This is a genomic window from Sphingomonas sp. ERG5 (assembly GCF_000803065.1).
Classification (GTDB): domain Bacteria; phylum Pseudomonadota; class Alphaproteobacteria; order Sphingomonadales; family Sphingomonadaceae; genus Sphingomonas.
In genome coordinates this window covers 1-103,714 of record NZ_JSXI01000021.1, presented here as the reverse complement: position 1 = coordinate 103,714, position 103,714 = coordinate 1, and the positions used below count along the sequence as shown (strand labels likewise).

At 63.3% G+C, this 103,714-nt stretch carries 69 protein-coding genes; 48 read left to right on the top strand and 21 right to left on the bottom strand.

The window, feature by feature from the left end; genetic code table 11:
* The 9 genes from OO12_RS08155 to OO12_RS08115 form a co-directional block, all read left to right on the top strand.
* Positions 1-475 (top strand): TonB C-terminal domain-containing protein (locus tag OO12_RS08155; RefSeq protein ID WP_034158190.1); only part of this gene is annotated, 475 nt, incomplete at its 5' end.
* A 44-nt stretch (positions 476-519) separates the two neighbouring features.
* Positions 520-2,289 carry a putative porin gene (locus OO12_RS08150; protein WP_235364713.1) on the top strand — a complete coding sequence of 590 codons (1,770 nt, stop codon included), beginning with the start codon at positions 520-522 and terminating at the stop codon, positions 2,287-2,289.
* A gap of 68 nt (positions 2,290-2,357) precedes the next feature.
* Positions 2,358-2,768 (top strand): hypothetical protein, encoded by a 411-nt coding sequence (locus tag OO12_RS27960; RefSeq protein WP_034158169.1) that lies wholly within the window; start codon positions 2,358-2,360, stop codon positions 2,766-2,768.
* A gap of 118 nt (positions 2,769-2,886) precedes the next feature.
* Positions 2,887-15,570, top strand: coding sequence for a filamentous haemagglutinin family protein (locus OO12_RS08140; protein WP_052215662.1), 12,684 nt, complete (start codon positions 2,887-2,889; stop codon positions 15,568-15,570).
* 46 nt (positions 15,571-15,616) lie between these two features.
* Entirely contained in the window at positions 15,617-16,378 is a 762-nt protein-coding gene (locus OO12_RS08135; RefSeq protein ID WP_034158168.1) for a SapC family protein, read from the top strand.
* A gap of 119 nt (positions 16,379-16,497) precedes the next feature.
* The gene (locus OO12_RS08130) at positions 16,498-17,091 is read left to right on the top strand and encodes an OmpH family outer membrane protein (RefSeq protein ID WP_200887414.1); all 594 of its coding nucleotides are present in this window, start codon (positions 16,498-16,500) and stop codon (positions 17,089-17,091) included.
* On the top strand, positions 17,088-17,540 hold the full coding sequence (locus OO12_RS08125) for a hypothetical protein (protein ID WP_052215661.1): 453 nt from the start codon (positions 17,088-17,090) through the stop codon (positions 17,538-17,540). Before OO12_RS08130 ends, OO12_RS08125 begins: the two co-directional genes overlap by 4 nt.
* 400 nt (positions 17,541-17,940) lie before the next feature.
* A complete protein-coding gene (locus OO12_RS08120; protein WP_034158166.1) occupies positions 17,941-18,726 on the top strand; it encodes an IclR family transcriptional regulator in 786 nt (261 codons plus the stop codon).
* Between the two features lie 143 nt (positions 18,727-18,869).
* A complete protein-coding gene (locus tag OO12_RS08115; protein WP_052215668.1) occupies positions 18,870-20,525 on the top strand; it encodes a flavin-containing monooxygenase in 1,656 nt (551 codons plus the stop codon).
* Positions 20,526-20,702: 177 nt separating this feature from the next.
* Here the strand turns inward: OO12_RS08115 and OO12_RS08110 are convergent, their stop codons facing one another.
* Together OO12_RS08110 and OO12_RS08105 are read right to left on the bottom strand one after the other, a co-directional pair.
* Entirely contained in the window at positions 20,703-22,343 is a 1,641-nt protein-coding gene (locus OO12_RS08110) for a long-chain fatty acid--CoA ligase (RefSeq protein ID WP_034158165.1), read from the bottom strand.
* 25 nt (positions 22,344-22,368) lie between these two features.
* The gene (locus tag OO12_RS08105; RefSeq protein ID WP_152616317.1) at positions 22,369-23,778 is read right to left on the bottom strand and encodes a spinster family MFS transporter; all 1,410 of its coding nucleotides are present in this window, start codon (positions 23,776-23,778) and stop codon (positions 22,369-22,371) included.
* Positions 23,779-23,972: 194 nt separating this feature from the next.
* Between OO12_RS08105 and OO12_RS08095 the strand changes: the two genes are divergently transcribed.
* The 7 genes from OO12_RS08095 to OO12_RS26800 all read left to right on the top strand — a co-directional run bounded on the left by OO12_RS08095 (position 23,973) and on the right by OO12_RS26800 (position 29,922).
* Entirely contained in the window at positions 23,973-24,848 is an 876-nt protein-coding gene (locus tag OO12_RS08095) for an amidohydrolase family protein (RefSeq protein ID WP_034158163.1), read from the top strand.
* The gene (locus OO12_RS08090) at positions 24,848-25,732 is read left to right on the top strand and encodes an SMP-30/gluconolactonase/LRE family protein (protein ID WP_034158162.1); all 885 of its coding nucleotides are present in this window, start codon (positions 24,848-24,850) and stop codon (positions 25,730-25,732) included. The genes OO12_RS08095 and OO12_RS08090 overlap by 1 nt, the downstream gene beginning before the upstream one ends.
* A 78-nt stretch (positions 25,733-25,810) precedes the next feature.
* A complete protein-coding gene (locus OO12_RS08085; protein ID WP_034158161.1) occupies positions 25,811-26,989 on the top strand; it encodes an acyl-CoA dehydrogenase family protein in 1,179 nt (392 codons plus the stop codon).
* 14 nt (positions 26,990-27,003) lie between these two features.
* A complete protein-coding gene (locus OO12_RS08080; protein ID WP_034158160.1) occupies positions 27,004-28,119 on the top strand; it encodes an acyl-CoA dehydrogenase family protein in 1,116 nt (371 codons plus the stop codon).
* Positions 28,120-28,130: 11 nt separating this feature from the next.
* Complete coding sequence (locus tag OO12_RS08075; RefSeq protein ID WP_235364712.1) at positions 28,131-28,634, top strand: nuclear transport factor 2 family protein; 504 nt, start codon at positions 28,131-28,133, stop codon at positions 28,632-28,634.
* On the top strand, positions 28,631-29,356 hold the full coding sequence (locus tag OO12_RS08070) for an SDR family NAD(P)-dependent oxidoreductase (protein WP_034158158.1): 726 nt from the start codon (positions 28,631-28,633) through the stop codon (positions 29,354-29,356). The genes OO12_RS08075 and OO12_RS08070 overlap by 4 nt, the downstream gene beginning before the upstream one ends.
* A gap of 11 nt (positions 29,357-29,367) precedes the next feature.
* Positions 29,368-29,922, top strand: a complete 555-nt coding sequence (locus OO12_RS26800; RefSeq protein WP_052215659.1) for an SDR family oxidoreductase — start codon at positions 29,368-29,370, stop codon at positions 29,920-29,922.
* A gap of 6 nt (positions 29,923-29,928) precedes the next feature.
* Here OO12_RS26800 and OO12_RS08060 read toward each other — a convergent pair whose 3' ends face one another.
* Together OO12_RS08060 and OO12_RS08055 are read right to left on the bottom strand one after the other, a co-directional pair.
* The gene (locus OO12_RS08060) at positions 29,929-31,554 is read right to left on the bottom strand and encodes an AMP-binding protein (protein WP_235364711.1); all 1,626 of its coding nucleotides are present in this window, start codon (positions 31,552-31,554) and stop codon (positions 29,929-29,931) included.
* A gap of 4 nt (positions 31,555-31,558) precedes the next feature.
* Positions 31,559-32,323, bottom strand: a complete 765-nt coding sequence (locus OO12_RS08055; RefSeq protein ID WP_034158157.1) for an enoyl-CoA hydratase/isomerase family protein — start codon at positions 32,321-32,323, stop codon at positions 31,559-31,561.
* A 312-nt stretch (positions 32,324-32,635) separates the two neighbouring features.
* On the opposite strand from OO12_RS08055, the gene OO12_RS08050 reads away from it, so the two are divergent.
* The 4 genes from OO12_RS08050 (at position 32,636) to OO12_RS08035 (ending at position 39,509) form a co-directional block, all read left to right on the top strand.
* A complete protein-coding gene (locus tag OO12_RS08050) occupies positions 32,636-34,855 on the top strand; it encodes a TonB-dependent receptor (protein WP_034158156.1) in 2,220 nt (739 codons plus the stop codon).
* Positions 34,856-35,107: 252 nt separating this feature from the next.
* Positions 35,108-35,620 (top strand): Lrp/AsnC family transcriptional regulator, encoded by a 513-nt coding sequence (locus OO12_RS08045; protein ID WP_082006418.1) that lies wholly within the window; start codon positions 35,108-35,110, stop codon positions 35,618-35,620.
* Positions 35,621-35,877: 257 nt separating this feature from the next.
* Positions 35,878-38,157 (top strand): TonB-dependent receptor, encoded by a 2,280-nt coding sequence (locus tag OO12_RS08040; protein WP_052215658.1) that lies wholly within the window; start codon positions 35,878-35,880, stop codon positions 38,155-38,157.
* Between the two features lie 26 nt (positions 38,158-38,183).
* Complete coding sequence (locus tag OO12_RS08035) at positions 38,184-39,509, top strand: metal-dependent hydrolase family protein (RefSeq protein ID WP_052215666.1); 1,326 nt, start codon at positions 38,184-38,186, stop codon at positions 39,507-39,509.
* A gap of 158 nt (positions 39,510-39,667) precedes the next feature.
* Here the strand turns inward: OO12_RS08035 and OO12_RS26795 are convergent, their stop codons facing one another.
* The gene (locus OO12_RS26795; RefSeq protein ID WP_052215657.1) at positions 39,668-41,230 is read right to left on the bottom strand and encodes an SDR family oxidoreductase; all 1,563 of its coding nucleotides are present in this window, start codon (positions 41,228-41,230) and stop codon (positions 39,668-39,670) included.
* A 192-nt stretch (positions 41,231-41,422) separates the two neighbouring features.
* Here OO12_RS26795 and OO12_RS08025 point away from each other — a divergent pair, with 192 nt between their 5' ends.
* The gene (locus OO12_RS08025; RefSeq protein WP_034158155.1) at positions 41,423-42,181 is read left to right on the top strand and encodes an SDR family NAD(P)-dependent oxidoreductase; all 759 of its coding nucleotides are present in this window, start codon (positions 41,423-41,425) and stop codon (positions 42,179-42,181) included.
* A gap of 228 nt (positions 42,182-42,409) precedes the next feature.
* Here OO12_RS08025 and OO12_RS08020 read toward each other — a convergent pair whose 3' ends face one another.
* From OO12_RS08020 to OO12_RS08005, 4 genes are read right to left on the bottom strand one after another with little or no spacing between them, the layout of a single operon-like run.
* Positions 42,410-42,997, bottom strand: a complete 588-nt coding sequence (locus tag OO12_RS08020; protein ID WP_160296761.1) for a hypothetical protein — start codon at positions 42,995-42,997, stop codon at positions 42,410-42,412.
* A 41-nt stretch (positions 42,998-43,038) separates the two neighbouring features.
* Complete coding sequence (locus OO12_RS08015) at positions 43,039-44,478, bottom strand: efflux transporter outer membrane subunit (RefSeq protein WP_034158153.1); 1,440 nt, start codon at positions 44,476-44,478, stop codon at positions 43,039-43,041.
* Positions 44,475-47,663: an efflux RND transporter permease subunit gene (locus OO12_RS08010; RefSeq protein WP_034158152.1), complete on the bottom strand. Its 3,189-nt coding sequence runs from the start codon at positions 47,661-47,663 to the stop codon at positions 44,475-44,477. The genes OO12_RS08015 and OO12_RS08010 overlap by 4 nt, the downstream gene beginning before the upstream one ends.
* The gene (locus OO12_RS08005) at positions 47,660-48,922 is read right to left on the bottom strand and encodes an efflux RND transporter periplasmic adaptor subunit (protein WP_034158151.1); all 1,263 of its coding nucleotides are present in this window, start codon (positions 48,920-48,922) and stop codon (positions 47,660-47,662) included. The genes OO12_RS08010 and OO12_RS08005 overlap by 4 nt, the downstream gene beginning before the upstream one ends.
* 85 nt (positions 48,923-49,007) lie before the next feature.
* Between OO12_RS08005 and OO12_RS08000 the strand changes: the two genes are divergently transcribed.
* The 4 genes from OO12_RS08000 (at position 49,008) to OO12_RS07985 (ending at position 55,930) form a co-directional block, all read left to right on the top strand.
* Positions 49,008-49,682 carry a response regulator gene (locus OO12_RS08000; RefSeq protein ID WP_034158150.1) on the top strand — a complete coding sequence of 225 codons (675 nt, stop codon included), beginning with the start codon at positions 49,008-49,010 and terminating at the stop codon, positions 49,680-49,682.
* Positions 49,679-51,028, top strand: a complete 1,350-nt coding sequence (locus OO12_RS07995) for a sensor histidine kinase (protein ID WP_034158149.1) — start codon at positions 49,679-49,681, stop codon at positions 51,026-51,028. Before OO12_RS08000 ends, OO12_RS07995 begins: the two co-directional genes overlap by 4 nt.
* Positions 51,029-51,227: 199 nt before the next feature.
* Positions 51,228-55,268, top strand: a complete 4,041-nt coding sequence (locus OO12_RS07990) for a Pls/PosA family non-ribosomal peptide synthetase (RefSeq protein ID WP_052215656.1) — start codon at positions 51,228-51,230, stop codon at positions 55,266-55,268.
* Positions 55,265-55,930 carry a 4'-phosphopantetheinyl transferase family protein gene (locus tag OO12_RS07985; RefSeq protein WP_034158148.1) on the top strand — a complete coding sequence of 222 codons (666 nt, stop codon included), beginning with the start codon at positions 55,265-55,267 and terminating at the stop codon, positions 55,928-55,930. Before OO12_RS07990 ends, OO12_RS07985 begins: the two co-directional genes overlap by 4 nt.
* A 371-nt stretch (positions 55,931-56,301) precedes the next feature.
* Here OO12_RS07985 and coaA read toward each other — a convergent pair whose 3' ends face one another.
* Positions 56,302-57,237, bottom strand: coding sequence for a type I pantothenate kinase (coaA, locus tag OO12_RS07975; RefSeq protein ID WP_034158146.1), 936 nt, complete (start codon positions 57,235-57,237; stop codon positions 56,302-56,304).
* Between the two features lie 225 nt (positions 57,238-57,462).
* Here coaA and OO12_RS07970 point away from each other — a divergent pair, with 225 nt between their 5' ends.
* The 7 genes from OO12_RS07970 (at position 57,463) to OO12_RS07940 (ending at position 68,428) form a co-directional block, all read left to right on the top strand.
* Complete coding sequence (locus tag OO12_RS07970; protein ID WP_034158145.1) at positions 57,463-58,785, top strand: aspartate aminotransferase family protein; 1,323 nt, start codon at positions 57,463-57,465, stop codon at positions 58,783-58,785.
* Between the two features lie 117 nt (positions 58,786-58,902).
* Positions 58,903-61,158, top strand: coding sequence for a TonB-dependent receptor (locus OO12_RS07965; RefSeq protein WP_034158144.1), 2,256 nt, complete (start codon positions 58,903-58,905; stop codon positions 61,156-61,158).
* Positions 61,159-61,175: 17 nt separating this feature from the next.
* Positions 61,176-62,138, top strand: a complete 963-nt coding sequence (locus OO12_RS07960; protein WP_034158143.1) for an alpha/beta fold hydrolase — start codon at positions 61,176-61,178, stop codon at positions 62,136-62,138.
* The gene (locus OO12_RS07955; RefSeq protein WP_034158142.1) at positions 62,138-63,505 is read left to right on the top strand and encodes a tetratricopeptide repeat protein; all 1,368 of its coding nucleotides are present in this window, start codon (positions 62,138-62,140) and stop codon (positions 63,503-63,505) included. Before OO12_RS07960 ends, OO12_RS07955 begins: the two co-directional genes overlap by 1 nt.
* A complete protein-coding gene (locus tag OO12_RS07950) occupies positions 63,502-66,045 on the top strand; it encodes an ABC transporter substrate-binding protein (protein WP_034158141.1) in 2,544 nt (847 codons plus the stop codon). The genes OO12_RS07955 and OO12_RS07950 overlap by 4 nt, the downstream gene beginning before the upstream one ends.
* On the top strand, positions 66,042-66,845 hold the full coding sequence (locus OO12_RS07945; RefSeq protein ID WP_034158140.1) for an ABC transporter permease: 804 nt from the start codon (positions 66,042-66,044) through the stop codon (positions 66,843-66,845). Before OO12_RS07950 ends, OO12_RS07945 begins: the two co-directional genes overlap by 4 nt.
* The gene (locus OO12_RS07940; RefSeq protein ID WP_034158139.1) at positions 66,842-68,428 is read left to right on the top strand and encodes a dipeptide ABC transporter ATP-binding protein; all 1,587 of its coding nucleotides are present in this window, start codon (positions 66,842-66,844) and stop codon (positions 68,426-68,428) included. The genes OO12_RS07945 and OO12_RS07940 overlap by 4 nt, the downstream gene beginning before the upstream one ends.
* Here OO12_RS07940 and OO12_RS07935 read toward each other — a convergent pair.
* Complete coding sequence (locus OO12_RS07935; RefSeq protein ID WP_052215655.1) at positions 68,419-69,441, bottom strand: P1 family peptidase; 1,023 nt, start codon at positions 69,439-69,441, stop codon at positions 68,419-68,421. The genes OO12_RS07940 and OO12_RS07935 overlap by 10 nt on opposite strands.
* Complete coding sequence (locus tag OO12_RS07930; protein ID WP_034158138.1) at positions 69,408-70,811, bottom strand: amidase; 1,404 nt, start codon at positions 70,809-70,811, stop codon at positions 69,408-69,410. The genes OO12_RS07935 and OO12_RS07930 overlap by 34 nt, the downstream gene beginning before the upstream one ends.
* 453 nt (positions 70,812-71,264) lie before the next feature.
* Here OO12_RS07930 and OO12_RS07925 point away from each other — a divergent pair, with 453 nt between their 5' ends.
* The 4 genes from OO12_RS07925 to OO12_RS07910 are packed head-to-tail and all read left to right on the top strand — an operon-like array spanning position 71,265 to position 75,932.
* Positions 71,265-72,629 carry a TolC family protein gene (locus OO12_RS07925; RefSeq protein WP_034158137.1) on the top strand — a complete coding sequence of 455 codons (1,365 nt, stop codon included), beginning with the start codon at positions 71,265-71,267 and terminating at the stop codon, positions 72,627-72,629.
* Positions 72,626-73,657, top strand: a complete 1,032-nt coding sequence (locus tag OO12_RS07920) for an HlyD family secretion protein (RefSeq protein WP_034158136.1) — start codon at positions 72,626-72,628, stop codon at positions 73,655-73,657. The genes OO12_RS07925 and OO12_RS07920 overlap by 4 nt, the downstream gene beginning before the upstream one ends.
* A gap of 41 nt (positions 73,658-73,698) precedes the next feature.
* The gene (locus OO12_RS07915) at positions 73,699-74,829 is read left to right on the top strand and encodes an ABC transporter permease (RefSeq protein ID WP_235364710.1); all 1,131 of its coding nucleotides are present in this window, start codon (positions 73,699-73,701) and stop codon (positions 74,827-74,829) included.
* A complete protein-coding gene (locus OO12_RS07910) occupies positions 74,826-75,932 on the top strand; it encodes an ABC transporter permease (protein ID WP_052215665.1) in 1,107 nt (368 codons plus the stop codon). The genes OO12_RS07915 and OO12_RS07910 overlap by 4 nt, the downstream gene beginning before the upstream one ends.
* 68 nt (positions 75,933-76,000) lie before the next feature.
* Here the strand turns inward: OO12_RS07910 and OO12_RS07905 are convergent, their stop codons facing one another.
* From OO12_RS07905 to OO12_RS26790, 3 genes are all read right to left on the bottom strand, one after another.
* Entirely contained in the window at positions 76,001-78,484 is a 2,484-nt protein-coding gene (locus tag OO12_RS07905) for a S9 family peptidase (RefSeq protein WP_082006415.1), read from the bottom strand.
* Positions 78,465-80,663, bottom strand: coding sequence for a TonB-dependent receptor (locus OO12_RS07900; RefSeq protein ID WP_082006414.1), 2,199 nt, complete (start codon positions 80,661-80,663; stop codon positions 78,465-78,467). Before OO12_RS07900 ends, OO12_RS07905 begins: the two co-directional genes overlap by 20 nt.
* Before the next feature lie 106 nt (positions 80,664-80,769).
* A complete protein-coding gene (locus OO12_RS26790) occupies positions 80,770-81,498 on the bottom strand; it encodes a TetR/AcrR family transcriptional regulator (RefSeq protein WP_052215653.1) in 729 nt (242 codons plus the stop codon).
* An 84-nt stretch (positions 81,499-81,582) separates the two neighbouring features.
* Here OO12_RS26790 and OO12_RS07890 point away from each other — a divergent pair, with 84 nt between their 5' ends.
* From OO12_RS07890 to OO12_RS29400, 5 genes are all read left to right on the top strand, one after another.
* On the top strand, positions 81,583-82,083 hold the full coding sequence (locus OO12_RS07890; protein WP_052215652.1) for a MaoC family dehydratase: 501 nt from the start codon (positions 81,583-81,585) through the stop codon (positions 82,081-82,083).
* A 5-nt stretch (positions 82,084-82,088) separates the two neighbouring features.
* Positions 82,089-83,669 carry a class I adenylate-forming enzyme family protein gene (locus OO12_RS07885; protein ID WP_034158132.1) on the top strand — a complete coding sequence of 527 codons (1,581 nt, stop codon included), beginning with the start codon at positions 82,089-82,091 and terminating at the stop codon, positions 83,667-83,669.
* 77 nt (positions 83,670-83,746) lie between these two features.
* Positions 83,747-84,838: a DUF2817 domain-containing protein gene (locus tag OO12_RS07880; RefSeq protein WP_152616315.1), complete on the top strand. Its 1,092-nt coding sequence runs from the start codon at positions 83,747-83,749 to the stop codon at positions 84,836-84,838.
* A gap of 206 nt (positions 84,839-85,044) precedes the next feature.
* Complete coding sequence (locus OO12_RS07875) at positions 85,045-86,334, top strand: spinster family MFS transporter (protein ID WP_082006412.1); 1,290 nt, start codon at positions 85,045-85,047, stop codon at positions 86,332-86,334.
* A gap of 474 nt (positions 86,335-86,808) precedes the next feature.
* Positions 86,809-87,033, top strand: coding sequence for a M2 family metallopeptidase (locus OO12_RS29400; RefSeq protein WP_152616319.1), 225 nt, complete (start codon positions 86,809-86,811; stop codon positions 87,031-87,033).
* A 131-nt stretch (positions 87,034-87,164) separates the two neighbouring features.
* Here OO12_RS29400 and OO12_RS07870 read toward each other — a convergent pair whose 3' ends face one another.
* Positions 87,165-88,124, bottom strand: coding sequence for an ornithine cyclodeaminase family protein (locus OO12_RS07870; RefSeq protein WP_034158129.1), 960 nt, complete (start codon positions 88,122-88,124; stop codon positions 87,165-87,167).
* Positions 88,125-88,343: 219 nt separating this feature from the next.
* On the opposite strand from OO12_RS07870, the gene OO12_RS27950 reads away from it, so the two are divergent.
* The 5 genes from OO12_RS27950 (at position 88,344) to OO12_RS07845 (ending at position 96,260) form a co-directional block, all read left to right on the top strand.
* Positions 88,344-88,928, top strand: coding sequence for a helix-turn-helix domain-containing protein (locus OO12_RS27950; protein ID WP_052215651.1), 585 nt, complete (start codon positions 88,344-88,346; stop codon positions 88,926-88,928).
* Between the two features lie 251 nt (positions 88,929-89,179).
* The gene (locus OO12_RS07860; protein ID WP_034158128.1) at positions 89,180-91,873 is read left to right on the top strand and encodes a TonB-dependent receptor domain-containing protein; all 2,694 of its coding nucleotides are present in this window, start codon (positions 89,180-89,182) and stop codon (positions 91,871-91,873) included.
* Positions 91,874-91,897: 24 nt separating this feature from the next.
* Positions 91,898-93,793, top strand: a complete 1,896-nt coding sequence (locus tag OO12_RS07855) for a serine hydrolase domain-containing protein (RefSeq protein WP_052215650.1) — start codon at positions 91,898-91,900, stop codon at positions 93,791-93,793.
* 11 nt (positions 93,794-93,804) lie between these two features.
* Positions 93,805-95,268 carry an APC family permease gene (locus tag OO12_RS07850; RefSeq protein ID WP_034158127.1) on the top strand — a complete coding sequence of 488 codons (1,464 nt, stop codon included), beginning with the start codon at positions 93,805-93,807 and terminating at the stop codon, positions 95,266-95,268.
* Positions 95,269-95,327: 59 nt separating this feature from the next.
* Complete coding sequence (locus tag OO12_RS07845) at positions 95,328-96,260, top strand: threonine ammonia-lyase (protein ID WP_235364709.1); 933 nt, start codon at positions 95,328-95,330, stop codon at positions 96,258-96,260.
* 200 nt (positions 96,261-96,460) lie between these two features.
* On the opposite strand, the gene purU is transcribed toward OO12_RS07845, so the two are convergent.
* Genes purU through OO12_RS07820 form a run of 5 tightly spaced genes read right to left on the bottom strand, consistent with a single transcriptional unit; the run spans position 96,461 to position 102,369 of the window.
* Entirely contained in the window at positions 96,461-97,300 is an 840-nt protein-coding gene (purU, locus tag OO12_RS07840; RefSeq protein ID WP_034158125.1) for a formyltetrahydrofolate deformylase, read from the bottom strand.
* The gene (locus OO12_RS26785) at positions 97,297-97,884 is read right to left on the bottom strand and encodes a sarcosine oxidase subunit gamma family protein (protein WP_082006408.1); all 588 of its coding nucleotides are present in this window, start codon (positions 97,882-97,884) and stop codon (positions 97,297-97,299) included. The genes purU and OO12_RS26785 overlap by 4 nt, the downstream gene beginning before the upstream one ends.
* Positions 97,877-100,777 (bottom strand): sarcosine oxidase subunit alpha family protein, encoded by a 2,901-nt coding sequence (locus OO12_RS07830; protein WP_160296760.1) that lies wholly within the window; start codon positions 100,775-100,777, stop codon positions 97,877-97,879. The genes OO12_RS26785 and OO12_RS07830 overlap by 8 nt, the downstream gene beginning before the upstream one ends.
* Before the next feature lie 26 nt (positions 100,778-100,803).
* On the bottom strand, positions 100,804-101,088 hold the full coding sequence (locus tag OO12_RS07825; RefSeq protein ID WP_034158123.1) for a sarcosine oxidase subunit delta: 285 nt from the start codon (positions 101,086-101,088) through the stop codon (positions 100,804-100,806).
* A gap of 12 nt (positions 101,089-101,100) precedes the next feature.
* Positions 101,101-102,369 carry a sarcosine oxidase subunit beta family protein gene (locus OO12_RS07820; RefSeq protein ID WP_034158122.1) on the bottom strand — a complete coding sequence of 423 codons (1,269 nt, stop codon included), beginning with the start codon at positions 102,367-102,369 and terminating at the stop codon, positions 101,101-101,103.
* Positions 102,370-102,772: 403 nt separating this feature from the next.
* Between OO12_RS07820 and OO12_RS07815 the strand changes: the two genes are divergently transcribed.
* Together OO12_RS07815 and OO12_RS27425 are read left to right on the top strand one after the other, a co-directional pair.
* The gene (locus tag OO12_RS07815; protein ID WP_082006407.1) at positions 102,773-103,477 is read left to right on the top strand and encodes a TetR/AcrR family transcriptional regulator; all 705 of its coding nucleotides are present in this window, start codon (positions 102,773-102,775) and stop codon (positions 103,475-103,477) included.
* 124 nt (positions 103,478-103,601) lie between these two features.
* Positions 103,602-103,714, top strand: a 113-nt coding sequence (locus tag OO12_RS27425) for a GTPase (protein WP_152616312.1), incomplete at its 3' end; no start/stop codon positions are given.

Sequence of the window (103,714 nt, the reverse complement as noted above, 5' to 3'; positions counted from 1 at the left end):
GGTCAAGCCGGAGGAAAAGCCGCCCGAGCCAAAGCCCATGCCGGTCGAACAGCCGGTCGACAGCCCACCCCCGCCAACACCGCAGGCCGAGCCCGCGCCCGGCAATGACGCGCTCACCGCGCGCGAAGGCGCAGGGCCGTCCAACTATGGGCTGGCGGCAGGCGACGGCAGTGGCTCGCGGATCGGCGGCAAGGCGGGGGGCGGCGGCGATCCGTTCGGTGCCTATGCCAATATCGCGATGAGCGACATCCGCCGCGCCGCGCAAACCGATCCTGCCTTGAAGGGGCGTTTCACCGTCCGCTTGGCGGTCGCCGTGTCGCCGGAAGGGCAGATCGTCTCTGTCCGGCTGCTCTCCGGTACCGGGGATACGAAGCGCGATGCGGCGATCGAACGCCGTCTCTCCGGCCTGCAACTTTCGCAGCGTCCGCCCGCTGGCCTGCCGGTCATGCGCATCGAACTCAACGCCCGGTCATGACGGCCGCCGTCATGCCAGCCCGAACTCCCAAGGGGGAAAATCACGTGTCCGATATCATGCTCAAACGCCGCCGCCTCAAACCTGCGCTGATGGCCTGTGCCGCCGGCGTCACGTTGCTCGCGTCGCCCGCCCTGGCCCAGGAGCGCCGGGTCGATGGCGAGAAGATCCTCGAACTGCTGGTCGCCAAGGGCGTGATCAGCAGAGGCGATGCCGACGCGATCATCAGCCAGGCTGAGGTGGTCACGCCCGCACCACAGTCCCAGGCTGCCATCCCGCCGGGCGGCGTCGCTGCCGATGGCACTCAGATCGTGCCTTATGTGCCGCAGATGGTGCGCGATCAGATCGTGCAGCAAGTGCGCGCCGAACTCGGCACCCAGGCACAGAGCGAAGGCTGGTCCAAGCCCGGCGAGACGCCCGAATGGACGCGCCGCATTACGCTGTACGGCGATGTCCGCCTGCGCGGCGAGGCGCGCTTCTACGACAAGAATAACGGCGACATCTTCACCAATTATGGCGCGATCAATCACGGCAGTCCGCAGAACGTCAACGATCTGACGCCGGGCTGGATTCCGCCCGCTTTCGTCAACACGCTGGAGGATCGTCAGCGCGTCCGGTTACGCGCGCGCCTGGGCGTCAAGGCGCGTATCGACGACTGGATCACGGCCGATGTGCGGATCGCCACGGGTGCGGACAATTCGCCGATCTCGCTGAACCAGACATTGGGTGCGGATGGCACCGGAAAGTATGAGCTCTGGCTCGACCGCGCCTCGTTTCGATTGACGCCGATGAAGGACGTCAATGTCGATTTCGGTCGCTTCGCCAACCCGTTCTGGGTGAGCGACCTTATGTTCGACAATGACATGAACTTCGATGGCGTCGCAGTGTCGAGCCGTGCATCGATCGGTAAGCGCTTTGCGCTGTTCGGCGCCGCCGGTGCGTTTCCGGTGTTCAACACCGACCTCAATTTCGGCTCGCGCAACGCCCCTGAAGGCAAGGGCGGCCCCTATAAGAGCAAGGACAAATATCTGCTCGCCGCGCAGGCCGGGTTCGATTTCAAGCCGACCGACCGGATCAATGTCCGGCTGGGCGCGGGCTATTTCCATTATACCGGGGTCGAGGGCGAGGTGTCCGCGCCTTGCTACTGGTATGAACTCACTTGCTCGACTGACGCCACGCGGCCGGCCTTTCAGCAATTCGGCAACACCATGTTCCCGATCCGCAACATCATTCCAGATCCCAACGATCCGGTCGGTAGCCCGAAGAATCAGTATTTCGGCCTGGCAACGGGGTTCCGGATTCTCAACCTGCGCGGCGCGGTCGACTATAAGGCGTCCGACAGCTTTGGCGTGCGGTTTGAGGGCGACTTCGTCAAGAACCTGGCCTGGAATCGCAGCAAGGTTGCCGCCCGCGCCTGGAACAATCTGGGACCGCAGATCAGCGTTCCCGATCCGGCAAAGCCCGGCCAGACCCTTCTTATCGACGGGCCCTATGACGGTGGCAGTATCGGCTGGTCGTCACGGGTGACCGTCGGATCGGTCCTTAACCTCAACTGGTATGGCGACTGGACCGCGAAGCCCGGCGACTGGAACGCCTATGCCGGCTACCGCCATCTGGAATCCGACGCGGTGATCGACGCGTTCGCCGATAGCGACATGCATATCGGCGGCACCAACAACAAGGGCTGGACGGTCGGCGGCAATTACGCGTTCGGTAAGAATACCATCTTCGGCGTGCGCTGGCTGTCGGCCGATCAGATCGCCGACGCGCCCTTCTCGGTCGATCGAATATTCGTCGATCTGATGACGCGGTTCTGACGAGAATGACCGCGCATCTGCTGACCTGTCGAGCGCGGTTGCGCCATGCTTCCCCAAGCCGTCATCGCATGATGGTGCGAGACTGCGGATGGTTCGTTGCGCTGATCGCGTTTTTCATCGGGCGTGTTGCTCTTGCTCAGGAGGCAGCAGGTGAAGCGGACCAGATGAAGCCGTCGTCCCGGATCGGCGAGGTGGCGCCGTCGCCTGCGCTGTGCGTCCAGGTCGATATCGCGGGCCGCAAAGCCGGGCATCTCGATTGCGCGACGCAGAAGCTCGAGGCGGCGGCGCGCGCCGCACAGAAGCAGGCGCGTGCCGCGATCGAGGCGCCGGTTCCCGGCGCAGGTTCGGCTGATGTCGAAGTGGGCGTGTCGAGCCTGCCGGGGTCGCGCCTGCGGATGGGCGGCAATCTCGGCAATTCTGCCTATCCGTCGCGCCCCAATCGTATCCCGCCACCAGTCCGTCCGGGAGGCCGGCCATGAGCGTGCTCATCCCTTCCGACGGCACGCGCCGTCACATCGCTTTCCTTTTTTTCGCACAGGATGCGGCGGTCCAGCCTCTCTTCCGGAGCGGCCGACCGTCTTGCTGGAGTTCCGCTCGATGACCAACGCCAAACGCCGCTCGCCCCATGCTCCCTCGATCCGCCAGCGCCTGCTGATCGGTGTCTCGCTCGGGTCGCTGATGCTCGCCGGCGTGGCTGCGGCGCAAACGCGCGGCTTCGGCAATCGTGGCGGCGGCAGTCCGGTCGACAACGCCATTCGTCAGGCGCAGCAGCAGGCCGCGAGCCAGGCCCAGACCAGCAGCGCCAGCCAGCGCGCCGTCAACAGCTTCCGGCGGGCAGCGGCGACGCGCAAGGCGATGAGCGACGCCCAGGCAGCGGCGCGGGCGGCGGCGAAAGCGGCGCAATCAACCGTTCCCAACGGCCTCGGCCAGGGCGGGCTGCAGGTCGCAGGCGGTGTCCCGCGGGATCCCAGCCTGTGGATCGGCGCCAACGGCCCGACACAGGCGACGGGCACTGATGGCCGCACCGTGGTCACGATCGGCCAGACCGAAAGCAAGGCGATCCTCACCTGGGACAGCTTCAATGTCGGGCGCGAGACCGATCTCGTGTTCAATCAGAAGGGCAATACCGACTGGGTAGCGCTCAACCGCGTCAGTGCCGGGACTGATCCGACCAAGATCCTCGGGACCATCAAGGCCGACGGATCGGTTTACATCATCAACCGGAATGGGATCATTTTCGGTGGCGCGTCTCAGGTCAATACCCGCAATCTGATCGCGTCGACCGCCAATATCGCCAATGATCAGTTCCTCAATCGCGGCATTTATTCGAGTCTGTCGGGCCCCAGCTATGTGCCGGTCTTTACCGGGGCGGGCGGCGCGGTGACGGTCGAGGCCGGCGCGCAGATCACCACCCATACCCCCAAATCGGTGACGGCGGGCGGCGGGTTCGTGCTGTTGATGGGCACCGCGGTCACCAATGCCGGATCGATCACCACGCCGCGCGGCCAGACCGCGCTTGTCGCTGGCGACGACTTCATCCTGCGGCGTGGTTTCGGCACGAATGAAGGGCAGTCTTCCACGACGCGCGGCAATGAAGTGCGTGGTTTCATCACCAGCGCCTCGACCACCGGCGCGGTCAGCAATATCGGCCAGATCGAAGCCAGCGAAGGGGACATCACTCTTGGCGGGCGGACAATCCGCCAGGACGGCGTGCTGGTATCGACCACCAGCGTCAATCAACGCGGCTCGATCCATTTGCTCAACTCCGCAGCCGATACCAAGGGCTCAGTGACTTTGGGCAAGGACAGCCTGACGCTGATCCTGCCCGAACTCGACAGCAATGCCACCGCGCTCAACAGCCAGCGTGATGCGCTGGCCAAGCCCGCTGCCCAGACGGTCGATGTCACACTGGGCGGATTCGATGATCGATCGACTCTCTCCGACCGGCTCGACCAGAGCCGCGTCGAGATCGTCACCGGTGGCACGGTGCGGTTCGAGGGCGGGTCGCAGACGATGGCGCAGGGCGGCCAGGTCGCCGTGCAGGCCAGCCGGGGCCGCATTACCGTCGCCGATGGGGCGTCGATCGACGTCTCGGGTGTCAGGGGTGTGTCGCTCGATATGGGCAGCAACGCGATCAAGGTGAATGTCCAGGGCAATGAGCTGCGCGACAGCCCGGGCAATCGCGAGGATTCCCGCATCAAGAGCCAGAATGTCTGGATCGACGTTCGTGACCTCGTCCTGCTGCCCGACGGCACCGGCGGCTATGCGGGTGATCGCTGGTACACGCCGGGCGGCCTGCTGGAGGTGGGTGGCTATCTGGCAAATACGGCGCACGGCATTGGTGAATGGACGGCGGTTGGCGGCACCATCACGCTGTCGGGCAATGAAGTGATCGCGCAGAAGGGTGCGCAGTTCGACATCTCCGGCGGCTCGCTCGACTATCGGTCGGGCCTGATCCGCTCCACCCGGGTGATGGGCGCGGACGGCCGGATGTACGACATCCGCAACGCGCCCGCCGGCATGAAGATGGTCGCGGTCGGCAACGCCTTCATGGCCAAGCATGATCGCTGGGGATCGCAATATACCGAGGTCTATTCACACCCCTTCTTCAGCCGCGGCACATCGACACGCTGGGAGGAGGGTTACACCGTCGGTCGCGATGCCGGCCGGCTGATCCTCTCGACACCGACCGCGATCATGGAAGGGGACATCCATGCCGAGGTGATCAATGGCGATCGCCAGACCCGGGCGCGTGCCGATGGCGTCACCGACGGTTATGCGCTGGGCCAGCATACGGTCGCCAAGGCCGGCACGCTGGTGCTCGGCCGCTTTGGCTTGCTCGGGCCGGCGCTTTACAACACCGATGTCCGGATCGGCGATGTCGCGAATGTGACGGGTGATCTGGCGGCTGGCGCGGCGCTTCCCGTCGACCGGACCAACACCGCCTGGTTCGACGCCAGGCATCTGAACGCGCAAGGGCTGGGTGGGATCGAGCTCGGCACGCGCGGGACGATCAGGATCGAGCGCGACCTGGTGCTGGCCGACGCCGGTGAGGTCAAGCTGTTCGCGCCGGTGATCGATATCGCCGCCAATGTCACGGCGCGGGGCGGCAGCGTGCTGGCGAGCAATTTCTTCCGCGGCGGCCCCGATCAGGGCGGATCGGACACGCTGATCAAGAATGGCGGCTCGACCATCACACTGCGCAAGGGCGCCACGCTCGACCTGCGCGGACTGTGGGTCAATACGGCGCTGAATGCCGCGGATGCCAACAAGCTTGGCCTGATCGACGGCGGTTCGGTGCGGTTCGAATCCACCCATGACGTGACGCTCGAAAAGGGCAGCCTGATCGACGTGTCTTCGGGCGGCGCCATGCTGGGTCAGGGCGCCACGCGGGGCGGGCGCGGCGGCGACGTCACCCTGATCGCCGATATGGACTCCTCGGTGGTCACCGCAGACGGCCTGTTGCGGCTGGATGGCGACATCCGTGCCTATGGTGTCGCCGGCGGCGGCACGCTGAAACTGGAATCGGGCACTGCCGTCGTGATCGGCGGCAAAGCAGTGAAGACGGACGGCGTCCTCGGCGCGGGCGAGCAGGCGCTGGTCGATCTGGTGCTGATGGAGGATTATCAGGTCAAGGTCGGTGACATTCTCCCGGTCGATTACAATTATACCCGAACGCGTGTGCTTCCCGGCGAGGCCATTGGCGGCAACATCTTCATCAACGGCTCTCGACTTTATCCACGCGTTACGCTGGCAGCGGACTGGACACCGCCAAGGCCAGTGAGTGGCCGGTACTCCATGCGGGTGAGGCAGCCCGGACAAGCATCTGCAGGATTCTACGCCGTCGAGAGCGACGCCGGATCGCCGGTCCCGACATTTCGGGCAGGGTCGATTATCGAAAGTCTGGGCACCAACAGTTTTGATGCACCGATGCCGCCCGGCTATGTTCTGCCGCGGGACGCCTTTCCCAACGGCGTAACCGTTTTGCCGCAACCGGCGACATTGCCGAGAGGTGCCGTCGCGCTGTTCGACTTCACGATCAGCAGCGGCACGCGTGTTCAGGCGGGGGCGGCGTTCGGCAAGGCATTGGCCGTCAAGCCGACCCTGTCGATCGATCCGGCTCTCTTCCAGACCGGTTTTTCCAGTTATGACGTCGCTGGCCGACATGGTCTGGTCGTCGGCAAAGACACGACGCTCGATGTCACCATGCCGGTCTATCGCGTCACCGCAGCGGCCAGCACGATCGCCACCGGTGCCAATCCGCGCGACGCGCTGGAGCTATGGACCCCGCCGACTTATCAGGCCGATCCGGTCGCGGGGCAATTGACACAGCGCGCCGGTGCCAGCCTGACACTTGGCTCCACATTGAACGGCCCGCTCACGGTGAGTGCCGGGGCCAGGATCACGGTCGATCCGGGACAGCGGATGAGCCTGTCGGGTCGTGACACCGTCGCGATCAATGGCACGCTGAATGCGTGGGGCGGAACGATCGCTCTGCGGGGCGATTATCGCGACGTCGCTCATCCGGGGCTGGTGTGGATCGGGGAAACGGCAGTGCTCGATGCCGCGGCGCGCGCCGTCACCGCGATCGATCAGCAGGGGCGCCGCTATGGGCTGGTGGCCGATGGAGGCACGATCAGCATCGGCGGGGGGCTGGACTGGGAAGAAACGGGCCAGGCCGCGGCGCCCGACGCCTTTGTCGTCATTCGCCCCGGCGCCTTGCTCGACGCCTCGGGAACGCGGGCGATCCTGGATATTCCAGGCGGCGGTGGGAACATGGCATCCACGCCGGTGGCGGTGGCCAGTGATGGCGGCTCGATCATCATCAAATCCAGCATCGGACTTCATCTCGATGGCAGCTTGCGCGCGGCGGCCGGTGGCGACGGCGCCGCTGGCGGGACGCTGGCGCTGGCGCTCGAAAGCCCCAATTACGAGACCTATCTCGCGACCAGCTATATATTGCGGCACCGCGAATTCATTCTTGCGCAACAGCAAGGCGACAGCCTGATTCCGGCAACCGCGACTGCCCTGGATGTCCGTGGCAATCTGACGGTGGGCGCGACGCGTGTCGGCGTGGACCGCATCGCAGCCGGCGGGTTCGACAATCTGTCGCTGCTGGTGGACGGTCCGCTCAGTTTCGATGGCAACGTCCGCCTTGATATGCGGCAAAGCCTGCGGCTCTATGCGGGCGCTTATGCGCTGAGCGAGGGAGCCTCGGCGACTACGAAGGTATCCTTGTCCGCTTCCTATGTGCGGCTCGCCGGCGTGACGCGCTATAAGTTGGATAATCACCTCCTGCCGTTCGTTGGCTGGCGGAGCGGGCCGTCACAACAGGAAAGCAACGCCGTCTTCTCGATCACGGCGGACATGGTCGATATTCGCGACCGTGTCGGTTTTGGCGCTCGCGGGGACGTCAATATCCTGTCATCGACCTATACTGTCGACCGCCGGGGATTCGCGTTGGTCGATCTGACCAGCCGCGGTGATCTGCGCATACTTGGCGGCACGGCCGGGCTTGGGCTGAGCGGCGCCACCACCACTGAACTGGCGACGCCGGGCGACATCAACCTGACCGCCGCGCAAATCTATCCGGGCACTGGCGCGGGTGGCTATATCACCGCCGGCTATACCGTGGAGGGCGGCCTTGCCGCGGGCAGCGTTCTCAACATTCGTCGCTATGGCAATGGCGAGGCCGCCATGCCCTATTCGGTTTTCGGGTCACTGATTTTTTCGGCTGAAACCATCAATCAGGGTGGTGTGGTCCGAGCGCCGCTGGGGCAGATCCGGTTCGGCGGCGTTCGGCAATTTGCCTATCCGGACGTCGTGAATCTGCTGGCGGGCAGCCTGACCTCGGTCAGTGGCGCAGGGCTGGTCATACCCTATGGCGGTACGGTCGATGGATTGAGCTATTTCTACAATGGCGCGAAGGTCAAGCTCAACGGCGTCGGCGATCCACTTGCTGCGGTCATTTCCTTCCAGGCCAGCCACGTCAACGCGGAAAAGGGGTCGACCCTCGACCTGTCGGGCGGCGGCGAATTGCTTGGTGCAGGCTTCATCACTGGCCGGGGCGGGTCGGTCGATATCCTCAAGACACCATTGGCCAATGCGGGGCCAGGCTATAAATTCAGTTCAGCGGACAGTGCCGTCTATGCGATCGTGCCGTCGAGCACCGTCGGCTATGCGCCGGTCACACCCGAAGCCGGTTACGGCGCGCCGGGGATCGGGCGGCAGATCACCATTCCAGCCGGCGTGCCCGGCCTGCCGGCCGGCACCTATACGCTGATGCCCTCTACCTATGCCCTGCTGCCCGGTGCGTTCCGCGTCGAGATCGGTAAGGGCGACCGGATCGGTCTGTCTGGCGTTTCTGCGCTTGGCAACGGTTCCTACGTCGCCGCCGGGCATCTCGGCATCGCAAATACCACCATTCGCGATGTGCTGCCCAGCCAGGTCGTCATCACCCCTGGGGCGATTGTGCGCACCCATTCGGGCTATAACGAGATGGGATATAATGCCTTCGTTATGGCTGATGCGGCGCGGATCGGCGTGCCGCGTGCCCTGCTGACGTCGGACGCGAAGACGCTCGACCTGAATTTCTATCTGGCCAAGCCCGATGCCGCCGATCATCGGCCCGTCTTGACGCTCGATGGTGCGGTGCGCCTGAATGCCGAGGCGAAGAGCAACGGCTATGGCGGCGTGGTCCTGGCGCGCGGGGTGAGCGAGGTCCTGGCACCCGGTCAGGTCGCAACCGAGGGCCTGGCTGGTGTGTCGATCAGCGCAGACGCCCTCAACGCCCTCAATGCCCCGCGTCTGGTGCTGAACGGTTCCTTCGCCTCGGCCTATGGTCAGAGCGGGCGGTTTGTGTCTTTCGACGCCATGGGCGATGGCGATTTCGTCTTGCGCAGCGGTGCCAGTCTAAAGGCTGCCGAGGTCGTTCTCGTTGGAAACGATATCACCATCGAGGAGGGCGCATCGATCGATACCATCGGCCATGGCGCGACCAGCTTTGATTCCAGCAACGGCTATGTGTTCACCGGCAATGGCGTGCTGGCGGTCTCCAATGGCTGGTTCAATCTGATCCTGAGTCAGCCGGCGGGAGAATCGAGTATCGTTCCCAAAATCAATATCGGTGCTTGCGTGACCCTGGCGTGCGACGGCACCACCCGGCTTCTTTCCGAAGGGACGATCGCAGTCGCGTCGAGGGGCGCGCTGACCATTGCGGACAATGTTTCCTACGGTACGAAGAATCTCGTGCTCGGCCTGTCGGCGGTCAATCTTGGCGAGAATGCCAGCCTCGCGGCGGCGGCCGCCGCCGGACGGCTTCCCGATGGTCTGGCGCTGAACCAGAGCCGGCTGGCGGAACTGCTGGCGGGCAATACCGCAACGGGGGCGCCGAAGCTCGAGACGCTGGTCCTGAACGCGCGCGATGCGGTCAATATCTTCGGTTCGGTCAGCCTCGACACGATCAATCCCGCCACCGGCATATCTTCGCTCGGGCGGCTGGTTCTCGGCACGCCCGCCATCTACGGCTATGGCGCGGCGGGTGATGTCGCCAGCATCCGCACCGGCGAGTTCATCTGGACCGGCGCACCGGGTGCGCCCGGCGCCGCGATGGCCGGAATGCTCGGCGACGGCACGCTCGACATTGCGGCCAAATCGATCCTGTTCGGCTATGGCCCCAATACTCAACCCAGCAGTACCGCAGTCGACGACCGGCTGACCCTGGGCTTCTCGCGAGTCAATCTGACCGCGAGCGAGCGCATCACGTCGAGCGGCAAGGGATCGCTGTCGGTCTATCATCGCCAGGGCGATTATGTCACCGGCAAGGGCTACAGCCACACTGGCGGCGACCTCGCGATCACCACTGCGCTGATGACCGGCGAGGCCGGGTCGGTCAATCGCATCGCTGCCGGTGGCGCGGTCACAGTGACGGCCCCGGCGGGCGCTACGACACCAGCGACCAGCAATGCGCTGGGTGCGACCCTGGAACTGTCCGGGCGCAGCATCAGCGTCGATACCGCTGTGGTGCTGCCGTCGGGACGCCTTGCGTTGACGGCGGTCGATGACATCGTGCTGGGCAGCAGGGCGCGGCTCGATCTGTCGGGTCGCGAAGTCACGATGTTCGACGTCAAGAAATATAGCTGGGGCGGCGACCTGCTGCTGACCAGCACCGGCGGCGACATCACCCAGACGGCGGGATCGGTCATCGACCTGTCGGCGAAGAACAACCGTGGCGGCACCCTGACGCTGACGGCGCTTGGCGCAGGAGCGGGCCATGTCGCTCTGGCAGGCCGGGTTCTCGGTGCGGCCACCGGCAATTATGACGCCGGCGGCACGTTCGTTCCCTATGACGCGGCTGAAATCATCGTTCGCGCCCAGACCCTCGCCGACTTTTCGGGCTTGAATGGGCGATTGACGGAGGGCGGTGTGTTCGGTGCACGCCGGTTCCAGATCAAGCAGGGCGACCTGACGGTTGGCGATGAGGTCAAGGCGCATGCCGTCGAGATCGTGCTCGACGGCGGCGATCTGACGATCAATGGCAAGATAGACGCCAGCGGCGCCCAGGTCGGATCGATCCGACTGGCGGCTATGGGTGACCTGACCATCAACGGCACGCTCGATGCGCACGGGACCGGGCTGCGGCTCGACAGTTATGGCAAGATCATCGACAGCCCCAATCGTGCCGCCGTCGAGCTGACGACGCGGGAAGGCCGGCTGACTCTGGCCGACAGCGCCAGGGTGGACCTGCGCGCGGGGACGGAATCGACACGCGGCGATGGCAAGGCACGTGGCACGCTGGATCTGATTGCACCGCGTATCGGGGCCAATGACCTGGCGGTCGATGTGCTGGGCACGCTGGACGTTGTGGGAGCCAAGACCGTCGCCGTCTATGGCCTGCGCAGCTATGACGACGCGCCGCTGGCATTGCTGCCTGATGTAACGGGCCATCGGCCCCAGATCATCACTCAGGCGCTGCTCGACGGCATCGATATGGATAGCCAGGTCTATATCAACGCCGCATTGGGCAACGCCGCGCTCGGTGCGCGCCTGACGGGCCTTGGTGCCTATCATCTCCGGCCGGGCGTCGAGATCATCGGCAAGGTCAGTGCCGACAATCCCAATGGCGACCTGACCGTATCGGGCGACCTCGACCTGTCGGGCTATCGCTATGGTCCTGGAGCCGATCGCAACAATCCCGCGCGGCGCGGCTTTGGCGAGCCCGGGATGCTGCAGATCCGCGCCGCCGGTGACGTCAATATCCATGGCAGCATCAATGACGGGTTCGCGCCACCGCCCGAAACGCCGGACGACAAGGGCTGGAGGCTGACAGAGTCGAACATCGGTGACCCGTTCGGCGGCGACATCGTCGTGCCGATCGATGGCGTCGTGCTGGATGTCGGCACGAGCTTCCCGCCCGGAACGACACTCAACTACGACGTGCCGGTCGACGCGATGACGCTGCCGGCGGGAACAGTGCTGCCGGTGGACGTGGTGTTGATGGGTGATGTCAACCTTTCGGCTGGCACTGTTGTCGCCGCCAACATCTACAATGCCGATGGCAGCCTGGCCTATGCCGCCGGGTCGGTGATGAAATCCGCTGTCACGCTTGGTGCGGGCATGAAGCTCGGTGCCGGCACGCCACTGCGCGCGGCGACGTCCATCGCGGCGCTCACCTGGCCAAAGGGCGTGGCGTTGCCCGTGGGGATGAGCATCACCTCACCCGTTACCCTGGCACAAGGGTCGTTGATTCCCGCGATGACGCATGTCGAGTTGCTGGGGAATCAGCCGGTCGACCTGCGTCCGATCGTGAATGGCGTTCAGGGACGCAACTGGGCGGTGGCGCCGATGCTGGGCGATGGCGCGACGTCGTGGAATCTCACGCTGACCGCCGGCGCGGACCTGGCATCGGCCGATCGGCGCGCGCTGAATCCTGCTTCGTCCGGTTCGGTGAAGCTGGCCGATGCCCATTATATCCTTGGTTTCACGACCGAAACGATCGGCGGTGGAACCGCTTATTGGGCGGAGGGCAATTTCTTCGAATATCCAGCCAACACTCTGGTCTCTCCGGAAGATCTCATGTGGTGCGACATTGATCCCGGCCAATGCGTAATCAAGAATGATTATGTCTGGACTGACAAGAATTCGCTTGGCCGCCCGGCTGGCTCAGCGATCGCCGAGAAAGACCTGTTCTGGTGTGACTCCAATCCAGAATTCTGCAAGGTGGTCGAGGCCAGGGTGATCGTGACGGGTAGCGCGCCGGCGGCACCGGCGTTCAGCGTCATTCGGACGGGCGCGGCCGATCTCGATGTGATCGCCGCGGGCGATATTCGCATGGACTCCCTCTACGGCATCTATACCGCCGGGGCCGCGACGAGCGTCGATGCAGTGTTCGATCGACCGCGCGGCATGGGGGGCAACGGAACGCCGCTGGGGAACCAGCCCGTCGACTATGCCCCGGCGCTTGCTACCTACCATGCCTGGTATCCCGACCAAGGCGGCAATGTGCTGATCTCGGCAGGCCGGAATCTGATTGGCGACGTCAAGGGCACACCCGGCAACGGCATCGCGGGAATGACCGCGGTGGGCAATTGGCTCTGGCGTCAGGGATCGGGAACGGCGGCGCTGGATGAGATGATTCCGACCGCCTGGTGGATCAACTTCGGCAGCTATGTGCCGTTTAAGGAGCCGAGCGGCGCGATCCACCCGCAACTGGCCGGGTTCACCGGCATTGGCGCGCTTGGCGGCGGTGATGTAACCATCCGGGTCGGCGGGGATGCCGGAGCGATCGACTTCCGCGGCTATCAGGGCGCGATGAATGGGCCGGCGGCGCGCAGCCAGGCTTTGGTGGTCGCGGTCGGTGGGACAGGCCGGGTCACTGCGGGTGGCGCCCTGACGCTGACCGGCGGCGGCGACATCGATATGCGGATCGCCGGTGCGCTCAATCCCATCGGTGATCTCAACGGCACGCAGCATGAGCGGCATTCGATCAACGGTACTGTGACGAATCTGCGCGGCGCGACGCGGATCGGCGCAGCCTCGATGGGTGTCGTGAAGGCGCAGTATACCGGCGTTATCGGTGTCGGCGAGATCGACCCCAGAGTCGTCGATCCTTTTGAACGCGTCTATGCCGATGCGCGTGCGGGCCTGGTTCTGGTGCCGGGAGATTCCGCGGTCTATCTGGAGACATTGGGCGATCTCGTCCTGGGCGGCGTTGGCGATCCGGGGCGTGGCCGGACACCGAACCTGTCGGGCTTCTCGTCGGGCGGAACTGTTTATGATCGGGGCGGGCAGAGCTGGTTCTCGCTCTGGACCGATCACACCGCGATCAATCTGGTCTCTGCCGGCGGTGACATGGTGCCGGGCACTGGAGGGGATGAACCGAACCTCGACGGCGGAGCCAGCGACATTGCGGACACACTTCCCTCGATCCTGCGGGTCGCGGCGCTGAGCGGCGACCTCTATTTCGGCACCTCGGCACGGGTGAACAGCATTCCCGGCTCGACCTTCGACACGCTGCGCCCGTCCGCAGCGGCTGAACTCGAAATCCTGGCGGCCGGCTCGATCCATGCCGGGCAACGGACGCCGTTCGAGCCTTATGTCGGCCGACATACGATTGCGCTGTCCGGTTCGGCAATTGCCCTGCCGACACCCTTCAATCCGGCCTTTTTCGGGAGTATTGACGGAGGGCCGGAACTGGTCAGCAATCTTTCTCCCGAAAGCTTGCCGGGATCTTATGCCAGCCTGTTCGCATTCGGGCGAAATACCGCGGAAAACGGCCTTGATCGTCCTCTCGACGCTCCGCCAATCCGGCTCTACGCGCTCAGAGGCGACATTGTCGGCCTGGGCACTGGACGCCGAATCCTGCTCGGCGACCTGTTGACCTTGTACGAGGCCAGCGCGCCGGTGTGGATGAAGGCGGGGCGGGACATCGTCAGTGTCGGAACCCCGCCCGGGGAGGTCGCCTATGGCGTATCGGGGGCCAATTATCGCACCAACCTGATCGTCCACAATAATGCCACCGATGTTTCGATCGTCCAGGCGGGCCGCGACATATTATACGCCAATTTCGAGATCGCCGGGCCGGGTACGCTGGAAGTGTCGGCGGGCCGCAATATCCTGCAGGAAGGCAGGGGCTCATTCATCTCGATCGGACCAGTCGCGATCGGCGATACCCGTCCCGGCGCCGGCATCTCCCTGATGGCCGGAATGGGGGCGAACGGGCCGAATTTCTCGGCCATACGCACCCGCTATCTCGATCCGGCCAATCTCGCTGATCCGAAGCGTCCGCTAGCCGATCAGGACGGCAAGGTCGCCAAGACCTATGAGAAGGAATTGGCCGGCTGGCTCGACGGTCGCTATGGTTTCAAGGGAACCACGACCGAAGCGCTGGCCTATTTCGACGCGCTGGCGCCGGAACAGCAGCGCGTCTTCCTGCGCGATGTCTATTACGCCGAACTGCGCGAAGGCGGCCGGGAATATAATGAACCCGACAGCAGCCGCTTCGCCTCCTATCTGCGCGGCCGAGAGATGATCGGCACCTTGTTCCCGGACAAGGACAAGGACGGCAAGGACATTGTCCGCACCGGCGACATCATCATGTTCGGCGGTTCGGGGGTCCGCACCAGTTTCGGCGGTGATATTCAGATGATGGCGCCTGGCGGGCAGATCGTGGTTGGCGTTCAGGGCGTGGTGCCGCCGGCATCCTCCGGCCTGATCACCCAGGGCCAGGGCAACATCCAGCTGTTCAGCGAAAAGAGCCTGTTGCTGGGCCTGTCGCGGATCATGACCACGTTTGGCGGCAGTATCTTCGCCTGGTCCGAACAGGGCGACATCAATGCCGGGCGCGGGTCGAAGACCAGCATATTGTTCACCCCGCCACGGCGTACCAGCGACCGATACGGCAATGTCGCGCTTGCGCCGCAAGTGCCGTCGTCGGGCGCGGGCATCGCCACGCTCAACCCGATCCCGGAAGTCGCACCCGGCGATATCGATCTGATCGCGCCGCTCGGCACGATCGACGCGGGTGAAGCCGGTATCCGCGTCTCGGGCAATATCAACCTCGCCGCGCTTCAGGTCCTCAACGCCGCCAATATCGAGGTGCAGGGCAACGCCAAGGGTATCCCGCTGCCCCCGGTGGTGAACACCGGGGCGTTGTCGGCCGCCTCCGCCGCAACCAGTTCGGTCGTCGCGGAAGCCACTCGGCTTGCCGAACGCGCCCGGCCGCCGATCCGGACGGACGTACCCATCATCTTCACCGTCCGACTGCTCGGTTTCGGTGAATAAAGCTTTGAACGGGCGTCGCGCCGCCGCATTTGTCAGGAGCTTTCGAATGTCGTCCCGATCGCAGAACGCGCCCGAAGCGGCACGCCGTCTGCCGCTGTTTTACCGCGAGCCGGTACCGCTGTCTTCCATCACTCATGCCGATTGGCGGTTAAAGGATGGTGATGCGTCTTTCGCCGCTGAAACCGCCTTTGTACCGATCGTGGTGGGCGAACTGGCCGCTGCCGCTCGCAACTATCCCATCGTCTTCGCGGCGGGCGATGTCGCACCGGTCGCGCTGCTTGGCCTGGAGCATGACAATCTGTTCGTCGCCGATGGGGCCTGGACCGCCGACGCCTATGTCCCGGCTTATGTTCGCCGCTATCCCTTTGGATTCATCGCCACCGAGAACCCCGATGGTTTTGCGCTTGCGGTCGACACCGGGTCCGGTCGGGTGACGCAGGCCGGGGATGTCGGCGCGGCATTGTTCGAGGACGGTCGACCCAGCGACCTGACCGTGCAGGCGCTCGCCTTTTGCGAGGCATTTCAAGGTGAGGTCGCCGCGACGCAGGCCTTTTGCGCCGCGCTGGTGGCAACCGATATGTTGATTGACCGCCGTGCTGACGCCACCTTGCCGGATGGCCGTACAGTTGGTCTGGAGGGTTTCCAGATCGTCGATGCCGAAAAATTCGCCGGCCTGGCGGATGACGTCGTGCTCGACTGGCACAAGCGCGGCTGGTTGGCGCTCGTCCATTTCCATCTTACCTCGCTCGAGCGTTTTTCCGCACTGTTGTCGCGTCAGGAGGCCCGCGCTGCCGTCACCCGGTCGTAGCCTTGCGATGATACCCGCCAGCCGAATTTCTCCTTAAGCCGGAAAGATCCCGAATCATGTCCCGAATCACGTTCATGCCTATGTTGGCTTCGACCCTTGTTCTCACCGGTTTTGCGACGATGACTTCCGCCCAGACAGCATCCCCGCGGGTCGGTGGCGCACCCGCTCAGCCGGCGGCGGCACCTCTTGGCGGGCCGATCATCGCCGGTATTTGCCTGCTCTCGCGCGAAGCGATCTTCGCCAATGCCGAAGTCGGCAAGGTCGCGACCGCACGGCTTCTGGAACTGACCAAGGCGGCGCAGGCCGAAATCGACAACGAGCGGACTCCACTGGAAACCGAGGCCCGTACGCTGGAGACCCAGCGCGCATCTCTGTCGGCCGACCAGCTTCGCCAGCGCAGCGAAGCGATGGCCAACCGTTGGCAGGCGCTCCAGCAAAAGGCCGCACATAATGGACGCGAGATCGAGGCAACGCGCGCCAAGGCGCTTGACCGGATCGCCACCGAAGCCCAGCCGGTCATCGCTCAGGTCTATGCGGGCAAGAATTGCGGCCTGTTGCTCGACCGTGGTGCTGCGCTCGGCGGCAACTATGCCAATGATCTGACCGCCGGTGTCGTCGAAGGGCTGAACGCCCGTATCCGGACCATCAGCTTCGAGCGTGAGCGCTTGCCCGCGCAGCCGGCGACCAATGGCCAGGGGCAGCGGTCGCAATGAGGCGCCTCTCCGGCGCGCTCGCTGCGATCACCGTCGGCATCTTCGGTTGCGGCAGCGCGCCCGATGCGCGGGCGCAAAGCCTCTCGCCCTCGGCCGCCCCGGTGGAGTGGGTAACCTATGCCGAAGCCGCAACCGTCACCATCGCCAGCTGGCTTCAGGGGGAAGGCGAAGCCGCGGCCCGTTTGCGTACCTATCTCGAGACGACCCGCCCAATGTCCGACAAGCCGACCCAGCCGCTGGAGTTGAAAATCTGGATCGAGCCGGACGGGCGTATCTCACGCACTGACTTCGCTCCCTTTGCCGATACGACCGCGAATGCCGACTTGCGCGGGCTTATCGTCGGACACAGTCTTACGACACCACCGCCCAAGGGGATGCTTTTGCCCTTGCGGCTCCTGATTCAGCTTGAACCATCGGCGGCAACAACTCCCACCGATAGGGCGGTATGAGCATTTGGCGGATCATGCCGGCATTGGGTAATCGGACTCTCGGAAAAGGCTGAAGGGCGAGCGGTTGCTTTAAACCAGCTGCTTGGCTCGTCAGTTCGAATCCCTCCCGCTCCGCCACCTGGTCGGGGGTTATCGCTACAGAAGGATGGAATCCGCTATGTCGTGTCAGGGCATCTCAGGCGCCGTGTGACGCGAGCCCGGCGGTGCCGGCAGCGGAACGCGACCTCAGCGGTTGGCCAAATGCGCTTTGCGTATTTTGTGATTTGAGCCGGAGCGATCCGGCGATAGGCGTTCAGTTCGATCTTGTCGTATCGTGCCAACGCCAAGTCGATTTAGCCAAACATCGGTGTTAGTGCCGACGCAGCGCCGGTAGCGATCATGTGGCGCCACGGAGAAGACGATGCAGCGACGCGCCGTGAAATCGGCAATGCGGACATTCGAGGTGTTGGAGCTTTTTGCCGAACGCCGGCGCCCGATGGCGCTCCATGAAATCTATTCGGAGCTCGGTTATCCGCAATCGAGCACGACCAACCTGCTCAAGAGCATGGTCCTGCTCGGCTATCTCAACTATAATCGCGTCAAGCGCACGTATCTGCCGACCATGCGACTCAACCAACTGGGCAATTGGGTGGCAGGCTATATCCAGGCCGAAGGCGGCTTTCGCGATCTGGTCAACGAGATGCAGCGCCGCACCGACGAGACCGTCGGCCTATCGACGCAGAACGATCTGTTCGTCCAGTATCTGTTTCTGCGCGGCCCAGACCACGAATTCAAGAACGTGCCCCCCGACGGCACGATGCGGCTGCTGGTCGATTCGAGCGGGGGGCGTGCGATGATGGCCCGGATGACGGACCGGGCGATCGATAAATTGTGCCGCTACACCAATCATTACGAGATGAAGGACGACCGCGTCAGTTACGAGGGGATCATGAAGGACGTCGCCTGGATCCGGCAGGTCGGCTATTGCTACTTCCCCAACTGGCCCACGCCCGACGTGTCGTCGATTTCGATCGCGCTGGATGCCGACCTGCACGGCATCCCGCTGGCGATCGGCGTTGGCGGGCTGGCGGATCGCATCTCGCGCAACAAGTCCGACATACTGGCGATCATGCGCGAGATGATCGCCGCGTTCAACGAACGCTCGCATGCGACGCCGGCGGTCGAGACGAGCGTCGAGAACGACTGACAGGATCGGGCGCTATCGCGCGTTCGCCCAGGGCCCACGATCCGCATATGTGATTTTCGCAAGGGGACGGCGGTTTGATGGCCGCTCTGCCGGTATCCGCCCCATTGTCGCTCCACACGCTCGAATGTGGAGAGGTTTTCAAGATGGGCGATACTGAAGAATTGCGGCGGCGGGCCTCGGGCGGCGTCGTAACGCTGGATGCCGTGGTGGTCGGCGCCGGCTTTGGCGGCATGTACATGACCTATCGTCTTCGCGAGCGCGGGATGCGGGTGATCGGCATCGAGGCCGGCGGCGATGTCGGTGGCGTATGGTATTGGAACCGCTATCCCGGCGCACGTTGCGATCTGATGTGCGTCGATTACAGCTATTCATTCTCGGACGAGATCCAGCAGGAATGGACCTGGACCGAGCAGTTCGCCGCGCAGCCGGAAATCCTTGCCTATGCCAATTTCGTCGCCGACAAGCTCGACCTTCGCAAGGACTTCACCTTTGCCACGCGGGTCACCAGCGCGGTGTGGGACGATGATCGCCGCTTGTGGACGGTCAAGACCGACCAGGGTGACACCTATGAGGCAACCTATTGCATCATGGCGACGGGGCCGCTGTCGATCCCCAAGGATCCGGAGATCGCCGGCCTCGACCGGTTCGAGGGCGATATCTTTCGCGCGCAGAAATGGCCGCACGAGCAGGTCGATTTCTCCGGCCGGCGCGTTGGCCTGATCGGCACCGGATCGACCGGGATCCAGATCGTCACCGAGGTCGGCAAGGCGGTGGGCGAACTCTACGTCTTCCAGCGCACGCCGAGCTTCACCATGCCGATGCGCAACGACAAGCTCGATCTGGAACATGTGAGCGAGATCAAGGACCATTATGCCGGCCTGCGCGCCGCAGCGCGCGCCAGCCTGCTGGGCGGCGTGCGCCCCTCATCGACCCGCCCGTTCTTCAGCCTGCCGCGCGCGCAGCGTCTGCAGTTGATGGAGGATGCCTGGAAGGCCGGCGGCCATGCCTTTCTCGGAACCTTCTCCGACCTGATGAGCAATCCGGATGCGAACGACCAGGTCGCGGAGTTCGTCCGCGACAAGATCGGCCAAGTGGTGGAAGATCCGAAGATCGCCGAGGCGTTGAAACCGCGCGGCTACCCGATCTTCGCGCGGCGCGCGTGCCTCGACACCGAATATTACGAACAGTTCAACAAGCCGAACGTGCATCTGATCGACCTGTTCGCGGATCCGATCGCGGAGATTACCGAGACTGGCGTGAAGCTGCAGAGCGGCGAGGTGCCGCTCGACGTGCTGATCCTCGCGACCGGCTATGACGGGCTGACCGGTGCACTGATGGCCTTCGAGGTGCGCGGGCGCAACGGGCTGGACCTGCGTGAGAAGTGGCAAGATGGTGCCGTATCCTATCTCGGCCTGATGCTGGCTGGCTTTCCCAACCTGTTCATGGTTTGCGGTGCCAACGGCCCGGCGGCGCTTGCCAACATCATCTCGATCAATGAACAGAATGTCGATTGGATCTGCGCGCTGATCGATCACATGGAGGCAACCGGCATGGTGACGGCGGAGCCGACCCGCGAGAGCGAGGAACGCTGGATGGAAATCGTCCGCATGCTCGCCGAGAAGACGCTGCTCTCAAAGGCGAACACCTGGTATGTCGGGGCGAACGTCGAGGGCAAGACACGCGGGCTGACGATGTTTACGGGGGGGTTCGCGAAATATGGCGAGCATTGCCAGGCGGTGGTCGATAGCGGCTATGCCGAGTTGGTGTTCGAACCTGTCGGCGCGTTGGTGAGCGCCTGAGCGGTGCCGGGCACCAACGCCGCGGTCAACGTCGTCGCGTTGGTCGGCGAGCAACGCACGCTGAAGGGCCGCTTGCCCGTTGACCGGCGGGTCGGCGGGTTCGCCGACATCAACACGGGTTTTGACGCGCGCCGGATCGACCGCGCGGTGCGCCAGATTATCAGCGTCGGCCGATCGTCATCCCACGCCGCCGAGATGTTCGCGGTAACGCGCGCGCAATTCGGTCTTCAGCAACTTGCCCGTCGCGGTGTGCGGCAGGTCATCGACGACCAGCACGTCGTCGGGCAGCCACCATCTGGCGACATGGCCAGTCAGATGATCGAGCATCGCCAGCTTCTCGACGCGTTCGCCTGGATGCAGGCGCAGGAGGAGCAAAGGCCGTTCCTGCCAGCGCGGATGCGGTACCCCGATCACCGCCGCCTCGGCCACCGCGGGATGCGCGGTGGCGGCGTTTTCCAGGTCGATCGAGCTGATCCACTCGCCGCCCGACTTGATCACGTCCTTCGCGCGGTCGGTAAGGTGGAGGAAGCCGTCCGCGTCGATCCGCGCGACATCGCCGGTGTCGAGCCAGCCATCGGCATCGACCGCCGAACCCGGTTCCGATCCATAATAGGCGTTGAGCACCCACGGCCCACGGACCTTGAGCAGCCCGGAGCCCGCACCGTCATGCGGCAATGCGTTGCCATCGTCGTTTTCGACGCGCAGTTCGATACCGAACACCGCGCGCCCCTGACACGCCAATATATCGGTCAACGCATCGCCGGTCAGCCCCGCCTGATGCGCGAGCGGCTGGCACACGGTGGACACGGGACTGGTCTCCGTCATTCCCCAGGCCTGGTTGGCGGTGACACCGAGCAGGTTGCGGAACAGCTCGATCAGCGCGCGGGGCGTCGCGGCGCCACCCATGAACACGCGGTTGAGTTTCAACGCGGCGCGGTCCGCCTCGCTCACCTGCCGTTCGATATAGTCGAGCACGGTGAACCACAAGGTCGGCACGCCGAGTGAGAAGGTGACACCCTCATCGCGAAGTAACTGGTAGATTGACGCACCATCCAGCGCTGACCCCGGCATCACCAGCTTCGCGCCAGACATCGCCGAGGCGAAGGGGAGGCCCCAGGCATTGACGTGGAACAAGGGGGGCGCGAGCAGCACCGTGTCGCGCGCCGACAGCGCCATCGAATCCGCCGCGCACGCCGCGAATGCGTGCAGCACGGTCGAGCGATGGCTGTAGAGCACGCCTTTCGGGTTGCCGGTGGTGCCGCTGGTGTAGCACAAGCTGGAGGCGGTGTTCTCATCAAGCGCGGGCCAGGCCGTGATCGGCTCGGCCGCGGCGACGAGATCGTGATAGGCGAGCAGGCCGGGGAGGGTGCTCTCCGGCATCTCGTGGTCGGCGCACAATATGATGATCTGCTCGATCCCGGCCAGGTTGGCGATCACCGGTTCAACGATCGCCAGCAGATCCGGATCGACGCACAGGATGCGCGCGCCGCCATGATCGACGATGTAGCGGATCTGATCGGCGAACAGGCGCGGGTTGATGGTGTGCAGCACCATGCCGGCCGCGGTGACGCCGTAATAGAGTTCGAGATGGGGCAGCCGGTTCCACGCGAGCGTGGCGATGCGGTCGCCGGCCTGCGCCCCGAGCGTCGCGAGCATCGCCGCGACTCGCCGCGACCGCCGCGAGACCGTGCTCCAGTCCGACCGATCCAGGCCGCCGTCGGGGCGGCGCGAGACGATTTCCGTGCGGCCATGGTTGCGCGCGGCATGGTCGATCAGCGCGCCGGTGGTCAGCTGCTGCTGTTGCATCAGGCCGATCATGTCTTTCTCCGGATCTTGGTTGGGTTCAGGCCGTCGCCGCATCCTCGCGGTGGACGAGGCGGGTCGCGTGAATGAACATCAGGCCGCTCAGCAACATTGGCGCGCCGACCAGCGAGATGGCGAAGCGCAGGCCCTGGATCGCGCCGAACCAGCCGGTGAACAGGTCGCTCATCACGCCGACGAACAACGGCCCAAGCGCTAGTCCGATCAGGTTCACGAACAGAATCTGGATCGCCACCGCCATGCCGCGCATTCGCGGTTCGGCGACGGTCTGGATTGCGGCATAGACCGGGCCGTAGCTCATCGTCTGGCAGAACAGGGCTGCACCGAACAGGCCGAGCGACACGCGCATGTCGCCGGCCAGCGCCACCAGTGTGAACAAGGGCGCGGCAGCCGTGATCGCAACAGCGCAAAACAACACGTAATTGGCGATGCTGGAGCGCGCAAACCGATCCGAAAGGAAGCCGCCCAGGAAGGTGCCGAGCCCGCCGCAGATGCCGACCATCAGCCCGAGTAGGACGCCGAGCAAGGCGGTCGGCGCCATGCCGACGCTGCTCGCCAGGGTACCCAATTGTTCGGGATGCGTACGGATATACAGCGATCCCGAAAACGCGCTGAGCCCGTAGAAGCCGAAGGCGGAGAAGCCGGACGCCACGCAGATATATGCGAACGATCGCTTGCGCCACAGCACCGCGAGCCCGGCGCGCAGCGGAATGGGCACTGCGGCTGCGGCGACGCTGGCCTGGCGCCGCGGCTCCTTCATTGCGAATGGCACGATCACCGCCAGCAACAGTCCCGGCGCACCGGCGATGAAGAACGCCCAGCGCCAGCCGAGCGTGGAGGCGAGGATGCCGCCAACGACCAGGCCGGTGAGCGATCCCAACGGCACTCCCATCTGGTACATGGCCAGCGCCAGTGCACGACGATGGCGGGGCACATAGTCGGTGATCAGGCTGTGTGCGGCCGGGGTGCAGCCCGCCTCGCCCACACCGACGCCGATGCGCGTCAGCAGCATCTGGCCGAAGCTGCGCGTGAAGCCGCAGGCGATGGTGAAGATGCTCCAGACGGCAAGCGCGCCGGAGATCATGTGCACGCGATTGGTCTTGTCCGCGAAGCGTGCCAGCGGCAGGCCTGCGGCGGTGTAAAGCAACGCGAAGGCGAGGCCGCTGATCGCACCGATCTGGCTGTCGGACAGGCCGAGATCCGCCTTGATCGGCTCGACCAGAATGGTCAGGATCTGCCGGTCGAAGAAATTGAGCGTGTAGATCAGCATCATCAGCAGCATGACGCCGAGCGGGAAGACCTTCGGACTGTCATCGTCGCTTGACGCGGCGTCCACGATCGGAGCGGGGGTGGGATCGCCGGCGAGCGGATCCGGCGCGACGATGCCGTCCGGGGTTGTCAGCGTAAGCCGGGCTATCGTCTGATCCGTCACGTCGCTCTCCTGCCGCCGATCTGCCGTCGGGGCGAAATGCCGATGATAGGGGGGCGGCCACGCATGTTTATCGCCACGTCCGCCACCTGCCGATTATCACCTATGTAAATTGCCGCGACCGTTCCGCCGGATGCGGGATATTGCGCGTTCGCCGCGTCACTCTCCGCGCCGATAAACGACGGGAGAGGCGGCGCATGCGGCGCATCGACGCGCATCATCATCTGTGGGACGTGGACAGCGGGCATCATCCGATGCTGTCCACCGCGCCAGTCGCGCGTTTCTGGGGCAACAGCGCAGAGCTGCGCCGGCACTATGATGTCGGGACGTTCATGGCAGATGCACGTGCCGCTGGCGTGGTCGCTTCCGTGCATGTCGAGGCTGCGTTCACGCCGCCGGACGGCGAAGCGCGGGCGATGCAGGCGATCGCCGATGCGCATGGCTTTCCGCACGCCTTCCTGACCCGGATCGATCTTGCGGCGGTGGATGCCGGGGCACGGATTGCGGCGGATGCCGCTTTCGCCAATTGGCGTGGCATCCGCATCACCACCGAATGGCCGGGCGATCCCGCGCTAAAGCGTCCGGCACGCACGCCGTTCGCCGATGCCGGCTGGCGACGTGGTTATGCGGCGCTCGACGCGGCGGGCGGTGTGGCGGATATCATGCTCTGGCCGGAGCAATTGGCGGAGGCTGCGGCGCTGGCGCGCGACTTCCCCGGCACCCCGATCGTGATCGAGCATTTCGCGCTTGCGGATGGCGATCCCGTCTGGGCCGAGGGCATGGCGCGACTCGCCGCCTGTCGCAATGTCGTGGTGAAGCTTTCGGGACCGGGGCTGGTGCGGCGCGACTGGTCGGCGGACACGATCCGGCCGTTGATCCTGCGCCTGCTCGGCCTGTTCGGCAGCGATCGGCTGATGATCGGCAGCAACGCGCCGGTCGATCTGGTGATGGCGGATTACCCGACGATCGTCGCGCGCTTCGACTCGGCCATCCGGGACCTGCCCGACACCGACCGCCAGGCGCTGTGGCACGACACCGCGGCGCGCATCTATCGCATCGCGGGGGAGAATTGATGGAGATCGCCTTTTTCGGGAAGCATCGCTGCAGGCTGGGTGAAAGCCCGGTATGGGACGATGCACGGCACTGCCTGTGGTGGGTGGATTCGCTCGCCGGGCTCATTCATGCCGCCTCCGGCGACGGCACGCTGCGCGCGACGCTGCCACAGGATCGGCCAGTCGGCAGTATCGGATTGGCCGATGGCGGGCTGGTCGCGGCGCTGGCGGACGGCTTCTATCGCATCGATGGCGATACGGGCGGCGCGAGCGCCATCGCGCTGCTGCCCGAAGACGCAACGCTGCGACTCAACGACGGCAAGGCTGATCGCGCCGGTCGTTTTCTGAGCGGCCAGATGCAGGTGCACGGCGCTGGCACCGAGTTGAGTGACGCCTTGCTGTGGCAACTGGACGCAGGGCGTGCACGCGATCTGGTCGGCGGGCTGAAGCTGACCAACGCGATCTGCTTCTCGCCCGATGGCGGCACGCTCTATTTCGCCGACAGCCTGGAAGGCGTGATCCGCGCTCATCCTTACGATTCCGCAACCGGTGCGATCGGGCCACGTCGCGATCTGATCGATTGCCGCCCGTGCGGCTCGGGCCCGGACGGTGCGACGGTGGATGCCGACGGCAATCTCTGGGTCGCGCTTGTGCTCGCACAGCGGATCGTCTGCATCGCGCCGGACGGCATGTTGTTGCGCAGCATCGACCTGCCGATCCCGTACCCGGCCTGTCCCGCATTTGGCGGGCCGGGACTCGCCACGCTGTACGTCACGACCATCGCGGACTCCGGTCAGCGCCTGAAGAGCGATCATCCCAATGCCGGGCGGATCGTCGCCATTACCGGGCTGGGCGCGCGCGGGCTGCAGGAAGGCCGCTACCAGGACAATCACATCCGCGAATAGTCCGGCAAGCGTCGCGCCCGGCATTGCCCGGCCGGGAGCGGCACCGCACCGTCTCGCCCGAGAGGATCGAAAAGAACCATGAACCTGGATTTCGACGCCGCCGATCTCGCCTTCCAGAGCGAGGTGCGGGAATTTTTTGCCGGGGGCATTCCGGACGGCTGGCGCTCCAAGGTGCGCAGCGGGCTCCGGCTCGAGCCCGAGGACCTGATCTACTATCAGCGGCGCCTCAACGATCGCGGCTGGGGCGCGCCGACCTGGCCCAAGGAATATGGCGGCACCGGCTGGACACCGACGCAGCAATATATCTTCTGGAGTGAGGCGGCACGCGCCGATGCTCCCGCGCAGTTCCATCAAGGGCTGGAACTGATCGGGCCGATCATCTTCACCTATGGCACGCCGGAACAGAAGGCGTGCTATCTGCCGCGCATCCTGACGCTGGAGGATTGGTGGTGCCAGGGCTATTCGGAGCCTGGCGCCGGTTCCGATCTCGCGGCGCTGCGCACCCGCGCCGATCGCGACGGTGAGCATTATGTCATCAACGGGCAGAAGATGTGGACCAGCTATGCGCATGTCGCGAGCCACGTCTTCGTGCTTGCCCGCACCTCGCAGGAGGCCAAGCGCCAGCAGGGCATTTCGCTGATCCTGGTCGACATGAACACGCCGGGCCTGCGCGTGCAGAAGATCCCGACGATGGACGAGAAATACCATACCAACGAACTGTTCTTCGACGATGTGCGCGTTCCGGTCGGAAACTTGCTTGGCGAAGAGGGCAGGGGTTGGGGCTATGGCAAGGTGCTGCTTGACCGCGAGCGCATGGTCAGCGCCGCCACCGCCATCTTCCTGACCCAGACGGTACGGGGCATTCGCGACGCGGCGACCTGGCGGCGTATCGGCAACATGCCGCTGATCGAGACGCCGGGCTTCGCGGCGAAACTCGCGCAATATGAGATCGAAGTGATTGCGCTGCAGACCATGGTTCTGCGACTGATGGACGATGCGGCGCGCGGCGCGGATTCCGGCCCGCGCGGCTCGATGGTCAAGCTGCGCTGGTCGCAACTGACGCAAGCCGGCACCGCCTTGTGGGTTGAGGCGCTGGGACCGGAGGCGGCGCATTTCGCCGCCCTTGGCGACACCGGCGCGAGTGCCGACATGCCGTATGCGATGCAGGGCGCGCTCTATGCGCGCGTCACCTCGATCTATGGCGGGTCGAGCGAGATCCAGCACAATATCATCGCGCGCCGCGCGCTCGGCCTGTAAGGAGGGCCGCTCCGATGGATTTCAGCTATTCCGACGAACAGCAGATGCTGCGAGACAGCGTCGATCGCTACGGCGCGGAGAAATGGGCGGCGTCCGATCGCCTGAAGATCCTGGCCGCTGGGCCGGAGGCCGCCAGGCGGCGCTGGGGCGAGATGGCGGACCTGGGCTGGCTGATGCTGCCGATCGCCGAAGCTGATGGCGGGCTTGGCGGTGGCCCGGCCGAGGTGATGGCGGTGATGGAAGGGATTGGCCGCCACCTGATCACGGTGCCCTATGTCAGTTGCTGCGTTCTCGTACCAGCACTGCTTGCGGGCAGCGAGGCGGGCGCTGAACTGCTGGCGCGCGTCGCTACCGGCGAGGCTCTGGCGGCGGCCGGCTTGATCGAGGCCGATGGCGGCTACGATCTCCACCGTGTCGCCACCCGTGCCGAACGGGGGCCGGAAGGCTGGCGGCTGTGGGGCGCGAAGGCCCATGTCGAGGACGGCGCCGACGCGGACTGGTTCCTGGTCTCCGCGCGCACCGCGGGCGCCACCGATGAACGCGACGGCATCGGTTTGTTCCTGCTCCCCCGCGCAGCGGACGGTCTGACGGTCGATGCCTTCCGCGCGATCGATGGCCATCGCCACGCCAGGCTGACGCTGGAGAACGTCGCTGGCCTGCCAGTCGGTGATGCTGAAAGCGCGCTGCCGGTTATCGAGGCGGCGGTGGATCGCGCGATTGCCGCGCAGCTGGCCGAGGCTGTCGGATCGATGGAGGCGGCGTCCGTTGCGACGCTCGATTATATCCGCACGCGCGAGCAGTTCGGCGTGGCGATCGGCAGCTTCCAGGTGTTGCAGCACCGCATGGTCGATATGATCGTCGCGGGCGAGGAAGCGCGGTCGATGGCCTATCACGCGACGCTCAACCTGCAGCGGGACGCGGCCGAGCGCGCGCGCGCGGTGGCGGCGGGCAAGGTGCGCGTGTCCGAAAGCGGCATCTATGTTGGGCAGCAGGCGGTGCAGCTGCACGGCGGTGTTGGCATCAGCGAGGAACTGATCGTCAGCCATCACCTGCGCCGCCAGATGATGCTCAACCTCGCCTTCGGCCCCGCCGAGCATCACCGCGCGCGCTTCGCCGCGATCCCTGCCTGAGGAGAGCCGTTTTGACCTTGCAAGACCTGATCGACCGCGCGGCAATCCACGATAGTCTGCTGCGCTATTGCCGCGGCATCGACCGCATGGACGAAGCCGCGCTGCGCTCCGCCTACTGGCCCGACGGCACCGACGATCACGGCCAGTACAAGGGCAGTGCCGAAGGATTTTGCGACTGGGCGATGAGCGTGCTGCCAAAAATCGATCGCGGCATCCATCAACTGCACAACATGCTGATCGAGTTGCGCGATGACGGCGCGGCGGTGGAGACATATTTCTCCGCCTTCCAGCGCCAGCCGGGCCCGGACGGGCTGCAACAATGGGACCTGAAGGGTCGCTATATCGACTGGTTTGAAAAGCGCGGTGATGAGTGGCGGATCCTGAATCGCGTCGTGATCTACGACTGGGTCGAGCAGATGCCACTGCCCCCGGGCAGCGAGGCGGAACGCTTCGGCGCGCGCAAGCCGGTCGGCGGGCGCTATCCCGACGACCCCGTCTACGCGCTGTTCGGGTGACCGGGCCGGCGACGGACAAGCGCGCCCTGGTCACCGGCGGTGCGCGCGGCATCGGTCGGGCGATCGCAGTCACGCTGGCGGCTGCGGGCTGGCAGGTGACCGCCGCCGACATCGACGCGTCCGCCGTCGCCGATGCCGAGCCCGACCTTCGCATCACCGGCGTGGCGCTCGACGTGACCGACCGTGCGGCGGTGGCGGCGCTGATGGAGGAACGAGGACCGTTCGACGTGGTCGTCAACAATGCGGCGATTCCCGCCGACATGCTGCCCTTCGCCGAGTTGACGTCCGGGCATTTCGCCTGCGCGCTGCGCATTAATGTGATGGGCAGCTTCATCGTCGCGCAGGAAGCCGCACGGCGCATGCAAAGCGGTGCGATCGTCAACATCGCCTCGCGCGGCTATCTCGGCGGGATCGGCGGCGCGCACTATGTCGCGTCCAAGGCGGCAGTGGTCGGCATGACCCGCGCGATGGCCGCCGAGTTGCGCTGGCGCGGCATCGCCGTCAATGCGGTCGCGCCTGGCATGGTCGAGACGCGGATGATCGAGAATTTCTCGCCCGCCCTGCGCGAGAAATTGATCGAAATGGAGCCGGGCGGCGGCCCGCTCAATCCCGCGGTGATCGCCGGCGCGGTCGCCTATCTCGCTTCGCCCGCCGGCCGGTCGATGACCGGCCAGGTGCTGCTGGTCGATGGCGGCAAGACCATCGGCGTCGGACTGTATTGAACGTGGCGCCAATGACCGCACCGCACCGCCTGCTAACCGTCGGACCCGCCGGAGCCGTCGCGGCGATCGCCGCCAGGTTGATCGCGGGTGGCGCTTACGTCGCGGCCGAGCACGACGTCGATGCCGTCCTGATCGACGGCACCGACAGCGCGGTGGAGACACCGTTTCTCGATCTCGCCGATAGCGCCTTCACCGCCCAGTTGATCGACGCGACGCTCGGCCGCGTGGCCGCGCTGCAGGCAGCGTTCGAGCACCTCGCCCCCGCTGCCAGCATCGTCGTTATCGGCACCGACGCGCATCTTGGCCGCTGGCACGCCACGGGGCAGGCGGCGGCCAGCGCCGCATTGGTCGGGATCGTGCGCAGTGTGGCGATGGAATATGGCCGTCACGGCGTGCGCGCCAATCTGGTCGCGCTGCCGCTCGGCACGACGGCCGCAGACGAACCGGTGATTGCGGATGCGGCGATTCAGGCCGCAGCGTTGTTCGACGCCCTGTCGATCACTGGCGAGACGGTGCTGGTCGATGGCGGCAACAACCTGAAGTTTCGTCAGGCGCGCCGCCGCTGACTGATGTCAGGCCGCTGCCAGCCCCAGTTCCTCGAGCGCGATCTCCAGCGCGCGGCGATAATCGCTCTTGCCGCTCGCATGCCGCGGCAGGTCGTCGAGCACAATGATCCGCTTGGGCAGTTTGTACGCCGCAAGCTCTTGCAGCATCGCGATATGCGCGGCGCGCTCGTCATAACCATCGGAGGTGCGCGCCAGGCCGATCACCTTCTTGCCCCACACCGGGTCCGGCACGCCGACGATGATCGCATCCTCGATGCCGGGCGCGCGCTTCATCGCTTCCTCGACCTCCTCGGGGAACACCTTCTCGCCACCAGTGTTGATCACCATGTTGCCGCGCCCGATCAGCCGCAGCCGCCCATCCGCCTCGCGCACCGCCATGTCGCCGGGGATCGCGAACGTCTCACCACCGATCCGACGATAGGTCGCGGCGGTCTTCGCCGGATCGCCGTGATAGCCGAGCGCGAACGGCGGCCGCCGCGCCAGCCAGCCTTCGCCCGGCTGGTCGGCCTCCAGCACGCGGTCCGTCTCCGGCTCGATCAGGACGGTGTGCCGGCCCGGCTCGAAATATCCGGTCGGGGTCTCGCTCGCCGCCGTCGTGATGGCATAGCCGAAGCCCGACGCCTCCGACGCCCCCAGGATGTCGACCAACGTCACCTGCGGCAGCGCCGCCACCAGCATCTGCTTGATCTCGCGGCTCCACATCAACCCGGCGGAGGAAATGACGCGCATCGCCGTGAGGTCCCACCGGCCAGGAAACTTCCGCAGCGCTTGCGCCATCGGCCGCGCGAACACGTCGCCGACGATCAGGATGCGCGTCGCGCGCGTTCGCGCCGCCTCGTCCCACAATTCCTCTGCATCGAAGCGCGTGTTGGGCAGCAGGATCGCCGTACCGCCGCCGACCAGTTCCGCCATCGAGCTGTTGAGGCCCGCACCATGCATTAGCGGGCAGGCGGGAATGACGCGGCCAGGCGCGGTGGCGCCGGCGACCATCGCGACGTGATCCGCCATGTCGCGCACCACCGTCTTGATCGTCGGCGCTTCCAGCTGCGAGGTGCGCGCATCGCCCGATCGCCACATCACCCCCTTGGGCTTGCCCGTTGTGCCGCCGGTATAGAGCAGGTAGCCGTCTTCGGACGATCGCATGATGTCTAGCGGCCTGCCATCACCCTCGCGCGCCATAGCTTCATATGGCCCGTCCTGGTCGATCCGCACGTCAAGTTTCAGGCCGGGCAAGCCCGCGAACAACGGTGCGACCAGCGTTGCGAACTCACCTTGGTAGAACAGTGCCTGCGCCTGGCAGTCGGCCAGCACATATTCGATCTCGGCGGTGGTATAGCGATAGTTGATGTTGACGTGGCACAGCCGCGCCTTGAACGCAGCGCATGCGATCTCAATGAATTCGGGGATGTTGCGCGCCAGGATCGCGATGCGGGCGCCGGTCGGCAGCCCGGCGGCAAGCATCGCGTGCGCGACGCGATTGGTGCGCGCGTCGAACTCGGCCCAGCTTACCACGCGTGCGCCGCAGATTAGCGCCGGCCGGTCTCCCGGGACGTTGGCGGCGGTCGCATCCAACAGGTCGCCGAAGTTCCAGTCCATCGCCGTCCGGCGCGGCGCCGCGTCGTCCCCGGTCATTGCCTTAGCGTCCCTGGAAGACGGGCTTGCGCTTTTCGACGAACGCCGCAACCGCTTCCCTGGCATCTTCCGATTGCGCCAGCTTTGCCGTGTTGCCCTGCTCGTAGATGTAGCCGTCGCGCAGTGTCATATTCTCGATCGTGCGCATGCTATCCTTGGCCAGGCGTGTTGCGAGCGGGCTCTTGGAGGCAATGCTGGCCGCCATCTCCATGACGAACGGCATCAGTTCATCATGCGGCAAGCACGCCTCGATCACGCCGCGGCGGTACAGCTCCTCCGCCGGCGCGCGATAGCCGGTCAGCATCATGCGCCTGGCGAGCGAATGTGGCAGGATCCGTGCCGCATGCTTGCCGCCGCCCATCAGCCCGACATCGACTTCGGGCAGGCCGAACACCGCGCGTTCCGATGCGACGATGATGTCGCACGCCGATACCAGGCCAAGGCCCGCACCCAGTGCCGGGCCGTTCACCGCGGCGATTGTCGGCTTGGAATTGTCGGCGATGCAATAGCCCACTTCGCGCACCCAGCGGTTGCGCCCCCAGCGCGCACCAGGTGCCGACAGGTCCATGCGGCTCTTCAGTTCCGCGCCGGCGGAAAAACATTTGCCGGCACCGGTCAGCACGATGCAGCGCACGTCGTCGCGGTCGTTGAACGTGTCGAAGATCGCGATCAGTTCCTGGATGAGCTCCATCGGCTGCGCGTTGACGGGCGGATTGTCCAATGTGACGACGGCAACATAGTCAGCGACTTCCAGCTTGATCAGGCTCACGGCGCTACTCTCCTGTTTGATTTCTAGCGCGCGTCTTCCAACGAAACGGGCATCGGACCTGCGTGGTGGATCGAGCCGGCGCGGAGAATCCCATACGCGATTTGCTGCGCGGCATTGGCGCTGACGCCTAATCGCGGTTGTGATTTTCCGATCCCCGACCGGTCTGCCGATTGAGTAAAGATTGCATCGGCGACGACAAAGCGGGGCCGAACAGCACTGCGCCACGTCCCACGGACGTCTCGGCAGGCAGCGCCTGACAGCCAACAACAGCAAGCATGCAACGTCGTGCGACAGATACAGGGGAGGATTTTGATGCACATCAGTGGTCTGAAGACCGTTTTACTGCTTGGCAGCGCGGCGCTGATTTCTTTGCCGCAGGCGGCTGCAGCGCAGACCGTGCCCGGGACGACCACGCCCGCCAGCCCGCCCGCCGCTGCGGACACACCGGAGCAGCAATCCGCGGAAATTCCCGCGAACGAACCAGGCGGCCTCACCGATATCGTCGTCACCGCTACCAAACGGGGCCAGGCGCAGAACGTGCAGGACGTGCCGTTCGCCGTCACTGCATTCGGCAGCGACCAGCTGGATGATCAGCATGTCCGCAGCATCGCCGGTCTCAGCTACGACATTCCCAATGTGCAGTTGACCGAGCTCGGTACCAGCCCTGGCTATGCCAACTTCTCGATCCGTGGCCTCGGTATCAACAGCTCGATCCCGTCGATTGACCCCACCGTCGGCACGTTCATCGACGGCATCTATCTCGGCATCGGCGGCGGCGTCGTGCTCGACACGTTCGATCTCGCCGGCGTGGAAGTGCTGCGCGGCCCGCAGGGCCTCCTGTTCGGCCGCAACGTGACTGGCGGTGCGGTGGTGATCCGCTCGACCGTGCCCAGCAATGTGCTGCATGTCGATTTCAAGGCGGCCTTGTCGACTGGTCTCGAGAAGAACATCAGCGGTGTGATAAGTGGGCCGCTCATCAAGGATAAGCTCCAGGTGAAGCTCGGTGTCTATTACGACAAGGACAATGGCTGGTTCACCAACCTGTACAACAATAACCATAATTTCGGTAAGGGAGAGACGATCATCATCCGTCCGGCGTTGCGCTTCACGCCGACCGAGACGATCGAGATGATCGCACGGTACGAACATGGCCATCAGTTCGGCGATGGCGCGCGACCGACCAATTTCGGCCTGTTCGGCCGCGACACCTTCAAGATTTCGGTCAACGAAGAAGGGCTGTCGCGCAACAATTGGAACATGGCGAGCCTGGAGACGAACTTCGACGTCGGCTTGGGCAATGGCAAGATCACCAACATCGCGGGCTACCGCAATTTTCAGGGCGATCTGATCACCGATATCGATTCTCAGCCAGTGACCAACTATCACTTCTATACACGAACCGAGCAGAACCAGTTCAGCAACGAACTGCGCTATGCCGGCACGTTCGGGGCGATCGACGTGACCACCGGGCTGTATTATTTCGGTCAGGAGATCAATTATCTCGAGAAACGCCTGCTGGCCGGCGGCGCGCTGACCATCGCCGGCGGCGGCGTGCAGAACCAGCATAGCTATGGCGCCTTCGCGTCGTTCGACGTGCATGTGAACGACCAGATCACACTGAACGTCGGTGGGCGATATTCGAAGGAGGACAAGAAGGTCCGCATCGCGAACATCGTCGCGGGTGGTTGCAACTTCGATGCGCGGACGTGCAACTATACCTTCTTCAGCAAGAAGGATTGGAACGGTTTCACGCCGCGTCTCGGCGTACAATACAAGCCGACTGGCAACACGCAGCTTTATGCCTTCTGGGCCAAGGGATTCCGCAGCGGCGGCTACAACCTGCGCAGCATCAACACCGCAGTGCCTCCGGGGCCGTTCGACCAGGAAACGCAGAATTCGTTCGAAATCGGCCTGAAGCAGGAATTTGGCCGCATCGCGCGCGTCAACCTAGCCGGCTTCTACAACAAGATCGACAATGTGCAGCGCGAGATCGTTACGCCAGTCGCTGGCGTCGGCGCATTGCAGGTGGTCGCCAACGCTGCCAATGTGACGATCAAGGGCGTGGATGCGGAAGTCGTCTTCATGCCCGCCCGGGGGCTGACGATCACCGGACAGCTTGGCTATACCGACGGCAATTACGACAAGATCTTCGCCGATCTGAACAACGATCAAGTGATCAACGCGAAGGATTACGCGCTCGTGCTGCCGCGGCTGTCGAAATGGACATATGGTGGCTCGATCGCTTATTCGCTCCCGGTCGGTACAGGGACGGTAGATGCGCGCGCCGGCGCCAATTATCGCAGCCTCGCTTATTATAACGAACTGAACAACGGCATCCTGCCTGCCGCGACAATGGTGGACGGCAACCTGTCGTACAGCAAGGGGCCATATAAATTCTCGGTGTTCGGTACCAACCTGCTGAACCAGGTGACCTACGGTATTTCCGGTCCGCTGCCGTTCATTCCGGGTGGTACCTTCTCGGCGCTTAACAAGGGTCGCGTCGTGGGCGCGGAGTTTCAGTATAAATTCTGATAGTCGCGCCGGGAGCGGAGGATTGCCGCTCCCGGCATTCCGGTGCCGTCACAAGTCTCTTCCAACGCCTCGGGCGCCGATTCTCGGATCGGCGCTTTTTTTGATGTCCGAAATCTCAGCTGATCTCATAGTATCCCCCCGGCACCCCCGCTGAATCACATCCCTGTTAAACCGCTCGTGCAAACCGGAACTCTCGTTAAGCGGCTCCGCCCCTGATAGCCCGACCGCCCGGACGAGAGGATGGAGCGCGCTATGACCAAAGCGGCGGATATCGATGATCATGATGTCAGAATTCTCAACGCGCTGAGCGAGGATGGGCGGATCAGCTGGCGCGATCTTTCGGATCGGATCGGCCTGTCGCTGACCCCTACCTTGCGCCGCGTCCGCCGGCTGGAGGAGAGCGGCATCATCAAGGGCTATAGTGCGCGGCTCGATCGCGACCGGCTGGTCGGGGCGATGACGGTGTTCATTACCGTGACGATGGAGCGCCAGATCGACGATGTGCTGCGCGCATTCGAGGCGAAGATCGGCGCGCAGGCCGAAATCGTCTCGGCCTTTCTGGTCACCGGCGTGTCCGACTATGTGATTCATGCTGCGGTGCGCGACCTTGAACATTATCGCGACCTGCTGGCCGAGCTGACCCGCATACCGGGTGTCGCACATATTCAGTCGAGCTTCGCGCTGAAAGCGATCACGCCGCTGGAGACGGGCAATCTGCGCCCACTTCATGTCCCTGAGCCCCGCGCGCCCGAGGAAGGCGAATGACGGTTACGATTCGCGGGTGAATCGACACCCATTAATCAGCTTCATCGCCCGTGGTAGAGCAAAACCACTATAAATTGCCAAATCACCAATATGATTTGGCGGGTCATTTTCGGCCTTGCCATGGCGTTGTCGCATATCGACGCGGAAGATGCCGGCACAGAAATCGCGCGGCGGGGAACTCCTGAAACAGGCACATGGCCTGGGGCGGGTCGCGGGAAGGTCCGCACCGGGCGCAACGCCAGCTGGGGTTATTGACTATGCCTACCGAACCGCGCCACCCCCGTTTCCATGCTGGCCTGAAGGCGCTGTTACTCGCCACGGCAATCACCGGCATGACCGGGACCGCGCACGCCCAGACCGCGACCGACGAAACGGCTGCCACACCGGCCGAAACGGAGCAGGGCGGCGATATCGTCGTCACCGCGCTGAAGCGGTCGACCAGCATTCAGAATACGCCGCTCGCGATCACCGCGGTCACCGGCCAGACGCTCGGCACCATGGGCATTACCGATTCCACCTCGCTCGCCCGGGTCAGCCCGGGGCTCGTGGTGCGCGAAAGCGGCTTTTCGGGATCGCGCCTGACCATTCGCAACATCCGCGCGGCAGGCGAAGCGACGGTTGGCCTTTATTATGACGAAACACCGGTGATCGGATCGGCCGGCGTCAATGCCGATGCGGGCGGCACGACCCCCACCATCCGACTGTTCGATGTCGAGCGGGTCGAAGTGCTGCGCGGTCCGCAGGGCACGCTCTACGGATCATCATCGATGGCCGGCACGGTGCGGATGATCTTCAACAAGCCGGACCTGGAGACCATCTCCGCCACCGTGGCGGGGCAAATGTCCGATGTCGCGCATGGCGGCATTGGCTTCCAGAATCAGGCGATGGTCAATGTGCCGCTGATCGATGGCAAGCTGGCGATCCGCGCGGTTGGTTTCTATCAGGACGCGCCCGGCTATATCGACAATATCACGCTGGGCCAGAAGGACATTAACGGCCAGGTCAGCAAGGGCGGGCGGCTGATGCTGCGCGCCGAACCGATCGAGGGACTGACGATCGACGCGCTCGCCGTGATCCAGAATCAGCGCGGCTCGCTCAACGATTATTATCTCGCGGCCGGCGCCTATAAGACGACCTATGAGGCGCGGGAGCCGCTATCGGACAAGACGCGGCTGTACAGCGGCACGATCAACTGGGATCTGGGGCCGGTGACGCTGACCGCGATCGGATCGCATGCCTATCGCGATTTCAACTATAGCTATGATTTCTCGTCCTTCTTCAGGACGTTTGGTGCGCTCTATCCAGTTGGGTCGCCCAATTATATCGCGTTCAATTCGCAAGCGCCGTCCGTCGCCAATTCGCCGCAGATCACCAAGACCGACAGCGCCGAGGCGCGCATCTCATCAAGCGGCCATGGCCCGCTGCAATGGACGGCCGGCTTTTATTATTCGAACCGCGACGGCGATTTCCAGAGCAACATCGTGCGGGTCAATCCGGGCAATGGCGAGATCTTGCCGATCACGGCCAGCACCCTGCTCGGCCAGCGCGTGATCACCGATCAGCTGAAGCAGACCGCCGGGTTCGGCGAGGCGACCTATGAGATCACCGATCGCCTGTCAGTGACCGGCGGCATCCGTTATTTCCATTACAGCCGCCGCGTCACCGGCGCGGTGACCGTGCCCGACCCGATCGTCGGCTTTGTCGCTGGCCCGGCGACCGATCAGTCGAGCAGCGAGAATGGCTGGCTCTACAAGGCCAATGCCAGTTACAAGCTGGCCGACCGGGTGATGGTCTATGCCACCGCATCGAGCGGCCAGCGGCCGGGCGGCGTCAATCAGACGGTCGGCCTGCCCGCCAGCCTGCAAACCTATAGCTCCGACCATTTGTGGAATTACGAGCTGGGGCTGAAGAGCATGTTCTTCGATCGCATGCTGACCTTCAATGCGGATATCTTCCAGATCGACTGGCAGAATATGCAGACGTCGGGCACGCTGCCCGGGACCAATTTCGCGTTCATCGCCAATGCCGGCAAGGCACGGGTGCGCGGTGCCGAGGTCGAGGCGACATTGGTGCCGCTGACCGGGCTCCAGCTCCAGGCATCGGGCTCCTATATCGACGCCCATCTGTTGGAGAACCAAGCCAATCAGACGTTGGTCGCGCCGGGGCTGAAGGGTGATCCGATCCCCTATGTGCCCAAGGCCACGGTACAGGGCAGCGTGCAATATAGTTGGGCGCTGAGCCCCAATCTGAAGGGCCTGTTGCGGTCGGACGTCTATTATAGCGGCTCGTCCTGGACCGAATTCCGCCACACCAGCGCGTTCCAGCGGGAACTGCCCGCTTATGCCACGATCGGGCTGCGTGCCGGGATCAGCGACGCGGACGATGACTGGAGCGTGGCGCTGTTCGCCAACAATCTGACCAACAGCGCGGCGATCGTCGCCAAGCTTAGCGCCAATGCCTTTGGCGGGCTCGACAAGGTGCGCGCGATCAGTATCACCCCGCGCACCATCGGCATCGACCTGATGAAGCATTTCTGACCATGGCGGGAAAGAGGAACAGCGCGATGACCAACAGCAGCGTGATCAGGAGCATCAGGCGCGGATCGGCGATGGTTGCGCTGTCGATCGGCCTGCTCGCCGCGCCGGCGGCGCTGGCGAAGGATGTGATCATCCATGCCGGGCAGCTGATCGACGGCGTGTCGCGCACCACGCGCAGCAATGTTTCGATCCTGATCCATGACGACCGGATCGTGTCGGTCACGCCCGGCTTTACTGAACAGGCCGGCGCCGAAGTGGTCGACCTGTCGAAAAGCACCGTCCTGCCCGGTTTGATCGACACCCATGTGCATCTGTTGCTGCAACTCGGTTCGGGCTCGCCAATGCTCAATCAGGTGACGCGCACCGCTTATGACGAGCTGCTCGACGGGACCGGCTATGCGCGCAAGACCCTGCTCGCCGGCTTCACCTCGGTCCGCGATGTCGGCGGTTATACGCCGGCGATCGTCGCGTTGAAAAAGGCGGTTGCGGCGGGCACGGTCACCGGCCCGCGCATGTGGGTCGCGGGCAGCATCCTGGGGCCGACCGGCGGCCATGCCGATTTCAGCACGGGTTTCGACGAGGCCTTGTCCAAGCCGGAATGGACCGATGGCATCATCGACGGGCCGGAAGAAGCGATCAAGGTGGTGCGTGCGCATCACCGTGCCGGGGTCGATTTGATCAAGATCGTGCCGTCGGGCGGCGTCGCCAGTGTCGGCGACGATCCGCACGCGCAGCTGATGACCGATGCCGAGATCAAGGCAGTGGTCGAGACGGCGCACACGCTGCACATGAAGGTCGCGGCGCATGCGCATGGCGCCGTCGCGGTCGACCATGCATCGCAGATCGGCGTCGATTCGATCGAGCATGGATCATTCGCCAACGATGCGAGCTACAAGATCATGAAGAGCAACGGCACTTATCTGGTGCCGACGCTGATCGCCGGCGATACGGTGGTGCAATATGCCAAGAAGCATCCCGAAGTGCTCAAGCCGTCGGTTGCTGCCAAGGCGCTAGCGGTCGGCCCGGTGATGAGTCAGAACGCGTTCAACGCCTACAAGGCTGGCGTCAAAATGGCGTTCGGGACGGATGCTGGCGTGTATCCGCATGGCCAGAATGGTCGCGAGTTCGAGTTGCTGGTCAAGGCCGGCATTCCCGCGATCGACGCGATCCTGATGGCGACATCGGCCGCCGCCGACCTGATCGGCGACGCCGATGATATCGGCACCATCCAGCCCGGCCGCTATGCTGACATCATCGCCACCACCGGCAATCCGCTGACCGATATTACCGAATTGCAGCGCGTGGCGTTCGTCATGAAGGGCGGACAGATCGTCAAGGCGACCGGGCAATAAGCGGAAAAAGATCGGTTCGCGCGGCGCCGCGAAGACGTGGCGCGGACCTGGTGCCCGGGCAGTGAGAACCATCTCTCTGCCCTCTCCGGCTCCGCGCGAACAGACTTTCTATCCAGCCACCAGGTCCGCGTGATCGGTCGAGAGCGATACGCATGATCCTATATATCAGCTGCCCTTACGAAATCGCCGGATGCAACCGACGCGCCGTAAGGTCCAGCGACGGCATGGCTCATGCCCGTCACATAGCTTGCCGCGTCAGAGGCCAGGAAGGCCACCGCTTCGGTGATATCGGCCGGATCGCCAAGGCGCCATAGCGGAATGCGACCTCGTGTCTGGTCCAGATCGCGTTGGTCTGCCAGCCCCAGCCCAGCTGCTTCCAGCACCTCGACATGGCCGGACACCACGGCGTTGACGCGGATATTATGTTCCGCCCACTCGCACGCCAGGCTCTTCGTCAGCATCGTCACGGCTGCCCCCACCGCCGAATTGGCGGGGCCCCGCGAAATCCCACCGGTTGCTCCGCCTGAAAGCAGGTTGACGATCGCGCCACCATGCCCGGTCGCGGCCATTGCCCGCGCTACCGCGCGCGCGGCGATCATCGTGGCCGTCAGCCCTGTATCGAATGTACGCCGAAAATCGGTGAGGCTCCGATCGATTGTCGGCCTGACTGTGTCGTCAACGCTCGCGGCATTGACCAGCACCGCGACGGGGCCGATCGTCGTGGCAATCTCCGCCACCGCCGCCTCCACCGCATCTTCGTCGGTCAGGTCGAGTATGATGCCGGTGCGATCGCCGGGCAGCGCGGCAACGGCATGCCGGTCACCATCCGCCACCACCACCTTCGCGCCCCGCCGCACGAAGTGATCGGCGACGGCCGCGCCGATACCTGATGCACCGCCGGTGACCAACACCGTGCCCCGGCGCGCGCGGCCGCTCACCGGTGCGCTCGACGCCGCCGCCCGCCCGCCATAGGCCGCCACGCCACCATCGGCGCGGAACGCCGCGCCGGTCATATGGCGTGCGCCGGCGACATGCAGGATCGCGGCGGCGATCTCCTCAGGCTCGGCCATCCGCCCGAGCGGCACCGCGGCGCGGACCACGCTCGGGTCGAATTTGCCCGCACGTTCCAGCGAGGCGAGGATTTCGGTGCGCACATAACCAGGCAGCACGGCGTTCACGCGCACACCGCTTGCCGCCCACTCACATGCCAGCGCGTCCGTCAGCCCCAGGATCGCCGCCTTGGTCATGCTGTACGGCGTGCGCCCCGGCAGTGCCGACAGCGCCGCTCCCGAGGACAGGTTGACGATCGATCCCGACCCTTGTTGGATCATGATCCTCCCCGCCTCGCGCGCGGCAACATAGCAACCATCCACATTCACCCCGATCAACCGTCGCACCTCGCCGATCGGTTTGTCGAGCACCTTGCTCGCATTCGGATCGACGATTCCGGCATTGTTGATCAGCACATCGATGCGCCCGAACCGCATGGCGACGGCCGCAATGGTGGCGATTACCATCGCTTCGTCCGAGACATCCATCGCCAGCCCGACATGGCGGTTACCCAATGCGGTCGCGCGCGCCTCGACGGCGGACATGTCGAGGTCCGTCAGCACCACCGTGTCGCCCGCGTCGGCGAAGGCGCGCGCGGTAGCCAAGCCGATCCCGGCGGCAGCGCCGGTAATGATCACGATGCGGGATGTGGGGGCAGGGGGGACGGACATCAGACTCTCCTGTTCTACGCCTGGCCACCAGACAACAGCGCCGCTCGCCCTGAGCAAAGTGTGCTGTCCAAAGAGAGCGGTTATCGCAGATGGGATACGCGCCGCCGCTGCTCCCGAGCGCGTGACCGGCCGAACGCGCGGCTGATACATCAAAGTCAAATATATCGAAGTCAAACCAGCGGGAGACGGATAATGGCGGGCGAACTTGCGGGTCGTGTGGCAATCGTGACGGGGGCATCGCGCGGGCTGGGCCGGGCGATCGCCGCGCTGTTCGCGTCCCAAGGCGCAAGCGTCGCGATCCTCGATCTCAAGCAACCCTGGGCCGATGCGGTCACCGATGAGATCAACGCGGTGGGCGGTCAGGCGATCGGCATCGGCTGCGATGTATCCGACCGCGATGCGGTCCATGCCGCCGTCGCCCGGACACTGGCGACGTTCGGGCGGCTTGACGTGCTGGTTAACAACGCGATGTGGAACAAGTATGAGCCGATAGCCGATATCGTGCCGGATACCTTCGATCGCATGACGCGGATCGGGCTCGGCGGCATTGTCTGGGGCATCCAGGCCGCTGCACCGGCGATGCGGGAGAGGGGCGGCTCGATTGTCAATATCGGCTCAATGGCCGGTCGCCTCGGCAGCCCCAACGCGCTCGTCTATGCCGGCGTCAAGGCGGGCGTGGACGGCCTGACTCGGTCTGCTTCGATCGAACTTGGCCAGCACCGCATCCGCGTCAACGCGATCGCACCATCGACCATCGCCACCGATGGCGTGCTGGCGATGCTCACGCCGGAGGCGATGGCGAGCCGCCTGGAACGTTCCCCGCTCGGTCGCCTGGGCAAAACGGACGACATCGCTGAAACCGCCCTTTGGCTTGCCTCGGACAGATCGAGCTTCATCAACGGGCAGTCGATCGCAGTGGACGGCGGTCTTGGCCACGCCTTTATGCCCTGAACGGTGGTAATTTCCCCACATCGTTTAAGCGACTTCAGAAATGCCCCCACCAAAAGCGTGGTGGTCGAGCGAAGATCGATCCATCCTATCGGAGTGGGATCCCGGATCGCGTCGGAAAGACAAGCTTTTTTTGGGGGAAACGGCGGCGCTTCGACGATACCATTAAGGAACAAGTGCTGATGGCTGCTCGATGAGAAGGTCACATTCCACCGCGGTGGAATGCGTCTGTCACGCACCAACCAAGATGCGATCATGCTGAAGATCGAAGATCACTCGGGATCGAGCGAAGGCAAGCAGTCCGATCGCCGGCGTCGCGCTCGCATCCACGTCGATCTCCTTCAACACGGCTTCGCCGACCCGCACGGAATGGACACCGCTTCCTCCGATTGTTGCAAGGCCGGTTGGACGGGACAGGTCGAGCGCAGCATGAAAGGCTGGTCCACCATCGACCGAAACCAACACCTCGAGTGTGCCGTCGGCTTCGCGCGTGATTGGAATGGTTGCCGATCGCAGCTCTGCGCGGCGCATCTCGACAGGCAGCAAAATCCTCAATTGTCGATGAACGAAGTCGATCTCGATCGGATGCGTGTCCAGGATGTCACGACCGATGCGAAGTTGAGAACCGGAAGCCGGCATTGGCTCGACAGCGGGGATCGACGCGTAGAAATAGGAAGCGCGAAGACCGATCTTGTAAGACCCGGGCATCCCCTTGCGGGCAGATTCGTCGACAAATGCCGAGCTGATCGTCGACGATCGCGCCCCAGGAACGATCTCGATCTGCGTTCGTCGGTTGTCGATCCGGCCTTGCAGCAACAATGTCGCCGCGATCAGGATGAACTTGCCGCTCGTTGCGCCGACTACTCCACCCATTCTGTACCTCCGGGGACAACACCACCGGCGGCCTGAAACAGCGCCACCGTGTCTGAAAGGCGCGCGGCACGCGCCTGCACCGCTTGCGCACGCGCCTGAGCATCAGCGGCGGTGGCGTTGAGCAAGGCCAGCGTCCCGACATCGCCGAGCGCGAGCTGGCGCCGCACGAAACCCAGCGCTCGCCCCGAAGCATCGGCCGCGCGCGTCGCCGCGCTGAGCGCGTCGGCATCGGTGCGCAAGCCTGTCAGCGCGTCGGACACATCGGCGAAGGCTTGCAACACAGCAGCGCGATATTGCGCCTTTGCACCATCGAGCGCGGCCTCGGCAGCGTGTTGCTGGTGACGCAGTCCACCGGCGTGGAAGATCGGTTGGGTGATACCGCTGAGCAGTGTCCAGAACGGATTGCCGCCGCTGAACATGTCGCCGAAGCGCCCGGCCGCACCGCCGCCGGTCGCGCTGAGTTGGATGCTTGGCAAGCGCGCGGCGATCGCGGTACCCACATCCGCCCCGGCCCCTTCGAGTCCGGCCCGCGCCGCTCCGACATCGGGTCGCCGCGCCACCAGATCGGATGGGAGAAGGTTCGGCAGATCGTGCGGTAGCGTCAGTGCGGAAAGCGGCGGCAGTGGCGGCAGATCCGATCCGGCGGCGCGCCCGAGCAGGGAACCGATCACCACGCGTTGATGCGCTTCGGCTCGGACCAGAGCCGGCAACGCCCCTTCCGCCGTTGCCAGGGCGGTCTGCTGCGCGGCGATGTCGGCGGCGCCGATCGCCCCCAGCTGCTCACGTTTCTGCAGGTTTTGCAGGATGTCGCGATTGACCGAAACGGTGGTCTGTGCCGCCACGACCTGATCGGCGAGCGACGCATGCTGGATCACGGCCTGGACGAGATTTGCGACGACGGTGGTTCGCGCGGCATCGAGCCGGTGGCGTTGGACATCCGCCGCTGCCCGCGCTGACCGGATGCGTGACCGCGTGCCGCCGAACAGGTCGAGGGCATAGCTGACCGTCACCTGTGCGGTGTGCAGCGAATAGAGCTGCTGGTTCGGATCGGCGACCGGTGTCGACAGCGCACCTGATACGCGTGCTCGTTCCGCCTGATAGCTGGCGTCGACCTGCGGCAGCGCCGACGCCGCGATCCCGCCGGCTTGTTCGCGCGCCTGGCGCAGCGCAGCATCGGCGGCTGCGATGTCGGTCGCATGCGCCAGCGCTTCGGCGACCAGCGTATCGAGTTCGGTGTTGTCGAACGCGCGCCACCAGTCGGCATGTGCCGGTGCCGGCGTCGTTACCTGGATCGGGCCGCTGGTCGGCGCGAAGCTCTGCAGCGATGCCGTCGGCGGCGGCAGGCTGACCTGCGCATCGAGGTCGCGCGGGCCGAGCGTGCAACCCGTGGCGGTTCCTACCAGAAGAAGGATGAGCACGCGCCTCATGCGCCCGCCTCGCCCATGGCGCCCGGCAACGTGTGATGGCCGACATCGCGACCATGCGCGCCGCGATCCTCCGGCGGCACGCGGCGCGAGAAACAGTCGATCAGGACCGGAAGCACCAGCAGGATCAGAATCGGCGCCAGCGTCATGCCGCCGACCACCACCAGCGCGAGCGGCTTTTGCACCTGGCTGCCAATGCCATGCGACAAGGCGGCCGGCAGCAGGCCGATCGCCGCGACCAGGCAGGTCATCACCACGGGACGCAGGCTGTGCCGCACGGTGACGGCAAGGGCGCCCTGCCGTGTCGCGCTTTCGTCGATTGCCTGGTTGTAGGTGGTCACGACGAGGATGCCGTCCATCACCGCGATACCGAACAAGGCGACGAAGCCGATCGCGGACGAGATGCTGAACGCTGTGCCGGTCAATGCGAGCGCCAGCACGCCACCGACGATCGCCATCGGAATGGCCGAAAAGGCCAGCAGGCTATCCCGGATCGATCCGAAATTGGCATAGAGCAGCAGCAGGATCAGTAACAGGCTGATCGGCACGACCACTTCAAGCCGTGCAACGGCATTGTTGAGGTTGTCGAGTTCTCCCGCCCATTCGAGGTGATAGCCCGGCGGCAGGTGGATGTTGCGCGTGATCCGTGCACGCGCCTCGTCCACCGCACCGCCGAGATCGCGACCGCGAACCGAGAATTTGATTGGAATATAGCGTTCCTGGTGTTCGCGGTAGATGAACGATGCCCCGGAGGTCAGACGGACGTCGGCGACCGCTGACAGCGGGACCTGGATCGTGCCGACACCGTCCGGGGCAGGCGCGCCGACCGTGATGCGGCGGATCGCGTCGATCGTATCGCGCTGCTCCGGACGCAGCCGTACGACGATCGGGAAATGCCGGTCGGTACCCTTCTCGTAAAGGTCGGCACTCGACTTGCCACCGATCGCCGCGGCGACAGTCGCGTTGATGTCGTCAGGCGTCAGGCCATAGCGCGAGGCGCGCGCGCGATCGGCGTCGATTCTGACGGTAGGTTGGCCGAGCGACTGGAAGACGCCGAGATCCTCGATCCCGCGCACCTTGGCCATCTCCGCCTTGATCGCGTCGGCATATTTTTCCAGCGTGGCGAGATCGGGACCGAACAGTTTGATCGAATTGGCGCCCTTCACCCCCGACGCCGCTTCCTCGACATTGTCCTCGATATATTGCGAGAAGGAGAAATCGACACCGGGATACCGTGCCTGCAGCCGCTTGGAGAGTTCGGCGGTCAGGGTTTCCTTCGTTACTCCCGATGGCCAGGTGTCGAACGGTTTCAGCGGCACGAAGAATTCGGCGTTGAAGAAGCCGGTGGAGTCGGTGCCATCATCCGGGCGCCCATGCGCTGACAGGATGGATTCGACTTCCGGATATTGCAGGATCATCCGGCGCACACCGTGCACCACCGGCTCGCCCGCCTCCAGGCTGATCGATGGCGGCAGGCTGGCGCGGATATACATATTGCCTTCCTCGAGATGCGGGAGGAATTCGATGCCGAGCGAGCGGATGCCGACGATCGCCAGCACCATCAGCAGCGCGCTGCCGCCGAGTGTGATCACCCGGTTGCCCAGCGCGAAAGCGGCGGCCGGCTCGTACAGGCGGCGCAGGCGTGCCACGATCCATGTTTCGACCTCCGAAAGGCGATCGGGCAGCAGCATCGTCGCCAGCACGGGCGCCACGGTAAAGGTCGCGAGCAGCCCACCGGAGATGGCATAGGCATAGGTTTTGGCCATCGGGCCGAAGATGTGCCCCTCCACCCCGGCCAAGGTGAACAGCGGCAGGAAGCTGGCGATGATGATCGCCGCGGCGAAGAAGATGCCGCGGCTTACCTCCAGGCTTGCGCCCAGCACTGCGGAAAAGCGACTGGCGAGGGTAAAATGCCCATGACCGCGTTCGACATGCGCCGATCGCTCGACCATGTGGCGGAAGATGTTCTCGATCATGATCACGCTGGCATCGACGACCAGCCCGAAATCGAGCGCGCCGACCGACAGCAGGTTTGCGCTCTCGCCCTGCAGCACCAGGATCAGGATCGCGAAGGCCAGCGCGAATGGAATCGTCGCCGCGACGATTACCGCGCTCCTCAGATTGCCCAGGAACACCCATTGCAGGATGAAGATCAGCGCGATCCCGGTCAGCAGGTTTTCCAGCACGGTGTGGATCGTCAGGTGGATCAGGTCGGAACGATCGTAGATCCGATCGAGATGGACGCCGGGCGGCAGGATATTCGAGGCATTGATATCCGCCACCTCCTTTTGCACCGCCTGGATGGTGGGGATCGACTGCGCACCACGCTGCATCAGGACAATACCCTGCACGATATCGTCCTCGTCGTTGTAACCGGCGATGCCGAGTCGCGGCGCATTGCCGATCCGCACATGGGCGACATCCTTCAGCAGGATCGGCTGGCCACCGGCATTGCCGACCAGGACGTTCTCGATGCCCGATACTGACTGGATCAAACCGACGCCGCGTACGATTGCCGCCTGGCTGCCGAAATTGATCGTCTGCCCGCCGACATTGCCGTCGCTCTTGCCCAGCGCCGCCAGCACTTGCCCGACCGCCACATTGTGTGCGGCGAGCCGGTCATTGTCGATGATCACGTCATAGGTGCGCAGCCGCCCACCCCATCCGGTGACGTCGATCACCCCCGGTATGCGCTTGAAGCGGCGTTGCAGCACCCAATCCTGCAAGGTCTTCAGATCCATCACCGAATAGCCCGCCGGTGCGGTCAGCTTGTAACGGAAGATCTCGCCCACCGGGCTGGTCGGCGACAGCGTCGGCTGTGCGCCGTCCGCCAGCGGCGGCAATTGCGACAGGCGATTGATCACCTGCTGCTTGGCTTCGTCGTTGGTCAGGTCGTAGGAGAACTGGAGCTTGATATCGGATAGGCCGAATAGCGAGATCGCGCGGATCGCCGTCAGATGCGGGATGCCCGCCATCCCCACCTCGATCGGGATGGTCACATTGCGCTCCATCTCCTCGGCCGACAGACCTTGTGTCTGCGTAATGACCTCGACCATCGGCGGGACAGGATCGGGATAGGCCTCGATATTGAGCTTCCAGAAGCCCACCCCACCGGCGACCAGCATGGCAGCGAAAATGCCGACAATCAGCAAACGCTGCCGCAGCGCGAATTCGACGATCCGGTTCATTGGCCGAGGCCGGCCTCATTGACGAACAGCGCGCCGGCCGTGACGATCCGCTCGCCCGGTTTCAACCCGGCAAGGATCGCCACCTTGCCATCCTGCTCGTCGCCGGCCTTTACGCTGCGCGCCGCAAGCAGTCCGTCGCCGCGCACGATCCATACTCTCGCTTCATCGCCTTCATGGATCACCGCCGCCGCTGGCACGCGCAACGCCTGCCCAGCCTGTGGTCGCCGGATCGAAAAGCTCGCGAACATCTGTGGCTTCAATGCGCCATCGGGATTGGCGATCGTAGCGCGCACCGGCAGGCGATGAGTCTGTGGATCGAGCGCGGCGCCGACCAGATCGATCGTCGCGTGGAAGCTGCGCCCCGGCAGAGCCGGCGTGGTTACCGTTACCGTGTCGCCGCGCTGGACCGCGCTCGCATCTCCCTCGGCCACCTGCGCGATCAGCCAGACGCGCGACGGATCGGTGATGGTCATCACCGGTTTGTCACCACCCTGTGTGACATATTGCCCCGCGGACACATCGCGCGAGGCGATCAGGCCGCCGATCGGCGCGTGCAGCGTCGTTCGGTCGTGGATGCCGGCGACTTCGCCGACATGTTCCAGCCGCCCGATCTCGCCTGGGCTCTTGCCAAGAATCGCCAGCTTGTCGCGCGCCGCGCCGAGCGCGGCCGCTGTCGTGCGTGCGGCCGCTTGCGCGGCGATGAGGTCATTCGTCGCCTGCTGATAATCTTTCAACGCGCCGCCGGCCGTTTCGTAGATCTGACGCTGACGTTCGGCGTTACGTTGGGCGGCGGCGAGCTGCGCCTGGCTATTCTGCTGCGCGGCGCGGGCTGCGAACAGGCCACTGCGCGCATCGACGAAATCGTTCGTCTTGACCAGCAACAGCGGTTGCCCCTGCGCTACGCGCTGTCCGGCATCGGCCAGCACGCGCACGACCTGGCCCGAATAAGGCATGAGCACGGGTGTACTGCGATCACCGTCGACCGTGATCGCTCCGCTGGCCAAGGTACGCGCATCGGACGCTTCATAGCCCACGCGTATCGTCGTCAGCGTCGCGAACTGATCGGGGGTCGGGCGGAACATGCCGGGCGGGATCGTCGCAGGCGGCGGCGGTTCCCGATGCAGCCACGAGCCGATCAGCGCAACAAGCACGACCAATGCGAGCACCAGCCCGGCCGTGATCGCAAGCCAGCGCAGTTGCGCACGCCGGGACAGTCGCGGCCCAGAGGGGAGGAGTTCGATAACGGGCGAAGCGTGCATCGGTGCTCTCTGTCGGGATTCGACTGGAGCTGATAGGATCGCTGCCTTACAGGCGGCTTACGGATGCTGCACTGCGGGAGGAATTTTGCGCGTTCTGCTCATCGAGGATGATCGCGACCTGTCGGAGGCGCTGGCAGCGGGCTTGCTGCAGCGCGGCTTGGCGCTCGACATCGCGCATGATGCTGCAGAAGCTGATGCTTATCTCAAGGGGCTCGATTACGCTGCGATCCTGCTCGATCTCGGCCTGCCCGACGAAGACGGATTGAGCCTGTTGCAACGTCTCCGCGCGCGGGGCGACACCCGTCCGGTGCTGGTGCTGACGGCGCGCGGCACGGTCGATGCGCGGATCAAGGGTCTGCACGAAGGCGCGGATGATTATCTGGTCAAACCGTTCGACATCGACGAACTGCACGCCAGGCTGCTCGCGATCCTGCGGCGTCAGGGTGGATATCTCGGCCGCTCGCTGAGCTGTGGCCGGCTGCACTTCGCTGTCGAGACGCGCACGGCGTACGTCGCAACGACCATGCTTGCCTTGTCCGCGCGCGAAACCGAATTGCTCGAACTGCTGCTGCGCCGCAGCGGCAATGTCGTGCCAAAACGCATCGTCGAGGATCATCTGTTTGGCCTGAGCGGCGATCTCGGTTCCAATGCCGTGGAGGTTTACGTTCATCGTCTGCGCAAACGGTTGGAAGATGCCGATACCGGTGCGCGGATCGAAACGGTGCGTGGAGTTGGCTATATGATTGTCCCAACACCATGAAAATCGCGGTGCCGCGGTCGCTGCTCGGTCAATTCATCGCACTGCATGTCGCGACAGCGCTGATTGCGGCGATCGCATTGACGCTGGGCGCATCGGCGCTGCTCCACGGCACCGCAGACCATTATCAGCACAATCTGCTGCTGCAGCAGGCCCAACGCATCGCCCGGTCGCTCGACACGGGCAATATGGGTGATCGCAGAATACAAGCGGACGAAGACATGCTGGCGAGCGGCATCGCGGTCGCCGTCATCGATCGCCGCCGCATGGCCCGGGTCGTGCGTGGGCCATCGCGCCCGGCGATGATCGCCGCGGCGCCGATGGATCAGGTTGCGCGTGCCTTTCGGCGCGGCGTCGTGGTCGGTGTCAGCTTTCCGACCGCCAATGGATGGGTCGTCGTCTCGCAGGACAATACCGCCCCGGACGCGGTGACCGACGATATTGTCACGGCCTTTCTGAAGCGCTTCGCGTTGATCAGCCTGCCGATCGCCGCGCTGGTGCCACTGATCGGAGTATTGCTGATGCGGCGGCTGACGCGGCGGATGACAACGGTTTCGGGGATCGCCGAAGGAATTGGCCCACGCACGATCGACGTACGCATCCCCACTGGCCTGTTGCCATCCGAAGTGGAGCCGCTCGCCATGGCGACAAATCGTGCGCTGAACCGCCTTGCCGAAGGATTTCGCATCCAGGCCGCCTTCGCTGCCGATGTCGCGCATGAATTGCGCACGCCACTTGCCGTTATCCGGCTGCGCGCCGATGCGGTCCGGGATGCCGAGGCGCGCAGTGCGCTGCTTGAGGCGATCGATCGCGCCGCACGCGTCGTCGCACAGCTTCTTGCGCTTGCCGATCTCGAACAGCGGATCGAGGATGTCGGCTCGACGATCGACCTACGCCTGTTGGCGGAATCCGTCGTATCCAACCGAGCACCGACGATTATCGCCGGTGGACGCTCAATCGCACTTGAAGCACCGGACGCTGGGACGATGGTCTACGGGTATGCTGCGCAGATCGTGCTTGCCCTGGAAAATCTGATCGACAACGCGACACACCATACACCGCAGGGAACGGAAATCGTTGTGCAGGTCCGCCCCGGAGCACTGCTTTCGGTGAGCGATAATGGAGACAGGATCGCGGCAAATCAGATGGCGCGCCTGAAGGACCGTTTCTGGCGGGCGGACAACACCAGGTCGGAAGGTTCCGGCATCGGTTTGTCGATCGTCGACCGCATCGCAAGGGCGCATGGCGGCTTCCTTTCGATCGCGCCGGGCCCCGGCGGCCATGGTTTGCAGGTCACGCTCGTCCTGACCGCCGGCACCGATCCTCCGGAAACTGCGGCTAGAGTTTGATCCAGCAGGACGGCACCGGCCAGTTTAGCCAACCGCCGCACTGCGCGGTCAATCGAACGTTGATACGCCGCGAGCATCGTGCAGGTTGACGGATATCGGTCAGTCCCGCATCCCGCCGTAAATATCGGAACGAGGCCGGGCGCGGCAGGCACGGCTCGGACCGCATATGTTCAAGTGAGTACCAGGAGCGTATTACGTCATGTCGACCCAGACCATCCTGGACGGCGAATCATTGCGAAACCGCGAGACGGCAATGCCGACGCTGTTCGCGCCGATCGCCCCGGCACCCGCGCTTCGCGAAGATGAACCCTATGCGCGTGATGAGCTTCTGCACGAGATCTTCGACGCGACCTGTCGCGATCGCGCCTCGCGGGATGCCCTGCGCTTGTTGGGTTTCGATCCGGAGAACAGCCGCAGATCGACACTGACCTATGACGAACTGCGCTATCGCGCGCTGCGTTTCGCGCAGCAGTTGCGCACAATGGGTATCGCGCGGGGCGATCGCGTCGTCATCTGTCTGCCGCGCGGGCTGGACCAATATATGGCGATCCTCGGCACGCTCTGGGTCGGGGCTTGCTATGTACCGGTGGACTGGAGCTATCCGCAGGATCGGATCGATTACATCGCGGGGGATAGCAGTGCCGCGTTGATCGTGACGGAAAGCGAGCGGGCCGCCGCGATGACCGCGCCGGTGCTCGCGGTCGATACGATGCTGGGGGACTTGGCGTCGCAGGATGCCAAGCCGATCAGCCGAGCCGAAACGGGTGCTCAGTCTGAAGACCTTGCCTATATCATCTACACATCGGGCACGACGGGGCGACCCAAGGGCGTGATGATCACGCATCGCAATGCCTGCCATCTAGTCCGCTCGGAAAGCGCGATCCTGGCATTGATGCCCGACGACAAGGTGTTCGGCGGGTTCAGCCTTGCGTTCGACATGTCCGTCGAGACGATGTGGAGCGCGTTCTTCGTCGGCGCCGAACTGCTGGTGGCGAATGAAGCGCTGGCCAAGGCAGGTCCCGACATGGCCGCCATATTGGCGGAAGCGGGCGTGACGATCTGGCATGCCGTGCCGTCGCTGCTCGCCCTGGTCGAACAGGATATGCCGGACTTGCGCCTGCTCAATCTGGGCGGCGAGGCATGTCCGCCCGAGCTGGTCGAGCGCTGGGCCCGACCGGGTTTGCGCATGCTCAACACTTATGGTCCGACCGAGACGTCGGTGACCGCGACATGGACCGAGGTGCAGCGCGGCCGGCGTGTGACGATCGGGCGGCCGCTGCCCGGTTACACAGCCTGGATCGTCGACGAGGCCTTGTGGCCGGTCCCGGCGGGAGCCGAAGGCGAACTCATCATCGGTGGTCCGGGTGTCGGCGCGGGTTATGTCGGCCGGCCCGACCTGACCGCGGAGAAATTCGTATCCACGCCGTTCGATGGCCCGGATGGTGCACCGGTGCTGGTCTATCGGTCAGGTGACCTCGTCCGGCTCGATGCCGTCGGCGACATCGATTTCATCGGCCGCATCGACACGCAAGTGAAAATTCGCGGCTTCCGCGTCGAACTCGGCGAGATCGAGGCGGTGGTCGCGGATGATCCGGCGGTGGCCCAGGCCGTGGTGCACCTCTTCCGTGACGATGACGGGGCGGAATTCCTGGCGGCGTTCCTGGTCGCGCGAGCAGGCGCGACGATCGACTTGCCTGCAGCCAAGGCGCGCGTGCGTGAACGCCTCCCCAATTATATGCGCCCCGCCGGATACGAGGTTCTGCCGACCCTGCCCACATTGCCGGCATCGGGGAAAGTCGATCGCAAAGCACTCCGCCGACCCAGCATCGTTCCCGATACCGAAGGGGAAAAGGTCGCGCCGACGACACCGCTGGAGGTGCAGCTTCACGCCATCTGGACCGAGGCGTTCTCTCCCCAGACCGTGTCGGTGCTCGACGACCTGTTCGAGGATCTTGGTGGCCACTCACTCAAGGCGGCACGCCTCGTCTCCGCGATCCGCAAGACGCCGGGACTGGCCGGCGTGTCGATCCAGGACCTGTATGCCGCACCGACGATCCGCGGGCTGGCGGCGCTGCTCGGCGATACCGCGCCGGCCGCGCCAGCGGACGACCTGCCGTTCCACCGGATTGCCGGATGGAAGCGCTGGACCTGCGCCGTGGCGCAGACGATCGCGTTGATCCCCATCTTCACCATCGCCGGGCTGCAATGGTTCTTCCCCTATGTGGCTTATACGCGAATGGCCGATCAGGTCGATCGCGTGACGGCCCTGTTGCTGAGCGGCTTTGCCTTCGTGTTCATCCCGCCGCTGGCGATGCTCGCTTCGGTGCTGGTCAAGTGGCTGGTCATCGGGCGCTTCCGGGCGGGCGACTATCCCTTGTGGGGCAGTTATTATTTCCGCTGGTGGTTTGTGCGACGCTTTTCGGAGGTCATCGCAACGCCCTATCTGGCGGGAACACCGATGATCCGCGCCTATTACCGCCTGCTCGGCGCGCGGATCGGCAAGGATAGTTTTATCGGACGCGGCAATATCGATACCGCGGATCTGGTGACGATCGGCGATGGCGCGATCGTCAGTGATTACGCAATGCTGGCAACCAGTTCGGTCGAGCGGGGCCTTCTGCGCCTCGGGCGGGCGGATATCGGCGCGAACGCGTTCGTCGGTTCGATGGCGGTGGTCGGCCGCAATGCAGTGATCGGTGCGGACGCCGCGCTGGAGGATCTGTCTTCCCTGCCCGCAGGCGAGGCCATCTCACCCGGTGAGCGATGGAGCGGCTCGCCGGCGCGAAAGATGGACGGCCTTTATCAGGTTGCGCCGCGTGACGCGGTTTCGGGCCCCCGCCGCGTGCTGGTCAACATTGCACTGACGCTTGCTGCGTCGGTCTTGCCGCTCATCGCGATCCTGCCGATCGCGCCGGGTCTGATCGCGATGATCGAGATCGACTGGCGCAGCGAAAGCTATACCTATCTGCTGATCTCCCCATTGCTTGCCACCACCTACATCATCCTGATGTGCCTGTTGACGGTCGCGGCCAAGCGGCTGTTCCTTGGGCGGGTCAAGCCGGGCCGTTATCCCATGGACAGCTGGTTCTACGTGCGCTTCTGGTTCGTGCAGCAGATCAACGATCTTGCCTTGCGCTTGCTTCATCCAATCTACGCGACGCTATATGTCATCCCCTGGTACCGGGCATTGGGCGTAAAGGTCGGACGACGCGCGGAGATTTCGACAGCGGCGGCGATCGTACCCGATCTGGTCGATATTGGGCCGGAGAGCTTTATCGCCGACGCGGTGCTGTTCGGCGCGGCGCGGGTCGAACCGGGCGCAATCCGGCTGGCGCATACCCGGATCGGCCGGCGAAGCTTTATCGGCAATTCGGCGCTGTTGCCGACTGGCGCGGCAATTGGCGATGGCGTGCTGATCGGAGTGCTATCGACTCCGCCGGCGGATGGTGCGGCGGAGCGCCCGGATGGCACATGGTTCGGTTCGCCGCCGATTTCGCTGCCGGTACGGCAAACCGTCGGGCTGTTCGACGAAGGGGCAAGGTTCAATCCGGGCCCGCGCCTGGTTGCAACCCGGCTGGCGATCGAGGCTATCCGCGTGACCCTGTCACTGACCGTCTTTGTCGCGTTGTTCAGCGTGCTGCTGTCGATCGTCGGGGAACTGGACGATTTGCGCGATGGCGGCTTCATCATCCTCGTCGCGTTTCCGTTCCTGTATATCGGGTTCGCGCTCGCCTGCGGACTGTTCGTCGTGGCGTTGAAATGGCTGGTAATGGGGCGATACCAAGCAACGACGCAGCCATTGTGGAGCACCTTTGTATGGCGCACCGAACTGGTGACGGCGACCTATGAGAATCTTGCGGTACCCAATCTGCTCGAACCGCTACGCGGCACGCCGTGGTTGCCCGCCTATTTGCGGCTACTGGGCTGCCGGATAGGCAAGCGCTGCTATTTTGACACCACCGACGTGACCGAACAGGATCTGGTTGATATCGGCGACGATGTTGCGCTCAACGATTTCGCCGGTCTCCAGACTCATTTGTTCGAGGATCGGGTGATGAAGGTCAGCGGCGTCACCGTGCGCGATCGCGCCACGATCGGCTCCTATGCCATTGTGTTGTATGATGCCGAGATCGGCGAGGATGCACAGATCGGAGACCTGTCGGTCGTGATGAAGGGTGAAACCTTGCCGCCAGGCACTTCGTGGGAAGGATCGCCCGCCCGCCTTGCCCGCAACGGATGACGGAAGCGTCGCCAGAGCCGATCTGGCATGTCGGATCGCTCGACACACTCAATACAGCCGGCGATCGCCCGCTGGCCTGGCATGTCCGGCTCGACGATCCGGCAATCGCAGCGACTGCGGCGCGCGTCCGGCTGACACCGGAGGACTTGCAGGATCTCGCCCCGCGCCCGGACTCCGCCACGCGCGCGGTGCGCCGACAACTGGTCAAGGCGGCGCTGGCGACGCTCGCGGCGATTCATCCCGATCGCGTCCGGCTCGGGCGAAAAAGCGGCGGTGCACCGCTCGTCCTGTCACCGTCGGGCCGGCATATCAGCGTTGCGGGACGATGGCCGCATATTCTGATTGGGGTCAGCGGTGACCCGCTGGGTGTCGATCTCGAGCCAGCCGATGCCTTGCCGCCACCGCGCGACGCATTGACTGTGGCGGAGCGCGCGGCGCTTGACCCTGCCGATGGCGACGCTGCGCTGCTGCGTTGGGTGATGAAGGAAGCGCACGCCAAATGCGTCGGCAATGCCAGTAGCGTCACGCCGGAGACGATCGAAACCGTCATCATTGATGGCAGCGCGCTTGCATATTGTGCGGCGGGGCGTTCGCGCTGCTGGCTCAATCGGCAAAACGGGCTGATCGCCGTGATGGCAGTGGCGCAAACCCTCTGTACCTGATAGCCGTGGGAAAATGTCGGTTATCGCGCGCATAACAGGCCGTGCTCTCAGGCAGCCTTATTGTCGTTGTGTGCAGAGAAACGAGCTCCACTTGCTTGGGCAGGAGACTGACGGTCATGGGAAGGCCCATCTTGATTCGGGCGCCCGCGCCGGGATGAACTGCAAAGAATATTCTGGACTGTGCTACCTCTTCATCCGCACAGGCACGGCTACCGAGTTGGTCGTTGGCCGGGTTCACCCTGGCGCCACTGCAGATATGGCCGCTCAATCCGACAAGGCGAGCCTGAATGTTTCCGTCGCCGTGAGGGCGTCGTAGTCCAGCATGTCGATCAGCCTCGAACCCCAGGCGTCGGCCATTGCCGCTCGAGTCCCTAGGTGCGTCTCAGCCAGAGCGAGTCGGCAGCATGGAGGAAATCCTTGTGCAGCACCACATCGGCGCGGTTACGGGTCGGCAGGATATTCTCCAGGAGATTGGGCAGGTTGACCTTATGCCACAGCCCTTCGGCATAGGCGCGCGCCTCTTTTCGCGATGCGCGGGCGAGATGGTAAAAATAATTGTCCGGATCCTGCATCCGGGTCTGCTGAAGCACGAGGAACCGATCCACATACCAGCGTTCGATATGGGCCGGATCGGCATCGACATAGAGAGAGAGATCGAAGAAGTCAGCGGGAGTGAAGACTGGCGCATGACGGCGCGAGACGCCATCGCCGATCTGCAGAACGTTCAGTCCTTCGAAAATCAGGATGTCGGGATGGTCGACCGTGTCCGACATGCCGGGTACGATATCGTAACTTTGATGCGAGTAGACGGGCGCTCTGCCTTCTCCGGTCGAGCGAACCCGGGCAAGGAAATCAATCATTGTACGAACGTCGTAGCTCTCCGGGAAACCCTTGCGCTCCATCAGTCCTTCGGCGAGCAGTTTTTCGCGTGGCCAGAGAAAGCCGTCGGTGGTGATGAGGTCTACGCGCGGATGTTCGCTCCAGCGCGAGAGTAGTGTCTGAAGCAGCCGGGCGATTGTGCTTTTGCCAACCGCCACGCTGCCGGCGATCGCGATGACATAGGGGCGGCGCACCGGCGGGCGGCCGACGAATTCGTCCGTCACTGTCGCCAGCCCGCGCGCGGCGGAGACGTGCAGATTGATCAGCCGTACGAGCGGAAGGTAGATCGCCTCCACTTCGGCAAGCGACATCGGTTCATTGGCGCCGCGCAGTGCCGCAAGCTGGTCTTCACCCAGCGTCATGGGAACGCTGGAACGCAACCGGCTCCACTCCTCGCGTGTGAAGATCGAGTAGCCGTTGCTTTCCATGGTCCGCGCAACAGCCCAAAAGCCCGGCGAGCGCAATAGTTAGTTTTGCAGTGCAGCGAAGTCTTGGTGCGTGCGTGCGATGCGAAAGCGGTTCTGCGGTCAGCACAAGATATGCTTGGCTTTACCCTACTAAATTAGGGGATATTGGGAATCGCCATGTCGTGCATGCGAACTGCCTCCCAAGGCGATATGCTGCGGTGCACTCCATGACGACAAGGTGACCCTATGACGACGCTCAAATTGCCCAACACCCTGGATGCCTATTGGATGCCGTTCACGCCCAACCGGCGATTCAAGGCGAACCCGCGGCTGCTCGCCCGGGCGGAGGGAATGTTCTATTTCACACCGAATGATGATCCGGTGCTCGATGCGACGGCCGGCATGTGGTGCTCGAATGCCGGTCATTGCCGTCAGCCGATTGTGGAGGCAATTCAGCGTACGGCGGCGACCCTCGATTTTGCGCCGTCGTTCAACCTTGCTCATCCGGCTGCCTTCGAGTTCGCATCGCGTCTGACCGACATCTTGCCCGACGGCATCGATCACGCGTTTTTCTGCAATTCCGGCTCCGAGGCCGTCGATACCGCGCTGAAAGCCGCGCTGGCCTATCATCGCGCGAAGGGGCAGGGGACACGCACCCGCCTGATCGGCCGCGAACGCGCCTATCATGGTGTCGGCTTCGGAGGCATTTCGGTTGGCGGCATTGTCGGTAACCGCAAGCAGTTCGGCACGCTGCTCGCCGGGGTGGATCATCTGCCGCATACGCACGATCTGGCGCGAAACGCCTTTTCGCATGGCCAACCGGCGCACGGCGCGGAACTCGCCGATGCATTGGAACGGCTGGTCGCACTCCATGATCCCTCAACGATCGCGGCGGTCATCGTCGAGCCGGTTGCGGGTTCGACCGGGGTTCTCGTGCCGCCGCAGGGCTATCTCGAACGACTGCGCGCCATCTGCGATGCCCATGGCATCCTGCTGATCTTCGATGAAGTCATCACTGGCTTTGGCCGCACGGGCGCGCCGTTCGCCGCGCAGCGTTTCGGGGTACGGCCCGACATCATTACCGTCGCCAAAGGACTGACCAATGCGACCGTGCCGATGGGCGCGGTGGGCGTGTCGTCCGAGGTTCATGACGCGATCCAGAACGGCGCCGATGGGCTGATCGAGTTCGCCCATGGCTATACCTATTCAGGGCATCCACTCGCTGTGGCCGCCGGTCTGGCGACACTCAATCTCTATCGCGACGAGGGCCTGTTCGAACGCGCCGCCGCACTCGCGCCAGTGTGGGAGGACGCAGTGCAGTCGCTGAAGTCTGCCCCGCATGTGGTGGATGTCCGCAATATCGGCCTGGTCGCCGGTATAGAGCTTGCCGGCCGGCCGAATGAGGCCGGCGAACGGGGGCAGGACATCTTCCATGCCGCGTTCGACAGCGGCCTGCTGATCCGCGTGACCGGTGACACCATCGCGCTGTCACCGCCGCTGATCATTTCCGAAGACCAGATCGGCGAGATCGCCGACCGGATCAAGGGGCTGCTGAATGCTCTTCAATAAGACTGCAGGAGTGGGACCGGTCGAGGACCGGCGGGGCGCGCACCCCGCCGGCCCGACAGCCTGAGCGCGAACACCATCATCGGCGAGGGACATCTTCGCTTCAAGGGGACCATTATCATGACCAAGTCCACGCTCCTGCGCTCATCGTCGCTGGCGCTCGCCCTCTCGGCGCTTCTGCCATCCGCGGTTTCGGCACAGCCGGCAGACTCGCCGCCTGTCGCGGAAAAAAGTGATAATCTGGACGACATCATCGTGACGGCGCAGCGCCGTAGCCAGTCGGCCCAGGATGTCGGCGTCGCGCTTTCGGTGCTGACGGGCGACGAACTTGCCAAGCGCGGCGTCACCAACGTCAATCAACTCCAGTTCCAGACGCCCAGCCTGGAGGTCGTGCCCGCTTTTGGTGGCGGACAACCGCAGTTCCGCCTACGCGGTGTCGGGTTTGAAGACTATGCCACCAACAACACGCCGACCGTCGGCGTTTATGTCGATGAGGTAGCCTATCCTGTCCCGGTGATGACGCAGGGCGCGCTGTTCGACGTCGATCGCGTGGAAGTGCTGCGCGGACCGCAGGGTACGCTGTACGGCCGCAATACGACCGGTGGAGCGATCAACTTCATTACCCGCAAGCCGACCGACAGGCTCTCCGCCGGAATCGATGCCGAATATGGCAGCTTCAATCTGTTCAAGGCGGAGGGCCATATTTCCGGCCCGATCAGCGACACGCTGAAGTTTCGTCTGTCGGGCGTCACCGAACAGGGCGGGGCATTCCAGCATAACCGCGTGACCGGAGACTCGCTTGGCGATGCCAATCGGCTGTTCGGCCGCGCGCTGCTCGAATGGACGCCATCAGCTGGCGTGGATGTCACGCTGAACCTGCACGGCGGCCGCGATCATTCGGAGCAGACTGGCCTCTATCTCTTCCAGCCATTCCAGACGAGCGGCTATGGCGTCGGTTCGGGACCGATCATCCCGGCCGATCCGCAGACCGGCAAGCAGACCGGATGGGGCCTCTCGCCAAGCTTCGCCGCGCTCGCAGGCTACAGCGCCGACGCCAAGCCCGAGCGTCGCAACGACTCGATCGGCGGCAGCCTGACCGCGGCGGTCGATCTCGGATCGGCCGTGCGGCTGACCAGCATCACCGCCTATGATCACCTCAAGCGACGTGAACTGGCCGACTGGGATGCCTCATCGAGCCATGAGTCCGATGTCTTCTGGGGCAGCAAGATCGACGTCTTCTCGCAAGAGCTGCGCCTGTCTTCGCTCGGCGATACGCGGCTCGGCTGGGTTGGTGGGGTTTATTATTCGCACCAGAAACTCGGTGAGCAGTTCCTGACCGATTTTTCGCAGAGCCTCGGCTTCGTCACCGATACCTCGTACCGGCAGACGGCGGACTCGATCAGCGGTTTTGGTCAGCTCAACTTCAAGCTCACGGACGTCGTCAGCTTGGTCGGTGGCCTGCGCTACGAGCATGAGACGCGCAAGCTGCGCGACTTCCGGACCGCGATCAACGGTACGCCGACCTTCACCAATGGCAATCGCGATGCGACGCTGGACGAAGTCAGCGGCAAGGCGGGCATCGAGATCCGCCCGGCAAGCGGCCTGCTCCTTTATGCCAATGCCAGCCGCGGCGTGAAATCAGGGGGCTTCACCGTTTATAATTCGCCCAATGCGAACCAGATAGACGCGTTCAAGCCTGAAATCCTCTATGCCTATGAAGTCGGCTTCAAGGCGGATGTCGCGCGATCGGTGCGGATCAATGGTTCCGCCTTCTACTATGATTATCGCGACCAGCAGGTGCTTGGCGTGGTGATCAATCCGCAGCGTGGGGCGATCGGGCGAATCGTCAACGCGCCCAAGTCCGAAATCTATGGCGGCGAACTGGAGGTAGAGATCGTGCCCGTGCCGCGGCTCCATTTCACTCAGTCGATCGGTTATAAATTCGGGCGCTACCGCGACTTTTTCGATGTCGATGCGGCGTCCGTCCATGTCGATCCAGGCAGTGGGCTCTATGTCGGCAATACGATCGACAAATCGGGGCAGCGCCTGCCGATCGCGAACTGGAGCTATCAGGGCTCGATCAGCTACGCCTTCCCGATCGGAGACCGCTATTCGCTGGAGACGCAGGCGGATTATAGCTTCCGGGACAATCTGCCTTCGTTCCTGGGCTCCACCTTCGACTTGCCGGATCGCTGGCTGGCCAATGCCACGATCACTTTCCGTCCCAACAATGGCAATTGGTGGGTCGGCGCCTATGGCCGCAATATCTTCGGCGAAAAATACGACCTGACGCGAAACTATTTCCTGCCCAACGCGAAAGTCGCGGCACCGGGCCGGCCGGCGAGCTTCGGCGGTCGTGTCGGCTTCAATTTCTGAAACGAAAGGCAGTTCTGATGGCGACGGCAATCAAGATCATTGGCGGAATTCTCGCAATCCTGGTCGTCGTCGCGATCGGCTTCTGGCTCTATCTGCGCGCACCGGATCTGCCGCGTGAGACGGTGGTCGCCAAATATAGCCGGCCGAATTCGCACTTTGTCGCTCTGCCGGGTGGCGTGCAGTTGCATTATCTCGAGTCCGGACCCGCGAACGCGCCCCCACTGCTGCTGATCCATGGCTTTGGCGACAACAGCTTCTCCTGGGATGGCTGGACGAAGGTCCTGGCCAAAAATCATCGCGTCATCGCGATCGACCTGCCAGGCCATGGACTGACGACCTCACCGATCGATTTTCCCGCCTCCGCCGATCATTATGCTGATCTAGTGGATGCCTTTGCCGGGGCAATTGGTCTCAAATCCTTCGCCGTGGCCGGGAATTCCATGGGTGGTGGCGTGTCGTGGCAGCTCGCGTTGCGACATCCCGCCCGCGTCTCCGCATTGATCCTTGTCGATGCCGCAGGATGGCCGACGCAAAGCCTCAACAAGAATCCGCCGCTTGCCTTTCGCGTCATGCAGTACAAACTCGGCCGCGATCTCCTCGCCTCGATCGATAATTTGCCGCTGATCCGCGAAGGCCTGAAAAAAGACGTGGTCGACCAGTCGGTACTGACCGAGCCCTTCATCCAGCGCTGGGCCGATGTGCAGCGCATGCCGGGACATCGCCAGATTCTCATGTCGTTGCGGCCGGGCAGCCTCGCCGCGTCGAAGGAAACGCTGGCCGCGATCAAGGCTCCGACACTGATATTGTGGGGGCGGCAGGATCAGTTGATCGAGGTCGGTGCCGCATATCGATTTGCGGATGCCATTCCCGGATCGAAAATGATCATCTACCCTGACGCCGGCCATCTTCTGATGGTCGATCAGCCCGACCGGTCGGCAATCGATGTCGCCACCTTTCTGGCTGCGCATACGGAGCATTGATGCCGACCGATTTCCTGGGCAATGTCGTCACCGGCACCGATGCGACGGCCGTCGCAGTGATCGACGATTTCGTTGGCGGACTGATTGCTTATGACGTCCGGGCGGTCAACTTGCTGAAGCAGGTCGATGCCATGCCGGATGTGCCGCTCGTCCAGACCTATGCTGGTTTTCTGCACCTCCTTGCTGAAACACAGGACGCCGTCTCGGCGGCGCGACCATTTGTCGCTGCGGCGAAGCGCACTGCCGACCATGCGACGCCGCGGGAGCGCCAGTTGATCGCCGCGCTCGAAGCATGGGTCGCAGACGATATCGATGCGACGACAGGGATTCTGGACGATGTCCTGCGCGATCATCCGCGCGACCTCGCGACGCTTAAGCTGCTTCATTATCATCAATTCAATCGGGGCGATTTCCCAGCAATGCTCCGCGTTGCCACTCGCTCGGCCGGCGTTGATCCGGCGCTGCCCTATGTCTTGGGCATGCTCGCCTTTGCTTATGAGCAGCTCCACTTGTTGCGGGATGCGGAGGACGCCGCACGGCGCGCACTCGCAATTGTCCCGGACGATCCCTGGGCGCAGCACGCACTGGCGCATGTGACGCTGACCGAAGGACGGATCGACGAGGGCGTTGCCTTACTTGAGGGCTGGGCCGGTGGCTGGGTAACGCTCAACAGCTTCATGCTCACGCATCTCTGGTGGCATCTTGCGCTCTTCTATTTGAGCCAGGGGCGGGAGGTGGACGCGTTTCGCGCCTATGACGACCATGTCTGGGCGGCGGCGAAGGACTATTCGCAGGACCAGATTGGTGCGGTGTCGCTTCTCGCGCGTCTCGAACTCGCCGGATTGGACGTCGGCGCGCGATGGACCGACTTGGCCGGCTATCTCGCCGCGCGCGCGGAGGACGTCGTCCAGCCGTTCCTGAGTGTCCAGTATCTTTACGGGCTCGCCCGGGCGGAGCGACCCGAAGCCGACCGTCTCATGGTGGCGATCGAGGCGGTAGCAGTGAATGGTCCGGCGCACAGCCGGGCGGTGTGGCATGACGTGGCCGTGCCGCTCGCGCGCGGCCTGCTTGCTCATGCCCGCGGCCGCCATGAAGACGCGGTGTCGGCCCTGACGGCGGCGCTGCCGCATATCGTGCGTCTCGGCGGTAGCCATGCGCAGCGCGATCTGTTCGAACAAATCCTGCTCGACGCTACCATCCGCAGCGGTGAACTGATCCTGGCGCAGCAGATGCTGGAACTGCGCCGCGCTCATGACCCGGATGGCGTCGCGTTGAATCGACTGCTTGCGACGGTCTATCGAGCGCTCGACCTGCCGGTCCAGGCGGACGCGGCGCAAGCTCGCGTCACCCGGCGGCTTGCCGCATGAAACAGATCGCGCGGGCGCTGCTCGCCTTGCTGCTGCTGATGGGACCGTTCCAGGCAGTATCCGCCCGGGACAGGCTGACCGTCGCGCTGCAGCTCGAACCTCCCAATCTCGATCCCACATCCGGCGCTGCCGTTGCGGTCGATGAAATCGTCTATGCGACGATCTTCGAAGGACTGGTTCGCGCACGCACGGACGGATCGATGGTGCCTCTGCTGGCCACGCGCTGGACTGTATCGGCTGATGGGCTGACCTACATCTTCACTTTGCGGCCCAATGTCCGCTTCCAGGACGGCCGTCCGATGACGTCCGCCGATGTGGTGTTCAGCCTGCGTCGCGCGATCGCACCTGGATCGAGCAATGCGCAGGCGCAGGCTTTGTCGGTAATGTCCGATATTCGCGCGCTCGATCCGCTGACAGTGCGGATCACGCTCGGGCATGCGGATTCGGGTTTCCTGGCGCTCCTCAGCCTCGGCGACAGCGTGATCGTCTCGCCGCGCTCTGCAGGGGCGCTGGCGACCGCGCCGGTCGGGACGGGACCGTTCGGGTTCGCCGGCTGGCGGCGCGGCGACGCAGTGCGGCTGGTGCGCAATCCGCATTATTGGGGAACGTCTGCGCGGCTGGCCGAGGTCACCTTCCGCTTCATTGCCGACCCCACTGCCGCTTATGCCGCGGTCAAGGCGCATGATGTCGACATCTTTCCGGATTTTCCTGCGCCCGAGACGTTGGCGCAGCTGCGTGCGGATCCCTCTCTGAAACTGGCGATCGGACCGACCGAGGGTGAGGTGATCCTGGCACTTAATCAGCGCAGCGGACCGCTCGCCAACCTGCTGGTGCGCCGCGCCATCTCGATGGCGATCGATCGGCGCGCGATCATCGATGGCGCCATGTTCGGCTATGGCGTGCCGATCGGCAGCCATTTCCCGCCGCAGAGCCTCGACTATGTCGACCTGACCGGGCGCTATCCGCACGATGTGGCGGCGGCTCGGGCGCTGCTCGCCAGGGCCGGTTATGCCGACGGCATTGCCCTGACCCTCAAATTGCCCCCGCCTTCCTATGCGCGGCGCTCGGGAGAGATCGTGGCGGCGCAACTGCGTGCGGCCGGTATCCGTGTCACGATCCAGAATCTGGAATGGGCGCAATGGCTCGATCAGGTTTTTGGGCGGCACCAGTTCGACATGACGATCGTCAACCATGCCGAGCCGTTCGACTATGATATCTATGGCCGCACAGGCTATTATTTCGGATATGAGAGCCCTGCCTATCGCGCGCTGCTAGAGGCATTGAAGCGCACCGAGGATCCGGCAGGCCGCCATCGCCTGTTCGGGGATATCCAACGCAAGCTGGCCGACGATGCCGTCAATGGCTTTCTGTTCGAATTTCCGCGGCTGGGTGTTCAGGATGCAACGCTCGGCGACATCTGGGTCAACACACCCAACCAGGGCCTCGACTATGCCACCGCGCATTTTGGCGATGGTGCGGCGGATGGGCCGGCCGGGGGCGGCGTTTCTCGGCATGGCGGTCGGGCCTGGCCGTTCCTCGTCGCGGTGCTGGCAATCGTGCTCCTCGTGGCGGCGGGGCGTGCCTTTGGGCTGCGCTACCTTGCCGCGAGGTTTGGCATTTTCGTCGGCACGCTGCTGGCGGCGACCCTCATCATCTTCGTGCTCGTGCAGATCGTGCCGGGTGATCCAGCAGCTTTCATGATGGGGCTGAACGCGAGCCCGCAGGCGATCGCCGCATTGCATGCCGATCTCGGTCTCGACGGCTCGGCGATGACGCGATATCTGCGCTGGGTCACTGGCCTGCTCCAGGGCAATTTCGGCATCAGCTATACCTATCGCGTGCCGGTCGCAGAATTGCTCGCCGACCGGCTTGCGGTATCCCTGCCGCTCGCGCTGCTCGCCACGGGGCTATCGATCCTGTTCGGGATACCGGCGGGTTATGCTGGCGCACGCCGGACAGGGCGCGCACTCGACACCGCGTTGACCTGGATCGCCCGTCTCGGAATCGCGGTGCCCAGCTTCTGGCTGGCGATCCTGCTCGTGCTGGTCTTTTCCGTGACGCTGCGCTGGGTCGCTGCCGGCGGGTTTCCGGGCTGGGATGGAGGCTTCTGGCCGGCGCTTGGCGCGCTGGTGCTTCCCGCGATCGCCCTGGCCTTGCCGCAGGCGGCGATTCTCGCCCGTGTCATGCGCGAGGCGTTGATCGGCACGATGAACGAGGATTATGTCCGCACGGCGCGCGCCAAGGGCTTGAGCCGCGACGCGGCGCTGCGCCGTCACGCGCTTCCCAATGCGCTGGGGCCGGTCCTTACGGTGCTCGGCCTGCAGGTGCCGTTTCTGCTCGCGGGAAGCGCGATCATCGAAAATGTCTTTTTCCTGCCGGGGCTGGGGCGCCTTGTGTTGCAGGCGATCGCGCAACGCGACCTCATCGTCGTCCAGGCGGTTGTGATGCTGCTCGTCGCCATCACGGTGGCGGCGAGTTTCATGGTCGACATGATCCGCGCCTGGCTCGACCCGCGATTGCGCGACGGGATTTCAGCATGAGAGATCGGATCACGCTTCCGGCTGGTTTTGTCATCACTGGCCTGTTCGTGGCGATGGCGCTACTGGCGCTGCTCTGGACACCCTATGATGTCGGTGCGGTGGATATCGCCGGCCGGCTTCAGTCCCCGTCGCCGGCGCATTGGCTCGGTACCGATCAGCTCGGGCGCGACATGCTTGCCATGATCATGGCGGGCGCGACGACCTCGCTCGCCGTATCGCTGTTCGCGGTGGGTGCGGCAATTCTCGCGGGTGTGCCGCTCGGCCTGCTTGCCGCGGCTCGGGGCGGCTGGCTGGACGAGAGTCTCATGCGGTCCGGTGACGTCATATTCGCCTTTCCTTCGTTGATGCTGGCGATTTTGTTCGCCGCCGTGATGGGGCCAGGCGCGTCCAATGCGATCATCGCCATCGCGATCTTCAACCTGCCGGTCTTCGCACGGCTGACCCGGGGCGAAGCGCAGAGCCTGTGGAATCGGGATTTCGTTGCGGCGGCCCGCGTTGCGGGCAAGGGGCGTATGCGGATTTCGCTCGAACATATCCTGCCGAACATCGCCGGCCCGATCATCGTGCAGGCGACGATCCAGTTTTCGCTGGCCCTGATCGCGGAGGCTGGCCTGTCCTATGTCGGGCTCGGCGTGCAGCCGCCAGTGCCGAGTTGGGGGCGTATGCTGGCAGATGCTCAGACGCTGATCGGATCGGCGCCCCGGCTGGCAATCGTCCCGGGACTGGCCATCATGGTCGCAGTGTTCGGCCTGACGCTCGCGGGTGACGGGCTTGGCGCACGTTTCCGGACAGCGTCATGACCCTGCTAGCGATCGACCATCTCACTGTCAGCCATGGCGACCAGATCGCCTTGCGCGGCGTTTCGCTTCGGGTGGCTGCCGGCGAGATCGTCGGCCTGGTCGGGGAATCCGGTTCGGGGAAATCCACCGTCGCGCTGGCGTCGATGGCGTTGTTGCCCGACACTGCCGCCATCAGCGGTCAGGTCGTACTGGACGGCGCGAATCTCGTCACTCTCCCGCCTCGCCAGCTCGATCGTCTGCGCGGCAACGTCGCCGGCATGATCTTTCAGGAGCCGATGAGCGCGCTCAACCCGCTTCAGACGATCGGCACGCAGGTCGCCGAGGTGATTCGGCTCCACAAGGGCCTGGGCCGGCGCACAGCACTGCGCGAGGCGGGAGGAGTCCTTGCGCGGGTCGGCCTTCTCCCTGACCGGGTGCCGGCTTCGCGCTACCCGCATCAGCTCTCGGGCGGCCAGCGCCAGCGCGTGGCGATCGCCATCGCCATTGCCGGAGACCCGAAGTTGATCGTGGCCGACGAGCCGACGACGGCGCTCGACGTGACGACCCAGGCACATATCATGGACTTGTTGACGGGCCTGATCCGTGAACGCGGCATCGGGCTACTCCTCGTCAGCCACGATCTGGCCCTGGTCGGCCAGGTCGCCGATCGCATCGTCGTGCTGCAGGATGGCACGATCGTCGAACAGGGCCCGGTCGGATCAGTGCTGGCCGCGCCGCGCGGACTCTACACCCGGATGCTGCTCGCCAAGGCCCGCCACGCACCGGCGCGCCGAATTGGCCCGAGCGTGGGCGCACCGGTGTTGGAGGTACGCGACCTCACGCAGCGCTACCGGGGTGCGAAGGCAGCGGCGCTCGATGGCGTCAGCCTGCGCGTCGGTCCTGGCGAAACCGTCGGCGTGATTGGTGAATCGGGATCGGGCAAGACGACGTTGTTGCGCGCCGTGCTCGCGCTGGGGTCACTGCAGGCCGGGGCGGTGCTGTTGCATGGTGAGGCGATCGCCACGGCGCGCGGACATCGCCTGCGCGTGCTGCGGCGACAGGTGCAGGCGGTGTTCCAGGATCCCAAGGGAAGCTTCGATCCCCGCCAGCGAGTGGAACAGCTGGTGGCGGAGCCGCTGCATCTGCTCGATGTTCCTGTTGCGCGGGCCGAACGACGGGAGCGGGTTGAGACGGCCTTGCGACGGGTGGGACTGGACGCTGCCGATGCCGATCGCTTTCCACACCAATTCTCCGGGGGGCAGCGGCAACGTATCGCTATTGCGCGCGCGCTGATCATCGCGCCGTCGCTGGTTGTGCTGGACGAGGCGGTTTCGGCGCTCGACATGTCGACGCGGGCGGATATTCTCGACCTGCTCGCCACGCTCTCGGCGACATTGGGGCTATCCTATCTTTTCGTATCGCACGATCTGTCGGTAATGAAGTCGATGGCCGACCGGCTCATCGTGATGAAAGATGGCCGGATCGTGGAAGAAGGCCCCACGGCCACCATTCTTGCCACGCCCCGGCACCCTTATACCACCGCGCTCGTGGCGGCGACGCCCGACCTGGATCGCGTGATTGCCAGCCGAACCGCTCAGGCGTGATGGACGCCGCGCGCGACGGCGCGAGCAAGCGTGTCGGCGGCGGCCGATCCGATCCGTGTGATCGCAACGTTGCGGCTTGCATCGTCGGGTAGCACAATCTCACCGCTTGCCAGCGTGAAGACCAGGTCGCCGTCGAACGGCGTATGGAGCGGGCGGATCGCGCGCGCCATGCCGTCCTGCGCCATGATCGCGATGCGCTTCGCCTCTCCTTTGGTCAGCCGGGCGTTCGTCGCGATCACCGCGAGCGTCGTGTTGCCGCCGGGCGCCAGCTTCCCCAGCGCATCCAGGCGCGACAATGCCGGCACCGGATCGTGCGCGATGACGTCGGCGGCCGGCCGTTTGCCGCCGAACTCGCCATCCATTTCGAACGGCCAGGCCCAGAAGGTCTCGCCGTCAGACATATAGGGTGATCCGACCGAATTGGCGGCGACCAAAGCGCCGACGATGATGCCATCGCCACAGTCGAGCGATGCCGATCCGATCCCGCCCTTGCGATATCCGACCATCGCGCCCCGCCCGGCACCGACCGAGCCGAGCGCGAATCCGGCCGCCGCTGCCTCCACCGCGGCCATTCCCAGCGCCCGATAGGGGGAGAGCTCGCCCCAATCCTTGTCGCCCGGATTATTGAGATCATGAAGCACGGCTGCCGGCACGATCGGAATCGCCTTGCCGCCGGCGCGCAGACGCATGCCGATGCCGGCTTCGGACAGTCGGGAGACGACGCCATCGGCTGCCGCGAGGCCGAACACCGATCCGCCAGAGAGTGCAATGGCGTGGATGCCCGGGACGACATTTTCGGGATTGAGCGTCTCGGTCTCGCGCACGCCTGGCCCGCCACCGCGAATGTCCACCGCCGCGGTCCAGGCGCTGTCGGTCAGCAGCACCGTCACACCGGTCTGGGCGATTTCGTCGGTCGCATGGCCGACCGTCAGGCCCGCCACATCGGTGATCAGGTTGCGTGGGCCGGGGCAAAAGATCGTCACGCCGCTTCTCTCAGCCAGGGTGTCGGCCATGGCCGCTGGGCTGGCCGTATTCGTTCATAGGCCCGGGACATTCGCAGCACGCCCATATCGTCAAACCTCCTGCCCACAATCTGCAGACCGATCGGCAAGCCCTTACTCGTATAGCCGCAGTTGATCGAGGCCGCAGGCTGTTCCGTCATATTCCAGGGTGCGGTGAAGGCGATATGCTCGAACGGCCGCGTCGGATCATTGAGCGGGCTGGCGAACTCGGCCGGGAAAGCGGATACGGGAGCGGTCGGCGACAGGAAGAAATCATAGCCTTCGAACGCATCGCGCCCCGCTTCACGCATCTTCATGATCTGGTCGAACCCGGTATAGACCTGCATGCCGTCATAGTCTCGAGCCGCCTCCACCCATGCGCGGATATAGGGCAGGATCAGGGCGTAGCGGTCCGGCGGCAGGTCACGCGTCTGCTCGAAGAAGCGGATGCGCCAGAACCGGTCGAGGCCGTCGAGCATGTCTCGGGTCATCAGTGGAGGAACAGCCTCGATGACTGCACCCTGCGCCTCGAACAATGCCGCCGCCGCGACAATCGCAGTGGTGATTTCCGGATCGACCGGCAAGCCACAGCCGGCATCCAGCATCAGCCCGACGCGCACGCCGCGCAGATCGAGCCCGAGATCCTCCCAGGGGAGGTATTCGGCCGGCAGGCTCATATAGTCGCGCGGATCCGGTTTCGAGAGCACTGCCATCAGCAGCGCCGCATCGGTCACAGTACGGGTCATCGGTCCGGCGATCCGGCCAATATAAGGCGGATCGATCGGCACTCTGCCATTGCTGGGTTTGAGCGTGAAGATCCCGCACCATCCCGCCGGAAGCCGGACGGATCCGCCGATATCGGTGCCGACGTGAAGCGGACCATAACCGGCGGCAGCCGCCGTGGCCGCCCCGGCGCTCGACCCGCCGGGCGTCAATGTCGGGTCCCAGGGGTTGCGTGAGAGCCGATGAAAGCTCGACAACCCGGAGGACAGCATCCCGAAATCCGGGTTGGTCGTCTTGCCCCAGATAATGGCGCCGGCCTCGCGAACCCGGGCGGCGGGCGGCGCGTCACGAGGTTGCGGAGTCATGTCTCCCGCCGCGGTGCCGATCGGTTTCGCGGTTCCGCGCGTGGCGATCATTTCCTTGATGCTGACCGGTATGCCGTCGAGTGGTCCGATTGGCCTGCCGGCACGCCACCGACCTTCCGACGCGCGCGCAGAAGCAAGGGCCGCCTCGGCGTCGACCGCCCAGGTTGCCGCCAGAAGTGGCTCGGCAATCTCGAGACGCGCCAGCAGGCTGTGCATGGTGTCGACTGGGGAAACGTGTCCGCTTCGATATGCGGCCATCAGATCGGTCGCGCAGAGTTCGGAAGGTTCGGTCATGGTGTTTCTCCACATGACCATGGTCAGGTGCCGAGCACAATGCGGAAACCATTTGAACCACATGCAGCAATTCAATCAGCGCGGGCTTGGTTGGTGTGAATGGCAAAAGCCGTTGGTCGTGAGGTAGCCGACGATCTATCCCCGCCCCGCCATCAACTGTTCCACGGGGGGGCAGAGGGCCATTGATTGCACATAACCGCTATTGGTAATATTATAGAAGATCAGTGTAAGTTATTCTACAATGAAAAACAGCGTTAATGGACTATATTGAAGAATAAGCTCTAGGTATCTTGCGCGCGATTGCCGGGAATTTTGTATTGCCCAGATAAGTAATCCAATGTCGACCGAAGGCCGCGGGTGGACAGTCCCGCCAAACGATTGAAGAGAAATCACTCTTTACAAAATAAAAATGATCGGCATCACTCGGGGCTTGGCGTGGCGGGAGTTTCGTCGATGCGTATTCGGGCGTTGTCGCTGCTATATATGCTGTCCTTCGCATCGCCGATCGCCGCGCAAACCTCCGAACCGCTGGCGCTGGACTACCGGTCGGCACAGGAGCGGCTGCTCCAGCGCTCCGACGCGATCGAAGCTTCGGCTGCGTCCCTGCGCAGCAAGGAAGCGCAGGAAGGCGCTACCCGCACGCTTGGCCGTCCTGATGTCGATATCGAGGCGCAACTGCTGGAATATCAGAAAACGCTCTATCTTCCGCTCGGCTCACTGGCCCCTGTGGCGGAATCCTTCGGCATTCGCGATCCGCTGAAGTTCAGCCAGGAACGCACGAGCACCCGGCCGATCGTTACCGCCACCTTGCCGATCTACACCGGGGGGCAGATCAGCGGCACGCAGGCCGGCGCGCGCGCTCAGGTCGCGCAGGCAAAGGCGGATCGCGACATCGCAATCGACAATGTGCTCATCCAACTTGTCCAGGCCTATTACGGGCAACAACTCGCCGAGCGCGCTCTGGGTATCCGCCGCGACGTGCTGGCCGGGCTCGACCGGCACGTTGCCGATGCGGTGAAGCTCGAACAGGCGCGATTCATCAGCCGCGCGCAGCGCTTGCAGGCCGAGGTCGCGCGCGACGACGCGGCGCGCGAATATGAGAAAGCGATCGCCGACCTCGCCACCGCTAATGCCGCGCTCGCGGGGATGCTGCGCGCGCCGGCGGGGGTGCACCCGATCAGTCCGCTAGGAGTCAATTCACGTCCGCTTGAGCCCCTCGTCACGTTCAAGGCCGCCGCACTCGACATGCACCCACAGCTCGCCCGACTGAAGGCGCTGGAGGGACAAGCGGAGGCCGGGGTGACGATCCAGCAATCAAAGCTCAGGCCGACGATCTACGGCTTCGGGCAGTATAATTTCGACCGGCGCAATTCGCTTCTCACCGATCCCGACTGGTCGGTAGGGATCGGTCTGAAATACAAGTTGATGTCGGGTGCCGGGCGGCAACAACAGGTGGAGGCAGCGCGCGAGACGGCGGCGCAGGCCGATGCCGGGTTGCGCGAGGCGCGCACCCAGATCGAAATCGGCGTCACCAAGGCGTGGAGCGAGGTGGAGGCGGCCCGCAGGCGCTTCTTGCTGCTCGATAGCACGCAAGCCTCGGCCACGGAGAATTTACGACTCCAGACACTGTCTTATCGAGAGCAGCAGGCGACTTCGCTCGACGTGATCGACGCCCAACTCGGGCTTGGCCGCGCGCGCATCCAGCGCGCGCAGGCGGCCAATGATTATGTGCAGGCGCTCGCCCAGTTGCTCAGCATGAGCGGACAGATATCCCGGATACCGGACTATCTCGCGCGGGCCGACAAGGTGATCCCATGACCGATACCGAAATCGACGAAGTGCCGCCGTCCGCAGACTTGCCAGCGCCCGCGACGCGCCGGCCGGTGATGATCGTCGTGGCGGTCGTGATGGTGGTGCTGCTCGCCCTCGGTCTGTGGCTCAGTTACCGACCGGCGCCGGTCCAGATCCAGGGCATGGTCGACGCGCGCGAGATACGGATCACCAGCAAGGTGACCGGTCGGATCGCCGACTTTCATGTCGAGGAAGGGCAGCCGGTCAAGGCCGGGCAATTGCTCTACACGGTCGCTAGCCCCGAAGTCGCCGCAAAGTCCGAACAGGCGGGTGGTGCGCTCGCGGCGGCGCAGGCGGTGGAGAGCAAGGCGGACGAAGGCGCGCGGCCGGAGGATATCCGCGCGGCCGAGGCGCAATGGCGCCGCGCGCAGGCTGCCTCGGCCCTTGCCCAGACCACCGATGCGCGCACTCGCAGGCTCTTCGAACAGGGTGTGCTCGCCGGCCAGAAGGCGGATGAGGCGCGCACCAATGCCATCGCCTCCGCCGAGCAGGCCAAGGCGGCGCGCGCGCAATATGATCTCGCGTTGGCCGGCGCGCGACAGCAGGACAAGGCGGCCGCGACTGGGCAGGTGCAGCAAGCGCGCGGCGCGGTGGCGGAAGTGAAGGCGGCGGCTGACGAAACCCGCGTCATCGCCCCAGCGGATGGCGAGGTCGGCAAGCGCCTTGCCCAGCCTGGCGAACTGGTACCCCAGGGCTTCCCCGTATTCACCCTTACCGACACTGCGCATCCATGGGTGACGCTGAACGTGCGCGAGGATCAACTCCAGGGCCTCGCGCGCGGCAAGGAATTGGACGGCACGATCCCGGCGCTTGGCAACCGCCGAGCGCGTTTTCGCGTGATCTATACCGCGCCGGCGGGTGACTTTGCGACCTGGCGCGCAACGCGGCAATCGAGCGGATTCGATATCAAGAGCTTTGAGGTACGTGTCGTGCCCGTTGCGCCGGTCGAGCGGTTAAGGCCGGGTATGACCGTGCTATTCGACTGGCCGGTGTAAACATGGCGGAGGGCGCCTTCGGCAGTGCGCTTCGCCGGGAAATGCGTTTCCTCGCTGCCAGTTTCTGGGATCTTGCGCTGGTGACATGGGTGCCGCTGCTGTTGATGGCAGCGGTGGCGATCCAGCTTTCCGCGGGCGTGATGCGCGACCTGCCAATTGCGGTGGTCGATCAGGATGGCACCACCGTCTCGCGCGAACTGACCCGCCGGCTGGACGCCGCGCCGGGGCTGCACGTTGTGGCACAGGCGACGGACATGAAAGAGGCCGAACGGATTGTGCGCTCCAATCGCGCCTATGCGGTCGTGCTGATCCCGACGGATACCGAACGCTCTGTGTTGCGTGGGACGACCGGCAGCATCATCACCTTCTACAACGCCAGTTATTCGACCGCGTCGGGGGCCGCGCTGCGTGAGGTGGGCAATGTCGTGCAGGGCTATGCCGCGACACTTGCCGCCGAGCAAAGCACCGTCGTCGTCGGGCCGGGTAAAGTGCGTCGTCCGCCGGTCGCCGCCCGGAGTATCGTCCTGTTCAATCCGCAGGGCAGCTACGAACTGCAACTCGTGGCATTGATCCACCCGGCGTTGCTGCACCTCATTTTCATGGTTGCCGTGTCGAGTGCTCTGGGCCGCGAATTGCGCGACGGTACGATCGGCGCATGGATCGGCGGGAATAGTAGGCGGCGGGCGGTCTTGGCGGTGATGGGCAAGCTGACGCCGTATCTCGTCATATTCACAGGCTGGGGACTGCTGGCGACCGGCTATCTCGCCGGGGTGCGGGGCTGGCCTGTCGTGGGCAGCGTGTTGCTGCTGCTCGTCGGCTACGTCGCGATGTACCTCGCGTATATCGGCGTGACATTGCTGGTCGTCGGACTCACCCTGTCGATGGGCAGGGCGCTATCGATCGCCGGACTTTACGCGGGAGCATCCTTCGCCTTCGCCGGTGCGATCTTTCCGCTCGAATCCGCTTCCGCCTTCGCGCGATTGTGGAGTTTGCTGTTGCCTTATTCGGCATTCGCCAAGCTGCTGGCGGAGCAATGGATCATGGGTGCGTCAGTGATGGATTCGCTGTGGCAGGTGCTCGTCATGCTCGCCTTCCTGATCGTCGGGGCGGGTATCGGATTGCCGCGCTACCTGGCGGCCGCGCGGCGGCCGGAAACATGGGGGCGGCGATGATCGGCAGGGCGTTCCTCGCGACCTTCCGCGCGATCTTTGCCGACAGTTCGGTGCTCTTGCTCCTGATCGGATCGTGCATCCTCTATTCATTCTTCTACCCCGCCGCCTATTCGGGTGAAGTGCCGGTCAGGATGCCGGTCGCGGTGGTCGATATGGATCACAGCGGTACAAGCCGCGCGCTGGAGGCCCGGATCGGCGCGCTGCAACAGGCGGAAGTGATCGCGCGGCTTCCTTCCCCCGCAGTCGCGCTACGCTGGCTGAAGGGGCGGCGGGTGAGCGCTATCGTCGTTATCCCGGAAGGGTTCGAGCGGCGCATCCTGACCGGAAGCCAGGGTACGGTCGCACTGTACGGTAACGGGGCCTATCTGCTGCGCAGTTCGACCGCGCTGGCCGGCATAGGTGCTGCGCTGGGATCGATCGGGCGCGATGCCGCGCTCGCTCAGGCAATGGCCAGCGGTGCGCCCGCCCCGGTGCCGTTGACGATGATCCAGCGCCCGCTCTTCAACACACGCGAAGGCTATGGCAGCACTATCTTTCCCGGTGTCGCGTTTCTGATCATTCAGCAGACCTTGCTGATGGGCCTTGCGACACTTGCCGCGACGATCCGGGAAACCCAGGGGCCACTCGGCTTCGCGCCGCGCAGCCTGCTTGGCATCGCGCTGGCCTTCTTCCTCATCGGTTGCGCGGACATCGCTTATGTCACCGGCTTTGTGTTCTGGTTCCAGGATTACCCGCGCGCGGCCGCCGATCCGCTGACGTTGGTCGTATCGGCCGCATTGTTCGTATCCGCGACGGTTGCCGGCGCACTAGCGCTGGCCAGCTTCTTTCGCACGCGTGAGCGTCCGATCCAGTTATGGATCGTCACCTCGGTGCCGATCTTCTTTCTGTCCGGCCTGTCCTGGCCGGGAGAAGCCACGCCGCACTGGCTGTCGCTCCTGGCGCGGCTCCTGCCGACGACCCCTGGGATCAAATTGATGGTGGGCGTCAACCAGATGGGCGCGACGTTGGGTGAGCAGCGCGGCGAGTTAATCAATCTCCTGCTGCTCACCCTCTTTTACGGCACGATCACAGTGTTGCGATACCGGATCCGCGAAGCGGCATGACATACCGACCCGCCTCGACCTGCGGATGCCGACGGGCGTACCGGGCGATGGATTTTTGGAACGGGTGATCAACGATCCACCGGACCACCCAAACGATCCATGAAGAAGCGCATGATACGCTCCACGCCATAGGGTTCGGCGCCCACATGATGCGGAGCGTCGGGAACGACGAGCAAATCGAATTGTTTGTTTGCGCGAACCAGGGCGTCGATCAGCTTGAAGCCCGAACGCAAGGGTACGATCTCATCGACTCCGCCATAGATAAGAAGGAGATCTCCCTTCAATTGATCGGCCATGCGAACATTGCTGATGAGGTCGAAATACTCTCGTGCCTGTTTGGATTGTGACGGAACGCCGAAGAAGCGCTCATTGCTTGTGTCGCCAGGGAAATCGATCCATTCCCCCGGGCCGACGCTCGATACGCAAGCCTTGTAAAGATCCGGGTGGAGCAGCATTGATCGAAGGGATCCGTAGCCGCCAAAAGACTGTCCGGTGATGCCGACCCGGTCCAGATCCAAATATGGTCGCGTCTTGCCCAAATTGCGAAGCGCCGCTGCGTGATCGGCTGATCCGAAAGGATCGTCGGTTCCACGAAATGCATCGCGGAACTCTCTTGATCTGTAGGCGGTGCCTCGGCCATCGAGATAGACCACGATGAAACCGAGTTCCGCAGTCGCCTGAGGCTGCATGTAGTTGAGATAACCGCGAAAAGTCGAGGGAGCGAATTTGCCTTGCGGTCCTGGATATGTCTGTTCGATGACGGGATATTTCTTGTTCGGATCGAAATCCCTTGGCTTGTAAATGACGCCGTAAAGATCGGTCCTGCCGTCCGCGGCCTTGGTGACGAATTGCTCCGGTGGCGCCCAGCCGGTGGCGCGCAAGGCGCTGTCGTCGGCTTCGGCCAGCTTGCTCACCAGTTTCCCCGATGCCGCGCGAATGACAAATCGAGCCGAGGTCATCGCTGTCGAAAAGCTGTCGACAAAATATCGGCCACTGGGGGAAAAATCCGACCCGGGTTGCGGGCCTTCCCAGAAATCATGATCCGCGTCGAATTCGTGATCGGCATCTTCGGGCGTCAAAAGCTGTGGCGTGCCGCCATCAAGGCTGACCCTGTAGAGATGGCGGTAATAGAGATTCCGCCCGCTCTCGCGGCCCGTTGCTGTAAAATAGACCTGCCGGTTCGCCTCATCGATATGAACAAGATCGGCGACGACCCAGGGGCCTTTGGTCAGTTGGCGCTTCACAGTACCGGTGGTGACATCATAGAGGTACAGATGCCCCCAGCCGTCTCGTTCGGAATACCAGATCGCTTCTCGCCCGTTCTTCAGGACATCAACATTGGGGCGCGCATAGTCATAGGGGTTGAGGCGAAGGCTGAAGCGCCCCGTTTCCGTCACGACGTCGCGAACCTCGCCGGTTTTCGTGCTGATCTGGGTGAGCCGATAGCGCGTGCCGCCCCGATTTGCGGAGATGATGAAGGCATCCCCGGCGGTATCCCATCGAATGAAACCGCCCAGGGTGAAATAAGGGAGCGCCCAATCGTTGATCGATTGAGGATCGAGCTTCACGGGCGTCGTCGTGCCCATGCGAACATCGATGATCGTCATAGCGCTGTTGGCGCGCTGCGGATCGTTCGGTACTGCCGCGTGCCGGACATGCATGACCGGATCAGTCCGATCGGGGGGAAGATATTCGGTCAGAACCAGGCGCGCGGGTATGGCGCGAAGATCCTGCCGCAGGCCCAATATGTAATGGCCATCCGGAGACCAATGTACGCCAAGGAGCGGTGCTGGTGCCCCTGCGCGCCGGAGTTCGACCTTGGCCTCGTCGATATAGGCGTCGGTGTCACCATAGGCGAAGTCTTCGACACCATCGTGCGTCAGTTGCCGCTCCTGCCCCGTGGAAAGCTCGCGTAGCCAAAGATCGTGGTCGCGCCGGAAAACCGCATTTTTGCCGTCAGGCGACAGAATTAGATTGCCAGGCCGATCCGCATCGGTGCGACGCGCGCACACGATCTTTTCGAGATCGCAGCGAAACCGCGCATCCTCTATCTGCACGGTCAATTGTCGCGGATCGCTCGACAGTTCAAGTGACGTGAGCGAAAGGCTGTTTCCTTCGAATGTTTCGCCGGTCGCCTTGCTGAGCGCCATCGCCAGGGCTCGATGATCGAATGCTGGTCGGCGGACGCCGGTGGACGCGTCGACCAGCAGATATTCACTGCCGTTCGCAAGTTCGTGCCGGAACCAGAAGCTATCGCCGGAACCGGTCCAGTTCACCTTGATTGCATGATTGAGCACTTTCTTGCGCAACTTGCCGCTCGTGAAGGGGAGGGCCTTGCTCAGGCGTGTGGCACTGTCCGGGGCGGGGTTGGCCATAACGCCGGTCGCACCGCTGATCAGGCTGAGTGCGAATCCCGCGGCCAGATATGGTCGGAACCGAAAAACTTGACGTCCCATCGCGTGATTAATCCCGTTGCTCTGGTGTGAAAGGCAGGTCGTAAACAGCCGGTCGGTGCAGTGGCGCGCGTCAACTTCAGAATTTCGCCCGCGCATCGATCCCTATCGTGCGGGGACGTCCTGCTGCGATCCGAGGCCGATTGGGATCCTCGATAGCGAGCGGTGGAACGTCGGCCAGGTTAGCGATCTTGTCGAAGACATTCTCGACGAAGAATGTGATGTTGAAACGCCGGAAATCGGTGCCGAAACGCAGATTCGCCAGTTCATAGGCGGGGCGGGTGCGGCCAGTCAGCAAATTGCTGCGACTGAGGCTGCTGCCGACATGGGAGACGTCGCCGTGAAACGTAAGCGGCAATTTGCCGATTGCGAATTTATAGTCGGCGGAACCGGTAAGATTCCAGCGCGGAACCTGTTGAATGCGCGTCCCGGGCGCCAGGATCGCAAGCGCGCCGGGGTCTGTGATCCGGGCATTGGTATGACCTATGCCGGCACCGAAAATGAGGCCATCTACGGGGCTGGCCTGCAACTCGAGCTCGAACCCTTCGCTGCGCGCCCGGCCACCATTCTGATCGATTGAAAAACCGCAAGCGAGCGCAACATTCTGTTGGATATTGGACCAATCGACGCGAAATGCCGTCGCGTTGACGACCAGGTGACCGCTCATGAAGGAGGATTTGACGCCGGCCTCATAGCTCCAGACGGAGTCGGATCGATAGGAGCGGGCGGCCTCGGCGCTTATTCCCAAAGGCTGCCGATCGGCCGCACATACGCTTTCGGAATATCCGTTCGCGCCGCCAATGCGAAAGCCCTTTGCCGCGTTGGCGAACAGATTGATATCGCGGCTTACCGCATATTTGATTCCGAACCGCGGATTGAAGCCGCTCTCACGCTGCACTTCATTGAATGTGCCTGCGCCGGAACCGACAGCCAGCCCCCCCTGACTCACCGTCAAATTCACCGAATTCCGGAAATAACGCAGGCCGGCGATCACCTGGAGTTTGTCCGTGATGTCGAAATTGGCTTCGCCATAGATGGCCTTTTCGACGGTCCTGTTGTCCGCTCTGTAATTGTACAGATCTCCAAGACCTTCGATGATGTTTGGTGGAATCTGCACCCGTCCCGACGATTTCTGATAAAAGGCACCCAAGGTGATCTGGAGGGGGCCCTTGAAGTCGGACGTGAAACGGAATTCCTGCGCAAAGGTTCGCGCGCGGTTCAATCCGCGGAAGAGCGAGGGCGTGGTGGACTCCAATAGCTTGGAGATAGCTTCGGAAGCATTCTCCGAGTCGGATACGTCGCGGTTGAACTGGGACGTCACGGAGATGAATTCCCCGAAATCAGCGCCATAGCGACTGGTTAGGCTGAACAGCTCCCAATCGTCGGAACCGCCCTCGTCGAGATCGAACAGGCGCTTCTGGACAAAATTGTCGGCAACCACATCAGCATAGGGTTGGGCATTGGTTCTCGTGCGCTGTAGAACCACTCGCGGTGTGATGCTGATCGCGTCATCGAGGAATTGCAGACGGGCTGCGATCGCGCCGCCATAGCGCTGCGTCGAACCGACATTGTTGCGGCGGCTGAATTGTGCTGGAGCATCGGCCGATGGCACGCGCGTGAATACGCCTGATTGATAGTCCCAGAATCCGAAGGCGCGTATGCCAAGCGTGTCGGTCACCAGCGGAATATTCACGGAGCCGTCGAGAGTATTGTTCACATTGCCACGGTGCGTGGATGAAATTATGCCATGACCACTGCCGCTAAAGTCATTCAGGTCGGGCTGATGCGTGATGAGCCGGACCGTCCCACCCATTGAGCGAGCACCATAGAGAGTCCCCTGTGGACCGCGAAGCACTTCGATGCGTTCAAGGTCGATAACCTGAGGATCTACGCTGCCAGGGAGCGGCGTTTCGTCCAGATAAACGCCCGTTGTGTTGGTTCCATAGATTCCGCGCAGCGAGATCGCCTGGCCAAGGCCTCCGATGCTTGATCCTCCTTGGGAAAAGGAGAGATTAGGGACGCGCGTTGCGTAATCCTGGAACGAACGAAAGCCTTCCTTTTCGATTTGATCGGCACCCAGAACAGTAATGCTGAGAGGCACTTTCTGAACATTCTGGGCCCTTTTCTGGGCAGTGACGACGATGTCGTCGAGGCCCGTATCCTGCGTCTGCGATGTCCCGCCTTCTTCCGCTTGCTGGGCAAAGGCGGCGGTTGCGGCGGCCTGGGTCATCAGCAAGGCCGTTGTAGCCATAATGCCCATCTTCATTGCCGTGCGCATGATTCGACCTCGAGATAAAAGTGAGAACCATCTCAACTTTTACCTATTTTCTGATCTTGTCAACCACCCCTCACTTTGCCGAAATTCGGCGAGTCCGGCGGCCGGTTCAACCAGGCAAGATGGCATCCGCAAATGCCTTGACGGCGCGCGGGAGGTTTCGGGGCAGAGATTCATTGGGGTAGAGCACGCGCAGCCACATGACACTCGTGGCATCGGCAACCATCTCATCATCGCCATGAAGATTTTGTAATAGCGTGAGAAAATCCCGATCCGGATAGACGATCAGCTTTCGGAGCAGCTCGTCCATCATCGCACCCAGCAGGTAAACCGCGAAAAGGGTCGGGGCCTGATCGATCACCCCGCGTCGCCGTACGACACGGCGAGCCACATGGCCGAACCAGTTGCGATTCGTCCGCTGTACGACCGCTGCAAAATCGGCATTTTCATCACCGAGTTGAAGGACGCATCGCATGAGTCCAGGATTTGCCCGCGCAACGGCAATCCATCTGCGGTTCGCGCGCCGGATTGCCTTGAAAGGATGTTCGGACGTGTCCGCCGCCTCCGAAGGCAGCAGTATGAATTCGTCGAGAAGGGTCGTCAGGACCGTGATTGTGGAATCGGTCTTGTCTTTGAAATAAATATAGAAAGATCCCTCGGCAACACCCGCGCGCGCGGCGATGTCGCCTGCCTTGGTGGCGAGATAGCCCTTCTCCTCGAGCACCTCTGCGGCCGCGATCTTCAGTCGCTCACGCGTGCGCGTGCCCTTTTGCTGCGGCGGGTTCTGCGCGAGCCGTTCTTTGAGGAAGGTGATGAAGGAAGGATTCTCGGGGATCATGGAATCGGCCGGGGTCGCTGGGGCTTGACTTGATTAAAAACTGAGATAGTTCTCATATTAATTCTCCCAAGCCCGGAACTTATAATGAACGAAGCATCTCATACAAATGGCTTTCTATTGGCCGAACCGGGTAGTCTGATCGGAGTGTCGGACTGGATGACGATAACCCAGGCTATGGTCGATCGCTTCGCCGAAGCGACGTTTGACGACGACCCGATGCACATTGATCCAGAGTGGGCACGCGCGGAAACGCCTTATGGCGGCACGATTGCTTTCGGATTTCTCACCATGTCATTGCTGACTCACATGCTTCATACGGTGCAGCCGCGGGACCGACGTTCGCACGTTGCGACCGCCGGCTATTATCTCAATTACGGATTCAATCGCTTGCGGCTCATCTCGCCGGTACCGACGGGCAGTGCCGTGCGCGGCCGGTTCGAGTTGGTGGATCGCCGCACGGATGAGCGGGGACGCTCGCAAATGACGATTGGCGCGACCGTCGAGATAGAGAATGGAGAGAAACCGGCGTTGGTGGCGGAGTGGCTGTCGGTATGGGTTCCTCCCAAGGGACATCAAGGGGCGTGAGAGTCATGCCGGATGACGGTCGGTACGCCGGACGGATCAGCGATTTCGTGTTTCTTCGCGCACGTGATCAGCCGGACGCCATTGCGCTCGTGCTCGATGGCCGCCGCTGGACTTATGCGGCTTTGGCTTCGGCTATAGACTCTCTGGCACGCGCCATGATTGCAGCCGGCCTGGTCAGGGGTGATCGTGTCGCAACATTGCAGACTCCGCATCCGGATTACCTGATCGCACTTCTCGCAACTGCCTCCATCGGTGGCATTTGGGTTGGACTGAATCCAAAGTATCAGCTCGCCGAACTCCGGCATGTCCTGGAGGATGCGGAACCGAAGTTATTCCTCGCCCGCAGCCAGGTGGGAGGGCGCAGCTACGAGCAGGAGCTGGTCGGCCTGTGCCGCGATCTTCCGACAATTCAGAAGCTCGTCATCTTTGATGGCGACCCTGATGTGCCAGGTGCGGATATGATGGCCGAGTTCCTTCACGGTGGTCATATGATCTCCGGTGAACGACTTCGGGAGGCGCAACAGGGGGTCAGCGCGCGCCTGCCATGTCTGATCGTCTATACCTCGGGATCGACCGGCCAGCCGAAAGGGGCGGTTCTTCATCATGCGGGGATTGCTGAATTCTGCATGGAGCAGAACCGGCTCTGGCCGCTCGATCCACACAGGGTGGTGAGCTATTTCCCTATCAATCATATCGGTGGTGTCGTGGACACCGTATTGCCGTGTATCGCGGCGGGCGGCACGGTCGTCTTCATGGAGCAGTTCGATGCCGCCGGGTGCCTGGCGCTGATGGAACGCGAGGCGGTCACATTCTGGATTTCCGTTCCAAGCGGTTTTCAAATGCAGCTCGGATTGCCGAACTTCGCTGACTACGACCTCTCGGCGGTTCAACTCATCGTCTGGGAAGGGGCTGAGATGCCCGCCGACATGATCGCACGCCTTTTGCAGATATGCCCCAAGCTGGCGACCAATTACGGAATGACCGAGGCAACGAGCGCGATCACGGTCGTGGAGCCGACCGGCGATGTCGACATTCTCTCGAACACCGTTGGCCATGCTTTCCCGAATGTGCAGATCAGGCTGGCCGATGCCGAAGGTATTGAAGTCGTCGATGGTACTGAAGGAGAGGTGCAGACTCGGTCCGGTCTCAATCTGCTTGGCTATTGGCGTCGACCGGATGCGACCGAGGCGTGCTTCACGCCGGACGGCTTTTTCCGCACCGGCGATCTGGCCGTGCGCCGACCCGATGGTCGCTATCGTCTCGTGGGCCGGCTCAAGGAAATGTACAAATCGGGGGGGTACAATGTTTATCCAAGGGAAGTGGAGACCGTTCTGGAGCGACATCCCGCGATAGCGCTGGCCGCCGTGGTCGCGCGACCCGACCCGATCTGGCAGGAGGTTGGCGTCGCCTATGTTCATCCATCCGGTGAGGTGAATGTGGAAGAGCTGGAGGCGCATTGTCGCGAGCATCTCGCCAACTACAAGATTCCGAAGATCTTCGTGATCGAGTTCGATCTGCCGATGCTTCCCATTGGCAAGATCGACAAGCAAGAGCTGGTGCGGCGGGCTCATGCGCTCGCGTCCTAAAACAGGCCGGGGCGAGCAGCGGCCCCATCCGGCATGGCCTGCTTCGCGGAGCCCTTTCGTCAATTCGCGGCTGGAAAGTGAGAGAGATCATGGATTTGAATGAAGCGGTTTTGCGCTCGTTTTCGGCCAGCTATGCTGAGGCGCGAGAGCGCTTCCTCGCTGCCGCACAGGCGTCGGACGCGACAATTGCCCATTTCCAATGCCCCGCAAATGGACCTTCCGGGGAAGCGCTGATGATGGATGTCGCGTATATCAAAGGCGAAAGTCCCGATATTGTCGTCATCTCTTCGGGGGTTCATGGCGTTGAAGGCTATGCGGGTTCGGCGGTGCAAATTGACACGCTGACCCGGGGCTGGCCCGCCGATGGACCTAGCCTGCTCCTGATCCACTTCGTCAATCCCTACGGCATGGCCTGGACCGGCAGTGACAATGAGGATGGCGTTGACCTCAATCGCAACTTCCTCGATTTCACTCAGACGCCTGGCCACAATCCGCTCTATGATGAAGTCGAAAGCTTCGTATGCTGCCGGGACGTGGAAGGAGACGGGCGAGCGGTCGCGGATGCCGCGATGAACGCCTATATCGAAGACAGGGGCTTTGATAATTTCATAAGAGCGATCGCCGACGGTCAGCATCATCGGCCTGGAGGCTATCTTTACGGCGGACACGCTCCTGTCTGGTCCAATCTCACTTTGCGCAAAATCCTTCGCGATTACACTCAGGGTGCGCGACGGGTTGCCGTCATCGACGTACATACAGGTCTCGGCGATCGCGGGGCGGCATTGATGCTGTGCATCAACGCTCCCAAATCTGCCGCCGATCGTGCTTCTTCCTGGTGGGACAATCTGGTTCTCGTTCCGAGCGCTGATTTTCCATTTGCACCGGTCGGGACTTTCGTGGGCTCCGTCTGGGACTTCGGTCTGGAATCGGAACTTACGGTCGCCGCGCTTGAGGTCGGCACAGAACCGGTGGCGCGCGCCTTCGGCGCTCTGCGCAATCGCAAATGGCTCGAGAAGTACGGCGTTTTCGACAGTCCGGTAGCGACGCCGATCCTTGAAGAAATGCACGCCTGCCTCGCGCCACGTGATGTCGAGTGGCGAAGCGCGACGCTCAGCGCGGGTCGCGTCGCGCTGGAAGCAGCGGTGGCCGGTGTTGCGCGGGATGGCTGAGCGCTGGCTGGGTGACCTGCAGAGTCGCTCCATGGTTAGGGGCGGAGCGGCATTATTCGACATGTGCGATCTCTCATTCCGAAGTCGTTCTCCTTACTGAGCTTGCCCTTGCCCTACCGGGTCCGTGCTGACGGAAAACTGTCCTTAAGTGACAGAATCAATTAATGAATAACTTTAGGGAGGGGCACGATGTTGCACCTTAACAAATGAGCGGCACGACCATAGACGCGCCACGGAGGCGCTGGTTGAATCGCCGCAACTATGTGCTGCTGATACTGACAACAGTCTATGCGCTCAACATCGCTGACCGATTTGTCCTGGGTACGCTGATTGAACCGATAAAGGCTGAATTTCATTTATCCGACGGCGGGGTCGCGTTTCTGACTGGTGTTGCTCTGGCGATCTTCTACGTCACGGCCGGGATTCCGCTCGGCCTCCTGGCGGACCGGACAAATCGTCGTAATATGATCGCCTGGGCACTTCTCATCTGGTCCAGTTTCACCTTGTTGTGCGGTTTCAGCCAGACCTATTGGCAGCTTCTCCTCGCTCGCCTCGGGGTCGGGGTGGGAGAGGCTGGCGGGACACCGCCTTCGCAATCGTTGCTGGCGGATGAATTTCCCGCCGCCAGCCGTGGTCCGGCCATGTCGATCTTCTCAATCGGCTCCACAATGGGGGCCGCACTCGGAATGGCGGGCGCGGGGTGGCTCACCGATCTCTATGGATGGCGCCAGGGCCTGATCGTCTTCGGTGCGATCGGCCTGCCACTCGCGCTGCTGGTCCGCTTTTCGCTGCGAGAGCCGGTGCGCGGTGCGACGGACGAAGTCCAGCCGGACCCAGCCGTCAGTGCGCCCGGCATCGTCGATACGCTCCGTTTCATCCGCAGGCATCCAGCCGTCTTCCACGTACTGGTTGGCGCGACGATCGTCACATTCTCGGGCGCGGGGCTATTGTGGTGGACCTCGGCTTTTCTCATGCGCTTTCACGGCCTCTCCGCCGGCCAAGCCGGCATGTCCCTGGGGATCATGAGTGCGGTCGGCGGATCGATAGCCATGTTGGGAACCGCCTGGGTCATGGCGCGTCTCGTGTCTCACGATCCACGTTGGCAAGTCTGGCTGGTGGCGCTGGTCAGCATCGCGGCGATCGTCCCCGGAGTCGTTGCCTACTCGACGAATTCGTTCAATGCCGCGACGCTCGCGCTCTGGATTTTCGTACCCGCGAGTTGCATTTATATCGGCCCGACCCTGGCGCTCTGCCAAAGCCTCGTCCCTGCCGAGATGCGGGGCCAGACGGTCGCCATTCTGCTTTTCACCGCAAACATCGCCAATCTGGTGGTCGCGCCGCAACTGATTGGCTCCGCATCCGATTTTGTCGGGCCGTTTCTTAATGATCCGCACCAATCGCTCCGCTGGGTGTTGGTTGCATGCAGCTTCACCGGCGTCTGGGGCGCCTGGCACTATTACGCTGCCGGTCGAACGATCAGAGAGGACATCACATGACGATGGTGATGCTGGTCGTAGCGATGGCCGGCGCCGTACCTGCTGTGGCCAAGATGCGCCACCATCGGCCAGGTGGAAGAGTTCATCATCAACGCCGAGCGCCAGCTTGAGGCCACTAGCGATTACAGGCAGCGCATTGAGTGGGTGAACTGGACCTATATGTCGCAGGCACCGGGTGGCTCGCCGCGCATGCCGCTGCCGACGTATCCCGCCTGGCGTCGAGCCTGGCGGCATCGGCGACGCGCTTCGATCGCATCCCGGGACTTTCTGACGATTTGGCGAGGAAGCTCCATCTCATCAAGCAGGCAACAGTCCTGCCGGCCCCGTCCCGCTTGGGAGCTGTTGAGGAACTGGGCAGCCGGTCCGCAAGAAGTTCGATCCCGGCACGCTCACGTGTCGGCCGGCATTGCCTACATCCGCTATTTTCTTGGTCGTTTTCTTCAATGCCAGTTTCATGAGGCGGCCTGCCGTTAGATCGGCTGGAAGGGGCGGCTTCACCGTTGTTCGGTCTGCGACAGCAAATCCACCGGCGAGCGCATGAAAAAGATGCTGACAATGGGCACCTGCAGATCTTGGCCAGGCGCTCTGGAGGCGTTCACGGGCAGCCGAGAGATCAGTACCGGAGCGATGCTGCGCTATTTCAAGCCGCTGGAAACCTGGCCCCGTAGGCGGGATGCCGGCCTCCAATGCGGCTGGTAGCCCGTAACAGCGCGCGAGCAAAACCTGCGCTCGGCGCGCAAGGCGAAATATCGCGCATGAGCTGTCGCGCTGGAAGATATACTGCTCGGTTCGACGATAACGATCGCCACCGACCGCCGTGTGAGAAACGATTAAAGCTCGATTTCGAGGGCCAGGCCGCCGGCTCGAGCGCGTTCCAGCACGAGTGCTCCGATCGCAATGTCCTGAACTGCTACACCGGAACTGTCGAAAATCGTCATTTGGCGATCGCTGGTTCGGCCGAGGGCGGTCCCGTTGATGACGGCGCCCAGCGGAACGATTTGATTCAGTGCAACACGACCCTCGCGACAGGCATGTTGGAACTCGCCGATCATCACGGACTGCGTAACCAGATCGGTGAACAGCAGTGCGGATTCGACAAGTGCGCCAGGCAGTTCCTGTTTGCCGGGACCGTCGGCGCCCATCGCAGAGATGTGAGTGCCGGGCGCAACCAGCGCGGCGTCGAAAAGGGGCTGGATCGAGGCCGTTACGGTGCAGAGAATCTCGGCCTGCTCCACCGCCTCTTCGATCTTCGCGGCGCGCGCTGGAAGCCCGGCTTCGCAAAGTCGCAAAGCGAGCTGTGCGGCCGCTGCCGGATCTCGACCCCATATCAGGATCTGCTCAAGCTGGCGCACCTGCGCGACAGCCAAGGCTTCATAATAGGCCTGATGCCCGCTTCCCAGGATCGACAGCCGCGATGCAGAGAGAGGGGCGAGATGCTTAACCGCCACGGCGTCGGCCGCGGCGGTGCGCAAAGCCGTCAGGTAACTGGCCGCGATGAAAGCGCAGGGCCGGCCGGTGCGATCGTCGAGCAGGAGCGTGGTGGAGCCATGATTGGCAAGCCCCGCAAGGCTGTTGTCGGACCAATAACTGCCCAGCTTGGCACCCGGATGACGCGAAAGGCCATCATAGCCGGCTTTGACGCCGAGACGTGTGTTGGGTCCCGGGCCAGGCCCCGCGCTGAAGACAAAGGCTCGGCTGAGCCCAGAGTCGAGCGAGGCGAAGGCGCTTTCGACCACGCTGATGGCATCCTCGATGCTGATCAATCGCGCCGCGACGGCTTCGCTGATCACGGCAACGTGCGATGGTTCTGGAGTCGTATGGCGGGGGAGGCAAGGGCTGAGCACGGCTGTCCATTATGGAAATATATATCCAATATGGAAAATATAGAACCAGTAGGGCATGTCAAGCAAAGTGTGGGGGTGATTTTCTCCTATGGCCAATCCGTGGGCGCGTTTCTATCCTTTGGGTCTCCGGCCGCATACGGCCTTATTGGGGCGGGAAAGCACAGCATGAATAGCAAAGCGGCGGCGCGGGATCTTGTCCATGCCCGTGTGCGGGCCCTGCGGATCGAGCGCGGGCTGACATTGGCGGATATTGAAAAGGCGACCGGCTTCTCGGTGTCACTTCTATCGAAGCTAGAAAATGGTAAGATTTCATTGACTTATGACAAGCTCGCCGCTCTTGCGATGGCGCTGCGTATCGATATCGCAGAACTGCTTGCCACGGATGACGACGGGGGGCGGTCGGGATGGGGGCGCCGGATACTTACCAGGGGCGGTGAAGGTCGCGAGGTTGCGACGGGAGCGTATCTGTACCGCTATCTGGGTGTCGATCTGCTCGACAAGCGCTTTACGCCAATCTGGGGAGAGATCGTGGCGCGCTCTGTCGAGGAATGCGGCGGATTCAGCACGCATAACAGCGATGAGTTTATCTACGTCCTTAACGGCGTGCTTGAGCTTCACACGGATACCTATGCGCCGTCGATATTGAGGGCCGGCGATTCGCTCTATTTCGACGGAAGGATGGCGCACGCCTACGTCGCCTCCGGCGACGAGCCCTGCCATATCTTAAGCATCTGCTCCAAAGAAGGGTAATGGCATGTCATTTTAGGATAATTATATCCAATGAGGACAGTAGTTGACTAAATGGAAAATCTCCTTGAGGATGCTGATACCACAAGGAGAGGGGCGGGTTTCGGCCCGTTTAAAAAATGAAAATGATCAGCAAGGCGCGCCGTCGGCGCGGACAAGGTTTTTGCGTCCTCGCAATGCTTCTGGCCGGGGTGGGGCAGTCCGCTCTTGCCCAGACATCCTCCACGGAAAAAGGCGCGGGGAGCGGGGAGGACATGGTTCCCGCAGAGGATATCGTGGTGACCGCGTCGCGCGCGGCGGGTTCCGGCTTTGACGCGCCGACTCCCGTCACAACGGTGAGCAAGGCCGAACTGACCAATAGTGGCGTGTCGAACATTGCCGACCTGCTCAACACGCAGATCCCATCCTTTCGCGCATCCGCGACCCCGTCGTCGGCGACGACACGGACGGCAGGCGCCGGCAACTATCTCGACTTGCGTGGACTGGGCGCGGCGCGGACGCTCGTGCTGCTTGATGGCCGTCGCCATGTGCCGACGACCAATGCGGGGCTGGTCAACGCCAATGTCCTGCCGCAGTTGCTTGTCGACCGCGTGGATGTGGTCACCGGCGGTGCTTCTGCGGCATGGGGTTCGGACGCGGTTGCCGGCGTCGTCAACTTCATTCTCAAGGATCATATCGACGGATTGATCGGTGAAGTGCGCGCAGGTATTTCCGGGCGCGGCGATAACAAGAATTATCAGCTGTCGCTTGCCTGGGGCACGAAATTTGCCGGCGATCGGGGATCCTTCATGATCGCCGGCGATTTCGCGGACAGCCAGGGGATCGACGATCAGGGCAGCCGTGGCTGGGGACAAAGGGACTGGCAGGTTATTTCCAACCCGCGCTTTGCGCCGGGTAACGGTCAGCCGCGCAATCTGATCCGGCCCAATGTGCACACCGCAGTCGCAACGCCGGGTGGCATGGTCTTCCTGCCCGATGGTAATGTGGAATTCGGTCCCGGGGGCACACCAATCCCGTTCATCCCGGGCGCCGACATGGGATCGCTTTATCAGGTCGGCGGCAGCGGGGTTAATCCGGGGCGGCTCAATCAGCTCGTCATTCCCGAACGTCATGGCAGCGTATTCGCACGCGCTTCCTATGAAGTCGCGGACGATGTGACGCTGTTCGCCGAAGGGTCTTACGCGGAATCGCGCAGCCGCTTCAAAGTCCTGCCAACCTTCGATTTCGGATCGATCGAGATTCGTCGAGAGAATGCCTTTCTCCCCGGCTCGATCGCTGCCGTCATGGATCGTAATCAACTGGACACGATCGACATGGGGCGGATCAACTATGATTTCGGCTTTGTCGAGCCAGTCAACACGGATCGCGTCTATCGCGCAGTCGCCGGGGCCAAAGGCAAGATCTCCGACTGGACATGGAATGTCTATTATCAGCGCGGAGAGGCGCGGCGCGCCGAAATTTTGCTCAACAATCGCATCAAGAATGACGCCGCCGGCAACCCCGTGTTCGCCGCTGCTGTCGACGCGGTGGTCAACCCGGTCACCGGCGCGATCGTCTGCCGATCGAGTCTTGCCAACCCATTGAGCAGGTGCGTCCCACTCAACCTGTTTGGCGAAGGCGCGCCGTCGGCCGCTGCGCTCGGCTATATTCTCGGAACCTCGTCGCGCCACACGCGGATGAGCCAGGATGTGGTCGCCGCCAATATGCGAGGCGAGCCGTTCTCGACCTGGGCAGGGCCTGTGGCGCTGGCATTTGGTGCGGAATATCGTCGCGACAAGACGGTGTATGAAACCGACCCCATCGCCAATGCCAATGGTTGGTTCACCGGCAATGGCCGGTCCTATTCGGGCGAGGTCAAGGTAAAGGAAGCCTATCTCGAGGCGATCATGCCGTTGTTGCACAAATCATCGCTGGGTGAGGCTCTCGATGTCAATGGGGCCATCCGTTATACCGAATATGATATAGGAGGCAGAACCTCGTCGCTGTCCGCGACCACTTGGAAGCTCGGACTCAGTTACGAACCGATCTCCGGCATCCGGTTCCGCGGCACTTATTCCCGCGATATCCGCGCGCCCAACGCCGACGAGTTGTTCAGCGCTGGCCGCACTGGTCTTGCCACGATCAATGACCCTCGCTTCAACAATGCCCAGACGTTGGTCACGGTGGCGGAGGGCGGTAACCGCAACCTCGATGCGGAGGTGGCCAAGACCCTGACTTTCGGGGCAGTTCTGACGCCCGCCTTTTTGCCGGGTCTTCAACTTTCCCTCGATTATTATGATATCAAGCTACGCGGGGCGATTGGCACGAATAGCGCGCAGAACCTCGTCAACCGCTGCGCAAATGGCGAAACGGCGATCTGCGCGTATATAAGGCGCAATCCGACCTCCAATGCGATCGAGCAGGTGAGCGCGACGCTCAACAACCTGGCTCAACTGCATACGCGAGGGCAGGATCTGGACCTAAGCTATCGCACCGCGATCGCGGGGCTCGGTGATGACGCCAGCGCGACCGTCCGTTTGATCGCGGCACATGTCGACAAGCTGGAATCCCGCGATGGCGCATCAATTTCCGAAGGCGCGGGCTCGCTCGGGCCAAAGCTGGGCGGCGTTCCCCAATGGCGTTTCACCGCCAGCGCCGCGCTCGAAGTCAATGATTTCAATCTCTATCTTGCCGGCCGCTATGTCGGTGGCGGCAGCTATGATCGGAGCAATCCCGGTTTCTACGATGACAACACGGTCGATAGCGCTTTTTATGTCGATGCGACGATTGGCCACGATCTGCTGCGCTCGGGCAAGAAAAGCCTCTCGGTTACAGCAACCGTCCGCAACCTGTTCGACCGCGATCCGCCGATCGTGCCGACGCCCGACCTCATCGCGACCCCGACCAACACCGTCTTCCATGATGTGATCGGCCGTTATTTCTCACTGGGCGCATCGTTCAAATATTGATCAGATAGACAGGGCGAACCGAAAATGCGCAGCATTATATTGATTTTATGGGCGATGCTGGCGGTGATAGTACCGTCCAGCTCAAATGCCCAATCCGCGGTTTCGGCGACCCCCGCCGAACTCGAACTCTATTTCGACGGCATCGTACCTTATGCGCTCGCGCAGGCCGGAATTCCGGGTGCGGCCATCAGTGTCGTCAAGGGAGATCACGTCGTCTTCGCCAAGGGCTATGGGGTGGCTGACTTGAAAACGGGTCGACGGGTGACGCCGGACGCCACGCTGTTTCGCATCGGTTCGATCTCCAAGCTGCTGACCTGGACGGCGGTGATGCAACTCGCCGAGCAAGGTAAGGTCAGCCTGGACCAGGATATCAACAGCTATCTCGATTTTCGCATTCCGGACACCTATCCGGGCAAGATCACGCTGCGTCATCTTATGACGCATCGCGCCGGATTTGAGGACGTGTCGCAAGGCATGACGCAATATGGCGCCGGCCCCGGCAGTCTCGGCCGCTATATCCGCGACCACGTGCCGAAACGGATCTTCGCGCCGGGTGAACGCATCGCCTATTCCAATTATGGCGCAGCGCTTGCCGGCTATATCGTCGAGCGTGTCTCGGGCGAGACATATCCCGGTTATGTCGAGCGGCATATCCTCACGCCGCTCGGCATGACACGAACGACTCTCGCCCAGCCGCCGCGAGGTGCGCTCGCGACGATGGCAGCCAAAAGCTATGTCTCGCTCGCGGAGCCGGAACCGGTAGCATATGCGACGGTTTCCGCAGCCCCCGCGGGCGCCGTGGCATCCACCGCGGCAGACATGGCGCATTTCCTGATCGCGCAATTGCAGGGAGGGCGCTTCGGCAATGCGGCGATCCTGCGACCCGAAAGCATCGCCGAGATGCACCGGGTGCAGTATCGCGCCGCGCCTGGCCGCAACGGTTTCATGCTCGGCTTCTGGGAGGCCAATCGCAACGGCTATCGCCTTATCGGCCATAGCGGTGACTGGACCGACTTTCATTCGCTTCTCTATTTCGCACCGGAGAGTGGCTATGGCATTTTCGTCACGCTCAACGGTACGGGTACGCTGGGCCGCAAGCTTGGGTCCGACACCGTTCGTGATGCTATCGCACGGGGTTTCTTCGACCGTTTTGTCGCGGGCAATATGGTCAATGAACCGACGGTGGAACCGAGGTTATTCGATGCCGGGCGCGTCGCGGGATTCTATCGTTCGACGCGCCGGAACGAGTCCGGTCCGCAATTGATGCGCTTGTTCGAAGGCGATGATGAAGTCGAGGCGGCGGCCGACGGCACGATCACCGTATCGTCCCGGCTCGCGCCTGACGGCGCACCCAAAAGCTGGCGACAGGTGGGGCCGCTAACCTATCGCGAGGTCGGTGGACAGGCGCATCTCTCATTCGTTGCCGGCAAAGATGGGAAGATTCTCTACTGGGTTAGCGACGATTATCCGCCGGCTATGGTGTTCGAAAGGGTCGAAGGCATCTTCGCAACAGGCCTGGTGCAGCCGCTATTCTGGTTTGCTTTGCTAGGTTGCGCGGTGTTCGCCTCCGCTGGAATGATCACCTGGCGGCGCCGTCGCAAGCGGCACGAGCAATGCGAGCGGTCCTGGATCGCGTCGCGTGCTGGACATGGCTGGATCGCATTGGTGATGATCGGCTGGGTTGCAGCGGCGGTCCTTGGTGGGCTCAGCGACGATCTGTCGCTCCTGAACATTCTGCGAGGTGCGAGCATGATCGCAGTGCTGGCTGCAGCGTTACCCGCGCTCCATGCCGGGCTCGCGATAAAGCAATCGAAGCGCAAATTGCGATGGGCGGTCGAAATTGTGGGCGCCTTGCTCGCGCTCTACGTCGCCTGGTTCCTGGTCAGCCAGAACCTGGCCAGCGTTAACAACAGCTTCTGAGCGTCGGCCGCATGCTGCACCGTAAATCTGTTACCGGCGATGGTCCGGGCCCGGCAGGAGCGAGCAATGGTGGGCTGGTACGTCGCCTGGGCTGGGTCGATCTCCTACTCATCGGGATCGGCGTGATCGTTGGCGGCGGAATCTTCATCGTCACCGGAACCGCGGCAGCGCAATTCGCCGGGCCCGCGATCACGTTGTCCTTCCTGCTGGCTGCGCTCGGCTGTGCGCTGGCGGGGCTTTGTTACGCCGAACTTGCGGCGGCGCTTCCGGTTCAGGGCGGCGCGTATGGTTATTGCTATGTCACCTTGGGCGAGATCTTCGCCTGGTTCGTCGGCTGGTTCCTCATCGTGGAATATCTTTGCGCCGCGTCGTACATTGCGGTCGGCTGGTCCGGGTATGTGACTGCGCTGTTCGCGACATTCGGTGCTCATTTGCCGTCGGTGCTGACGACGCCGGCCCTGTCAACTGTCGAGGGCAAGATTGAAGCGGGCGCGTCGATCAATCTGCCGGCGATCTTCGTCGTTCTCGCGGCATTCGCGATCGCACGCCGCGGTATTGGTGTTTCCTCTGTCGTCAACAATGTGCTCGTCGCCGCCAAGCTGGTGGTACTGTTACTCTTCATTCTGGCTGGCGCCTTCTACGTCAATCCTACCAACTGGACGCCGTTCATTCCCGCCAATACGGGCGCGTTCGGCCATTTCGGGTGGAGCGGAGTCCTGCGTGGCGCTGTCGTCGTCTTCGTCGTATTTCTGGGATTCGACGCGGTGTCCACGCTTGCACAGGAAACCCGCGACCCGCAGCGCAATGTGCCGCGGGGTATTCTGGCCGCGATCGCAGTCTGTACGTTGCTCTATATCGCGGTCTCGCTCGTGATGACCGGGCTCGTGACTTATACCGCGCTCGACGTCGCCAATCCGCTTTCGGTCGCGACCCGTGCTGCCGGCGGTCGGTTGAACTGGCTCACGCCCCTCATCGAGATCGTTGCGATGAGCGGCCTCGCCTCGGTGTTGCTCGTGTTGCTGACGGCGCTGTCGCGCATCTACCTCGCCATGGCGCAGGACGGCCTGCTGCCAGCGGTCCTCGCCCGTATTCACCCCCGTTTTCATGCCCCTGACCGCGCGATGCTCCTGGCGGCGCTGGCAATCGCGACACTGGCCGGTCTGTTTCCTGTTTCGCTGCTCGTGCAACTGGTTTCGCTGGGCACATTGCTTGTCTTCATCGCGATATGCGTGGGCGTGCTCGTGCTGCGCAGACGCCATGCCGATCTGCCGCGGCCTTTTCGTGTTGCGTTCGGACCATTGGTGCCGTCGCTGGGAATCATGGTGTTCGCATATATGCTGGTCGGCGTGCCCGCGGAGACCTGGCGGCTCTTCGCTGTTTGGGCGACGACCGGTCTGATCATCTACCTGACCTTCGGCATGCGCAAGGCGCGCCGCGTCAGAAGGGAAAGCCCTTCGGGAGAAGCATCTATATGATCGAAGATCTTCGTCTTGTGGACATTGAGGAAACCCGCGCCCTTATCGCACCTCATGTAATGACCACCCCTGTGCATGACTGGCAAGGCCGCGAAATAGCAGCGCGATTGGCACCCGGAACGCGCGTCAACCTGAAGCTCGAGCTGTTCCAGCATAGCGGGACGTTCAAACCGCGCGGTGCGCTTTCAGTGATGCTGCGCCTGACCGATGAGCAGCGCCGCAATGGCGTGACGGCGGTCAGCGCAGGCAATCACGCGATCGCGACCGCTTATGCGGCCAGCCGCCTCGGCATCTCGGCCAAGGTCGTCATGTTGCCGACCGCGAATCTCGCTCGCCAAGCGCGTTGCCGCGCCTATGGCGCAGAGATTCTCATCGCGGAAAATGGAAAGGCCGCGTTCGAACTGGCCGAGGCCCTTGCGCGTGACGAAGGACGCAGCTTCATCCACCCCTTTGAAGGGCCGCTGACCGCGCTCGGGACAGCGACGCTCGGACTTGAATGGATGTCGCAGGCCAACGACCTTGAGGCAGTGATCATTCCGATCGGCGGTGGGGGCTTGTGTGCGGGTGTCGCGTCGGCGGTAAAGCTCACGAACCCCAATTGTCGGATATATGGCGTCGAGCCCGCCGGCGCGGATTCCATGCACCAGAGCCTTGCACTCGGTCGACCTGTCGAGCAGGCGACTGTTTCGACGATCGCCGATAGTTTGGGGCCGCCCTTCGCCCTTCCGTACAGCTTCGAGCTCTGCCGGCGACATGTCGACCGGTTCGTAAAGGTCGATGACGATCAGATCCGTGAGGCGATGGCGCTGCTGGCGCGCGAGATGAAGTTGATGGCAGAGCCCGCGGGTGCCGTCGCCACCGCGGCTCTGCTTGGTCCGTTACGCGATGAACTCGCCGGTCGCCGGGTTGGGGTACTGATATGCGGATCCAACATCGATATTGGCGGTTTTGCGGCGATGATCAATCAGGCCCAGCAGGGCGCGGCGCTGTAGAGGTAAAGGTATTCGGGAAAGGGAAGCGCCCGTCGGTTAGACGTTGTCGGCGAAACGATAGCCGACCGGTCGGCAACTGGCATGGAAGCCGGATCGCACGGCTCGGCGAGCGATGTTGCCGACGCGCAAAATTGTCATGATTGCTCCTGTCGAAAGGGTTTGATCGGATCCGCACCCAGTCGGCCGGCACATGCCCGGGACTACAAGATCACGGTCTTGGAGCCGTTCGCGAAAATGCGATGTTCCGCGTGCCATCGTACGGCGCGGCTAAGCACTGAGGCTTCAATCTCGCGGCCGATCGCCACCATTTCGTCCGCGGTAATCGCATGGTTCACCCGACGCACATCCTGCTCGATGATGGGACCTTCATCGAGGTCGGCCGTCACGAAATGCGCCGTGGCGCCAATGATCTTGACCCCGCGGGCGTGCGCCTGATGATAGGGCTTTGCGCCCTTGAAGCTGGGCAGGAAGCTGTGGTGAATGTTGATGCAGCGGCCGCCGAGCCGCGTTGAGAAGTCATCGGACAGGATCTGCATGTAGCGCGCGAGGACGGTGAGTTCGGCACCGGTTTCCTCGATAATCGTGAGGAAGCGTGCTTCCTGTTGAGCCTTGCCGTCGATCATTGGCAGGTGATGATAGGGCAGGCCGTGCCATTCGGCCGTCTTGCGCATCGTGTCATGGTTCGAGACCACGCCCACGATCTCGATCGGAAGCTGTCCGATCTCCTGCTTGTGGATCAAGTCGATCAGACAGTGGCCGAACCTGGAGACAGCGATCAGCACGGGCATTTTTCGCGCGAGGTCCTTGAGTTCCCAATCCAGCGCGAGTTGGTCCGCTACCGGTGCGAGAAATGTAACGAGTGCTTTGCGATCGATCGGGCTGGCGAGCTCCATGCGACAGAAAAAGCCGCCCGTGTCGTCGTCACCATAGACTGCCGCCGCGCGGATGTCGCAGCCATGTTCCGTGGCCAGAGCGGCGATGGCGGCCACGATTCCGGGGCGATCGGGCGCGCGGAAGCGCAGCACGAGATACTTGTTCATTTAGGGGTTCCTGAATGAAGTTGAGGGCCGGCGAGCATGCGCGCGACATGGTCTTCCATCGTCTGGTCAATGATGATTCGGAATTGCGGCCCGTCTGCCACATCGGTCAGCCGGGCGATAAACATACTGGCGTCGCCCAGCAACGAGCGCGCGACCGCGTGAACCGGGAAAGTGCCGGACCATAGATCGAGCGGACAGTGTGCGGCCAGCGTATCCCGGGCGTCGGTTCCGCTGATGAGGAACGAGGAGCGCGCATGGGTCAGGTCGATCGCGAGTACTTCGTCATCTTCATGTTCGTCGATCTGCTCGAGTCGGGCGATCACCTGGGGTTCCGGACCGGTCAACAGCCACTCTCCCGGGGCAAGCCACGCGATGGTCAGTCCGCCCTGCTCGGTTTGCCCGCAAGCATGCGGTGCCGCAGCTCCCGCGATGCGGCGGAAGTGTGCATCAGGAGCGGTACCGAAGATCTGTATCTTTCCGATCCCCAATTCTCGTTCGAAGCGCAGCGCCAAACCTGGTCGTGCCATGCCGGAGCCGCTGGGGAGTAGGCGGCGCAGTTCTACGGATGAATCTGGCTCAGCCATGGATTCGCTCCCCTGTTGGATCAAAGCAGCGCGGATCGGCGATGCGCGCCGATCGCCAAGTGTCCAGATCCCAGATCCGAACCTCTTCGCCCATTCTGTTGGTACCGCGCTCGACCAGAGCCATGGCGAGCGGTCGCCCAAGCGTCGGCGAATATACGCTGGATGTGACCCATCCCTGTGTGTCCCGCGGTTCGGTCGCGTCGCGCGGCAGGATATGTGCGCCGACTTCCAGCAAACCCTGGCCGTCAATCACTTCGAGTCCCACCAACTGCCGTCGGTCTTCGCGCTGCCCCTCGCTTCGCATCGTAGAACGCCGGCCCATGAAATCATCGGGTTTCCTGGCGATAGCGGCAGCGAAACCCACATCCTGCGGGTAGGTCGTGCCATCGGTGTCGGAGCCGACGTGAAGGAAACCCTTTTCCACGCGCATCACCATCAGGGCCTCTATCCCGAATGCCATGATGTCGTGTGCCTGACCTGCGCGCATCAGCGCGTCCCACAGTGACGCACCATATGCCCAGGGTACGGCGATTTCATAGGACAGCTCCCCGGTGAAGCTGACACGAGCGATCCGCGCGCGCGCGCCGCCAACCTGGCCGGCGCGATAGGTCATATGTGGAAAAGCCTCCGCCGAAAGATCTATATCCGTTCCAACCGCTGCGAGCACGGTGCGGGCATGGCGTCCGGCAATGTTCATCACCGCCCAGCCAGTGGTAACATTCTCGACCATCACGCGAAGCGTCGGCCATTCGCACTGAAGCCACTCGTTGAGCATGTCAGCGATCGCCGCGACATGGCCGCTCGTGGTGCCGACGAGGAAATGGTTCTCGCCGATGCGGGCCAGCACGCCGTCGTCATACACAATCCCATGCTCGTTCAGCATGAGCCCATAACGGCAATACCCCAACTTCAGACCGCGCATGTTGTTCACATAGATACGCTGCAGGAACTCGGCGGCGTCCGGTCCCTTCACCTCGATCTTACCGAGGGGGGAGGCGTCGAACAGCCCTAACGATTGACGGACGCCGAGCACTTCGCGATCAATCGCCTGCCGTTCGGTTTCGCCCCGGCGGGGGAAGAAGGCCGCGCGCGACCATGCGCCATAGGGCTCCATCCGTGCGCCAAGCGCAACTTGCCTCGCATGGGCTGCGGCTTGGGCCAGTGGCATCAGGTCATCGCCAATTGCTCGGCCCGCAAAGGCTCCGATTGTCACAGGGTCGAATGGCGGTCTGAACTTGGTCGTGCCGATTGCTCGAGCAGGTTTCTGAAGTAAGTCAGATAGGATGTGGATAGCCGAAACGTTCGACGTCTTGCCCTGGTCGGACGCCATGCCAAGTGTGGTGTAGCGCTTGAGATGTTCGACCGACCGGAAATTCTCACGCGAGGCAAGCTGGACGTCGGCGACCGTCACGTCGTTCTGGAAATCGACCCACGCCTCCTGCGCGGCACTGTCACCATCTGCGAATTGCCGGGTCGGGCCGACGGCCATCGGCTGCGGCGTTGCGGCTGCTTCGCCGCGCACTGCCGCGCGGGCGCTGGCGATGGCAAGATCGAGTGCAAAGACGCCGGCCGCCGCACCGACGCTAATCGCATCCTGCGCAGGACTGAGTGGAAGGAAGGATTGCAGGTCCATATCATAGTCAAGCGACCCGCCGGACTGAGAATGAAGATGCACTGCCGGATTCCAGCCGTCGGAAGTCAGGACAGCGTCGCAGGCCAACAGACGTCTGGCACCGCCGGCGAGCGTGATGAGCTCCAGACCGTTAACGCCGCGCCTTCCTTTGGCGCGCAGTGGTGCCGCGCCGCCAATGATCTCGATCGATCTGCGCCGGGCCATTGCGGCATGACCGCAGGGTTCAGAGCGAGAGTCGATGATGGCCGCAATGTCACATCCGGCATCTTGCAGCGCGAACGCCGCAGCATAAGCGCTGTCGTTGTTGGTGCAGATCACCACGCGGCGACCAGGAAGTGCACCGTAACGGCACGCATAGGCCTGCGCCGCCGAGGCGAGCATGACGCCTGGCAGATCATTTCCGGCAAAGGGTATGTGGCGCTCGAAAGCACCCGTTGCGAAGATGACCTTCTTGCAGCGCATCTTCCAGAGTCGCTGACGCGGGCCGTTGCGATCCGGCGGAGGAAGATGGTCGTTGATGCGTTCAAGCAAGGCGACGAGACCATGATCATAAAAGCCGAACGCCATGGTCCGGTTGAGGAGGAGCATGTTCGGCGCCGCGCGAAGGCGTCCCAGCGTCTGGTCGCGCCATTCGAGCGGGGGAAGTCCCTCCAGCATGGCGGTGCCCGAAAGCAGTCCGCCGCCAAACTCCGCATCGGTTTCCACCAAAGCCACGCGCATGTTTGCAGGGTCCGCCGCGGCCGCCTCAGCGGCAGCCAGGCCCGCTGCTCCGGAACCGATCACAAGCACGTCTACATGCGCGTGGCGATGCTGGTACGATTCGGGATCGCGATCACCCGGCGCGACTCCGAGGCCGGCGGCCTTGCGGATCGTCGGTTCGAACAGGCGCCAATTGGGCCACAAGAATGTCTTGTAATAAAAGGCTGCGGGAATGAATCGCTTGAAGAGCGAAATCACTGCCAGGAGGTCGAATTCGGCGCTCGGCTTCGCGTTGACGGGCTCCGCAATCAACCCGTCATAGAGTTCGACCTGCGTGGCCTTGACGTTCGGAACCGTGACGGCGCCGCGCTCCAGCTGGATGATGCAGTTGGGTTCCTCCAGTCCCGCAGCGAGCAGGCCGCGCGGCCGGTGATATTTAAAGCTGCGGCCGACGATTGAAACCCCATTGGCAAGCAGAGCCGAAGCGAGCGTGTCCCCGGCGAAGCCGCGATAGGAGTGGCCTGCCCATGTAAAGGAGATAGACCTCTCGCGGTCGATCATGCTGCCGCCTGCGGCGCGCCACCCGCTCATCGCGGCAGCGCCGCATCGGGGGCTTCGCCCATCGGATATATCGTGACGATGCGATGTGTCACGGTGTCGCGCACGATATTGAACCAGCGGCGGCAACCCGCCGCGTGCATCCAGCGTTCGCGATGCTCGCCTTTCGGATTCGACCGGTAGAACAGATAATCCGCCCACGCTTCATCGGTGACATCGCCATATGGTCCGGGGCGTTGGATGTGACTTTCGCCGCCGTAACGAAATTCGATTTCCGAGCGAGGGCCGCAATGCGGGCAAGTGATGAGAAGCATGCCGTGCCGCCTTCAGTGCGCAATGCCGGAGGCGGATGCCTCGTCGATCAGTGCGCCGGTCCTGAATCTTTCAAGGCCGAAGGCCCTGCTCAGTGGATGCGACGCACCTGTGGCCATGAGATGAGCCAGGCACCATCCCCCAGCTGGAATGGCCTTGAACCCGCCTGTACCCCAGCCGCAGTTTACATAGAATCCGCCGAGATCGGTTTCGCCGATGATCGGCGTTGAATCGTGAACGACGTCAACAATTCCCGCCCATTGCCGGAGAAAACGCATGCGGGAGAATGCCGGGAAGAGTTCCACCACCCCCGCCGCGGCACGTTCCATCCACGGTAGGTTTCCACGCTGCGCATAGGAAAGATACAGGTCGAGGCCAGCACCGATCACGAGCTCGCCTTTGTCGGATTGACTGAGATAAGTTCCCGTCGCTGGCGACAGGATCACCGTGTCAAGGCAGGGTTTCACCGGTTCCGATACGAACGCTTGAAGCGCATACGAACTGATCGGCAGGCGAATACCCGCCTTCGCGGCGAGGACGGTTGAATGACCTGCCACGGCCATGCCGATCGCATCCGCCCGGATTGTGCCCAGATTGGTCTCGATCCCGCGGACATGCCCATCGCTGGTGATGAAGTCGTTGACCTCGCAATTCTGGATGATGTCGATACCGAGTGCGGATGCGGCGCGTGCATAACCCCAGGCGACTGCGTCATGGCGCGCCGAGCCGCCGCGCGGCTGGTTGAGGCCGCCGAGGATCGGGAAGCGTGGAGACTCGTTAAGGCCGGGAATGGATGATCGTACCGATGCGCCGTCGTGAAACTCCGCGTCGATCCCGTTGAGCCGCATTGCATTGGCCGACCGGCGCAGCATTTCCATGCCGTGTCGATCGTGACCGAGCATCCACATGCCGCGTTGCGAGAACATGATGTTGTAATTCAGGTCTTGCGAAAGGCCCTCATAGAGTTTGAGCGCGAACTCGAAGAAGCGTGCGGTCTCCGGGAAAAAATAGTTCGACCGGATGATCGTCGTGTTGCGGCCGGTATTGCCGCCGCCAATCCAACCCTTTTCGATCACCGCGACATCGGTCACGCCATGATTCCGGGCAAGATAGTAGGCCGTCGCCAGGCCGTGGCCGCCGCCGCCGATGACGATTGCGTCGTAGCGTTTCTTCGGTGCCGCATCGCGCCATGCCGGAGTCCATCCCCGCTGGCGGTTAAGTCCTTCGCGGACCAGCGATAATGCGGAATATCGTGTTGTCACGCTCGCCTCTCCTGTGCCCATTCAATACAGTACAGAATTGTATGGTACAACGCCGTATCGTAAGTTTCTTGATCGGTCGTTTCCACACACTCATGTATGGCGCGATAACGACCTGTGTCATGATGGGTGCTGGTAGAAGCCGGTCCCGTGGAGAATGCGATGGATCATTCAACTGCTCGTGCCCTGCTCGACACAAGCCTGGTGTGGGGCATCACGGCTGCATGCCGTTACGACCGGACGATGATACATTTCTCCCCCAACTCGCGTGCTACAAGGCATCGGGCGTTGCATCTGTCCGGCCGTTCGGCGCTCAGCGAGATGCCGCAAAAAATCCTTTGGGAAATCAGTACTCGATGTTTCCGGGAAAAGAGGTTGGCAATACTGCGGGGCAGGGCGCGAGCAAGGGCCAGGCTGGCGAGCTGGCATGGACGAAGAGGAGCATGGAATGGTGGCCACTGGCCGATTGACTCGTGACGATTGGATCGCGGCCGCGCGTAAGGTGCTAATCGGATCGGGCGTCGATGATGTGAAGGTAGATTTGTTGGCGCGGCGCCTGAAGGTGACGCGCGGCAGTTTCTATTGGCACTTCAAGGATCGCCAGGACTTGCTCAATGCGCTGCTGGAAGATTGGGAAACCAGTAATCGTCGCGAGATGGCCGCGATCGAAGCGCTGGTCGCCGAAGAGGGGAGCACGCTTATTGAGCTCTTTCGAATTTGGCTTGGACAAGATTCGTCTGTTCCCGCCTTCGATATTGCGATTCGCAGCTGGGCTCGCAAGTCGAAGAGCGCAGCCAAACTCGTACGCGAGGTTGATGGCGCCTGGATCATCTTGTTCCAGGCCTATCTTGAACGCAGCGGCATGGTTGCCCCCGAGAGTTTCGTTCGGGCTCGGATCATGTATTTTCATCAAGTCGGCTATTTCGCGCTCTCGATCAGTGAGAGTCTCGCCGAACGGGCCAGGCTGGCACCCTATTATTATGAGGCCCTGACCGGCGCCCCGGCGCCCGAAGGGATGGTCGATATGCTGCTCGCGTCGAAACAAGCTGGAAGCCGGTCGAGTGCCTCGGGCGCGGGCCGTGTCAAGGCGGTCCGCGACGCGCCCGACCTCCTCTCGAAACAAGCCAATTAGCTCGGTGTCAGCGACGAAGCGGAAATCGCACTCCGGACTTTTGTTTGTGCTGTCATTTGCTACGCTCCTCTCCTGGATTGCGGGATGGGATGACGTTTGGCTCGGGGGGTCGTAAGGCAGGCTGATGTCCAAACTTCCCACGGTCGCGATTATCGGCCGCCCCAATGTCGGCAAATCGACTTTGTTCAACCGTCTTGTCGGCAAGAAGCTTGCGCTGGTCGATGATCGGCCGGGGGT

Coding starts and splice junctions, on each gene's coding strand:
- OO12_RS27960 (WP_034158169.1), top strand. CDS start 2,358: ATGATGGTGCGAGACTGCGGATGGTTCGTTGCGCTGATCGCGTTTTTC.
- OO12_RS08140 (WP_052215662.1), top strand. CDS start 2,887: ATGACCAACGCCAAACGCCGCTCGCCCCATGCTCCCTCGATCCGCCAG.
- OO12_RS08135 (WP_034158168.1), top strand. CDS start 15,617: ATGTCGTCCCGATCGCAGAACGCGCCCGAAGCGGCACGCCGTCTGCCG.
- OO12_RS08130 (WP_200887414.1), top strand. CDS start 16,498: ATGACTTCCGCCCAGACAGCATCCCCGCGGGTCGGTGGCGCACCCGCT.
- OO12_RS08125 (WP_052215661.1), top strand. CDS start 17,088: ATGAGGCGCCTCTCCGGCGCGCTCGCTGCGATCACCGTCGGCATCTTC.
- OO12_RS08120 (WP_034158166.1), top strand. CDS start 17,941: ATGCAGCGACGCGCCGTGAAATCGGCAATGCGGACATTCGAGGTGTTG.
- OO12_RS08115 (WP_052215668.1), top strand. CDS start 18,870: ATGGGCGATACTGAAGAATTGCGGCGGCGGGCCTCGGGCGGCGTCGTA.
- OO12_RS08110 (WP_034158165.1), bottom strand. CDS start 22,343: ATGATCGGCCTGATGCAACAGCAGCAGCTGACCACCGGCGCGCTGATC.
- OO12_RS08095 (WP_034158163.1), top strand. CDS start 23,973: ATGCGGCGCATCGACGCGCATCATCATCTGTGGGACGTGGACAGCGGG.
- OO12_RS08090 (WP_034158162.1), top strand. CDS start 24,848: ATGGAGATCGCCTTTTTCGGGAAGCATCGCTGCAGGCTGGGTGAAAGC.
- OO12_RS08085 (WP_034158161.1), top strand. CDS start 25,811: ATGAACCTGGATTTCGACGCCGCCGATCTCGCCTTCCAGAGCGAGGTG.
- OO12_RS08080 (WP_034158160.1), top strand. CDS start 27,004: ATGGATTTCAGCTATTCCGACGAACAGCAGATGCTGCGAGACAGCGTC.
- OO12_RS26800 (WP_052215659.1), top strand. CDS start 29,368: ATGACCGCACCGCACCGCCTGCTAACCGTCGGACCCGCCGGAGCCGTC.
- OO12_RS08060 (WP_235364711.1), bottom strand. CDS start 31,554: ATGACCGGGGACGACGCGGCGCCGCGCCGGACGGCGATGGACTGGAAC.
- OO12_RS08050 (WP_034158156.1), top strand. CDS start 32,636: ATGCACATCAGTGGTCTGAAGACCGTTTTACTGCTTGGCAGCGCGGCG.
- OO12_RS08045 (WP_082006418.1), top strand. CDS start 35,108: ATGACCAAAGCGGCGGATATCGATGATCATGATGTCAGAATTCTCAAC.
- OO12_RS08040 (WP_052215658.1), top strand. CDS start 35,878: ATGCCTACCGAACCGCGCCACCCCCGTTTCCATGCTGGCCTGAAGGCG.
- OO12_RS08035 (WP_052215666.1), top strand. CDS start 38,184: ATGACCAACAGCAGCGTGATCAGGAGCATCAGGCGCGGATCGGCGATG.
- OO12_RS26795 (WP_052215657.1), bottom strand. CDS start 41,230: ATGTCCGTCCCCCCTGCCCCCACATCCCGCATCGTGATCATTACCGGC.
- OO12_RS08025 (WP_034158155.1), top strand. CDS start 41,423: ATGGCGGGCGAACTTGCGGGTCGTGTGGCAATCGTGACGGGGGCATCG.
- OO12_RS08015 (WP_034158153.1), bottom strand. CDS start 44,478: ATGAGGCGCGTGCTCATCCTTCTTCTGGTAGGAACCGCCACGGGTTGC.
- OO12_RS08010 (WP_034158152.1), bottom strand. CDS start 47,663: ATGAACCGGATCGTCGAATTCGCGCTGCGGCAGCGTTTGCTGATTGTC.
- OO12_RS08005 (WP_034158151.1), bottom strand. CDS start 48,922: ATGCACGCTTCGCCCGTTATCGAACTCCTCCCCTCTGGGCCGCGACTG.
- OO12_RS07995 (WP_034158149.1), top strand. CDS start 49,679: ATGAAAATCGCGGTGCCGCGGTCGCTGCTCGGTCAATTCATCGCACTG.
- OO12_RS07990 (WP_052215656.1), top strand. CDS start 51,228: ATGTCGACCCAGACCATCCTGGACGGCGAATCATTGCGAAACCGCGAG.
- OO12_RS07985 (WP_034158148.1), top strand. CDS start 55,265: ATGACGGAAGCGTCGCCAGAGCCGATCTGGCATGTCGGATCGCTCGAC.
- coaA (WP_034158146.1), bottom strand. CDS start 57,237: ATGGAAAGCAACGGCTACTCGATCTTCACACGCGAGGAGTGGAGCCGG.
- OO12_RS07970 (WP_034158145.1), top strand. CDS start 57,463: ATGACGACGCTCAAATTGCCCAACACCCTGGATGCCTATTGGATGCCG.
- OO12_RS07965 (WP_034158144.1), top strand. CDS start 58,903: ATGACCAAGTCCACGCTCCTGCGCTCATCGTCGCTGGCGCTCGCCCTC.
- OO12_RS07960 (WP_034158143.1), top strand. CDS start 61,176: ATGGCGACGGCAATCAAGATCATTGGCGGAATTCTCGCAATCCTGGTC.
- OO12_RS07955 (WP_034158142.1), top strand. CDS start 62,138: ATGCCGACCGATTTCCTGGGCAATGTCGTCACCGGCACCGATGCGACG.
- OO12_RS07950 (WP_034158141.1), top strand. CDS start 63,502: ATGAAACAGATCGCGCGGGCGCTGCTCGCCTTGCTGCTGCTGATGGGA.
- OO12_RS07945 (WP_034158140.1), top strand. CDS start 66,042: ATGAGAGATCGGATCACGCTTCCGGCTGGTTTTGTCATCACTGGCCTG.
- OO12_RS07940 (WP_034158139.1), top strand. CDS start 66,842: ATGACCCTGCTAGCGATCGACCATCTCACTGTCAGCCATGGCGACCAG.
- OO12_RS07935 (WP_052215655.1), bottom strand. CDS start 69,441: ATGGCCGACACCCTGGCTGAGAGAAGCGGCGTGACGATCTTTTGCCCC.
- OO12_RS07930 (WP_034158138.1), bottom strand. CDS start 70,811: ATGACCGAACCTTCCGAACTCTGCGCGACCGATCTGATGGCCGCATAT.
- OO12_RS07925 (WP_034158137.1), top strand. CDS start 71,265: ATGCGTATTCGGGCGTTGTCGCTGCTATATATGCTGTCCTTCGCATCG.
- OO12_RS07920 (WP_034158136.1), top strand. CDS start 72,626: ATGACCGATACCGAAATCGACGAAGTGCCGCCGTCCGCAGACTTGCCA.
- OO12_RS07915 (WP_235364710.1), top strand. CDS start 73,699: ATGCGTTTCCTCGCTGCCAGTTTCTGGGATCTTGCGCTGGTGACATGG.
- OO12_RS07910 (WP_052215665.1), top strand. CDS start 74,826: ATGATCGGCAGGGCGTTCCTCGCGACCTTCCGCGCGATCTTTGCCGAC.
- OO12_RS07905 (WP_082006415.1), bottom strand. CDS start 78,484: ATGCGCGGGCGAAATTCTGAAGTTGACGCGCGCCACTGCACCGACCGG.
- OO12_RS07900 (WP_082006414.1), bottom strand. CDS start 80,663: ATGCGCACGGCAATGAAGATGGGCATTATGGCTACAACGGCCTTGCTG.
- OO12_RS26790 (WP_052215653.1), bottom strand. CDS start 81,498: ATGATCCCCGAGAATCCTTCCTTCATCACCTTCCTCAAAGAACGGCTC.
- OO12_RS07890 (WP_052215652.1), top strand. CDS start 81,583: ATGAACGAAGCATCTCATACAAATGGCTTTCTATTGGCCGAACCGGGT.
- OO12_RS07885 (WP_034158132.1), top strand. CDS start 82,089: ATGCCGGATGACGGTCGGTACGCCGGACGGATCAGCGATTTCGTGTTT.
- OO12_RS07875 (WP_082006412.1), top strand. CDS start 85,045: ATGAGCGGCACGACCATAGACGCGCCACGGAGGCGCTGGTTGAATCGC.
- OO12_RS27950 (WP_052215651.1), top strand. CDS start 88,344: ATGAATAGCAAAGCGGCGGCGCGGGATCTTGTCCATGCCCGTGTGCGG.
- OO12_RS07860 (WP_034158128.1), top strand. CDS start 89,180: ATGGTTCCCGCAGAGGATATCGTGGTGACCGCGTCGCGCGCGGCGGGT.
- OO12_RS07855 (WP_052215650.1), top strand. CDS start 91,898: ATGCGCAGCATTATATTGATTTTATGGGCGATGCTGGCGGTGATAGTA.
- OO12_RS07850 (WP_034158127.1), top strand. CDS start 93,805: ATGCTGCACCGTAAATCTGTTACCGGCGATGGTCCGGGCCCGGCAGGA.
- OO12_RS07845 (WP_235364709.1), top strand. CDS start 95,328: ATGACCACCCCTGTGCATGACTGGCAAGGCCGCGAAATAGCAGCGCGA.
- purU (WP_034158125.1), bottom strand. CDS start 97,300: ATGAACAAGTATCTCGTGCTGCGCTTCCGCGCGCCCGATCGCCCCGGA.
- OO12_RS26785 (WP_082006408.1), bottom strand. CDS start 97,884: ATGGCTGAGCCAGATTCATCCGTAGAACTGCGCCGCCTACTCCCCAGC.
- OO12_RS07830 (WP_160296760.1), bottom strand. CDS start 100,777: ATGATCGACCGCGAGAGGTCTATCTCCTTTACATGGGCAGGCCACTCC.
- OO12_RS07825 (WP_034158123.1), bottom strand. CDS start 101,088: ATGCTTCTCATCACTTGCCCGCATTGCGGCCCTCGCTCGGAAATCGAA.
- OO12_RS07820 (WP_034158122.1), bottom strand. CDS start 102,369: ATGGGCACAGGAGAGGCGAGCGTGACAACACGATATTCCGCATTATCG.
- OO12_RS07815 (WP_082006407.1), top strand. CDS start 102,773: ATGGACGAAGAGGAGCATGGAATGGTGGCCACTGGCCGATTGACTCGT.